This window comes from Cytobacillus kochii, from assembly GCF_020171845.1.
Taxonomy (GTDB): Bacteria; Bacillota; Bacilli; order Bacillales; family Cytobacillaceae; genus Cytobacillus; species Cytobacillus kochii.
The window spans coordinates 173,014-288,356 of the sequence record NZ_JAIVAM010000007.1 but is presented as its reverse complement, the minus strand read 5'-3'; the positions used below and the strand labels follow the sequence as shown (position 1 = coordinate 288,356).

Genomic DNA, 115,343 nt, shown 5'->3' with positions numbered 1-115,343 from the left:
GTTCGGTTTTAAAAAAGCTGTTAGGTGCATGTTTTATGATAATACTTTCGTGTTCTAATGGTAAAACAGTTTCATTTAGTTGAACTCCCTCCGTATTTGGAAGAAAGAAGCCTAAACCTGGATTACTTGCAATATGTTGGACATGAAAAATATTATCTTTGTTATTCTGTCTAAACCATTTAAGAACTTTAGCAGCATTAGAGGCTGCTTTTACGGGGTTGCTTAATTCCATCTTTCCATTTGGAAAATAGTCATTTTGAATATCGACAATGATTAAAGCTGTGCTCATTTTTTTCACCTCATTAAAAAATTTATTATAATAAAATGATAAATAATATCTTGGTTTTTATCGATACTTTGATGAAAAACTTTTATATCAAATAATTTCACGGTGAAAGGAATTTATTATGGAAATTGATCAAATTGATTTTGAGATTTTACGGTTACTAACCGAAAATTCACGTATTCAATGGAAGGACTTGGGAGGACAAATTCATATGACTGGACAAGCAGTAGGGAATCGTATTAAAAAACTTGAGGAAAGTGGTGTAATTAAAGCCTACTCCCTAATAATCGATGAAATGAAACTCGGGCTTTCTTATACAGCGTTTGTCATTGTTCATATGAAAACAGCTAATCATGCTGCTTTTATTCGTTTTATTAAAGATCGAAAAGAGGTAGTTGAAGCTCACCGAGTATCTGGAGAAGGCTGTTACCATTTAAAAATAAAAGTTAAATCCCAAAATCAATTGAATCTTCTTCTTAATCAACTTCTCGATCATGGGAACTATAGTTTAAACCTATCAATACAAGAGATTAAACAACGTAATCCGTTGACTGCCATATTACAATAAACATTTGTTTCAAAGAAGTTTTGTGAAGTATTCTGCTTAAACAAAAGGGGGCTTATCTGTAATAGTTAAGTGACTAGAAGGCTCTTAATACTGTTGAACGATCTTCCATTAAAGGGCGCTTATCTTGAAAATAAAGGTAAGTGCTTTTTGATGTTAAGGGCCAGATTGTTGCATAGTATATATTAAAATTAATGGTAATTGGGGGCGATATATTTTGACAAATGAACGAAGAAATATGGGATTATTTCTTTCATAAGTTTGATTGTGAGCATTATTTCCATGGCTGTTTTTTTTTTGGTCGGAGGTACATTGGTTAACGATAATGTCACAATGATAACTGGCTTAATATTTTTAGTTATTACTTTGATTTTATATTTGTTTAGCAAAAGGAATCTATTCGGAAAGATTTTATTATACGTTTCTGCAACATTATATTAATTGTTTTGGTGATTTTTTTCGTAGGTAGGATTTTTATTTTGGAGCACACCGGAATAAAAAGGGGCAACTGGCACGAGTGTGACATAAGATTAAAGGTGGTAGGTATGGATATACTTTTGTTTCTTATTTCTTATATTCTGTTAGATATCATAGGGTCTGCTCTTTATGTTGCTGTACTTTTGTTTTTTTTCGCGACCCCTTGGAAGGGTTTTTAATAAAGATGAGAATAAATGGAACTCATTTTTCCAATTTGGAAAAGGTATAGGATTTTATTTTATAATGATTTTTCCATATTTAGTAATGATTGTTGTGATGTTTTTGGTAAGCAAAGGTTGGTTTGAGTTTATTAACTTTGAATATAGTGTTTTGGGTTCTTTAAGTGTGGTTACATACACTTATTATGATTTCTGAATTCCCTAAGCTCAGAGGTATTGTAAATAACAAGTTACAGTAAAACGATTAAATTGTGTGTAAGAACTGAGATATTGTTTTAAACAATCGGGCGCAATTCTTGAAAAGAATTGTGCCTTCTTTCAGCTAAAGGGGGAGTTTGTGAAGTACGGAAAGAATTTTTTTATTTAAAAGAAGGAAACATCCATTTTTAATAGAATGTAAGTATTTTAATTAGAGGAGGTTGATCTTGTTGGAGAGAAGAGCTTTACTGGTATCCTCATTACCAGAATATGAAGAAGAGATTGGCCGATGGATATGGTGTTTAGCGGATGTTCGACGTACTCTTATTACTGAATTAACTGGAATCAGCCAAAGCTTAATTGACAGAAAAATAGTCGGAAGGCAATCAATTGGGACTCTTTTGTATCACATTGCATTGATCGAGGCAGATTGGTTATATGTAGAAGTACTTGGAACCGATTGGGATCCTGAAATTAGCTCATTATTTCCTTTAGAACATCGAACTGAAGGCAATTTAACTCACTTTGAGGGAGAAAGTATAGAGGACCATTTTTACCGGCTCAATAAGGTACGTGAAGTATTTCTTTCTCACTTTCGTTCAATGGACCTAACCGATTGGCGTAAACCGAGAGCACTTGAACATTATGACGTCACACCTGAGTGGGTTGTTTACCATTTGATTGAACATGAATCACATCATAGAGGTCAAATTTTTCAAATGCTTCGGGAATTACAATATGGTAAGTGTTAAAGAAAGGGAACTTATAATCCCTCTTGACTAACTGACTGGCTTTAGATAATTATAAAATCAATAAATGTGTTTAAGAAACATTTGCTAATTATTCACACTAATAGATAAATCAATTCGAGTGTTTATTTCATTAAAGGGCGCTTATACCAAATGAAGTGAGCCCAAAAAGTTAGACATTATATTAAGTTAAGCAGCTATGGAGGATTGTATTCGGTATTGCCCCGAGCTCAATCCTTTTAATTTTTCCCTTTCATACGTTTGTGATTGTAGTATTCGATATAGAGTTCAAGCTCACGCTTGAATTGAGCCATACTCTCAAATTCTTACATAAAAATAATTCCGATTTTAATAGACTAAAGACGTTCTCAATTACTGTGTTATCTAAACAATTGCCTTTACGAGACATACTTTGAGTAATACCATTTTGTTTTAATGCATAAGAGTATTCTTTCATTTGATAATGGCAATATTAATCTGAATGTAAGATAGGCGCATCTACTTCGGATAAGCATTAAAAGCTCTGACTAACATATCTGAAACAAGTCCATATGAGGAGGGCTTTGAATATTATAGGCTACGATTTTTACACCATTAAATAAATCTAGTATGGGGGAAAAGATAATTTCTCACCAAATAAATGAAATGCGGTTTGTAAGCCAGTAATCATTTGCTGGCATTTTATTTAAAAGTTGACATACCCTACGAGGGTATAGTAATATTGGTTTTGTCAATCCGGTATATCGGCAGTTAATTCTATATCTAGAGGGGGGATAAGAATGGACGAATTGATCATGATTTCTAATGAAACATGATGCAGCAGTCAAGAAAAAGAAAGTGGAAACTATCCAAGTGATTTACAAGATAAACTTCATTAAGAGGATGAACAGAATTGAGGGTCATATTAAAGGAATAAAAAATATGATGACGAGAAAAAATTTTTGTGATGATATTTTACATCAAATACAGCAGCCCAAACAGCATTAGATCTTGTTTCCCGCGTTTTGTTAGAGAGTTATATTAACACTTTGTGTGATTGTGAACGGTTAAGACAAGATGATCCGGTGGAAGAATTTTAACGACCTTTTCAAAAATCACAAAATTTAATCAAAAATTTACTATTTATTATACCTAACATAGGTATGGTAATGTGAATATATTAAAACTAGTAAAGTCATTTAAGGAGGAATTATTATGCAACAAGTTACACTTAATGTACAAGGAATGTCTTGTGGACATTGCGTTAATTCAATTGAGGGAAATGTAGGAGAACTGAAGGGTGTGGAAACTGTAAAAGTGCATCTGCAAGATGGAAAAGTAGACGTAGCCTTTGACCCGGAAAAGGTAGACTTGAAAGATATTACCGAAGTGATTGAAGAGCAAGGCTATGATGTTGCCTAAGAAGAGCGGTCGTGCTTCTGTAGCACGATTTTCTTTTTAAAAAATATATACCCTTATGGGGTACTTGTTTAGGAGGGAAAACAATGATGAGAGCAAACAAAGAAGTAAGTTTGCAAATTCAAGGCATGACTTGTGCAGCATGTGCCAACAAAATTGAAAAAGGTCTAAACAAGATAGACGGTGTAATAGATGCCAATGTCAATTTTGCGATAGAAAAAACAAAGGTTGTTTACAATCCTGAGAAAACAAATGTGCAAGATTTTGAAGATAAAATCGAGAAATTAGGTTATCGCGTGGCACATAATAAGCAAACATTTGATATATCTGGGATGACTTGTGCAGCATGTGCGAATAAAATTGAAAAACGATTAGCTAAAATGGATGGAGTTTCTAATGCTACGGTTAACTTTGCCCTGGAGAATGTCATGGTTGAATATAATCAAGACCAAGTGACAACTGGAGATATGATTGAAGCAGTAAAAAAGCTGGGGTATACGCTTAAGGCTCAAACATCCAAAGAAGAAACGGCCAACAGTAAGGATGAAGAAGTACGAAATCAGACTGGGAAATTCATTTTCTCCGCTATTCTGACGTTTCCTTTGTTATGGACTATGGTCACGCATTTTAAGTTTACTTCTTTTATCTATTCACCAGTTATGTTAATGAATCCATGGGTACAATTGGCATTAGCCACTCCAGTTCAATTTATTGTTGGCGCACAATTCTATCGAGGTGCGTATAAAGCATTACGAAATAAAAGTGCAAATATGGACGTTCTCGTTGCACTCGGTACATCTGTCGCATACTTCTATAGCATTTTTCTCGGTATTGAATGGCAAATGAATGGTCAAGAGGGGATGCCAGTACTCTATTTCGAAGCAGCGTCAGTTATTATTACATTAGTTATCCTTGGGAAGCTTTTTGAAGTGCGTGCCAAAGGACGCACAGGTCAGGCTATTCAGAAATTGCTTGGCATGCAAGCTAAAACAGCACGAGTGATACGTGATGCTGTCGAACAAGAAATAGCAATTGAAGAAGTAATTGTTGGAGATACCATTATTGTTCGTCCAGGTGAAAAAATTCCAGTTGATGGGCAAATTATAAAAGGTGAATCTGCTGTAGATGAATCTATGATTACAGGAGAAAGTATTCCTGTCGATAAAAAAATAGGCGACATTGCCATTGGCTCAACGATTAATAAAAATGGAATGTTAACCATTGAGGCTACCAAAGTTGGAAAAGATACTGCGCTATCCCAAATTGTAAAAGTGGTAGAGGAAGCACAAGGAAGTAAAGCAGATATTCAGCGAGTGGCTGACCATGTATCAGGTATCTTTGTTCCTATTGTTGTAGGGATTGCAATCGTGACTTTTCTTGTTTGGTACTTCATCGTCGAACCTGGTGAATTACGATCAGCACTTGTTCCTGCCATTACAGTTCTTGTCATTGCTTGTCCATGTGCGCTTGGTTTAGCGACACCAACATCTGTTATGGCTGGTTCTGGACGGGCTGCAGAACTAGGTGTTTTATTTAAAGGTGGAGAATATTTAGAGAACACACGCTTATTAAATACAATTGTTTTAGATAAAACTGGAACAGTAACCAAAGGTGAGCCAGATTTAACAGACGTTCTTCCTCAACAAGGATTCACGGAGGAAGAAGTACTATCCTTAGTGGCATCTGCTGAAAATAGTTCTGAACACCCTCTTGCTGAAGCGATTGTTAAAGGTGCAAAAGCAATGGGTACTATGGTTAAAGAACCAGATTCATTTGAGGCGATACCTGGCTTTGGTATTCGTGCTGTAATAGAAGGTAAAACAGTTTTTGTTGGTACAAGAAAATTGATGCAACAACAAGCTATCGATATCACTTCTATAGAAGAAGTGATGTCAAAACTAGAATTAGATGGTAAAACAGCAATGTTAATCGGTGTTGATCAACAATTAGCAGGAGTGATTGCCGTAGCTGATACTGTGAAAGAAACATCAAAAGCAGCTATTGAAAGAATGCACGCGCTTGGCTTAGAAGTCATTATGCTTACAGGTGATAATGAACGGACAGCACAAGCAATTGGTAAACAGGTCGGTATTGACCGTGTTATTGCAGAAGTGATTCCTGAACAAAAAGCAGATGAAATTAAGAAATTACAAAAAATGAATAAAAAAGTAGCCATGGTAGGTGATGGCGTGAATGATGCGCCTGCTCTAGCTGTTGCGGATATTGGAATGGCGATTGGTACAGGAACAGATGTAGCCATTGAGGCAGCTGATATTACACTTATGCGAGGAGATTTGCACAGTGTGGCAGATAGTGTAGAACTGAGCGACAAAACGATGCGAAATATTAAGCAAAACCTGTTCTTTGCGTTTATCTATAATTCTGCCTCTATCCCAATTGCTGCTATTGGTTTACTGGCTCCATGGGTTGCCGGAGCTGCAATGGCGTTTAGCTCCGTATCTGTTGTACTAAATGCCTTGAGGTTACAACGTTTAAAGCTAAAGGGAGGGCAGTAAAGCTATGTCAATCAAAAAGTGGGTTTCTCTAGGTAGTGTATATTTAATATTGGTTATCCTAGCATATAGCTTAATTACTGGAAATAACCCTTTTCAAAGCGGAGAATTAGACCATAATCATGAAACTTCAGAAGTTCAAAAGGAGGAAGAAACAATGGAACATAGGCAGCATAATCATCATCATGACCATCAGGTTGAATCAGAGCTTAATACAAATGTTACGTACAATGATGGAAGAGTTTTTATTAAATTGGAAGCTGATAATGGAAACCCACCTAAACTTGCTAAAGAGCATGAAAAAGAAATGCATTTTATCATTGTTTCTAATGACTTAGAGGCGTATTATCATTTACATCCAGATAAGGAACAACAAGGTTCATATGTAGTAAATCAAGAGTTGAGTGAAGGCACTTACCAAGCATTCGTTGATATTACTCCAGAAAATAAGGCGTACCAGGTCGTCCCAAACCCAGTGCAGATTGGAACAAACGAAACAGATAAAGCAAGCCTAGAGAGTGAGGATAAATGGACAAAAGAAATTGATGGGAAGACCGTCACCTTAGAGGATGTTAATGCTGCGGTTGAAGAAAAAGTTCCTTTGGTATTTGATACGCATGGGGAAAAGCCAGATCCACATCTAGGTGCCTTAGGGCATGTGGTGATTGTTGACGAGGAGGTTGAACAATATATTCATGTTCATCCAGCTTCAGAAGATACAACCACGTTCAATGCGCATTTTTCTAAACCTGGTAAGTACAAAATTTGGGCGGAATTTAAGTTTGGTGATAATGTAAACGTCTATCCGTTTATTTTAGAAGTAAAGGAATAAAACAAAGTTAAAATAAAGGAGTGGGGTTTTGAGATGAAAAGCTATCAACTTGAAGTTTACACTAGACCTACTTGCTCTGATTGCCAAGATTTGAAAAAATTCTTGCAAAGTCATCATATTCCTCACAAGGAATACGATTTAGCAAAACAACCATCAAAAGAAAAAGATCTAATTAAGATAACCGGAAGCAGAATTGTTCCAGCACTTGTGTTTTCTCATCCGTCCCTCTTAGGATGGATGAGAAAACCAAAAAGCATGATAGGGTTCGAAAGGAATAAAGAAGAGATAAAGAAGTTATTAATATAGCATAGATAACATTATGTACCTGCTTTTTGTGCATAGATATATTTTCACTAATTTTATACCCTACCATGGTAAAGTATTCGTAATTAATGAAAAAATAGTTGGATTTAAAAGGGAGAAATGATATGGAGAGCGATGTTAAAAAACTTAAAATAGCCGTAAATGGAGGAATAGGGTTTGGGGCAAAGCTAAACTCAAAACAACTTACGATGATCTCAAAATATATGAATGAAGATGAGGAACTGGAGTTGACAACCTTCCAACAACTCTATGTAGATATCCCAGAAGATAAAAAAGAAGAAATCATAAAAAATTTTGAAAATGTCGGGTTAGCATGTTACCCAGTTGGAAACTATGTGAAAAGTTTGAGAACCTGCAATTTTTGCAAAGGAGAAGAAGAGGAAGGAATGCCGGTAGCAAAGGAATTAAATAAACGCTTTGCGGGAAAACCTGTACCGTTTACCCTGAAGTTTGCTTATACAGGTTGCCCTATAGGGTGCGGTGAACCAATGTTAAGCGACATAGGCGTTATGAAGTTTAAGGATCATTACAATTTATATGTTGGTGGAAAAGCAAAAGGAAGAGATGCGGAAGTTGGTTATCTACTGAAAGAGAATCTAACTCCAGAAGAATTGTACGATACTGTAGAAAAGATTATTGCTAACTATTCGCAAATGGGTAAAAAACGGGAGACATTCTGTAAATTCTGGAAGAGGGTAGGTAAGGACCAATTGATAAGTTAATATAAATGCTTTTTTCGTTGTGGATTAATAAAAAGGTAAAGGGAATTAATTTACTTTTTCAATGATGGACTATCATTTAATATCGAAACTAATTAAACTGTAATTCTGGAGGTAATTTCATTATGCCTACACATGCACAGGCAATTTCGCAACCTGATTCAAAGCGTTGGAAAGCACTAGCTTTGTTGTGCTTTGCAAATTTCCTTGTGATGATGGATTCTGCGATTATTCAGATTGCCCTGCCATCTATCAAAAAAACGCTTGGTTATAGTCAAGAAAGCTTACAATGGGTAATGAGTGCTTTTCTTATTATATTTGGAGGATTTCTACTATTGGGTGGAAGGTTAGCGGATTTATTCGGAAATCAACGCATATTTAATTTAGGCGTTATGATTCTAGTTGTATCATCCTTGTTTGCAGGTATAGCTTGGAGTGAAATGAGTCTAAACGTATGGCGTGGAGTTCAAGGATTGGGCTCTGCTTTCATTGCACCAGCTGCACTGTCCCTGATTATGCTCCTGTTTTCTTCTAATGGTAAAGAAATGGGTAAAGCACTTGCTTTCTGGGGACTGTCTGGGGCAGCAGGTGGAGCTTTGGGTATCGTTTTAGGTGGCGTTATTACAGAAGTTCTTGGTTGGCGCTGGACATTATTGATCTATGTTCCACTTGGTATTATCGTGCTTACCTTGTCTCCGAAGCTTTTACAAGAGGCAGGGCGTAAAGCAACTGGTCGTGTCGATTATATCGGTGCCATTTTAGTTACTGTTTCTTCTATGTTAATTGTTTATGGAATTGTAACAGCAGAGCAAAGTGGCTGGCAGTCATCCAATACAATATTCTCCTTGGCTGTCGGTGCTATCTTGTTTCTTATTTTCCTTTTGGTACAGTCCAAGAAAAGAGAACCACTTTTACCACTCAATATATTTAAGACGCCTTATTTAGCTATAGGAAATATTTCTGTTTTCTTAATAGCAGCATCATGGTTCCCGATGATATATATACTTGTTTTATACTTGCAACAGGTTTTACAGCTTTCTCCATTTGTTGGAGCAATGGCATTGTTGCCTATGCCTGTATTTATGGCGCTTTTCATGATATTTATAGCCGAAAAAGTGATGGACAAATTCGGAATGAAAAAGACCATGATTACTGGATTTATCTTACTTGGGGCCGGATCTGTTTTATTTTCACAAACAGCTACAGTAGACGGGAACTATTGGACCAATGTGTTGCTCGCTTCGTTAATAGCATCTCTAGGTAATGCACTTGCTTATTTACCTGCGACTACGGCATCTGTATCAGAGGTCGAATCAGAAAGGTCAGGTATTGCATCTCGTTTATACAATACCTTTTACCAAATTGGATCAGCGGTTGGTCTAGCTTTAATAGTAGCTATTGCAGGCGCAACAACTGCTTCTAGTACAGCCGGGTCACAGGTAGTTGCTTTGAATGATGGGTTTCAACAGGCATTTTTCTGGGGCGGTATAATAGCATTTCTGGGTGCTTTACTGGCACTACTGTTTACACACTCACCAAAGCAAGGAAAATAGAATAGTCCAAAGTGATATAAATTTAAAAAGGGTTTAAACAACTATGCGAATCACAAAATAATCATGAATATTAAAAAAAGAATGGTGGCCTTACTTATAGATAATTACTCAGGTATTCATTGATAGGGATAAAGAAAAAGAGAATTTTATTTTTTATAGAAATGGTACAATCATATAAAATTGTAAAAAGGGATGCATATTATGCCAATTAATTCTTTTGAAAACTATCCGATGAGCTGGAAGCCTTCGGTTGATAAAACTGAAAAACCTATATATCAAGCACTTGCAAGGCAATTGGAGAAGGACATACTTAACGGAGTTTTGTTACCAGGAACAAAACTTCCACCACAAAGAGAATTGGCTGATTATCTAGATTTAAATCTGAGTACCATTTCAAAAGCTTTTAAAGTTTGTGAGTTGAAGGGCTTGTTAAGCGCTTCAGTTGGAAGTGGGACGTTTGTATCATATGACGCGTTATCGAATGCCTATTTACTTGAAGATACAAAGCCGCAGCATTTAATTGAAATGGGAGCAACACTTCCAGATAATGCTTCCTACGAGCCATTGTTAATCCAACTGAAAAGTATGCTGCAAGAGACTGATTACGAAAAATGGTTTGGATATGGTCGGACAGGCGAAAGTCTATGGCAAAAGGATGCAGCTATAAAGTTACTCCGAAGAGGTGGATTCGAAACAACTGTTGAACACATTTTATTTGCAAATGGAGCTCAAAATGCAATTGCTGCTACACTAGCAAGTCTTTGTAAGCCTGGTGATCGCATTGGGGTTGACCAGCATACGTACCCCGGCCTAAAAACAGTTGCAGCGATGCTTAATGTACAAATAGTGCCGATAAAGTCAGAGAACTATGAAATGAGTCCAACTTCTTTTGATTATGCATGTAAAAATGAAAATATTAAAGGCATATACTTGATGCCAGATTATCATAATCCCACAGCTTCCTTAATGTCGGTTGAGAATCGGAAAAAGATTGCTAGCATTGCCAAAAAGTATAATCAGTTCATTATTGAGGATGGATCTTACCATCTTCTTAATAAAAACCCACTACCAGCAGTTGCATCATTCGCCCCGGAACAGGTTGTCTATATTGCAGGTTTATCTAAAGCATTAGCACCAGGATTACGACTAGCCTATGTAGCAGTGCCGAGTCAATATAAGGAGCCCATTTCAAAGGCACTTTATAATTTAAACATAACTGTTTCCCCGTTATTAGCGGAATTGACAGCACGTACGATTGTATCCAACCAATTTGAACTCTTAATTGAGGGGCATCGAAAACAGACCATTCAAAGAAACCAAATAGTAGATCGATATTTGAGTGACTATAAGTGCCTAGGTGTTGAAACGGGTATCTTTCGTTGGTTGCTATTACCAGGCAAGATTACTGGTGCAGAATTTGAAACGTTAGCTGAGCAAGAGGGAGTACAAGTATATGCAGCTGAACGTTTTGTAGTTGGAAATAGTTGTCCCGAAAGGGCAGTAAGAATCTCTGTTTGCGCACCTAATACCACACAAGAGCTTGAACAAGGATTGATTATCCTTAAACGTTTATTAAAGGGTCATACCTAATATTGTTTGCCATACAATTATGATATTGTATGGTTTTTTTGTGCGTGTTATGATATTTCAAATCTTGTTGGAAGATTAATAGAATGAGTTTTTGGAAAGGTAGGTAGGAACATGGTACAAAAAGATCGTGTAGAATTGTTAGAAGTACAAACAACTACGCTGAAAAGCTACATTCTTTCTCCAGAAAAACAAAAAGCGTTATATAAGCGTACATTATTCGTGGTAAGTGTTTCACAAATTTTTGGTGGTGCAGGGTTAGCAGCAGGAGTTACGGTGGGGGCACTTCTTGCACAGCAAATGCTTGGTACAGAAGCCTTTGCCGGACTTCCATCAGCTTTATTTACTTTAGGGTCAGCAGGAGCAGCCTTACTCGTTGGGAGACTTTCGCAAGCTTCTGGACGTCGTATAGGTCTGGGAACAGGTTTTATGATAGGTGGACTGGGAGCAATAGGGGTCATCATTGCAGCAATTATAAATAGCGTTTTGCTGTTATTTCTTTCATTACTTGTTTATGGCTCAGGAACTGCAACAAATTTACAAGCTCGTTATGCAGGTACAGATTTAGCAAATAGTAAACAGAGAGCGACTGCTATTAGTCTTACCATGGTATTTACAACATTTGGTGCAGTTGCTGGTCCGAACTTAGTAAATGTAATGGGCGATATTGCTCTTTCTATTGGCGTTCCAGCACTTGCTGGTCCATTCATTTTGGCGGCAGCAGCATATATCTTAGCAGGTATTGTTCTTTTCATTATGCTTCGCCCAGATCCGTTACTAATAGCAAGAACAATAGAAGCATCGAACAAAGAAAAGAATGAGAAAAAACCTTCAGTCAATACTGAGCAATTAGAGAACAAAAGAGGCATAATTGTAGGTGCGACAATTATGGTTCTGACTCAAATTGTAATGGTAGCTATTATGACTATGACACCAGTTCATATGCGGCATCATGGACATAGCGTGGGTGAAGTAGGTATGGTTATTGGTTTTCATATAGGTGCCATGTATCTCCCCTCACTGGTTACTGGTATCCTTGTTGACAAATTGGGCCGTACTGTTATGGCGATTGCTTCTGGAACTACGTTACTTCTGGCGGGTTTAACAGCAGCATTTGCTCCAGCAGATTCCATGGTTTTCCTCGTAATTGCACTTTCTTTACTTGGATTAGGATGGAATTTTGGTTTGATAAGTGGGACTGCACTTATTGTTGATTCAACTACAACTTCTACAAGGGCTAAAACACAAGGTACGTTGGATGTTTTCGTTGCGTTATCAGGAGCTGCTGGTGGAGCCTTGTCTGGAGTGATTATGGCAGGTTCAAGTTATCTAACTTTATCATTTATTGGAGGGATTCTCTCCTTATTATTAATTCCGATTATCATATGGTCTCGTAGAGGTGGTAATTAGAAAGAAAGGTTATATTACTAACACTATATTTTGGGCATATCTTTATGTAGATTCCTTTAATATCAAAATCAAAATGAAAGATACGACCTAATTCATATTTCACAATCGGGGGATACATCTTAGTCATATATAATATGTATCTCCCTTTATTTTTTTATGACTTTTTACGATTTAAGTCTTGATAAGAAAATTTCTATCGGGTCTTTAATGTTAATATCCATTACCCTTCTTAATTCGATGGGTATGACGTTTCTACCTAGCTCGTCTACATTTCTAACAATTCCAGTGCTTTTCAAATGGTTCACCTCTATTCGTTTTTCTAGATAAATAGAAAACTGCCTTATCAAAGGCAGCTTCCAGAAGAAACTATGCAGAAATTATACAAGGGGATTTACTATATTTTACATAAATGATACAAAAGAACAGCTTTAAGTCTAAACCTTGGGCCTTGCCCAAACCCACCGAGGAAACCTTCCCCAGACCCCATTTAATCGAACTCCCTATCCCCTCAACTCGCTCATTTTACAGAAGCGAGTTTCTTGTTCTTATAACGATTCATTTACTTGTACATGGTATCTGCCCCTAGGTACAACCATAGGTGAGAGGGACACAGGGTCATTGATGACAGTGCAATCTAGACCAAAAACTTTTTTCACAAGATCAGTTGTGATGACTTGAGAAGGTTCACCTTCTGCGATGAGCTGCCCTTTTTCTAATGCGAAAATGTAATCTGCGTAACGTGCAGATAAGTTAATGTCATGCAAAACCATGACGATAGTTGTCCCGTATTTACGATTGAGATCGGTTAATAAATCTAAAATTTCTACTTGATAGGCAATGTCCAAAAACGTAGTGGGCTCGTCTAAAAATAAAATATCTGTTTGTTGTGTCAGTGCCATGGCGATCCATACTCGTTGTCTCTGACCACCAGATAGTTCGTCAATATTACGATCGGCCAGTTCTGCGATATTCATAATTTCCATTGCTTCAGCTACCGCTTCATAATCCTTCTTAGACCAACCACTGAACATTTTCTGGTGAGGATAACGCCCTCTACCTACGAGATCAGTTACTGTAATTCCCTCTGGAACAATAGGGGACTGTGGTAAAATACCGAGTACCCGAGCGAGTTGCTTCGGTGGAATTTGATCAATTGATTTCCCATCAAGAATAACCTGACCGGACTGTGGTTTGATTAGCCTCGCCATCGTTTTTAACAAAGTCGATTTTCCACAAGCATTTGCCCCGATAATGACATTTATTTTATTGCTTGGAATCTCCACATCCAACCCATGGAGAATCGTTTTCTGATCATAACCGGCTACGACTTCCTTCGTTTCAAATTGGTGTATTGTTTTCATTATAAACTACCCTTTCGATTCATACGGATAAGTAAGTAAATTAGATATGGTGCCCCGAGTAATCCAGTAATAATACCAACAGGATATCTAGTTGTAAAAGCAAACTGACCAATCAAGTCAGCTGCTAAAACAAGATTCACACCAACGAGACCTGCAGGAATGACATTAGAATACCCGACACCAACTAGTCTTTTGGCAATCGGTCCAGCTAAAAAGGCAACGAAAGCAATCGGTCCGGTCGTTGCGGTGGCAATGGCTAGCATGGCGACCGAAGTTAGTACAAGGAGTATTCTTGTTTGATTCGTATTCAGTCCGAGCGATGTCGCGGATTCTTCACCTAATTCAAGAATCCCAAGCTGTCTACCCAAAATGGCAACAATAGGCGCGCATAGGATGACAGTAATCATTAATGGAATCGTTGAATCTAGCTGAGCACCATTCAAGCTGCCGTTTAACCATCGTAAGGCAGTAGGTATATCTTCTTGCGCCCCTCGCATTAATAGAAAAGAAATGGCTGCACTCAACATAGCTTGGATACCAATACCGACTAGTATTAATCGTCCGATGGAAAAAGATTTTCCTTTAGATAAAATAAAAATAAGGAAAACCGTTAATAATCCGGCAATGACAGATGCAATAGATACGACCGTGTTACTTGTATGGAAAATAAGAATACAAATTAAAGCTGCCACACTTGAACCAGCAGTAATACCCAGAATATCGGGGTTAGCAAGCGGGTTCCTTAGCATCGTTTGGAATGTATTCCCAGCTATGCCGAAAGCAATACCAGCAAAAAAACCAGCTAACATTCTCGGGAAGCGGATTGTATTGACGGCAAAGGAAGCACCGCCAGCAGCATTCCCTGTTAGTGCACTCCAAATCTCTTGTGGCGGATAATAGGAGTTACCAAACATAAGCATGGCACAGCATAATGCTAAGGATGTAGCAAAGAGTATGCTATTAATCAGTAACCAGCGCTGTCTTCTTTTTATTCGTCCTTGTTTAATAACGGTTAATAATGGATGTCTCATAGTGAACGCACCTTCATTCTAATCGCTAAAAATATTAATAAAGGCGCTCCAATAAAGGCTGTAACAACTCCAGCTTCTAACTCCCCTGGGCTACCGATGATACGACCAGCGATATCTGCGATTGTTAAAATGACTGCACCTGATATTGCCGACATGGGAATGGTGAATCTAAGATCAGCACCTAGAATGAGTCTCATCAGGTGCATCGCTAATAAACCGACAAAGCCAATTGGACCGGCTAGCGCAGTTGCGGCACCACATAAAATAACCCCTGCAAATGCAGCGATTAAACGAATCATACCGGTTCTGACACCTTGTCCGGTAGCCACTTCGTCACCGAGTGCTAATGCATTCAAAGCAGAAGCAGTCATGATCGCAAGCAAAATACCTACAACTAAAAAAGGTAAAAAAGTGAGGATTAAGTTCCAGTTAGCAGATCCTACACTACCTACTTGCCAAAATCTAAATTGATCCATGACATATGTACGAGATAGCATAATGGCACTAACGAGGGAAGAGAGAGCGGCACTTGTTGCTGCCCCAGCTAAGACGAGCTTAAGTGGGGTCGCACCTGAACTCCCCATTGAACCAATTCCATATACAAAAATCGCTGTTAGCATAGCTCCAACAATCGCAAACCAAATATATTCAGCTGCACTGCTAATTTGAAAAAAAGCTATCCCACAGACGACAAAAAGCGCTGCCCCTGTATTTACGCCAAGAATACTAGGGTCAGCAATTGGATTTCTTGTTACAGATTGCATGAGTGCACCGGAAACACCAAGAGCAGCACCGCATAATAAACTAAAAATCGTACGAGGGATACGTTCTTGCACAACACTTGAACTAAATGATTCTATTTCTGGGTGAAATAGACCGGTAAGTAACTCATTCCATGATACAAACCTTGCGCCAAATGCCAAAGAGGCAACAACACATAAGCATAGTAGAATGATAGATGCGACGAGCACAATTATCAGATGCTTTGGTAGATGCCTTTTTGGGACTTGCTTTTCAATTAAATTATTCATCAACTTTCTCAACCGCATCTGCGATTAATTCTAAGTATTCATCGATTGTATATTCGATAGAAAGCGGGTTAGGGTTCCCGGAAGCTGCAAGTGGTGTGTTGTTACCAATAAAGACAACCGATCCTCTTTCTATAGCTTTAATTTTGCCAAGACGAGCGTCTGCTTTTACTGCATCATATGTGCTTTCATCATTATAACCGATGATAATATCAGCATCATTAAGTACATCAGCATTTTCAGCACTCAAAGATAAAGAGAATGCATTTTCATCTTCGATTAGATTGGTAATACTCTCAGGTGTTTCTAATCCCATTTCCATAAGGAAAGATACACGTGGATCAGCAGGTGTATAGAGGTGGAACTGAGACAAATCGTTTGCTGAGAAGTTAGCCCAAACTACTTTCTTTCCCTTTAATTCAGGATACTCTGCAACTTTTTCCGCAACTAAATCCTCTGTATCTTTAATGAGTTGTTCTCCTTCTTTCTCCATACCCATCCCTTTGGCATTAAGAAGCACTTGTTCACGCCATGTTGTTGTCCAAGGAGTAGTTGGATATGCGACAACTGGTGCAATTTGTGTTAATAAATCGTAATCTTCTTGTGTAATTCCAGAGTAACCAGCAAGTATAACATCTGGATTGGAGTCTGCAATCGCTTCAAAATCAAGACCATCTGTATCTTGATAAATATTAGGATCTTTAATATCAAGTTCTTCAAGTTTCTTCGTAGTCCATGGAAGTAAGCCACTACCATCTTCTACACCATAGTTTGCTGCAGAAAAACCGACAGGCTCAACGCCTAGGGCTAGTACAACATCATGGTTCGCCCATTGAATTGTTGCCACTCTTTCAGGTTTTTCTTCAATCACTGTTTCCCCAAAAGCATGTTCAATTGTAATTGGATATTCTGTTTCGGATGGTTGATCTGTAGTTGTTTCCACCTCTTTATCTTTTTCATCTTCAGAAGCAGTTGATTCATTATTTGAGCAACCAATTAAGGCAAACATGGCGGTAGATACCAGTAATAGTAGTAATAAGAACGACTTCTTTGCTTTCATTTTTTTCCCCTTCTCTTCTATTAAACTGTGACAATCGTATGTAGTAATTTAATAACGATAATCATTCTCATTCAGTGTATAATTACCTAGAGTAGAAGTCAATCACTTTCGGAAATTTATAATAACTTTATAGGTGAATGATCAAGGCAATCAAGCTATTTTTGATAGGATCCTGTCATGTGGAAAATTTACAAAAGAAGAAATCATTGTTTAAAGGAAATCCAGGAATGGGGGAACATAGAAACGAGGATCACCTGACATAATCATGGAAGAGTATAAACTTTCATGAGGTAACTGCCAAGATGTATAGTCAAAAAGAAAATGCACACACAACAGATGAAAACCCGGCTAAGATGTGTTGGCAAAAGGAAAATACGCACACAAGAGATGAAAAACCCGCCAAGGTGTGTTGGCAAAAGGAAAATGCGCACACAAGAGATGAAAAACCCGTCTAAGATGTGTTGGCAAAAAGAAAATGCGCACACAAGAAATGAAAAACCGTCTAAGATGTGTTGGCAAAAGGAAAATGCGCACACAAGAGATGAGAAAACAGTCAAGATGTGTTGGCAAAAGGAAAATGCGCACACAAGAAATGAAAAACCGTCTAAGATGTGTTGGCAAAAAGAAAATGCGCACACAAGAGATGAGAAAACAGTCAAGATGTGTTGGCAAAAAGAAAATGCGCACACAAGAGATGAAAAACCGTCTAAGATGTGTTGGCAAAAAAGAAAATGCGAACACAAGAGATGAAAAACCAGCTATGATGTGTTGGCAAAAAGAAAATGCACACACAACAGATGAAAAACCAGCTAAGATGTGTTGGCAAAAAGAAAATGCGCATACAAGAGATGTAAAACCTTCTAAGATGTGTTGGCAACCCCCATAAAACCCCACATCATTTATTTCATTTTGCACTTACTGAAATAATCAAATACGTACATCTCTAGCATGACACTGACAGTTGGTATGTAATTAGAGAGCACCGCAAAGGAGCAGCCACTGCCTTTACCTTTTATCTAGGAGAATAACTAATAGCCACCATAATGCCGTGGTCGCCTCCCCTGACCGTGTGAAAACAATCACTCTAGATGACTACCAATATCATTTTGAATGAATGTATAATAATACCAAATGAATATAAGGAGGTTATTCAAATTTATGAAGTTCACTCAAGCTGTTTTTCCTCTTCTAGTTATCGTAACGATATTGTACTTGATGGTTAATCTTCTACTGTTCATTTTGTTTTCGGTTGCTGATGCTCATATGAATCTTCATACGATGCTATATGTCATTTTACCAAGTGTATTGTATTTTTTATGCGTGTGGTTTGCGATAAAACGCTTACGTCCAAATAGGAGGGAGAAGCCCAAACAACTTTGGTTGTTTTCTTTAGCATGGGTATGGCCAATCGCTTTGATTAGCCTACTAGTATTTAATGGCGTTCATGCCAAATTTAATGAAATGGATTGGAGAAATAATCCACACGAACGAGTGGGAATGATAGACGATTTATTAAATACGTATGATTTAAAAAATAGACATTATAACGAAGTAATTGAAAAACTAGGAACACCAACAGAAAACACGTATTTTAAGAGTGACAATAACATCGTTTATTATTTGGGTAATGAAAGGAGTATCATTAGTATTGATAGTGAATGGCTAATCATTACATTTAAAGAGAATCGAGTAGCTAATTATGAATTGAAAACAGATTAATAAGAAAAGCGCAAGGCGCCCGTAATCGTCGACAAGCATAAGACGAGCCGGCGGAAAGGTTGTTCTTTAACCTTTTTGACGGATTGGCTTATGACCTCGAGCCGATGGCGCCTGGAGCTAGACATGAAAACTCATTGAAAAATTTTATACTTTCTTATCTAATAAAAAAGGGATGCAAGTAATGAATTGCACCCCTTTTTTATCATCATGCTTTTACTAGCCTTTGATCAACTACTTTACCCTCAAAGGCGGCTTCATAAATTGTATAAATATCTTCTTTACACAATTCCATTGGACTTCGAGCGAGTAAACGAGTTTGTTTTGTCGCATCTTCTGTTAAAGAATCAAGTGCATCATGGCCAATGTTAAACCCTTTTAAAGAAGACGGGATGCCAACATCTTCGACTAAGCGTTTTAATTCTTCTACACAGCGGTGGGAAGCTTCTTCTTGTGAAAGATGGGTAGAGCTAAAGCCCATTGTATCGAGAATATCCTTCATCCTTTTTTCACATGCTGAACGAATATAGCCCATCACATATGGCAGAAGAACAGCGTTTGAATCACCATGGGCAATATGGAATTGACCGCCTAGTGGATAAGCAAGTGCATGAACCCCAGCTACACCTGCGTTAAAGAAGGCAATACCAGCTAAATAACTCCCATAGCTCAAGTCAATGCGTGCTTGTTTATTGTCGCCATGATGAACAGCTGTGCGGATGGATTGACTGATTAGGCGAATGGCCTGGAGTGCTAAAGCGTCCGTGACTGGGCTCGCATTTTTAGACACATATGCTTCAATCGCATGTGTAAGGGCATCGATACCAGTAGCAGCTGTTACCTTTGCAGGAAGAGACATTGTGAGTGCTGGGTCAACAATAGCTACATCTGCAAGTAAATAATCATGCGTGACGACATCTTTTGTTGTTTCCAATGAAAGGACGGAGATATTTGTTACTTCTGATCCTGTTCCAGATGTAGTTGGAATTAAGATGCTCGGTAATCCTTTTTTTGTAATCGATTTTGTGCCGGTTAGATTTAAATAATCAGCTACATCACCTTCATGAACAGCGATAACGCCAGCTAATTTTGTTAAGTCAAGTGCACTTCCGCCACCGATGCCGATGACCATATCAAAAGCGTGTTCGCGCGTATAGGAGACCAGTTTTTCCCCAACAGCAAGTGGTGGTTCAGGAACAACATCAGTGTAAACATCAGTGATATATCCTGCCTCATTAAGTGGGTGTGTCACTTTATCCGTTAAGCCAATTTCTTTTAAAAAAGGGTCAGTAATCACAAGGATTTTTTTGACGTTAAACTTTTCTACTTCTTCAACGAGGTGGGAAAGGGCATCCCAGCCCGTGTAGCTTATAGGGGTAAAGGTGATTTTTTCAGACATGATGGTCACTCCTCTAATTAATTTTGGTTCCAAACAATTAATTTTGTTTCTGTCATTTCGTGAATCGCGTATTTCAAACCTTCTTTGCCCGTACCGCTTTCTTTCACTCCGCCATATGGCATTTGGTCTACACGATAGGTTGGAATATCATTAATCATCACGCCGCCCACTTCAAGTGCTTTAGAAGCATGGAAGGCAGTTTGAATATCATTAGTGAAAATCCCAGCCTGCAAACCATAGTCAGAATCATTGATTGCAATAATACCATCTTCAATTGAAGAGATACGGTTAACAATAACAATAGGGGCAAACACTTCTTGGCAAGAAACCTTTGCAGTCGCATCGACATTCGTTAAGATGGTTGGTAAAAATACGCCATTTTCAATTTTTCCGCCTGTAATAATCTCTGCTCCTAAGGAGACTGCTTCATCAACCCAACTCAATGCGCGCTCCTGTTCAGCTGGATGAATCATCGCTGATAGGTCAGTTGTTGCATGCATGGGATCACCGATTGTTAATGCCTGAGTAGCTTCGGCAAACTTTTCAATGAACGCAGGGAAAATCTCTTCTAGTACGTACGTACGTTGCAGAGAAATACAGACTTGCCCTTGGTTAGAAAAGGCACCTGTTACACATTTAGCTACGATTTCTTCTAAGTCTACGTTTCTATCAATAATCAGTCCTGCATTAGAGCCGAGTTCTAGTGCAACTTTCTTTAGTCCTGCTTTATTGCGAATACCAATACCAACGGCTGGGCTACCAGTGAAAGTAATCATTTTCACAAGCGGATTCTCGACAAGGGCATCTCCGACAATACGACCACTGCCAGTAACTACGTTAAATGCACCCTTGGGTAAAGAAGTTTGGTCAAGGAGTTCAGCAAGAAATAGAGCAGATAATGGTGTTTGCGATGCTGGTTTTAATACAATCGGGTTTCCAGAGGCAATCGCTGGTCCCACTTTATGTGCTACTAAATTTTGTGGAAAATTAAATGGTGTAATGGCACCAATTACGCCAATCGGTTCCTCGATTGTATAGCCGAACCGATTAGCTCCGTTTTTGGCTGCGTCCATCGGAATCATTTCTCCTGTTAAGCGTTTTGCTTCCTCAGCTGCGAATTTATATGTCTCAATCGTACGGTCAATTTCACCTAGTGAGAATTTCAATGGTTTCGCTGATTCTAAAGAAATGATTTCAGCAGCTTTTTGTCGATTTTCCTTAAATAATAGAACAAGCTCTTCTAATATTTCTGCACGCTCGTAGGCAGTCAAACGAGCCATCTCTTTTCTTTTTTGATGCGCCATCTCAATGGTTTCTTCCACTTCCTCCTTTGAAGCTTGTGGAATTTGCGCAATCACTTTATTTGTATAGGGAGAGAGGAGGTCAGCATAGTTTGCTGAGTCTCTCCATTCACCATTGATATATAATTGTTTCTTCATAATTAACTCACCTGCTTTTCTTGATTTTTGAGATCTTCACTATCTTTATTAAACGTTTTGTCGATTTCTCCTTTAAAGAAATCTTTTCCGTATAATAATAGACAAAGAATAATACCTACCGCAAACGCCCAAGCAGCGCCTTTAATACATAGAACAGCTGCGACAATCCCAGCTACACCAAGATCTTTTTGACTTCGTGCTTCTAAAATACCAACTTTCACACTTACATATCCTTGAATAAGAAGAGTTAATGCCATCGCAACACCTAGTATAGGCTCAACGAAACTTACGATTGGCAGTAGCCATAATCCAGTATTTGTTCCCCAACGGAAAGAGCCTACGCCACCGTATAATGAGTCCATTGCTTTTCTGCCTTTTTTAAAGCGTTCAACCATAACAACTTGCATCGCACTCCAAGCTGGTCCGGCCATTGTGACATCAGGTCCAATGATACTCATTGCCCCGTTTCGAATACCAAATATCCAGTGAGAACGGTTTGGATTATATTCAACCTTTTCATCTGGACGTTTAGATTGTCCATCCTCTACTAATGCTTTTACTTGTAATACATCACCAAACAACACAATATATGCAGCCAAAACTGTAGGAATCGCGGTAATAAACATCATTAAAGGCGGTAAACCAATACCAAATACTGTGTATTCATTCCATAGAGTAATAAAGTCTGGGGAAGAAAAGCCCCATTCTATTGCAGGTAATTTAGCTTCACTAAAGATTGGAGCGATAAAAACAGCTAATAATATTACTGGGAATATCCCTAATTTAGCGACCGTTTTCCAAAAGACATTCTTATTTTGGAAGTGAATAAAATGTTTTGAAAATAAAAGATAAAACCCAATTCCAATAGCAATCGAGATGGTCCAAGGGAACAATTCAAAACGGCCACCAACTTGGAAAACAGAGATGACAGCTGCTAAACCAGCTCCTAGGATAACACCAGCTTTTAATGCGGGCGGAATAAAGCGAACAACCTTTGATGCCAATCCAGTAGCACCGAGTAATAATGATAGAATACCGAGTGTTAATTGGAAGGCGATCAGTGAGTGAACACGTTCAGGTCCTTCAGGGAATTGCTGACAGTACAGCATGATTAAAGGAATGGCTGGTGTTATCCAACCAGGTACAGCCGGATCACCTAGTAAATGATGTAATAAGTAAAAAAGTCCATTTAAAACAACAATAGCGAGTGCTACTTCAAAAGGCATACCGAGTAATTCCATTAAAAGCGGGATGGCTGATAAATCAACAGCACACATTAATAGTCCTTGCACATAATCGGGCCATTCAAAACGGTAATGGATAAAAGGTAAGCGAACCTTAAAAGGTCCTGCTGGGATATACGGTGATTCTTCGCCGTATTTTCTGTTTTTCCATTTCATGACGGTTTCTCTCCTCCTTAATTGTAAACCCTTACAAGTTAGAATATTAAATTATGAATACGTAACCATTTTTTTGTAAAGCGATTCCACATGAGTCGTTCAAGCTCATATGGAAGAGGGTAAGGGATTATGCTTTCAAAATGGTTACGTATTCATTTTTGCATAAATAAAAACTATTGATATGCCTTTGTTGTTTTCCTATTAAATACTTTAACAGATTCAGTGATTTTCACGCAACTGTTTTTTTTATTTTCAATCATTTCAATCAGTTCATTAATGGCTAGAAAACCTAAATTTTGCTCAGAGATACTTCCGACGGTTGTTAACTCGATACTACCGTGTTTACTTAAGTCAACATTATCGATTCCCACTACGCTAATATCGGCTGGGACACGATAACCGGCTTTTGTTGCTTCATCGATGGTTTGTAGAGCGATTGCATCTGTGGCAGCACAAATAGCTGTAGGTGGAGTTGGTAATTGCATCAGTTTTTCAAATGCTTCTTTTACCGCTTGTTTTGATGTATTCGTTTGAATCACGTATTGCGATGCAAGGTCTTGAGTGTTCATCCCTTCCACGAAGCCATCGTATCTATTTTTAAATGTACTAACGGTAGAGGGACCTCCAATCCAAGCAATTTGTTTATGACCTAACTCTAGCATATGACGAGCTGAAAGTATGCCAGCCTGAAAATTATCGATTTCAACGAAATGTTTATTATTAATATGTTTTCGATTATATGTAATAAATGGTATATCCATTTTCTCAAACTTCTCGAAAATAGGATCATCAAGTAAGATACAGGACATCACGACCCCATCTACCTTATTTTCAACTACTGAAGTATATGCCTCATTTAATTTCTCATCATTCACAAATTGAACATGCACACGATAACCTTTGCTATTAGCGTAATTAACAATTGCTGCTGTTGTATCGACAAAAAAAGGATTATGAAGGGGTCCAGAAAGTAACGCAATCGTGTTTGTTTTATTTTGTACAAGAGAACGCGCATGGGCATTCGGAATGTAATGAAGTTCTTCAATCGCAGCCATCACTTTATCTACTGTTGGTTTTTTGACTAGGTTTGGAGTATTAAGTACACGTGATACGGTCGTTTGAGAAACGCCAGCATGTTTGGCAACATCCTTAGAAGAGACCATCTAGTTTCCTCCTTTCAAGAAAAACTGTGCTTCCTTATTTTATCAGATTCCCATGGGTGAGAGAAGTCAAAATGACCTAGATTAAGTGCCAGTGAAAAGGGTAAGCAGAGAGTATGAAAGGAAGCGACTAAAATGAAAAAAACGATGCTCTTAGTGTTTACAAGTATTTTATTGTTTTCTGGCTCTGCTGTATCGGCTAAAACAATCCATTCATTTAGCGAGCAGACAACAATTTATGATTATATTGTCTCTGAAAGCTACAGTAAGAACGGTGCAAAAGTAGCCGTTATTGGCAGTAGTGTTGCTCGTGGAAAAGGAGCATCTCATCCGATGTTTTCTTGGTTTCGTTTATTAGAAAAGGAAGTGCGAGAACGCCATTTGCCACATAAAAAAAAGCTGTCATTTCATAATTTTGCTAAAAGCGGTTACACCTTAAATATGCTACTTAAGGATGGAACGGTTGAAAAGTTGGTAAAATCAGAGCCTGATTTGGTAATGATTGAAACAGGTGTCGTTAATAGTTATCAATATCATCAAAGCATAAAAGAAACGGAGCAAGCGATTGAAAAAACCGTTGATAAAATTAAAAAGGCCACTCCTGATACGAAAATTCTTTTTCTTTCTCCCAATCCGACAACTGTTCTTTATAACGGAAAAATTGATAATAAGCGCAATCATTCTTATCAAGACTATTTAAAAGCAACAGAACAGTATATTAAAGAAAACGAGTGGCCATATATAGATATTTATCGACCGATGGCAAAAAGAATGGCGGACAGTTCCATTGATTTACAAGACACATTGGCAGATGGGGTGCATCCGAATAATATTGGTTACTATATTTGGTTTCAAGTAATGAATGAGTACTTCAATCAGCCGATCCCGTGGTAAAATGAAAGAAAACCTCGGAGCTGATGAATGTTGAAACAACAATTAAGTTTAATGGAAGCATATATGATTGAGCTTTTACGTAATCAAGGTGTAACGGATGAAGAAATTATAAGAAAATCTTTGTCAAACGAAGTGACAGAGTGGAGGAAGTATAACGAGCAGTTCGATTTTGAACAATTAGCTCATCTGGCTCAAAAAGATGAGGCAAACTTTGTTTCAATGATTAACAATGGTTACCGCATCAAATTCCTTACCTTCCCTGGCTTGCAACGCATGTTAAGTATGAAGTTCGGATTAGAGAAAGACCAAGATTACACGCTTGTAGAAAACGGAGTAACTAATGTAAAAGTAAGTGAGAGTCAATTAAACGAGATAGAAAAAGTTTTATCGTTCAACTGGAAAATAAAGAGAGAAGAAACTTCGGTTTCTATCCAAAATGGCTAAAGAAAGATAGCATTCGTTTCTTCATTAGGCGAATGCTTTTATCATTTCTCTTTACTAGAAGACCATAAATAATAGAATATAGAAAAGAATAAAGAAGCTCCTATTGCGTATGGTATGGGAGAACGAAAAAGAATTAATAGACAAAAGGGCATGGTAATAAGAATGGTTTTTTTCCAAAACAAGCAATGATCTTCCTTTCCAAAAAAGGTTGAATATGTGAAAAAGAAAACTTAGGAGGATATAATCACTTGATGAATTATAAATTTTCACCTGAATTAAGTCAGGCGATTGTTGATGGGATATTAAAAGGATATAGACATTACATTCATGAGCGTGAACAGAAGAAACGTGAAATGCTTATTAGTACAGGTTATGCATGGGTAAAAGGCAATCATATTGAAGATGCCGTAGCACAAGAATGCCGCAAACTCGGGATTCAATTTGAATTTTCTAAAGCCGGTTATGCATGGGGTTATCTTAAATTCGAAAATAAGGCAACAAACTCTTTATTTATCATTAAAAGTGGAGGACCTTCACCACAATCATCACCGAGTCGAAAAGAGGAGCACTATTTAGTTGAACTCTCCAAGATTAATCGTCATATTGATTGGCAGCAATTAGAACAAATGAATGAAGTAGGAGAACAGTTAATGTTAGAAGACGTCACTTCTCAGAATTTTGAACAATTAAGCTTCGGTGGATTCGATTCTCTTAAACAAACGTTTGATCAATTTTATATTGTCTCCTATGAAATGGATGAAACAAAACTATTATCAAAAATTCAACTGCTTATGCCAACTCCGGGCATGAAGAAAATTCATTTAGTTGAAGACTGGTTACCTCTGGCATTTCATTCATCTTATCATATTACAGAGATTGAAGTAGAAGGAATTAGAGGAGAATAACAGGAGGGCTATCTATAGGAGATAGCCCTTCTTAATTATTGTTTTTGTTCTTTTATCCAGTGAATAATGGTATCGATGATCGTTTCTTGTTGTTTCTTAATAGAAATGTCGGCTGGGTTGTCACCAGATTGTTCTCCGTATACACCAAAATAGGCATGGTTTCCTCCTTCGATTTCTACGAAGTCTGCTTCATCTGGAAGAAAAACCTTCTTCTCGTCAACTTTAGCGGGCGTACTTAGTCCATCATTTGAGCCACTTATGGATAAGACAGGTAATTGCGAATTTGTCAGTGTATCATTATCAGAGGCATAGGCACCCAGTAGTATTAAACCATGTACTTGATCTATGTTTTTATCGGCGTACATGGCTGCTGCTGCACCACCCATTGAATGGCCTCCAACAAACCAATCTACATCTTTATACGTACTAATGATTTCGTTAGCTTTAGAAACATCAAGTATGGCGATGTTTAGTGTTACATGTGGTATAGCGATAAATAGATTTTCTTTAGCTAATTCTTGACCAATATAAGCATAAGCTTCGGGTTCTACTTTTGCACCCGGATAAAGAATCAGACCTATTTGACTATTAGGGTCACCGTATAAGAGCCAATCATCTTCAGCGCTTATTTGGTTGTCTACGGGGATCGTTGGCTCATTCACTGAATGATAAGTGAGCTGAGTCCAGATGAAAAATCCACCGATTGCTGTAACTACTAGAGCTGATAGGATAAGGAATACTTTTGATTTGATTATTTTCTTCATAATTTGCCTCTTAAGTTGTATTTACTTTTTGAAAAATTTGTAGAGCGTATAGATAAAAATAACGATTAATAAAAGGATGAGGATCATCACAAAGGTTTTCACAGCATCATTAGGTGTTTCTGCATATATACCAATGTATGCCCAGATGAAAACAAGTGTATAAATAAAGTCTTTAAATCGAATAGAGAAAACAATCGCTAATATTGTAGCAACTGCTAACATAATAAAGGTCCAAGTCACTTCATTCAATCCGAGAAAAACAGTCTGTTCCATCCCTACAAACCAAACAAATACATTTAAAATACTTGCTACAGAAACCCAACCAATATAAATGGAAAATGGTAGTTTTTCAAAGAAAGTATGAGTGGTATCGTTTATTCTGCCATAGATCAGAATTAAGGTGACAAGTAAAGCAAAAATGATGATTACTGATGTAAGTAGTGCTTGAGCAGTAAAAGCTAGAATCCAACAGCCATTTAATAAAAAGTTAAGAGCTGGTAGGTAGCTAGTTTTTACATAAACAGCATCACCTTTCACGAAAAAAGCTCTGATAATCCAAATAAATAAAAGGAAATAAATGAACCCCCAAATGGAAAATGCAAAACCAGCAGGTTGTAATAAAGGTTGGTTAGCATCAGCAACATTGCCAACATTTGTAGCGGACCAATAATTTAAGAAAATCATTATAGCGAAAGTAATAAGGTAGACAATACCTAGTTTCTTTGACTGATTCATGAATGAGCCTCCCCTTGATAAATAAAATGATGGTATTAATTGTAATACCCTAAAGTGAACGGTAATAATCATAGTTATCTACCAGGGGGAAGGCGAAGTGACATATGTCTTAATTTGATAGTAGTTGTTTTATTTTTTCCTCAAAATCACTTGGTTTGTCTGTAGGACCGAAGCGCTCTACCACATTTCCATTTTGATCAATGAGAAACTTAGTAAAGTTCCATTTAATGCTTTTGCTCAGAAAACCTTTTGCTTCTGTCGTTAAATAATTGAATAAAGGGTGTGCTTCTTTTCCATTCACTTTAATGATTTCATGCATAGGAAATGAAACACCATAGGTCATCCGACAAGCTTCACTCGCTTCCTCAGCAGAGTCGAGTTCTTGTTTAAATTGATCCGAAGGAAATCCTAATATAACCAGTCCCGCATCTTTATATTTTTGATATAGGTTCTCAAGTTCTGCAAATTGTGGGGCCAAACCACATTTTGTTGCGGTATTGACAATTAGTAATACCTTGCCTTCATATTGCTCCAATTGATAATTGGTACCGTTTTCGAGTTTTACGTTTATATCATATAAATTCATTTTTTCTCCTCCCCGTCATTTAATTGAGATAACAGTGTATTCAATTCTTGTAATTTTAATTTGAATTGGTCATCAAATATAGCAAATGAATCCCATTTTGTAGCCTTAGTTGAAATCATTTCTGATATCGTACTTTCGGAGTTTCTTCCTTTTGTGGTCAATGAAATGACTACAGATCTTTTGTCCATTGGTGAGGGTGTTTTCGTTATATAATCTTTTTTTACTAGTTTAGAAATAATGGGGTTTAAGGTACCAATCCCTAACGATAACTTTTCACTTAATTGTTTAATAATCATATGATCATTTTCCCACAGAGCGAGTAAGACAATATATTGAGGGTAAGTGAGGTCAAACGGTTCCAGTGCTTTCCGGTATAACTTAGTATATTGATTTGTTGCTTTATAAATAGCAAAACATAATTGACTCTCTAAGGTCTGTGCTTTTACTTTGGCCACCTCCTTATTTAAATCGTACACGATACATTATATATCGGGTACGATGTAAATGCAAAAATAAGATGACAATTAAATCATATGTAACAGTTGTTTTCAGTTTCTGTAAATTCCTCCTTTACAATAACTCAGTGATGTTATAATACGAGCAATAATTGTAAGGAGGTCCATTTTCATGATACTTCAAGAAGAAATTAAAGGACTAACGACGAAAGTATTTGGAAAAAACAATCAACTAATATACGATGAAGAATCGTTTATTTTTAAAAATGCTGAATTAAAAATCACTGGTTCAAATAATAAAATCCATATTGGAAAAGGGACAAAACTATCCAATATATTAATTCACATACGAGGTTCAAATAATGAAATTATGATAGGGGAAAATACCGACTTGATTGGTCATATATTATTAAAAGGCAAAAAACAATCAATTAAAGTGGGTGACCGAACAACCTTTAAGAATGTCTATCTATTATCACAAGAAGGAAAGAATATTACCATTGGAGCGGACTGTATGTTTTCTTATGATATAGCCGTGAGAACAACAGATGCTCATTCCGTTCTTGACCTTGAAACAAATGAAAGATTGAACGGTGCAAAGGATGTGGTCATTGGTAATCATGTTTGGGTTGCTGCTAGTTGCTTGATCTCCAAAGGCGCGGTGATTCCGGACGATACGATCATCGGAGCAAGATCAGTTGTTACTAAACCTTTCTCCGAAGCACATACAACCATTGCAGGCTCTCCAGCTAAGATAATCAAAACAGGAACAACTTGGAGTCGAGAGCGGTTATAGGTGTGGAGTGATAATTATGATGAATTTCATTTCAATAATGAAGAGCCTTATTATATTTCAAATGTAATAAGGCTTAAAATTTATAAATTAAATGGAATAGTGCTTATTGGTCAAGCTTAAGTGAGTAGTATGATAATCTTATAATCTCTTGAGATTGTGGAAGAATAATATATTAAAAATCGTTAGCATCCTTGTCTACTTTTAGCTCATTTTTTTTGCAAATCCAATACTTCTTTCTACATAACCATTCTTTTTATAAAAATTATGAGCGCTAATTCTCTCTGGTCTATCCCCGCTGTTCAGCCCTATTCCAGTTGCTCCAATATTCTTTGCCCAACTTTCCGCTTTTTCTAATAGTTGTTTGCCTATTCCCTTATTCCGATAATTTTTATCTACGACAAGGACAACAATGCGGATATAAAATCCATCCAGTTCATAGTAATAACCCTTAACAAGACCAATCATTCCAACTATTTTGCCATTAGATGATGCTATTAAAGTATGATAATCTGGATTTGAATATATATCATTTAGTCTTATTTTCATTTTATTAATTGTGGTAGGATACCCAAGATGCCCCATCAATTGAGTTATCCCTTCGATATCATTCAATGTGGCTTTCCTAATTTCCATTATTAATCACACCTAACAAATATTATTTCTTTCAGATTTCTATAATGATTAAAAAATTCCCTCCCTGAACGAAGCTGTCTCCTTTTTTCATAGATGTTATTCATACCTTTGTAAAAAAAAGATATATAAATTCTATTAAGTTCAGAAGATAAAAGAACTGAAAAATGGCTCTATTTCTTCCAAAACGATCCATTTAATAGAAGCTATTTAATACAAATGTTGATAACTCTTATTTAGATATCGTTATCTATTCACATCTACCAAAAATTGCTATACTTAAGAATAGACCAACCATTATACATTAAGTACCTCAAAAACTCTTCCATTCCAAAATTTGAAATGCAGGTGAAGCTTGTGTTAATTAAAGATTCTTGGTTTACTGTGCAATTAATTGATAGTAAAACGTATGCGATTAGTGAATATGGCCACTGGGAAAAAGTACATTCGTTTTTACTCATTGGTGAAGAAAAAGCGGTACTCATTGATACAGGACTTGGAATAGATAACATTAAACGTATAACCGATCAATTAACTTCCTTACCTATTGAGGTCATAACAACGCATGTTCATGTCGATCATATTGGTGGACATGGATTGTACGATACGATTTACGTTCATGAGCTAGATAAAGACTGGTTAATTAATGGTATTAGTGGTCTTACGCTCCAACAAATCCGCACTGATATACAAAGAGATATTACAATCCCCACCCCAAAAACATTTAATCCTGAAACGTATCAGCCTTTTACAGGAGAGCCGACCGCTTTACTAGCGGATGGTGATGTGCTGCAATTAGGGAATCGAAAACTTAAGATCTATCATACGCCAGGACACTCACCGGGGCATATTACTATTTTTGATGAAACATATAACTACCTATTTACAGGTGATTTATTGTATGATACCGAGCCTATATTCGCTTTTTATCCTTCGACGAGTCCCTCTGATCTCGTACGATCAATTGAAAAAATAGCGCTGATTCCCAATGTTGCAAAAGTGTTCGGATCACATCATACATTAGGATTAGCACCGACTGTTTTGCAGGAAGCATATGATGCAGTTCAGTATTTAAAGAGTCATCAATTGGATCAATTTGGGACAGGCATACATTCCTTTCAACAGATAAGTTTCCGATTTTAGACAGAAAGAAGGGTGAATGGTGAAAATATACATGACAAGACATGGTCAGACAGAATGGAATAGAGAAAGAAGGCTACAGGGAAGATTAGATTCTGACCTAACAACAATTGGGAGGGAGAACGCCAAATTATTAGGAGAACATTTAAGCAAAGTCCCGTTTGATGCGATTTATGCCAGTCCAAGTGGAAGAACGATGATGACGGCGAGCCTGATTAAAGGCAATCGCCCAATTAAGATTTTTACTGATGAGGATTTACAAGAGATTTATATGGGAAGTTGGGAGGGGCAGCAACAATCAGATGTAGAAAAACAATACGCAGATGAGTTCCATGCCTTTTGGCGTGCGCCTCATCTCTATCATCCAACAGAACGAGAAAGTTTTCAGCAAGTACAGGATCGAGCAGTAAAAGTGCTAAAAAGAGTGATGGCAAACCATAAGAATGGAAATGTTTTGCTTGTAACACATACGGTCGTAATTAAAACGCTTCTTGCCTACTTAAAACAAATACCTATGGAAAATCTTTGGGATGCCCCGTACATTCATGATACTTGTCTTTCAGTAATTGACATTGTAAATGGTCAGAAAAATATCCTATTGGAAGCAGATATGTCTCATCTTCAACCGGACCAATATGAATTCACTTAGGGAGGTTACGTTGTGCAGAGAGAAATGACGGAAGCGGGTCATCTTTTAAATGATAAAGGAGAACTTGTTCAAGCAGGGTATGCAAAACAGCTCCTGCTTACATATGATCGAAAGGCCATCAAGGCTCAAGCGTGGAGAATAAAGGAATGGGATTATTATTTAGTTTGTAATGATGATTTTGGTGTCGCTCTGACCATTGCCGACAATTCCTACATGGCTTTATTGAGTGTGTCTTTTCTTGATTTTAAGCGTGCTTCTTATCGAACGACAAGTATGATGAAGCCTCTTACATTTGGGAAGTTGAAATTACCGTCGACTTCAAAGGAAGGCGATATTGTTTACCAAGATAAGCGAATTAAGCTGTCTTTTTCGCATATAAAGAATGGTAGGAAATTATGTTGTCATATGAAAAATTTCGATGGTAAAACTGACTTTGCCTGTGACATTGATTTAGTTAATGAGGCTAAAGATTCTATTGTAATGGCTATTCCATTTAAGGAAGATCGACAAGCGTTTTACTATAATCAAAAAATCAACGGGATGCGTGCAAAGGGCAGTGTCCACTATGGGCAAACAGAATATCAATTTCAGGAAAAGAACAGCTTTGCTACATTAGACTGGGGCAGGGGTGTATGGATATATAAAAATACGTGGTATTGGGGATCAGCATCTGGTGTTGTCGAGGGGAAAACATTCGGCTTTAATATCGGCTATGGTTTTGGCGATACTTCACTTGCCAGTGAAAATATGCTCTTCTATGATGGAGTGGCCCATAAACTGGACGAAGTTACTTTCCATATCCCACAAAATAATGGGATCCTTGACTATCTCTCACCTTGGCGATTCACTTCAAGCGATGGAAGATTCGAAATGGACTTCATCCCCATTTTAGATCGTAAAGACCACACCTCGGTCATAGTTATTTCTAGTGATCAGCATCAAGTATTTGGTCATTTCACTGGTAAAGCGGTATTGGATGATGGAACAACCATTGTACTGAAAGACTTTCTTGGTTTTGCTGAGAGGGTGGAGAATAAATGGTAAGAAAAAGGTGGTTATTATGGGTTGGTTAAATATAGGGAGTCTGGTTTTAGGCATGGTTGCTTGGATCTTACCGTTGCTGAATCTTAGTCGAGAACAAGAAAATACCAAACGGTGGACGACGTATTCATTTTTAAGTTTCATCTGTTGTAGTACGGCTATTTTATTCCAATTAATGGTGCAAAAATTTCTTGTAGAAATAGGAGATTTTAGTGCCTTGATGGATATAACCAGTTCAGCTGTCTTTGCTTCAAGTGTGCTTTTAGTCGTGACAATTCTATTGAATGTATTGGCATGGGTAAAATATACGAAAACGATATAGAAGGGGAATGAGGGTGGGTCGATGATAAACGAAGAATTTATTAAAGTGTGGAGTCATTACTTATCGCGTCTTTTAAGTGATCGTTTTTATGAACTTATCCTTCCCCTCATTGTTCTCGGTATTTCTGGGTCTCCTATTATAACGACGGCTGTATTAATGGTGCAAAAGGCGGCATCGATTCTCTTTGCCATTCCAGTAGGAACGTTTATTGAAAGAATCAATGTGGTGACTGTAGCTTGGGTTGCCAATTTCGTATACGGCTGTTTGTTATTTTTTCTTTCTTATATTTTCGCTAGAGGTATAGGGGACCTATGGTTGATCACTATCATTATATTTTTACTCGGTTTTGCTGGTCTTGTTATTCAAATTGCCCAACAAGCAATGATTCCCCGCATTGTTTCGAGAGAAAGGCTTTTAAGTGCGAATAATTTACTTGAGGCAGCGGATGCCATTGTTACATTCATTGGCCCAGCCTTAGGTGGCTATCTCCTTGCAACATATGGTGGCTCGACTACCCTCATCATTTGTGGCACGCTCTATCTCGCAGCCATGCTTCTGCTTATTTTCATAAAATACAATCATCAACCAACGGTGAAAAAACAACAAACTTTAATAAAAAGTGTAAGGACTTTTATCGAAGAATCGAAAGCAGGAATGGGCCAACTTTTTATTAATACGCCACAAATGTTAATTACTTTAACAGCGATATCCCTCTCTTTTAGTACCACCTTTATCATCCTCAGTGTCATCATGCATGCAGATTTAACGCTATCTTTTTCAGAAACACAAATTGGACTGTTACTGTCATGCGCCGGTATTGGTAATCTGCTAGGTGTTTTTCTCATGCCGCGGTTTAAGCAAATGAATTGGCTACCTTTCCTAGGTATCCTCATGGCTGTCTCAGGGGTTGGGATTATACTTTTGACCACTAGTCATTTTTATTTGATGTGTTTGGGGATGGTTCTATTTGATGGTGCGCTATCAATGGGATTTGTTGTCCAAATCTCTGTCCAACAAGGAATTACACCCGATCATTTAATCGCTCGCGTCAGAAGCGTAGTACATGTTCTGACAAGTCTTACCGGAATGCTCGCTACTTTCTTAGCAGGGGTGATAACTGAATGGAACACTTATTTGCCCTTCTTAATCGGGACCACAATATTAAGCTTATTATCTCTGTTTCTATTCAAATATAGACACAATGGTGTGAGGCTAAGTGAGATGAGACCACTGGATTGAAGGAAAATAGGGATAGTGGAGGTAATTAGGGAAAAAAAGATAAAAAGAAGTGTTGGGAAATGTGAAAGTTTCAATACGAACACAGCTAGGATGAAAAGCAGAACGATGGGTTGTCATATTGGAGAAACGAACACAACTAGGATGGAAAGCAGTGAGATGAGTTGTCAAAATGGGAATACGAACATAACTCGGACGAGAAGGAGGTAGGTGAGTTGCCAAAATGGGAATACGAACATAACTCGGATGAAAAGCAAGTAGACGAGTTGTCAAAATGGGAATACGAACATAACTCGGATGAAAAGCAAGTAGACGAGTTGTCAAAATGGGAATACGAACATAACTCGGATGAAAAGCAGGTAGATGAGTTGTCAAAATGGGAATACGAACACAACTCGTATGAAAAGGAGGTAGGTGAGTTGCCAAAATGGGAATACGAACATAACTCGGATGAAAAGGAGGTAGGTGAGTTGTCAAAATGGGAATACGAACATAACTCGGATGAAAAGGGGGTAGGTGAGTTGTCAAAATGGGAATACGAACATAACTCGGACGAAAAGGAGGTAGGTGAGTTGTCAAAATGGGAATACGAACATGACTCGGACGAAAAGGAGGTAGGTGAGTTGCCAAAATAGGAATACGAACATAACACGGACGAAAAGCAGGTAGATGAGTTGTCAATTTAGGAATACGAACACAACTCGTATGAAAAGGAGGTAGGTGAGTTGCCAAAATGGGAATACGAACATAACACGGATGAAAAGCAAGTAGTTGTGTTGTCAAAAACGAAATCCGAACACATCCCAAATGAAAAAGCAAAAAGATGTGGTGACGGACCTAAAATAGTCATGAGAAAAAGCAAGTGGTAAGATAGATTGCCAAATTCGTGATGACAAACATAACAAGTGACAAAAATGCGCTGAGTCGAAATCCCCCATTCCCCTACTACAAATGTTATCCTATCAGTTTGAACCTCCCCAATCACCTCCAAACGCTACTTATCGCCACAAAAAAAGACACGGAGAATTTTAATTTTGGAATTCCCTCGTGTCTGATTCTAGCTTGCCCTTATTTATAGACAGCAATCGCTGATTCGGCAAGTTTTTGAATGGTGATATTGTCCATTGGCGGATTATGAAGACCAGCACGGACGTCTCGGTAATATCTTTGAAGTGGATTATTACGTTGTAAGCTTTTTGCTCCTGCGACACGCATCGCTTTATCGACAACGGTAAGTGCTGCATGTGTGACTTGGTATTTAGCAACAGATAGTTCGTTTTCAATATATTTTCTTCTATCTATATCATCGTATACTTCGGCCACGTGATAGAGTAGGTGTCTTGCAGCAAGCAAAGCGGCATCGATTTCACCGAGAAGTGTTTGTACATTCGGTAATTCACTAATAGACCCCTTTATACTATTTGGTTTATGCTCTAAGGCAAATTGTACGGCATAATCTCTAGCTGCTTGAGCAATTCCGAGATAGCAGGCGGGGATATGTAATACCCATCCATTTAAAGATTTTCCCCTGTCAGCAATTGTTTCAACGAGTGCCTCTTCAGGAATGACTACTTGATCTAATACGAGATCATGACTTCCTGTTCCTCTCATAGCCACGACGTCCCATGTTTCGTCAATAGATAATCCTGGCGTATCTTTATGAATTAAGAAAAAGCCAATCGTTTGTTTCTCCTCTATCCAGGCAGAAGTGAGAAAATAGGTTAAAGCAGGCGACATGGTTGTAAAATTTTTACGGCCATTCATAACCCACGCACCTTTTTGGCGCACAGCAGTTGTTCCGGGTCTGCCACCTCTTGTCGGGCTACCTGTTTGTGCTTCGCTCACAGACCGGTTCACAAGTGCCCCTTTTTGTACATCATTTGCAAAAGAGGCAAGTTGTTTCTCTGTCCATAATTGCTTTTCATAGATTTCACCTAATCCACCAACATGCCAGCCGATACTTAAGGCAGTGGCACTATCGTAGGAAGCAAGAGTTTCTTGGAAAAGAACCATGTCATACACACCAAGCCCCTCACCGCCATATTTTTTAGGTAATGTCACTTTTGTATAACCTAATTCCACTAATTCACGAATATTCTCATGAGGGAATTTCGCCTCTTCATCTATCTCTTGTGAACGACTAAGAAACGTCGCTTTTTTTGTCTGTAATGCATGTAACCACTTTCTCTGCTCTTCCGTCTTCACGAATAATTGTGAAACCAATGTCTCTTCCTCCTCTAATGAACGATCTAATCCCTACTTCCTTTGTTGGTTTAAATGTTAAACAAGTGGTTCAGGTTCGTCAAGGAGGGGATACTGGTTTGTTGAAATATTTAAAAAATAATAAAATTCCGACTTTACATATAGAAATTGTTTTGTTAATCTTTTTTTATAAAATTCTAACACCGATGCAGTAATGCAGGAAAGTGAGGTTTAAATGATCTTACTGAAGCATATTCATAAAAAGTTTAAAAATAACCATGTATTAAAAGGTATTGATTTAGAAGTATCCAAAGGGGATGTTGTTACAATTATTGGTCCGAGCGGTTCAGGAAAAACAACGCTCCTTAGATGTGTGAACTATTTGGAAAAACCAGACGAAGGAACAATATCAATCCATGATTTAACGATACAAACAAAAAAACCAGTAAAGAAAGACATTCTCCAATTAAGAAGAAGGACGGCGATGGTTTTTCAACACTATAATCTTTTTGAGAATAAAACGGTTCTAGAAAACGTCACAGAAGGTTTAATCGTCGCACAAAAAAAATCGAAAAAAATAGCGAGAGAAATCGGGATAGACATTCTAACTAAGGTAGGTTTAGCAGATAAGATCAATGCGTATCCGCAACAACTTTCTGGAGGTCAAAAACAAAGAGTGGGGATTGCCCGGGCGTTAGCGCTCAATCCGGACGTTATATTGTTTGACGAGCCAACTTCAGCACTTGACCCGGAAATGGTAGGAGAAGTGCTAGAAATTATTCGAGAAATTGCTAGTGGTGGAGTTACGATGATGATTGTCACCCATGAGATAGATTTTGCTCGTGAGGTTTCGAATAGAGTGGTATTTATGGATGATGGCCAGATTATCGAACAAGGGTCGCCTGACGACATTCTTATTCACCCGAAACAAGAGAGAACAAGGAAGTTTTTAAAAAGAATAATGAAAGAACCAGACTTTACTATCTAAGAGAATGGAGGACTAAAATGAAAGGGTTAAATATTGCATTTTTAATTATAATAAGCGTTTTATTCATTGCTGGGTGCTCGTCTTCAAGTAATGGGACAACTGAAGATGGTAAGAAAGTTATTACTGTCGCCATAAGTGACGAGGTGAATCCACCATTCCTATATGCGGACGATAATAATGAGCCAATTGGTTACGATATGGATTATTTGAAAGAAGTAGAAAAGAAATTAGAAGACTACCATTTTGAATATGTTTGGGGAGAAGAGGAAGCAAATTTAGTTGGCGTGGATACAGGCAAATATGATTTTGCGATTAATTGGTTTTTTAAAAACCCTGAAAGAGAAGAAAAGTTCCTTTATCCAGAACAGGAATTTGGTTATTCACTCACTTCTCTCGTAACACAACCAGATCGTGAAGATATCAAAACATTAGAAGATATGGTAGGCAAAAAATTAGCACCGATGTCTCCTAGTGGTGGTTTAAGAACAATATTAAATAGTTATAACAAAAACAATCCTGATGAGCAAATTGATATTGAGAGTATTGAATTTCCTTCTAATGCAGATAACCTAGAGCGGGTTAATGATGGTAAGGATGATGCCATGTTTATTAATGTAACAACATTCAATGCTGTCCAAAAAGAGTTGGATTTAAATTTGAAAGTGGCCGGGATTGTGTCAAAAGAGCCTGTTTATGCCGTCTTTAATAAAGAACACACAGAATTAGCTAAAGAGTTCGATGAGGTGACGAAAGAGCTTATTGAGGATGGTACCTTACCAGATTTGGCTGAAAAATGGTTTGAAGTCAATTTCTTCGAGAACTTAGATTATATCAATGAGGAAAACTATAAATTTAATCCGTAATCACATCGAATTACGGATTATTCTTTGTTATTAGAAAGGGGAGAAGGTTGAATGTCTGTGGTGAATGATTGGTTTAGTTTGTTTATACAAGTATTAGATAAGCTACCAATCACCTTATTTATGTTACTCATTTCATTAGTTTGTTCATTAGTCTTAGGCGTAGCTATAGCGATTATCCGTATTAAGAGATTCAAAGTACTTTATCAAATCGCAACATTTTATCTCTCATTCTGTCGATCGACACCTTTATTAGTGCAATTATTTCTTGTTTATTTTGGGTTACCACAGCTGTTATTAGCTTTTCAAATTGATATTAATAGTATGGATCGGATGATTTTTGTTTTAATTAGTCTCTCCCTGCATAATGCTGCTTATCTTTCAGAAGTTGTACGTTCTGCCTATTTGGCAGTTGGTGAGGATCAATTTGAAGCAGCATATAGTGTAGGAATGACTTATACACAAGCATTATGGAGAGTGGTGTTGCCTCAAGCCTTCGTTTTATCTTTACCGAATTTAGGTAATAACATTATCGAGCTATTAAAAGATACTTCCTTAGCATTCACGATTGGTATTATCGATATTATGGGTCAAGTAAGGATTATATTAGGTAATAACCATGGTATAGGTATGTTTGAGATTTATGTCGTCATTTCTCTTATATACTGGGGCACTTGTATTTTAATAGAAATGGTCATTAGTACATTAGAAAAGGTTTTAAAGAAAGGAAAGATCAGTTTATCCAAATTATAATGAAGGAATGAACACTTAATGCCTATGATCAATTTTGAATTTGCTATTGAGCAGATTCCTGAGGTTTTAAAAGGGGTGCCTATCACCTTAGCGATTGCTGTTGTTGCAATGGTGTTTGGATTGATATTCGGTCTGCTAATTGCTCTTTGCCGAATTTATCGCGTCCCTATCCTTAATCGCCTCTTCATTATTTATATATCATTTATTAGAGGTACGCCATTATTGGTACAATTATATGTATTCCTCTACGGTGTGCCTGTTCTATTAGAAAAAATGAATCAATCTTTCGGTACAGCCTATAATGCTGATCATATTTCACCACTGCTTTACGCTTTTATTGCATTCACAATTAATGTATCAGCTTATCAAGCAGAAATTATGCGGGCATCCTTAAATGCTGTACAAATCGGACAAATGGAAGCGGCCCATTCTGTGGGAATGACTACTTTTCAAGCGTTAAAAAGAATTGTCCTCCCGCAAGCTTTCTTAGTGGCCTTACCAAACTTGGGAAATACATTTATTGGTTTAATAAAGGCGACCTCACTAGCATTTGCGGTAAAAGTTGTAGAAGTGATGGCACTGGCAAAAATCATTGCTAATGATGGTTATCACTTTTTGGAAATGTACTTAGTCGCTGCTCTGATCTATTGGTTGATTTGTTGGTTATTGGAAGTGCTATTTACCTATATAGAAGGAAAAATGAGGAATAAAGAGATAAAGCAAAAGAAAATGAACACAACGATTAGTAAAGATGTTCCTTTAAGAGTCTAAAGCTAAAATGAAGTCTACGGGCTTCTTTTTTTTGGAAAATTTCATTCAGTACCTTGCAATGTATAATACTACCTGCTATAGTATGATTACAGAATTTAATAACATATATTGTTTAGTACTATATAATATATAGTAGTGGAAGGAGGAAGAAAATGAACGTCCAGTTTAAGAAGGGTGTGCTCGAGTTATGCGTCTTAGTTTTGCTTGATAAGCAGGATCATTATGGATATGAGCTCGTACAGAAGATATCTGATCAAATTCAAATATCTGAAGGTACGGTTTATCCATTATTGCGCAGGTTAACGAAGGAAGAGTATTTTACAACTTATTTACAGGAATCTAAAGAAGGTCCACCAAGAAAATATTATCAGTTAACAGATAAAGGACGCATCTATTTACAGGCGTTGTTAGCAGAGTGGTACCAATTTACAAACGGGGTTAATCATTTAATAAAAGAAGGTGTTAAAGATGAATAAACGGGAATTTCTCATCACCTTAGAAGCGGAATTAAAAGATATTGATAAACAAGAAAGAATGGAATTACTTCAAGATTATGAAGCCCATTTCGAATTTGGATTAGAAGAAGGGAAAACAGAGGAGGAAATTGCTAAAGATCTCGGTTCACCGAGAGGCATTGCTAAGGAGGTTAAGGCGAGTTACCATATCGAGCAAGCAAAAGGTGATGGTGGCATCCAAAATATTTTGCAGGCGACATTGGCTGTCATTGGATTAGGTCTATTTAATCTAATCATTGTCCTCGGTCCCTTCCTTGCCATCGTCAGTATAATCTTTTCCGGTTGGATTGTAAGTTTTGCAGGTATTATTTCACCCTTATTAGTGCTCATCGACATTTTTATAACCTCATCATTTGAATTAGTGAACTTATTTGCTGCTATTCTTTTTTGTGGGTTGGGGTTATTATTATTGGTCGCTATGATGTATGTTACTAAATTCATGAAGAAAATTTTTATTCGTTATCTTTCTTATAACGTCTCGATTGTTAAAGGAGGTATGAAGGGTGATTAAGAAGTTATTATTAATTGGTGGATTGCTCGTTTGCGTTGGTGGAGTAGGGTTTGCGTTTACCTATGGGCAATTGCAAGCAGAAAATGTTTCGGAGACGAAAACAATTGAAGAAGCCTTTAACAATGTAGAGGTTAAAACAGATAATGCCCAAGTTATCCTCGCTCCAACCGATGGCGAGGCAGAGGTTAGATTAAGTGGTGAAATGAAAGGAAAAGAACATGAGGATTTCAAAGTATCCGTTGCAGGAGACACTTTGAAAGTAGAGCATCAAACGGATAAAAGAACGTTTCGCTTATTTAGTTTTGATTTAGAAGAGTTTAATAAACAAATAGAAGTTTATTTACCAAGAGAAGCATATGAAGAAATAAGTGTCGAAAGCAGCAATGGTGTCATAGATGTATCGGAGTTGAATGCCAATCAAGTCATATTAGATACGAAGAATGGAAAGCTACGATTAAAGCAACTTGATAGTGATTATATTCATGCAAAAACGAGTAATGGTGCAATCATTGCAAATGATATACAAGGTGAAATAAAAGCTCAAACGAGTAATGGAGCTATCCAAATGTCACTACCAACTATTCACTCTCCGTTAGACTTGGCTACTTCCAATGGAGCGATTATTGTTGAGGTAGAAGAAGCAGTTAACAATACAACCATCACAGCTAACACGAGCAATGGTTCGGTGCATATCCTTGGATCGAATGAAGGAAATCGAACCATTGGTGACGGGTCGGTAGAAGTGAAGTTGAAGACAAGTAATGGGAGCATTGAATTAACGGAAAAATAAGGAAGGTAGGAGGCAGTCCCTTGAGGCTGTCTCTTTTTTCTCGGCAGAAACCCGTTTGTGGAAAATATTATAATTTAGTATGTTGGGAGAGGGTGTCCCGGTGATTAAGAGTTGCTAAAAGGAAGGAATGTTGTACTCGGCTAGGAATTGAGGGGTAGTATAGAAAAATAAGTAATCACGGCACTCAGACAGGAGGGAAAAACGAATGCGTTGTGTGCAAAGGCAAAGGAAAACTTAGAGTCAACTGCGCGTAAAAGGGAAATACGCGCAAAAGCAAAGGAAAACGCAGAGCTAACTGCGCGTAAAAGGGAGATACGCGCAAAAGGAAAGGAAAACTTAGAGTCAACTGCGCGTAAAAGAGAAATACGCGCAAAAGGAAAGGAAAACTTAGAGTCAACTGCGCGTAAAAGGGAAATACGCGCAAAAGGAAAGGAAAACTTAGAGTCAATTGCGCGTAAAAGGGAAATACACGCAAAAGTAAAGGAAAACGCAGAGTCAACTGCGCGTAAAAAGGAAATACGCGCAAGAGCAAAGGAAAACTTAGAGCCAACTGCGTGCAAAAGGGAAATACACGCAAAAGCAAAGAAAAACTTAGAGCCAGTTGCGCGTAAAAGGGAGATACGCGCAAAAGTAAAGGAAAACCCAGTGGCAACTGCGCGCAAAAGGGAGATACGCGCAAAAACAAAGGAAAACGCAGAGCTAACTGCGCGTAAAAGGGGAATACGCGCAAAAGTAAAGGAAAACCCAGTGGCAACTGCGCGTAAAAAGGAAATACGCGCAAGAGCAAAGGAAAACTTAGGGCCAACTGCGCGTATAGGAGAAATACGCGCAAAAGGAAAGGAAAACGCAGAGTCAACTGCGCGTAAAAGAGAAATACGCGCAAAAGGAAAGGAAAACGCAGAGTCAACTGCGCGTAAAAAGGAGATACGCGCAAAAGCAAAGGAAGACCCAGTGGCAACTGCGCGTAATACAGTCTTATGCATATGGTAATTCTTCTTCTTGTAGAAGGCGACTTCTAACCATGCAAATAAAGTGGTAAGAAATTGCTGCCACAAGTATATAAAAAGAAGCATTCACCGCCCTCAGTAAAACCTACACCCTCTAAGACTCTAAGAGTGGATCACATCAATCATGATTCTAAAACAAAGTATTCAGAACAGATTAAAGCGTCTCAATGACTGTGGTATCCACTACACCTTGTTGTTCCATATACTTTACTGTAGCTGTGGCGAGCATGTTTGCTGCAATGAGCATGCCTCTTTCATCAATATCAAATTTAGGATGATGATGAGGGTATGGTGTTCTTCCAACAATAGCTGCACCGGTATTGAAGAAGGTGCCAGGAACTTTTTGTAAATAGTAAGCGAAGTCTTCACCACCCATACGAGGGGCAATCTCTACAGCCGCAGTTACACCAGGAACCTCACCAGCTAATTGAGCAACAAACTTTGTTTCAGCTGCATGGTTGACAAGAGCTGGATAGCCATGAACATATTTATAATCATAACTTGCAGCCGCAGTTAAGCAGGTTCCTTCGATTACACGCTCGATTTCTCTTTCCATCCTATTCCTTATGTTTTCGTTAAAGGTTCGAACCGTTCCTGTAAGTGTGACAGAATCAGCTATGACATTGAATGCATTTTTGGCATCGAATTCACCAATAGAAAGAACAGCAGATTCGAGTGGATCAATACGGCGGCTAACGATTTGTTGGAGATTAACAATGAGTTGAGCGCCGAGAACGATACTGTCATTTGCTTCGTGAGGATGGGCGCCATGTCCACCTCTTCCCTGGAGTTTAATATGGAAGCGGTCAGCTGCTGCCATGAGTGGCCCAGAACGATAGCCGATTTCACCTAATGGTTCACCGGATGAAATATGTTGACCGAAAATAACATCGACCCCTTCCAAGCAACCATCTTCAATCATCGCAATCGCACCACCCGGCATATATTCTTCCGCATGTTGATGAATGAAGACAATTGTGCCCTCAATTTCATTTTGAAGTTTATTGAGTACTTTTGCTAAAACAAGTAATGTCGCTGTGTGTGTATCGTGACCGCAAGCATGCATGACACCGGGTTTTTTAGACTTATAAGGAAAATCATTTTCCTCATGAATGGGTAATGCATCGAAATCCGCTCTTAAAGCGATGGTTTTTCCAGGCTTTGCTCCATGTAATTTAGCGACAACACCACGCTCTCCTACACCAGTTCGGACTTCATGTCCAAGCTTTTGGTGATAGTTAGCAATGAATTTGGGTGTTTCCACTTCTTGAAAAGAAAGTTCAGGGTGCTGGTGCAAATGTCTTCTGATTTCAACCATTTCGTTATAATGTTCTTGTAGTAATGAATAAAGCTTTTCTAACATATAAATCCTCCTTCTATGTAAAAAAATATGGTGAATCCTTCATCACGTTTGAGTGAATAAGTTTATAATAGTTGAAGAGGAGAATAAATTCCAATATATTTTTAGAATATTTCGTTTTATTTCTTGCGGGAGGTGCCTTTCATGTTTATTGAAGACCGTTCAAAGACAAGGGAAAAGCTAGAAAGAGAGGAATTCTTGAAAGTAAGGTATTGGATGTCGCCTGATCCACCTTGTATTTCTTTAGGAGAAACGTTAGGACAAGCTGGTGAAAAGATGAATCGATATCAAGTAAGTAGCTTACCAGTCATTGATGATCATAAGAAGCTAGTTGGCATCGTATCTATGAAAAAATTATTTTCTTATCTTCTTAAAGGTCAAGATAGAGATGTCACCATTCATCCGGTGCCAACGAGGAATTTTGCCTATGTCCGGTTGGATGATTCCATCCTCTATGCAGCTTCCTTTCCTTATGAGGAACTGCCAGTAGTAGATGAAAATGATTATGTTGTCGGAATGATTCATACAAGAGAGATGATGGATGGATATAAAAAATGGATTCATCGCATTGAACAGCAAGAGAATGCCACAGAAGTATTGAAGGTTATTTTAGAACGAGCTTACGAAGGGATCGCTGTTGTTGATCAGTATGGGGTCGTGCAGGAATTTAATGAAGCTTATAGTCAATTTATTGGTGTGAAGAGGGAGGATGCGATTGGCCGTCATGTGACTGAAGTGATTGAAAATACGAATCTTCATCAAACGGTTAAAACAGCTACACCAGAACGTGGGGTAGTCCAAAGAATAAATGGTCAAGATATGATCGTTCACCGTATTCCACTATGGCAAGAGGGGAAAGTGATTGGTGCCATTGGCATGCTTATTTTTGAGGGTGTGACAGAAGTATATAAAATCTATCAATCATTACAAAAAAATCAACAAGAAAACAGTATTAATCGTCCGCCCTTCGTCGAACAACTTAAAAACGATCGCCATGTTACATTAGACGATATTGTTGGTGAAAGTAGGGAAATTAAAGAGATTAAGCGATTAACAAGGCGTGCTGCGCGTACAATGGCTACCACACTGATTACGGGAGAAAGCGGAACAGGGAAAGAAATGGTTGCGAAAAGCATGCATGTATTGAGTCCGTTTGCCGAGGGTCCTTTTATTAGTGTGAATTGCGGGGCAATCCCAGAAAGTCTGTTTGAATCAGAGCTATTTGGCTATGAAGAAGGTGCTTTTACTGGAGCAAAGAAAGGTGGGAAATTAGGTAAATTTGAATTGGCGCAGTATGGAACGCTCTTTTTAGATGAGATTGGCGAATTACCTTTAGTCATGCAAACGAAACTATTACGAGTCTTGCAAGAAAAAGAAGCGGAGAGAATTGGTGGTAACAAGAAATACCCGATTCGTGCGCGGATCATTGCCGCAACTAATCGTAACTTGAAAAAATGTATTCAAGAGGGGAGCTTCCGTGAGGATTTATATTATCGTCTAAATATCATCGAAATTCCCCTTCCTTCCTTAAAAGAAAGGAAAACAGACATTCCGTTATTATTAAATGAATATACGAAAAAAATCTGCAAGCAATATCAAATCGAAGAGAAAATCTACACACCTGAAGCAATTGGAATGCTTGTACAACGGGATTGGCCGGGTAATATTCGTGAACTTGTTAATGTCATAGAAAGGTTAGTTACCCTCGTCGAACAACCAGTGATTGACATTACCCATATACATACTTATTTAGAAGAACAACCAAAATCTATCACAAAGGAACCTTCTTTAATAGAAGAAGCGAAAGATATGGGAAGAAAACGGGAAAGAGACCTCATTATAGATACTCTTCGTCAAGTTGGTGGCAATAAGAAAAAGGCAGCGGAACGTTTAGGTATTCATCGAACCACATTATATCAAAAGTTGAAAAAGTTTCAATTATGAATGAGTGTAGATATTTCACTACATAAAATCTACACATGTAGTGATTCTACTACACTACAACCCTTACAATCTTTTGAATGTAAGGGTTTTCTTTTTGGCACATCAATTGCATATAAATAAATGTAAAGAGGAGGGAGAAAAATGAGTACGCAGATTTTTAGAACACCACAAACGGTCTTATATGGGAAAGGTTCTTTTGAAAAGCTTGGCGAGGAAGCCAGTTTAAGAGGAAAGAAAGCCCTTATTATTAGTGACCAAATTATTGATGGCCTAGGGTGGACGAAAAAAGCGGAAGCCATCTTAACAAAATCTAATGTTGAAACTATTCTTTATTTAGGTGTATCTACTGAACCAACTGATAAGTTTGTGGCAGAGGCATTATCTCTTTTTCAAAAGGAAGCCTGTGATTTAATTATTTCACTTGGAGGTGGAAGTTGCATTGACACAGCCAAAGCGGTAGCTGTATTAGCTACTAACAGTGGATATATTGGTGACTACATGGGCGCGGATAAATTAGCAAGTAGTGCGGCTATCGATCATATTTCTATTCCAACAACTGCTGGAACTGGATCTGAAGCAACAGATGCAACCATCATTACGAATACGACTAATGATGTCAAAATGATGATTAAACAACCAGCCTTTATGCCAACTGTAGCTATTGTGGATCCCGTGCTTTCGATGTCATCTCCCCAACATGTCACTGCAGCTACCGGGGTCGATGCGCTCAGTCACGCGATAGAAGCGTACATATCGAGAAAAGCACACCCAATGACAGATATGATGGCTATATCAGCTATGAAATTAATTGTCGAGAATATCGAGACAGCTTTTACAGATGGTGAGGATTTAGAGGCAAGAGAGGCAATGGCATTAGGTTCAATGCAAGCAGGGATGGCATTTTCTAACGCAAGTGTGTGTCTTGTGCACGGAATGTCAAGACCGATAGGTGCACTTTTCCATGTGCCCCATGGCTACTCCAATGCTATGCTATTGCCGGCTGTTCTAGAGTTTAGTAGAGAAGCTTGTGTCGATCGGCTAGCCGATTTAGGAAGAATCTTTACTAAAGGAAGTGAGCCTCTCACAAATGAACAAGCAGCTGATTTGGCAGTAGAATCCGTTAAAACGTTATGTGTGAACTTAAATATTCCTAATCTGTCTGGATGGGGAATAGATGAGAGTCTATTTAAACAATCGATTAGTAAAATGACGCATGATGCCATTGCAAGCGGTAGTCCTGGGAATAACCCGAGAGTGCCAACAGTTTCTGAGTTAGAAGATTTATATCTTGCTTGCTATCATTATCAATTTGCTCAAAAGGAACAAGTGAAGTAATAGTCCGGGGGAGGGCGTTTAAATGTTAGGAATGCTAGGGTTAATATTAGGTTTAGTCCTACTGATGTTTTTAACATTAAGAGGCATTAATATCATTATTGCTGCCATTCTAAGCTCGATTGTTGTTGCCATAACAGGTGGCTTAAATTTAGAGAAGGCACTGGCAGGTTATTATATGGACGGCTTCACAAATTATTTTGCCTCTTGGTTCTTAATTTTCTTACTAGGAGCGATTTTTGGGAAGATAATGCATGAGACAGGTGCCGCTGAGAGCATTGCCCAATGGATTAAGAGAACATTAGGCGAGAAAAGAGCTGTATTTGCCGTAGTGGCTGCAGCCGCAATCATGACTTATGGTGGAGTAAGTTTATTTGTGGTCGGTTTTGCTGTTTATCCTATTGCTGTTTCATTATTTAGAGCGGCGAATCTTCCACATCGATTTATCCCTGCTGCCCTTGTGTTTGGATCGATTTCTTTTACGATGACCGCACCAGGTAGTCCAGAAATTCAAAACTTAATTCCAACTGAGTTTTTCGGTACAACTCCCACGGCTGGCGGTTGGGTCGGGGTACTCATGGCACTTCTTGTAATGATTACGGGAGGACTGTTATTAAGTAAATTCGTTCAAAATGCTGTTAAAAGAGGGGAAACTTTCTCATTACCAGGAAATAGGGCAAAAGAAGAAGTATCTGCAGGTTTGGCGGAGAAAACAGAAGGAGAAATCTTGGTAGAGGAAAAAACATTACCTCATATTATTTTCTCAATTTTGCCATTAATCTGTGTTATTGTTATGCTAAATATTATTGCACAGTTTGCTTCTTCTACTGCAGCAGCCCTTATTTCATTAACGGCTGGTATTGTCCTTGCATGTCTGACGATGTACAAATTTTTAGCACAATTTTGGAATGCGTTAGCAAAAGGAGCACAAGATGCACTTGTCGCCGTTGCGAATACTTGTGCGGTCGTTGGCTTTGGTAGTGTAGCTGCTCAAGTGTCTGCATTCGATACCGTAGTCGATGGACTTGTAAGTTTGCCAGGTCCACCTATATTAGGTTTGGCGGTGGCCGTCACATTAATTTGTGGAATTACAGGATCAGCCTCAGGTGGTCTAGGAATTGCCCTACCTATTTTAGCGCCGATCTATTTAGCTCAAGGTGTCGATCCAGGAGCCATGCACCGTGTAGCGACATTGGCTTCAGGTGGTCTAGATTCTATGCCGCATAACGGTTATGTTGTTACAACAGTGCGAGCGATTTGTGGAGAAACACATAAACGTGCGTACTGGCCAATATTCTGGCTTAGTGTAGTTATTCCAACCATTGCTATGTTACTAGCAGTAGTCTTGTATTCTATATTTTAAAATTTGAGAGGAGTATGACAAATGACAACAACTACAACATCTACATTAAAGAATTTTATTAACGGACAATGGGTAGAGGCAAAAACAGAAAACTATCAACCGGTTCCTAATCCAGCAACTGGTGAAGAGTTAGCGCAAGTACCGATCTCAACTATTGATGATGTCAACGAAGCAGTAAAAGCAGCAAGCGAGGCATTCAAAACGTGGAGTCAAACGCCAGTACCAAAAAGGGCACGCGTACTTTTTAAATATCAACAACTACTGGTCGACCACTGGGATGAGTTGGCACAGCTTGTGACCGAAGAAAATGGAAAAAGCTTTAAAGAAGCATATGGTGAAGTACAACGTGGGATTGAGTGTGTAGAATTTGCTGCGGGTGCACCGTCGTTAATGATGGGTAAACAACTACCTGATATCGCCACAAATATCGAATCGGGTATGTATCGCTATCCTGTGGGGGTAGTGGGTGGTATTACACCTTTTAATTTCCCGATGATGGTCCCATGCTGGATGTTCCCATTAGCCATCGCTTGTGGTAACTCATTTGTATTGAAGCCATCAGAAAGAACACCTTTACTTGCTAATCGCTTAGCAGAATTATTTAAAGAAGCAGGATTGCCAGATGGCGTATTGAATATCGTTCACGGTGCACATGATGTCGTGAATGGTTTATTGGAACATAAGGACGTTCCAGCTATTTCATTCGTTGGATCCCAACCTGTTGCTGAATATGTATACAAAACAGCTTCCTCTCACGGCAAGCGAGTACAGGCGTTGGCGGGAGCGAAAAACCATTCTATCGTTATGCCAACAGCTGATTTAGACGCTGCAGTTAAAGAAATTATTGGTGCAGCATATGGCTCTGCAGGAGAGCGTTGCATGGCATGTTCAGTTGTCGTGGCAGTAGATGATGTGATTGAGCCCTTATTACAAAAATTAAATACCGCTGCTGATCAAATTACAATTGGTAATGGTATGGACGAAAATGTATTCTTAGGACCAGTGATTCGCCCAGAGCACAAAGCACGTACAGCTAGTTATATTGAATCAGGGGAAGAAGAAGGTGCCGTTTTGGTACGTGATGGACGTAAGGATGAAGCTTACCATGAAGATGGTTATTTTATCGGGCCAACCATTTTTGATAAAGTAACACCGGAAATGAAGATTTGGAAGGATGAAATCTTCGCACCCGTTTTATCAATTATCCGTGTATCATCTCTCCAAGAAGCAATTGATCTAACGAACCAATCAGAATTCGGAAACGGTGCTTGCTTGTTTACAAAAAGCGGCAGCGATGTCCGTCAGTTCAGAGAACGTATCCAAGTGGGTATGCTAGGGGTAAATATCGGGGTACCAGCACCAATGGCCTTCTTCCCATTCTCAGGTTGGAAAAATTCATTCTATGGTGATCTTCACGCAAATGGTAGTGATGGTGTGGAATTTTACACACGTAGAAAAATGCTCACTCAACGCTGGGAGTTTTGATCGATTTAAAAGGAATTTGTCGAAAATAAAGGATTCTCTTCCTTTTTTCAAGAATATTTCTGGGGAAATAAAATGAATCGGAGGGGAATATGTTGGCAAATGACAGTTTGTATCAAAAATCAAAGATTAGAAGAATTGGAGAATTAGGAAAGTCAGCAGCGGAAGCCAATAAAACCTTTTTTGCCTTTGATAAGGCAGCATTAGCGGATGGAGCCATTACGGAAAGAACGAAAGAAATTATTGCTGTCGCCTGTGCTCATGTTACGGGGTGTCCGTATTGCATTGAAATCCATGTAGGTAATGCAAAGAAATTGGGGGTTTCAAAAGAGGAAATTACAGAAGCAGTCTTAGTAGCGACCGCTCTTAAAGCAGGCTCTGCCTTCGCACATGGCACTCATGCGTTAAATGCTTATGAGGAAGTAGAAGCAGATAACCTCTACCAAGCGGCTAATATGAAGAGAATGACTGAGTTGAAAGACTATGCTCCAGATGCGGTAAAAGGTTTCTTTGGCTTTGATGAAGCAGCTATGAAAGACGGGGCCATCAATAAAAAAGATAAAGAGCTTATTGCTGTCGCCGTTGCTCATATTACAGGTTGCGCCTACTGTATTGACATACACACAAAGAATGCGAAAAGACTCGGGATTACAAAAGAAGAACTTGTCGAAAGCATCTTTGTCGCAACTGCTTTAAAAGCAGGTTCCGCGCTAGCACACGGTATCAATGCATTAAATGCCTATGACGAATAGGTGAAATTAGATCACTCCACGGACATCATTGCCCGTGGGGTTTTTTTGATAGGTTAAATGGGGAGTCTAATAGTTTAGCCTCTCCTGAATAAAGTGGGAGAGATTAGGGTTACAACTAAGGGGATTGGCGTAGCTGTTAGCGTATGGGTTTCACGAGCACAAGAGGGAGGGGAGCTGTTAGAAGTGTTAGCAGAATGAGAAATGTACACAAAAGATTAGAAAAATACCAGTTGTACTGGCAAATCACAAATGTGAACAAATGCTCTTATTAGACAACCGTCACTTGCCATATCTGTGCGTAATAACCGTGAAGGATGTCATCTACTAAGGTATAATAGAGTTATGACATATAAAGGACGACATGCTTATGAAAAAACAATTATATTGGCTCCCTAGTATTTTGTGGATGGCAATGATCTTTATTTTATCTCATCAACCGGGGACACAATCAAGTCAATTAAGTGGTGGGATTACAGAAGTTATCGCTGCTTGGGTTCCATTTTCAATTGAAAACTTACATACTTTAGAGACTTTTATTCGCAAAAACGCGCATTTTTTTGCTTATTTTATTTTAGGGATATTTATTCTTTTTGCTATAAGACAAGGGAATATACTTACTCGTCAAAAGCTGCTTATATCCTGGATTCTCACAACAGTTTATGCGGCGTCTGATGAATTTCATCAACTTTTTATTCCAGGGCGTTCGGGTGAAGTAAGGGATGTATTAATTGATAGTGTCGGCGCAGCAACAGGGCTTATTTTATTTTCTATCGTTTATTATTGGCGGAAAAGTAAAAATCGTGGGTCCGTATAGTTACAAGAAGGTTCAAAAGGAGAAACGCCCACACAAAGACGGTTCTAAATCAGCATGAGATCGAAAATCACAAGAAGTGTGGGCAAATTTATAAAGTCCGCACTTGCTCCAATCACCCATTATGCAGACATCAGTCGCTTTTATCTAGAAAGACTTTTACATTACAATTAAACTAAGCACCAATACAGCATTAATCACATGCTTAATGACGAGGCGCTAGTAACATCACGCCAACACCAACCAAGCAGATGGCAGCTCCAATCCAGTCATACATATCAGGCGCTTTTTTATCAATGCCCCAGCCCCAAAGGACAGACAAAATAATGAATACACCACCATAGGCAGCATACACGCGTCCGAAAGATGGGAAGTCTTGAAAGGTAGCAATCACGCCATATAAGGCTAAGGCAACACCACCGCCAATTCCCCAATAAAAAGGTTTCCCCTCCCTTAGCCATAGCCAAATGAAATAACCGCCGCCAATTTCTGCAATTCCGGCTAATAAAAATAGTATAATCGCACTCAAGATTTACTCAACTCCTATTTTCTATTTATGGTAAAATATAGGTAAAGGTAGGTAAAGATAGGTAAAGATAACAAGGAGAGGTCATCTGATGAAAAAAATTTTAATATTCTTACTAAGTTTCATCGTTCTTATTTATGTATTTGAAATCGGATCCGGTCTAATCATGACACTTATGTATACACCAGAGATTACATTTGCTACAACACAAAGCCAAACAGTTCAATTTGGCACAATTTCTCATCCATTCTCCTATGTATTTGCATTATTCGCTAGCTGTATTGCTTATTTTCTATCTCAACGATTATATCATGTGAAGTAAACTTGAGGTCATGGTCATTGAAAAAGAAAAAAGATGAAGGGAGCAAAATAGAGACAGATGATGATTGGAAGAACTTTTTACGGTGCATCAACTGTTGGGGGAATGGTTATTGTTCTTGCCATCATAGGGTATATCACTTATCTAATGAGTTAGTACAATCATGATGTTCTTTAAGAGCATCTTTTTTTATGGAGCATGAATATAAGGAGAGATTCAATGCTAACCTTCAGTTTCATCGGCTTCTATTTGATGCCAGTCCTATGTATTGTTTTTTGCTTAAATTTGGTTTCCCTTTTGAAGAAAATCCGTGATGAAAAAGAAACAGAGAAGAATACTTTTTGGCTGACAGTATCGTTTAGCTTAATCATTTATACGATTATGAGTCTAGCAGCTAGGTAGAAAATAAAAAAAGCCCCTTCGATTGAAGGGCTACTCCTTTTTCACTAATTGCGGAGCTTTACGGCCACCGGCAGCTTTTTCATAGGCATAGGCCATACCAAGTATGTCACCTTCGCTCCACATTGTACTGAAAAAAGCGAGGTTAAAGGGGGAGCCGTTACTATAAAACCCTGCTGGTATTGTTATGAGTGGCAATCCACTAATATTAATTTCGGATATGGTAGAAGTCGCAACATCCTCACGATCTAAAGTTGGTACATCTTCTAGCATTGTTGGGTAAACAAAAGCATCTAATTGTTGCTCAGCCATAATGTAGGTAATGGTGCGTAACAGTTCGTTCTTCGTTTCTTTAAAGCGTGTTAAATCAGGTAAGCGTTCAGCATTTTCGAAAGCTTTGTCGGTTTCAAGTGGTCGGACAAAGGAAGCTAAGGGCTGGTCTCCTTCCCAAGGTATTGCTCCCGCTTTTAAGAAAACTTGTTCCATATTTAACGAAGGATCAAGGTTTTTGAAGTATTGATTAAGGTCGTAAAAAAAGGATTCTCTTCCAATCATTGTATCAATAGTTTTCATATATGGAGCCAGTGGCTTTACATGAAAAGGATCTTCAATCACCTCTGCACCCAGTGATTGCAATATTGAAATACTTTTTTTATAAAGTGCTTCCGTTTCTGCCGTCATTTTCGTTTCTCGCCAACTAGGGCCGTATAAACCAATTCTTTTCCCTTTCAAAGCATGTGATGAAAGGAAAGAGGTATAGCCCTTCTCTGGAATCGTACTAGAAATGGTTTTAGCATCATCAGGTGAATAGCCAGCGATAACATCAAGCATAATCGCTGCATCCCGCACCGTTCTGGCATGCGGCCCTAATACATCTCTTGTACTGCCAGCAAGCGGAGTCACACCTGTAGTAGGAATGAGTCCGAATGAAGGTTTAATGCCAACAATTCCTTGCGCTGCTGCTGGTACTTGTATGGAACCCGCTGTTTCTTCTGCTACTCCAAGAACGGTAAAATTACCAGATACGGCAGTAGCCGTGCCACTACTACTACCACCAGGTGTTAATTTTCTATTTACCGCGTTGTATGTGGGACCTTTCCAACTAGTATTTGCGTGGTATGCACAACTAAAGGCAGGGATATTTGTTTTGCCGAGTATGATGGCATCAGCTGCTTTTAATCTAGAGATAATGGTGGCATCTTTCTGCGGTAATAATTCTATTCCACCTGTATGTTTAGAGAGTGGAGCCCAGCCAAATGTAGATGGAAAACCAACCATATCGACAGCTTCTTTCACAACTACGGGGATACCTGCTAATGGACCCACCTTTTCCCCACGCATCCGTTTCGCATCGATGGTTTTCGCATCAGTAAGCGCCTGTTCGTTCATAAATGTAAAAGCATTATATGTCGATTCATATTGTTCAATGCGCTCAAGAAAAGATCGAATGACTTCTTCAACTGTATACTCACCTGTATCATACAATTTGTGAAGCTTTTCAATTGTTATTTCCTCAAATAAAAATAAATGCTGATTTTCTGATCGTAACGAGTGCGTTTTCATCACATCATCTCCCTTCAACATTTGTGTATTTAATCTATACTATTACAATTGAGGAGAATTTGCATGATTATTGTTAGAAAATTTAACAAAATATGTTATTGTGTTTGTGAGATGGGTTGATTCAAATCGGCCAGGAGGTGGATAAATGTTATCGAGAAAGAACTTTTTTATTTTACTCTTGCCATTCTTTCTTCTCTTTGGTTGCCAAGGTGCAGAAGAAGAAGAATTATTCCGATATAAGGGTGCCTATATTGGTGACAATAGTGCCGTTGGAAATATACTGAATGAGACAACGGACTCGATCGATTATTTTGAATTAAAGACAGATCAAGAACCGTATGGTTTAGAAGTATTTTATCATGAAGTCAATGATGGAGAGGCATTAATGAAAAAACAAGCGACTGTTCTTTTTTCCTTAGTGCGAAACGTGGAATGGATAAGTTTTCATGTAAATGGAAGTGAAACGAAAGTAACGAGAGGTGAAGTAAACAGTTGGTATGAAAAAGATATAGCAGGTGTAGGGAGCCAAAAGGAGCTAGAGCAATTAATAAACAGTTGGAACTAGATCCATTCTACCTATGACTGCTGAACTACAGGCCTGCATCGTCACTTTTGCAGGTCTTTTTTTAATACTAAAACTACCTAGTAAATTGGAATCAGAGATAAGTATTTGGTAGAACAAGTGACCTATTAAATGGATGTGGAAGGTTGAATATTTTTCCTTATTTTTCTTGTTGTACATATAGGTAATTGGATTTAAAAGTCTTGCTAGCAAAGGAGTGGAAGCACTTCTTCTCTATTGTTCAAGTGTGAATGAGTGTAAATAATAGGAAAAAAGAGAAAAACATAGATATCAATAATATATTCTGAATTTTTGGTAAACTATTACGTTTTTCATTATGATGCGTCTCATTTATACTACGTGTAGTGTTTTTTATCAAGAACAATATAGAACATATGAAAGAACAAATGACAAATGAAAGGGGGAAAGTGATGATTCTAGGATAAAAGTCACGGCAGTTGAATACTAGCTTTACTTTGTCCTAATAATGAACACACATCTATGGTTGATTCCCCTATGAAAAATAAATGTGAGCAAGAAAGGACAGTATGAGAGTGAAAAAGGTAACGACCATCACAATCATTATTTGTCTCATGATTGGTCTAACAGGTGTCTTCGTTCAAGCATTTTCGAGCGAATCTCTAGGAAAGTGGAGTAATGAATTATTCGAGATAAGTGAGGAACAGACCAATAATGAGCTGGCAACCGCCTATGAATCTTGGTCTGAACAAATGAAACAGCAAAAGCTAGATGCACAACTAACCTATGAAAAAGCAATGGAAAAAAACGTAGTAGTTTCAAGTGAAGAAGCGAAAAAAGAGATCAACCAATACTTAACTTTATACAAAGTAGATATTCAAAACATAAAAAAAGAACTAAGCCATTCATTTCATACGTATGAAGGTGAAAAGAAGGAAGAACTTAAATCTGAGATGGATCAAGAAATACGATTATTTTTAGAAGAAACGTTAGAAAAATAAATTTCGACAAAGGGGTCGGGAAGATGAAAAAGAAAATCATAGCTGGTGCAGTTACAGTCGGATTGCTAACCGGAGCAGGCTTTTCGTTAGCGAATACAGATGCGGGACAGGCTTTGAAAACTTGGTATGATAACTTATTTAACCAAACAAGTGCTGAGGTTCTAAGTGAATCGGATGCCAATTTTGAACAGTTATTAACAGAGCTCAGAGCAGAAAATGAAACACTAAAGGAGTTAGCAGCCAGTCAAATTGACGAGAAAACATTGCGTGAAATTGAAGGTTCTACTTTAGCTATTGACCAGGCCAAATATGAACATATTGCATCCCTAGATAGTGAGAAATTGTTGATCTTGGAAAATATGGATTATCAATTCTATCAACTATTTTTAGAAGGCTATTTTCATATTAAGGCAAAAGGCGATTTAATGCAGGAGGAAGCAACGGCTGGTTTCCAAGCTTTTGCTAGTGAGAAGGGCCAGTCGGCTTTAGAGCAAGTCACAGCGGAATTAAATCAAGCGAAAGCAGATGCAGTAACAGAACTTGAGCAAGAGATTGTAGCAGCGAAACAGGAAATTGTTACAAAAGTAGAATCTCAAGTTGAAATTAGTAGTCGAAATCTTCGTAATCAGGCGAATTGGAAGGCTGAAGAAATTCGAGAGGCATTAGATGCCATCCTTGCTAATTTAGTCGCAGAACAAGAGGCTGCTATAACAGCGAAAGCCGCTGAACTAGAGGCAGATGCAAAGATGAGTTTAGATGACGTTGTCAACAATATTGTCAATGATTAATTCGTTTCAGGGCCAGCTTGCTTGGCCCTGGAAATCTCGTAAAGGGAGGAAAACAAAATGAATCATAAAAAAAGTAAATATATCAAAATATTGTTTAGTTGCCTTTTCGCAGGTTTCCTTCTTTCTGTTAGTTTTCGATTTGTGTCTGCAGGTGAAGATATGGAATCGATGCTAACGAATTGGTTCTCTGCAAAAAAAGCAGCGTCCATCGCCGAGATAGAAACGGCTGTAAACGAAGAAAAAAATAAGCAAATTGCTAAATTAAAAGAAGAAATCCCACAAAAACTAGCGGCAGCAGATCAACAAATAAAACAGAAAACGGAGTCAGAAGTAGCCAAACGTGTAGCTGAATTAGAAGCGTACACAAATGAATTGATCCAAAATTACGATCCAACCATTGAGGAGAATCAGAAAAAAATCGCTGAGTTAGAAGCCATAATGGAAGCAGCAAAGGCTGATATGACGGCAGTAGCTGAGGAGTAGTTGAGTGGATCCATTCTTAACTAATTCCACGACTTCATCACTAACACGACCCGTCCCTTTATTGATAAAATTTGATTCGATGTGAGTTGAAACCAATCAAACAGAGATCCGCATTTGAAAGCTTGACGCGCTACCGGGTTAAACGAATCAAATTTACCGATGTCTCCAGTTAATTGACGTGTTTCCCACCTAATCTAACAAAAATAATCCAACACTCCCTATATTGCTGCGTTTTCATATTAATCCACTCTAAGATTATTAAAATTTAAAAATCACCTGTCCTCATCTAAACCCAATCAAACTTCAATCTAAACTATGGATTCCAATTTCAATCCATAAAGGTCATTTACCGCACCATAAAAAAAGAACAAAGACCAAAAAGTCTTTGTTCACGCGTAACTTATTTTTCAATGGGTCTCATTGATAGTGGGTGCTATTTCCAAACGATTAATAAAACTTCACTACGCGCTCAAGAGGTAGTCTAGTTGTATTAAAGGCAGGTGCAGCGCTTTTGCCAATAGCGATTAATGTAATGGGGAATATGTTTTCTTCTAGCTCAAATTGTTTGGCGAAGGCAGCTTTATCGAAGCCTCCCATTACGATTGTATCTAGCTCACGTTCTTTTGCGAGCAGAAGCAATTGCATTGAAATCAGACCAGCATCATAGCTTGCGATGTTCATTAGTCCTTCTTTCGGCTGGCCAGGATAAAATTGGTGTGTATTGCTGATGGTACGGTCAGCAATGGATTGATCCATGTAACCAGCTTCGACATTTTGAGTATAGATTTCCTCAACATTTTTATAAGCCTCCGTATCACCAAGTACGGCAATAACAGCAGAAGCATTTTCTACAATCTTTTGGTTGTTGCCAAATACAGGTAAAGCCTTTTTCATTGCTTCATCTTGGATAGCGATAAATCTCCATGATTGTAAATTACTAGAAGAAGGAGCTGAAATAGCATGTGCTAATAGTTCTTCTAAACTTTCTTGATTTATTTTAAAAGAAGGATCGAATACCCTCACAGACTTGCGTTCATTCATAAGAGTAACTAATTCTGACATTTAACTCTCCACCTTTACTTATGTTTAGTAAGTTTATTTCGTTTATAAACTTACCATTCGTAAGTTATGTTGTCAACTAATGAATATATGGTACTATTTAATGAGGACAGGTAAAGGAGCTATAAAGAATGGATTGTAACCATAAATTGAAAACGGATTCTAAGCATATCTGTAGCAACTACCATGAAGCGATTGAATTTATAGGTCGCAGATGGATGGGCATGGTCATCTATTCCTTAATGGACGGACCGAAGAGATTTTCTGAATTAGCAGAGGAAATTAATGGTATTTCTGACCGATTACTTACAGAACGGTTGAATGAACTCATTAAGGAAGAACTTGTGAGTAAAACTTTTTTAGAAGATTCTTCGAAAAAAGTTGAATATGCCTTAACAGAAAGAGGAATGAGCTTGAAGAAAGTTATTGAAGCCATTCTTGCTTGGATTGCTGAAAACGAAAAGTAATAGTCGAGACAAATATTGTAGCTGAAGAACGAACAGATCTATAGAGGATTTGTTCTTTTTTTGGGCTCTTTTTTATATTAGAAGGAGTGTATAATTCTTTTGTTGAAAGCTATAGAGTGAATAATAAATTGTGAATGAAGAGGGGGAGAAGGGAAATGAAAAGTATCTATGATCCGGTATATTTAGAGGAAATTTTAACACGTATAGATCGTTTGAGTTCCAATTCAAAACGGCAATGGGGGAAGATGAATGTCGCCCAAATGATGGCTCATTGCTCAGCATTTCAAGATATTGCGATGGGGGAATCTTCTCCAAAAAGGAGTTGGTTGGGAATCTTTGTAGGAAACTTCGCCAAACCGATTTTTTATAACGAAAAGACTTTACCTAAAAATATGTCTACGATTCCGACCATTTTAATTGTCAATGATAGGGACTTTAGCAAAGAGAAGGAAAAGTTGAAACAAAAATTATTGCAATTCCATGCTGATGGACCAGAAAAGTGTACAACCCATCCCCATTCTTTTTTTGGTAAACTGACCGCTGAGCAATGGGGAAAGGGTATATACAAGCATCTAGACCATCATCTCAAACAGTTTGGTCTATAACGCATCATCTTCGTTCTTCCTTTATTTTCTTCATCAAGGCTTCACAACCAGCGCTCACTAAATCATATGTTTCCTGGAAATTCCCGGTATAGTAAGGGTCCGGCACATCCTTTGCACCTTCAGTTAAATCTAATAAACGGAATATTTTTGGATGCTGAGGTTGACCCAGTATACGGTATATATCTTTTATATTCGATTCATCCATTGCCACAATATAATCAAATACTTCGAAGTCTTCTTTCTGTAATTGACGTCCTTTTAATCCTTTAGAGGAAATACGATAGTCGTTTAAAATTGCGAGTGTTCCTTTATGTGGAGGCGCGTCAATGTGCCAAGAGCTCGTCGCTGCTGAATCTACGAATATTTCCTTCTCTAGTCCAACTTGTTCTACCTTATGTCTAAATATCGCCTCTGCCATTGGTGAACGACAAATATTACCTAAACAAACGAATAACACTTTAATCATGAGGCTGCCCCTTTCCTTTTACAAAAAATGATTCAGTCGAAACGACCATAAGTTCAACAATTTGTTCAGCCATATAAGTGGGTGTATGTGGAAAGTCCTCTTCAATCCAGCGAATAATGAGACCAGCAATGCCATTGGCTCGATAAATATATAACCATTTAGCGTCAACTGAACTGTCCTTAGGCAGCACATAGTCGTATTCATCTAAAAAAAGTTGTTCAATTGCTTGTGCCATTTGATAGCGGAAATCGACACGAATATGGTCACTTAATAATAATTGATATAGTGATGCATGTTCTTTGAAATAATTGAATAGAGTAATCTCCTCAATCGGAAGTTCTCGTAAATAAACTTGTTCATATGCTTGATAAGGAATACCAATTTGTTCAATCATCTCATGTAATGTCTCATCAATGACCTCTTTTAGTAACTCGTCCATCGAATGAAAATTGGCGTAAAATGTTCCACGATTATAATTTGTCTCTCTTGCAATCTCAGATATAGTAATTTGGGCGAAAGGCTTTTTGTATAATAATTCAATAAATTTTGTTTTAATAGCTGCGCGTGACCGTTGTACGCGTTTATCTAAAAAATCATGCTCCAAGAGAATCACCTCTTTCCTTATTATGTTGAATTCCAATATATTTTGCAATTTTACTGAACAAAATAAAATAGGTTGCACATTACTGAACAAAATGACCCAGTTTGTATATTGAGACACTAAAAATGATGAGATTTAATAGTAACTGAACAAAGGAAAGGGAGGAAAGAACAATGACATTTCCAGTATTAGAAGGTAAAGTCGCTATTATTACAGGCGCAGCAATGGGTATGGGGGAAGCGACGGCTAAACTTTTTGCAGAGGCAAAAGCGAAAGTAGTCGTAGCTGATTTTAATGAGGAAAAAGGCCAAGCAGTAGTAGAAGAAATCAAAGCTAGTGGCGGAGAAGCTGCTTTTGTAAAAGTAGATATCTCGAAATCAAAAGAAGTACAAAACATGGTGCAATTTGCTGTAGACACATATGGTAAATTAGATGTAGCTGTGAATAATGCTGCGCTAACACCAGATGATAAATTAGCCGCTGAGTTCGATGAAGATTATTGGCACCGTTTAATGTCTGTAGACTTAACAGGTACGGCTCTTTGTTTGAAATATGAGCTACAACAACTAGAAAAACAAGGAGACGGTGGTTCGATTGTTAATATCTCATCTGTAAGCGGATTCCGTCCACAACCACAAAATATTGCTTATGTAGCAGCCAAGCACGGAGTAGTTGGAATGACTAAAGTAGCTGCAATGGAATATGGTCCAAAAAATATACGTGTGAATTCAGTAGCTCCTGGTGCCATTGATACACCAATGCTTAGAGGTGCGCTTGATCAGTTTGGATTTACGGAAGAAGAATATGCTCCACAATTAAGCTTGTTGAATCGCTTTGGTCAACCAAGAGAGATTGCTCAAGCAAGTCTATGGTTAGCATCAGATGCATCTTCTTATATTACAGGTACCACTATTCATGCGGACGCTGGATATACATCTAGATAAGACGCAATTATGAGAGCTCTTTTTAAAAGGAGCTCTATTTTTTTACTCCTCATAACGATTCATCCCTCACCCATATCGCCTTTGTATAGGCAACCCTCATTCCTGCTCGCTCCATATTCCTCTGACTAACTGAACCATAGGAGGCCTGCCCAACTATCCATTTGCAGCCGATTTCCTGCGCATGTTGAATTCTTTGTTGAATAAATGCAGACTGCACACCTTTTTGACGAAAAGTAGGTAACGTAGAGGCAGCTGCGAGGTTCCCCCCTTTTTCATTACAAAAAAGTACGCCGACACCAGCCGGTTCATGATTCACTAACGCTAAGTAAAATGTCCATTCTGGTAACGAATAAAGGACAGCATTGTTTTGTGCTACGCCTTCAAGTAAGAAAGAAGGCATTTGAAAGCCTTGTGTGTATATGTCAGCAAAAGTCTGGAATTCATCTGGATGTAAGGCGCGAATTTCAATAGCGCTATTAACAGGTTTTATGGTATCGGGTAACTGCTTATATAAAGTGGTATGAAAGTCTATCTGATAAAAACCACGTTTGTGCAAAGCCTTTAATAATGATTGGGAATGATGACTTGGTGCAATTTCGAAGCGAGCAGGGATATGTTTTTCATCATAAAAATCAATTATTTCATCAAGCAATAACTCGTCTTCTCCACAAAGCCCTTTGATCACATTAAAAGCTGGTCCCGGAATACTTTTAACGGTGTAAGCCATCGTTTGTCCGAATGATTGAATGGATACGCCCATTGGATTATTTTGTAGGTTTCCAATAGCAAGAAGGCGCGAAGTTAGTGTATCCATTTCGATTTGTTCCCATAATTTTTCATTCATACATTTCACATCCTTGTTCAACTTTTTTCGACACCCTTCTGGATATTTCCTCTTTGAGAAGTTTTTTTCTATCTTATGTCAGCATCGATGTCACCTGTCATCTAATTTTTATAAAAGAAATACCTACCTACGGACATAAAAAATGTTTTATAAGGAAAACGGTTTGAACAACTAGAAAAAATTGTTTATTAATAGTGATTTATCCCTCCGAAATTGTTGTTTTAAGTCAAATTCGGTTGTCATCTATCGGTAAAAAAAGTTTATTTCCATGTGATGGCTATGAAATATTTATATATTAATATATTAATCGTGCCAATTTGACAATGAAAAAAAAGGAAAAGAGGAGGCGGGCATATGTGGATTATTGTTGTTTGCTGTCTCATTTTATTAACGGCAGGAATTATGGAGAAAAGAAAACATCGTAAGAGGCTAGATGCGTTAAAGATACGAGTGAATATTAATGGAATCCGCGGGAAATCAACAGTTACAAGGCTTATTACCGGGATATTATTCGAAGCTGGTTATAAGACAGTAGGAAAAACAACCGGAACAGATGCGAGGATGATTTATTGGAATGATCCAGAAGAGAAACCAATCGTAAGAAAGCCTCAAGGGCCTAATATTGGTGAACAGAAGGAAGTGATTAAAGAGACGGTTGAGCGTGGGGCGGAAGCATTGGTCAGTGAATGTATGGCGGTTAACCCCGATTACCAAATTACTTTCCAAGAAGAATTACTACAAGCGAACATCGGCGTTATCGTTAATGTATTAGAGGATCATATGGATGTCATGGGACCAACATTAGATGAAGTTGCTGAGGCTTTTACAGCGACTATCCCACATAATGGTTATCTAATTATTACCGATGATGCATATCGTGATTATTATGAAAAAGCAGCTGCGGAGCGTAACACGACCGTGATAGTTGCAGATAATAGTAAGATTTCAGAAGCATTTCTAAAACAGTTCGATTACATGGTTTTCCCTGATAATGCCTCTTTAGCACTGGCTGTAGCAGAAGCGATTGGTATTGATGAAAAAACGGCAAGACAAGGGATGCTCAATGCGCCACCAGATCCAGGAGCGATGAGAATTTCTCCAATTGGACATTCGAAAGAACCATCCTATTTTGTTAATGGTTTTGCGGCAAATGATGCGTCTTCAACTTTGAATATTTGGAAGCGAGTAGAAGAAGTTGGATACCCGACAAAGGAACCCATTGTTATCATGAATTGTCGTGCAGACCGCGTCGATCGTACGGAACAATTTGCTAGAGATGTACTACCATTTATCCCAATGAAAACACTTGTGGTGATTGGGGAATCGGCGGAACCAATTGTGAAAGCATACGAACTAGGACTTATACCTGCCCATTCATTAGAAAACTTAGAAGGGTCGGATACGGGAGAAATTCTCGAACATTTAAAAGGAGAAATGAAAGGTTCTACCATTTATGGAGTCGGCAATATACATGGTGCTGCAGAACCGTTAATAGAAGAAATTCAACATTTGAAAATAAAACAATTAGTCAGTTAAGGAGCGTTTTCCATGTTTGGTGATGATTTATACATATCTCTTATTTTAGGCGTCCTACTCAGTCTCTTATTTGCTGAGAAATTTGGGATTATGCCTGCTGGGTTAGTCGTGCCAGGTTACCTGGCTCTTGTATTAGACCAGCCAATCTTTGTTTTAATAATTTTGCTCGTCAGTTTGCTAACTTATGTGATCGTAAAATACGGTGTATCAAAGGTCGTTATTTTATACGGACGTCGCAAGTTTGCTGCAATGCTGATTACCGGGATATGTCTCAAATTGATATTAGATTATTTTTACCCGATATTACCGTTTGAGATTAATGAATTTAGAGGGCTGGGAGTGATTGTACCAGGATTGATTGCAAATACGATTCAAAAACAAGGAGTTACCATTACATTAGGTAGCACACTGCTTTTATCCGCTGCCACATTTGGCATTATGTACGTGTATTACCTATTTTAAAGGAGAGAGAAGACCACAATGGAACATAAAAAGAAACCTAGGAAGCTTAATTTTCATGAACAACTTCTTCGTTTCTTAAAGAAGCAGAAAAGACGTATTCCTGTACATATCATGATTCTTTTTCCGGTGTTAATTGTTGCATTTGCTATTATCTATAGTTTTGATATTCGTACGGAGGCAGATGCTGAGCCAGAAGAGAATGCGCAAGTAACGGGCGTGGCTGTTGGAGATGTGATGGTCGGGAGACATGTGGAAGAAGTAACAAACCGTTATGGTTATGACTATTTATTCCGTTATGTAGAGCCTTTGTTTAATCAAGCGGACTATGCGACGGGGAATTTTGAAAATGTAGCAAGCGACCGAGAGCTTGAACCGATGGAAAACAAAGAGATTACATTGCAAGCCAATCGTGAATCGGTTACGGCGATGAAGGATGCTGGTTTTCAAACGATGGCCATGGCGAATAACCATATGATGGATTACGGAGAACAGGGAATGATTGATACCCTTGATACTTTTCATGAACAAGGTATCGATGCCGTTGGCGCTGGGACAAATAGTACCGATGCTAGAAATCGTATTTCTTATCAGGAAATCAATGGATTAACGATTGCGACACTTAGTTTTTCCGACTTAAGTTCTGAAGAAACGAAGGCAGGAGAAAAACAAGCCGGGATATTAGATTTTGATCCAGCCACTTTTATCCCATTAACCGCAGAAGCAAAGAAAAAGGCAGATTACGTGATCGTCCATGCCCATTGGGGACGTGAATATAATAGTCGAGCGAGTGATCGACAAAAAGAGCTGGGAAGAGCGTTAGCAGATGCTGGAGCCGATTTAGTTATTGGACACCATCCCCATGTATTAGAGTCGATTGAGGTCTATGATGACACAGTTATTTTTTATAGCTTGGGTAACTTTATTTTCGACCAGGGCTGGTCAAGAACGAGAGAAACAGCACTCGTACAATTTCATCTCATGCCTACAGGGGAAACGAATTTCGAAATTACCCCTATGAAAATACGAGAAGCTACACCCGCCCCTCTATCAAACTGGGACAAGCTCTCACAGCAGTCAATTATCCGACAATTAACGAGAGACTTGGATGTGGATCACGCGACAGTTGATGATAAATTAACGTTTACGGTTAAACAAAGGGAGGGAGAAGAATGAAGAAGGTATTGAAACGTTTATTGCCTTATTTATTTGTAGCCAGTTTATTCCTTTTTATCGTTGGCTTCAGTCAAACAGATACGCTAACAGAAAAAGAGGAACAAGAAATACAAATCGAGTTATTGAAGGTGAAGGTGCAACAAAACCAAGATTAAAGAAGGAGGAACAATGAAGAAAAAACTTATACTGCTAGGATTGCTGGTTGTTATTCTCATTGTGATTGTTCTTCTGCGGGTATTTGATGGAAAGGGTGAAGAAGAGGTGAGCCTCCCGATGATAGGAACAGAGAGCGGTGAATACGGGGTAAGTGCAAGCCACCCGTTAGCTGTAAAGGTAGGAATGGAAGTATTAAACGAAGGGGGTAATGCAGTTGATGCAGCTGTTGCTGTGTCTTATGCATTAGCCGTTGTCGAACCATATGGCTCAGGCCTTGGCGGTGGCGGGGAGACACTTGTATATCAAGAAGGCGCAAACCCATTCGTTCAGCAATATAGAGAAATGGCTCCGCTCTCTTCGGAGGAAGTAGAATCAGATTCAGGCATTCCTGGATTTGTAAAGGGAATGGAAGATATTCATGAAGCTGAAGGAAGTATGTCGTTTAAGAAGATTATGGATAAAGTGATCCCACTAGCTGCAGACGGCTTCGAGGTAGATGAGGATTTATCGTATCGCTTTAAGGTAGCGCTAAAAAATCGGATAGACGAGGATGAAGATTCACCTTTTATTATTGATGGGGAGCCGATAGAAGCAGGTGATCGTCTCGTACAACCAGCTCTTGCTCAGACGCTTAAAAACATCCGTGATGGCGGTGCGGCAGCATTTTACCGAGGTGAGATGGCAGAGTCTTTCGCTGAGCAACATGAATCCTTTGACCGCAGTGATTTTAGTAAGTATACTTCACAAAAAATGAAAGCAGTGCATGGAGAGTTTATGGGATATGATGTTTTTTCATCTGCCCCCCCATACTCAGGGCTGACCGTCATTCAATCATTGCAGATGGCAGAGAAAGTATTAGAAGAACAAGAATGGGAAGATGAACCTTCATTTGTCGCCTCTTTCGGAGAAATTAGTAAAATTGCCTACGAGCAGAGATTATCGCAAATAGGGGATATGGATTATACCGATCTTGATTTGGAAAAATCAATGAGTAAAGAGTTTACTGATGAGTTGGTGGAGGAGCATAAGGATATTTTCAAAAGTGCCCGATTAAATGATTCAGAGGCAGAACGTAAAGATTATGGGCATACCACTCATTTTGTTGTCGTAGATGATAACGGTATGATGGTATCAACAACGAATTCATTAGGGAACTTCTTTGGAACAGGAGAGTATATGGAGGAAGGATTCTTCCTGAATAACGCACTCACGAATTACAGTGAAAATGAAAAAAGTCCGAATGTGTTTGAACCAGGTAAAAGGCCAAGAAGCTTTATCTCGCCAACGATTCTAGCAAATGATAAAGAAGTTATCGGCATAGGCTCACCTGGAGGAAGAAGAATTCCTGCAGTGGTCACCGAATCCATTCTCTATCATCTTGTGTATGGTTATAGTTTACAACAAGCTGTGGAGCGACCACGCTTTTATTTAGAAGACGATAAAATTGAGATTGAACCAGGCTTCAAACGGGAAACCTATAACGAACTACAAAGTAAAGGCTATAAAGTGAAAATCAATGACAACGCCACTTACTTCGGCAGTGTCAATGCCTTATCCCTACAACTAAATGACCGTACATTAGACGGAGCTGCAGATCCCCGTAGAATAGGAGAATGGAAGAAAGCTGAATAAATGAAAAAGGCATTCAATCAAACGTTTGATTGAATGCTTTTTTTTGGGGAATTTAATCTGTGGTTAATCAAAAGGTACCTCATATACTTTCTTTAGAATACCGCCATATTAATCATTTGAATATAGATGGAAAAACTTGTTGTCATAATGGGTGGTTAAATATTTTTACATTTTGTCTAATGATATCATTCTGTTAATAATAGATAATTATGAAATATCTGAATTATCATTTATAGAAAGGAGAAAAAAATGAAAAAGCGCAAATTTATTTCTTTGTATGTGGTTGTTACCATGATTCCGTTTTTATTACTTATTTTTCCGCTATTTGAATTAGTGAATCGTCCAACACCTATTATTTTGGGGCTACCCTTTTCATTTTTTTGGGTGATTTTATGGATATTCATTACATTTGTTGCATTAATTGTACTTTATTTTATTGATCCGGATAAAAATGAAGAGGGGGATTTTTAATGCCTCACTGGCAAATTGCATTGGTCATAATGATTGTATATTTAGTTGTATGCCTACTAGTTGGTATTTTTGCGGGTAGAGGGAGGGATAGTAGTTCGTTAGATGAATTTGCGGTTGCAGGAAGAGGGCTGGGTTTACTTGTCATGTGGTTCCTTATGGGAGGTGCGGTTTTTAGTGCTTTTTCATTTTTAGGCGCTCCAGGTTGGGCATATTCGCGTGGTGCCCCTGCTTTATATATTATTACATATACGGCATTTGCTATACTACCGTGGTATATTATTGGGCCTAAAATTGGGAAGATAGGTAAAAAGAATAATTTATATACTGTATCAGCCTTTTTGAAAGGGAGATTTAATAGTCCATGGCTGGCTATTGTAGTAGGTATGATTGCATTACTTGCTTCCATTCAATATTTGGCTACTCAGATGTCAGGCATGGCAATTATTTTCAATATTATGACAGAAGGGCGTATGCCTATCTGGTTAGGTGCGCTAATTTCTTACGGAATAGTGGTTGTATATGTGGCTACTGGTGGGCTTCGAGCAGCAGCATGGTCCGATGTTTTTCAAGGATTATTGATGATTATTGTTTCTTGGGTTGTAGGCCTCTCTATTGTTTATCAATTACATGGTGGTACATCTGATATGTTCACAACAATCGCCCGCGAAACACCTGAATTTCTTCAAATTGGAAAAGACGGTTCCACTATGAGTCCTATGGCTTTTACTACGATAATTCTTGTCTCTGTTATAGGTTTTCTCATGTGGCCACATCTTTTTTCTAAATCATATGCATCAAATGCCAAAATAATAAAGAAAACAGTACTTGCATATCCAATTTTTGCCCTATTCCTCGTCCCTCTCCTTTTAGTTGGTTATGCAGCTGTAGGGGTGGTCGATTCAGGGGAGTTGAGTAGCCCTGATCAGGTGCTGCCGTATTTAATTACGACAGTAATGAACCTTCCAGGATGGGTTTATGGGTTAGTAGGAGCGGGTGCTTTAGCAGCAGCGATGTCTTCAGCAGATGCCATCACTCATAGTGCTTCTTTGGAAGTGACTGATGGTGTTGTTAAGAATGTAAAAAAGAACTTAACAGATAAGCAAACACTATTAATTATGCGGCTTGGTGTATTTGTTATTGGTGGACTAGCTTACTATATTACTGTTTTTGGTGGACAAGGTTTAGTAGCTCTCCTTTTAGGAGCATATGGTGCTATTGTACAATTCGCTCCAGGTGTTTATAGTGCTTTATATTGGAGAAGAGCGACATCAAAAGGGGTATTAAGTGGGTTAATTATTGGCACTATTTTAAATTTCTATTATCAGCTTGTTGCTGATTCAGTTCCGTTTGATATCCATGCTGGTATTATTGGCTTACTAGCTAATGTATTTGTGATGATTACAGTTAGTTTGCTAACTAAACCTCAAGAAGCTGAACAAGTAAGTAAATATGTAGATGTAGCTTAAAGAAAGGAAGGTAAATATGATAGCAGATATCGTAATGACAAATGGTGAAGTACTGACAATGGATGAGAACAATAGAATTGATGAAGCGGTAGCGATTAAAAGTAATAAAATAATTGCAGTTGGCAAGAATTCTGAAATGAGTTCTTTCATATCTGATCAAACGAAATTAATAAACCTTGAAGGAAGAACACTTTTGCCAGGGTTTATTGATGCTCATCTTCATCTAACAATCTACGGGACGAATTTGCTTAGTGTTAGTTGTAAAGCTTCTCATATAAAATCCCTAAATGATATATTTAAAGATTTGAAAAAGAAATGTCAAGAGACTCCAAAAGGTGAGTGGGTACGTGCATGGGGGTTTAAGGAAGACGCTTTATTAGAGAAGCGTTTTCCAACAAAGCAAGAATTAGATCAAATATCGACTGAACATCCTATTGTTATTATTAGAACCTGTAATCATACTTCAATTGCAAATAGTAAAGCTTTAGAGATTGCAGGGATTAATGAACATACAAAGAACCCTGATGGAGGAATCCTAGAAAGAGATTGTTTAGGATTGTTGACAGGTAAGTTAATTGAAAATGCCCATATGCAATTATTTGAACATGCAGCGTACTCTAGTGAAGAACTAAAAGAAGGAATGGCTTTGGCATCTGATGATTTTGTTAAATATGGCATAACAAGTGTACATGATGCTGGAGCTTATGGAGATGGCGGCGAAACGATGCGAATGATGCAGGAAGCCGTCAATGAAAATAAGGTAAAGGTTAGGGTTTATGCCATAGTAGGGTCATTAACAAATTCACATGATTTCGTGAGGAATATGATTAATGAAGGTAAGTTTAGTGGTCAAGGGGATAATCGATTTAGAATCGGACCTGCAAAGCTGTTTACTGACGGTAGCAGTACTGGTCCAACTATTGCCACAAGAGAAGGTTACACGCATAACCCTAAAGATTTCGGTGTGATATATTATGAGCAAGAGGAGTTAAACCGTATATTAGGTGAAGCACATGATAACGGTTTTCAAATAACTGCTCATGCTCAAGGTGATAAAGCAATTGAGATGGTATTAAATTGTATTGAAGAGGCACTAAAAAAGAATCCGCGAGAGAATCATCGCCATCGAATTGAACATGCGGGTATTGCTGCACCTGATTTACAGGAACGAATAAAGAATCTAGGAGTTATTCCTATCCCTAACCCAGGATTTATTTACGTGAACGGTGATCATTACAAGGAATATTATGGAGATCGTGTAAATGTCATGTATCCTGCCAAAGACTATTTGGATAAAGGTATTATTATAGCTTTTGGTTCTGACACTCCAGTCATTGATTTGGATCCATTACTGGGAATTCATTCAGCAGTTAATCGAAAATCTAGCAGTGGTAATCCTATCGGTGATGAGCAGTCTATAGGAGTATTGGATGCAATTAGAGCTTATACATGGAACGGTGCTTATGCTAGTTTTGAAGAAAATATAAAAGGAAGTATAGAGACTGGAAAATTGGCTGACCTAACGATTCTAAATGAAAGTATACTAAACAAACCTATTAATCAAATCAAAGATATGTTTGTTGAAAAAACGATGATAAATGGTGAGTTTGTTTATTCTTGCCCGCAAAAGGTGCTTTAGGAAAAAAATAGAAGAATAGTAAAATATCTTTAATGCGATAAAAGCCAGAAGTGTATTTAAATACATTCTAGGCTTTTTTTATTATGTGAAACTTATTATATTGAATATTTTTTATATGATGTCGCCAATAGCGAGTCGTGTGGGGAAAGCACATTATATTTCCACTAACAAACGTACCTCTTTCGTTTTTAGTTTAATTGTAAACCCTCTATTAACTATTATGAAAATTTTCTAACAAATGTAAATGTCTATTAAATGGTTTGTAAATAATCGGTAAATCCATCATTTTCCGGCGATTGTCATGATACACTCTAGGCAAATAAAGCGTTAAATACAGCCGATGAATTTGGAGGATGCTAATGGCTCATTTCATGTTTATTCGAGGCAACCGCAATAAGAGGCTTTTTCATGATATTGGGGCTGAGTTGGAGCGAAAAGGTCATCAAGTTCATTTAATACAGCTTGAATTAAATGAGTTACTAATGAAAACGACCATTCCAACCGTTTTTTTACCAAATCATGTGGCGAAAGAGGAATACCCGATTAGTGACAAGGAGTTAATGGATCTACAGATATATAATATTACTTTTACAAAAAGGGTACTGCAAAAGGAAATCCCGCTAAGTGAGCTTAGGATGTATAAGCGGTACATGGCAGCACTAGATCACCTGATTGATAAGTACAACATAGAAGTAATTTGCTTGTTTAATGGCTATCACTGGATTGACCAAATATGCCGTTATTTAGCAAAGAAGAAGGGTTTGCGGACGTATTTCTTTGAAGATGGGCTGTTCAGGCCATATACGATTACGTGTGATCCGAATGGGATTAATGCCTGTTCGAGCGTCCCGAGAGACTTCTCCTTCTATCAGGATATGGAGGTCGACCGTCCGCGTCTAATGAAATTTATGTTTCGCCCGGAGGAAGAATCACTTAAGCACCTAAAGAGGGAAAATCTAGTGAAGGTTGCTTCAGCAAAACTATTATCAATGGCAGGGTCACTTTTGCGTATCCACCCTAACTATTTTGCTCATATTAATTTCTGGCAAGGACTCAAATATTTCGTTCATAAGAAATGGTATAGCCGAAGAAAGGAAGATGAGGTTGACTTGCGGGGTGAATATATCTTTCTCCCGTTTCAAGTGTCTCGTGATACGCAAATTTTTTATCATTCACCACATATTCAATCAATGGAGCAATTACTAGAAATTACTTTAAAAGCGGTGGAACAATATAACCAGACGTATCACAGGCAAATCAAAGTCATTGTAAAGGAACATCCTGAAGACTTATCAAGACAAAACTATCAATCATTAAAGAACAAATATACAAATGTACAATTTGTTCAAAAATATCGGATGGACAAGCTTTTGAAGGCTAGCTTAGCTGTGGTGACGGTCAATTCAACAGTCGGAATAGAAGCGCTTGCTCATTACAAAAAGGTGATTACATTAGGAGATGCCTTATACAATATTGACCCGCTAGTGGAAAGATGTCCGCATCCAGATCTTTTATATCAAAGTTTGCAAAAGTCATTATCGACCCCTTTATCTATAGATAAAATTGAAAAATTTCTCTATTATTTACGATTTCATTACCAAACAGAAGGTGTACTCAATCGACCTAATAAACAAACAGCAAAGAATTTAGCAAATAGATTAGAAGATTATGAGAGAGGTGTATTGGATGAAAGCGATTGGAATCATTCCCGCAAGGTACGCATCGACTAGATTCCCAGGTAAACCACTTGCACTTATTGCTGGTGTACCAATGATTGAACGGGTATATCGCCAAGTGTGCCAATCGGAAGAATTAGAACGCGTCATTGTCGCTACTGATCACGAAGAAATTAAACGAGTAGTAGAATCAATCGGGGGTGAGGCGATATTAACAAGCGCCGCCCATGAAACGGGCTCTGACCGTATGGCTGAAGTAGCATCCAATATAGAAGGTGACTTTTTCATTAATATTCAAGGAGATGAGCCCCTCATCCAGCCTACACTGATTAATGAGATGGTTCGTACCTCTCGAAAACAGCAAAATAGGGCTGTAATCACCGCTATGAAAAAAATTAATCGCCCTGAAGATATCACGGACCCAAATGTGGTAAAAGTCGTTACAAATGAGCAAAATGAGGCACTCTACTTTTCGAGAGCACCGATTCCTTTTCAAAGAGGCGAGAAAACCGATTATTTTAAACATATTGGTGTCTATGGTTATCCACGTGAAATATTAATGAGATTCGTTATGCTCCCACAAACACCGCTTGAACAAGCAGAAATGCTTGAGCAACTAAGACTGATAGAAAATAATATCCTGATTAAAATGATTGCAACAGATGACCCGTTCCATGGTGTAGACACAAAGGAAGATATTCAAAAAATAGAAGAGATTCTAGGGGGAAAACAGTATGTCTAAAACAGTCAGATTAAATGATGAAATCGTATTTGGCGGTGAGCGTCCTTTTGTATTGATTGCCGGACCATGCATGTTAGAAAGCAAAGAAGTAGTGATGGAGACAGCGGCAAGATTAAAAGAAATTACCTCTCATTTAGGCATTCCATTTATCTTCAAAGGGTCATTTGATAAAGCGAATCGATCATCTATATTTTCCGAAAGAGGGCCTGGACTTCAAGCGGGATTAAACATGCTAGCAAATGTGAAGGATGCCTTCCGCATTCCTGTGTTATCAGATATTCATGAGCCTAGCCAAGCGGCTTTGGCTAGTCAAGTACTGGATATTATCCAAATCCCAGCCTTTCTTTGTAGACAAACAGACTTGCTTACTGCTGCAGCCAAAACAGGAAAAGTCATCAATGTGAAAAAGGGTCAATTCCTCTCTCCTACTGACATGAACAATGTTGTGACAAAGTTAAAGGAAGCAGGGAATGAGCGAATATTACTTACAGAAAGAGGCTCAACATTTGGCTATAACAATTTAGTTGTTGATATGCGTTCATTACCAATGATGAGAGAAATGGCACCAGTTGTATTTGATGCCACACATAGTGTGCAAATCCCAGGAGGCAATGGTACAAGTACAGGAGGGAAGCGTGAATTTGTTCCTTACTTATCTCGTGCCGCAGCAGCAGTTGGCGTCGACGCTATTTTTATGGAGGTTCACCCTAACCCTGAAAAAGCGTTATCTGATGGACCGAATATGGTGAAATTAAGTGATGTAGAACAAATATTAAAACCGATTGTAGCCATGGATTGTTTATTAAAAGCATCATCCTATGCAGGAGGGAATGAGCATGCTGAATATGAAAACGAACCAGCTGGATTATACTAATCACGTGATTTCTGTATTGGAAAAAGAAGCAACAGCTATTATGCAGTTAAAAGATCAAGTCGGTCCACATATCAATGAGGCGATTGCCATGATTCTCCAATGTGAAGGAAGAGTGGTTATTACAGGCATAGGCAAATCAGGCATAATTGCCAGAAAAATCAATGCTACTATGGCGAGTACAGGTACACCTTCTATTTTCCTTCATCCATCGGAAGGCTTACATGGAGATTTAGGAATGGTTACGGCTAAGGATGTAGTGATAGCGATATCAAATAGTGGGGAATCGGAAGAAGTATTACAGCTCATTCCATCCATAAAAAGAATCGGTGCGAAAATGATTAGTATTGTGAAAAACCCATTATCGACATTGGCTAGAAAGTCAGAGATCGTCCTTTGTATAGGCAATGTAGAAGAAGCCTGCCCACATGGTTTAGCTCCTACAACAAGCACGACGGTCACTTTAGCTTTAGGAGATGCCTTAGCCATTGCCTTACTAGAAGCAAGAAACTTTCAGCCAGAAGATTTTGCAGTCTTTCATCCGGCAGGCTCATTAGGTAGAAGATTATTACTTAAAACAGCTGATGTGGTCGCTAATACCCGCAAAAACCCGATTATTGCTACACATGCAACCGTTCAAGAGGCACTATTCTCTATGACTTTACAAGGAATGGGCGCGATCAGTGTAGTCACAGAGAAAAATGAATTATTCGGTATTTTAACAGATGGTGATATTCGAAGAGCATTTGCGATGACGAATACAATACTTGAAGAACAAGTCCTTCAATATTGTAATCCACAACCCTATTTTCTATCAGAAAATCACCTTGCTTCTGAAGCGAAGACATTAATGGAGCAGCATAAAGTAAATGTGCTGCCGATTGTCAATGACAAACATGAGCCCACTGGTATGATTCATATTCATGACCTTATGCATCTTGGGTTGTAGGAGGCACACTGATGAAAAATATTCGCTTAATCGTGTTAGATGTTGATGGTGTGTTAACCGATGGCAAACTCTTGTTATCAAGCAGTGGTGAAGAAGTAAAGGCATTTCATGTACATGATGGCATGGGAATTAGCCTAGCGAAGTTTGTTGGGATAGAGGTCGCGATTATAACAGGCAGACGATCTGCGGCAGTTGAGAAACGAGCTGAGGAACTGAACATCAACCATGTGCAGCAAGGTGTGAAAGATAAAGTATCCGCCCTTTTACAATTAGCGGGTGAATTAGATATTGATGTGAATCAAATGTGTTATATCGGTGATGATCTGAATGATATAGAAGCAATGAATATGGTCGGGTTAGCTGCATGTCCAGCAAACGCGATGGAGGAAGTGAAGCAAGAAGCGGAAATCGTTGCGGAACGGATGGGCGGTAATGGCGCAGTGCGGGAGATTATTGAATCCATTCTTCGTCAAAGTTTTGATTACGCGGCACTTGTAAAGGATTTTCTTAACCAACAGGCGGTCAGACAGTAAGGAGTGTTTCTCTTGAATAGCTGTGAAATTTGTGAAAAACAGTTCACTCATAAGCGTGAAGTAATTTACAGTAATGATCGGTGGATGCTTGTTGCGGTTGAATCAAGGACTGCATTAGGCTATTTACACTTGGAAACGAAGAGACATATTGAACAGTGGCACGATTTAAACGAGGCAGAACAGCATGATTTTTTTCATATCGTCAAAGTGGTTGAAAGCGCATTGAAAGAAATAATTGGCAGTGAACGTTTATATATGACTTCAATGAATGAGCTTGTACGGCATCTTCATTTTCATCTTATCCCACGACTAGAAGGTAGTGCTAAGCGGGGGCTGCCATTTATTTCTGAGGTCATTGGAGGAGTCCCATCCGTATCTCTAAAGGAAATGGATTGGGTCAAAGGATTGAAAACACATTTCGTACATGTATAAAGGAAGGAGGTATTGTACGTATGGGTTGGAAAAAGACAATAAAAAAAGGTTTAAAACAACTTTCACTGAAAAAAGGGAACGAACAAAAGCCATTTATTGAAATGGGAGAGAATTGGAGCAAAACTGAGGCAGTGCCTGTCGCCTTTATGTTCGGCTTTAATCCTTGGAAAAGGGAACATAGCAGCAAATTTTTCTCAGAATATCGCACCGCGTTTGTTTTTGGCCAAGGGGATTTAAAAAGATTGCAACCTTTCATCAAAAAGGCTTCTCAGGTAGTATTTATCGTCTGGGGATTCAAAGAACCTGAAGGGCTAACTGCTTATGCAGCTAAGAAAGGTATTAAAGTCCTTCGTGTGGAAGATGGTTTTGTCCGCTCAGTAGGCTTAGGTGCAGCCCATACGTTTCCTCTATCCATTGCTGTTGATTCAAAGACCCTTTATTTCAATGCTCGGCAACCATCAGATTTAGAAGAATTATTAAATACTTACGAGGTATCAGGAGAAATGCTGCAGCGTGCAAGAGAATGTCGGCTACAGCTTATTCAACAGGGCGTATCAAAATATAACCATACGGCGCAAACTGATATCCAAAAGATTTATGGTGAGAAAAAGTCAAAGAGAATTTTAGTTATAGGGCAAGTAGAAGATGACGCATCCATCCAATATGGACTAGAAGCGAAAATGACCAATAATGATCTCGTTCGTGCAGCTGCAAAAGAGCATCCAAAATGTGAAATCATTTATAAGCCACATCCCGATGTTCTTGGCGGATATCGCAAAGCATTTTCTAATCCAATGGATGTGACCGATGTGGCGAAAGTTGTAACTGAACCGCTTGGTATCGTTGATGCGCTCCAGACGATTGATCATGTATACACGATGACTTCTCTCGTTGGCTTCGAGGCCCTTATTCGCGGTATACCAGTTACTTGTTACGGATCGCCGTTTTATGCAGGCTGGGGCTTAACAACAGATAGGCAGCCAAACGCTAGAAGGCAACGGAAGCGTACGATTGACGAGTTATTTGCGATTAGCTATCTTGTGTATCCGCGGTATATGAACCCAGATACCGGTGAACATATTCAACTTGAAGAAGCAATGAAAATCTTAATTAGACAACGTGCAGAGAGTATGGAGCTAGAGGGTGATAAGAAAAGACAAGCACTTGCCTTTTCTGAAGCTGAACAATTATATAAACAAGCATTAAGTTTAGTTTATCAACCTAGAAGAGAGCAAGTGTATATTGAACTCCTAAATGATGCGAGACAATACGAAAAATCCCTGCGGCTAATAGAAGAAAAGCAGCGACAGAACAGCTTACCTGACTCTCTATATTGCGAAAAGGGCATTGCTCATGCCGGTCTTGGGCATTATGAAGCAGCACTTATCTCCTTATTAAAAGTAGAAAAAAAATCTAAGCGACAAATGCTTGCTTTAATCAGATTACTATGGAAGATTGAAGGCCCATCAGATAGGTTATTACAAGCAACAGAAGAGACATTAAAAATGTTGGATGTAGATTTTTCTAAAGAAGATATCATGCAGTTTGCAGCTATCCTTAATCATTGCGGTCACCCCTATAAGGCGAAACGGCTTTTACGGGAGAAACAAATAGAACCAATAGAGGTGCCTTATCTTTCTTTGGCAGTCAATTTTGATTTCGATCAACTAAACGCCTCTACTTATAGTGAAAAAGTGGTTGTCAATCAATTGATTCAATCAGAAGGCCAGTTTCAACAACTGCTGACCACTCCAAAAAAGATAGGTATTATACTAGAAGCGACATCACAAGAGGCGGTGCATCATTTCTGCCAAAAATTTGATACCCTCATCTTTGTCACAAAACCAACCTTTTCATTGGTTGATCGGAACCGTTCATTCGTTATGTTTAGTGCCATTCATCCCGAATTGCATGAGCAGGTGAACTTATCACAGGTGGAATTATTATTATGTAATGAGCCGGGCCTTATTCATCGCTATCCCCATGGCTCAGATAATATGCGTACATTGATAGAACGAGGTGTGAAGCTAGAATCTTACCCACAAGGTTTGTATCGTGAGTTAGTCAATCAACTCGGCAGAAAACCAAGCGATCGTGAATTATTACTCTTCTGGATCGTTCAACAAACAGGAGAGAAAATAGCCGAGGAACAAATCCTATACTCAGGCAACAGTAAAGACAAGGATATGCTTAAATCCTACATCGTAGAAGGTGTCCTACAGTGAACAAATGGCGAGTATTAGCAAAGAAAGGTGTTAGGAAAGTAAAAGAGCTACGAAAATATACACAAAGCGTTCGCCAAGTGAAAAGGAATAGTGGAACAAAACCGATCGCGTTAGCATTTTACTTTTCCCATTGGAAACAAGAGTGTGTGAAGGAATTTTTTCGTGAATATGAGATTATTTTTATCCCCCATACTTTTACTACTGTTTTTTTACACAGGTTGCTCCGTGTAAAAAGGGAAAAAGTGTTCTTAATATGGGGATCTAAACAACATGTACAGCTAGAAGATATAGCCGAAGCCTATCAAGTTCCCATATATCGTGTGGAGGACGGCTTTGTCCGCTCTGTTGGTTTAGGGGCGCTGCATACATTGCCATACTCCTTATGCATAGACAAGACAGGTATTTATTATGATAGTACACAACCAAGTGACTTAGAGCATTTACTGAATCATCATCATTTTGACCAAGATATCTTAGATCGTGCAGCGCGCATCATAGAAGAAATAAAAGAAAACGGCTTAAGTAAATATAACCATCTTTCAACTAAAGATGTGAATGTAGTCTACGGCAGGAAAGCGAACAAGCGGATATTAGTCATTGGACAAGTAGAAGATGACGCTTCGATTATGATGGGAGCAGCTACACGTTGGACGAACAATGACTTGGTCCGCTTAGCTAGGGAGGAAAATCCTCATGCGCAAATTATATATAAGCCGCATCCTGACGTATTATCTGGTAAAAGACCGCTGCAATCCAATCCAAAAGACGTCACGCATCTAGCACAGATTGTCAGCGAACCAATTAGCTTGCATGATTCACTTAAAACCGTTGACCATGTTTATACCATTACTTCTTTATCCGGTTTCGAAGCACTCATGCGAGGCATTCCCGTTACAACAGTCGGAGCCCCTTTTTACTCCAACTGGGGCTTAACAGATGATCGTCAAATGGTAGCCAGAAGAAGAAGGCAACGCACACTTGTAGAAGTATTCGCTGCCGCCTATTTACTTTATCCCAAATATATGAACCCGAATACCAAAGAACCTATCACTCTAGAAGAGACAATCCAATTAATTAATGAAGAAAGGAATGCTCCCGTTCACACTTAATGGCGCGTTCCTTCTCGCCCCATCTTCTTCCTTAAGGATCTCCGTGCCCCTTCCCGCCACTGCTTCACAGCAGAAATAGACACCCCCTCTTTAATGGCAATCTCTCGAATCGAGTGATCATACATGAGTGTATACCATACCCACTTAAACTGCTTCTCCGTCAAACATCCTCGACAAACCCGCAAAAACTCAAGCTCTACAGTAGAATCATCACTCGTTTCATCACCAACCACCAATAACCAAAACTCTTCCTCAGCCACTACCCACCGCTCTGCGTAGTTAATCGACCGCTTCAACTCATTCAACAATTTCCCCTTCACACAAGCATAAGCATAACTAATAAAAGGCTTTCCCAACCCTTCATCATATCGCTCCCAAGCCTCCCACAAAGCAATCACACCCACCTGATAATATTCCTCTTTCTCCCGATAAATCCCCAAACTCCTCATAATCTTAAAAATCATTGGCTCATACGACTTAAGCACAACCTCAAACTCCTGCACTCTCTATCATCCTTAAAGGAAGCGCGCTTACCGGTTTTTTCCTAGGTAGGGGTAGTTTAAGATATGGAAGGGGAATTTACATAAACTGAAATTATTAAAAATAAACTAAATTTAGGAAAAAAAGATGTAAAAGAATTGATAAAACTCCACGAATTATCAATTTCTTCATTTTTTTATAAAAACAACTAATATTTAATTACTGATTATTCAATATATAAATGCGCAATACTGTCATATTTGTATAATTTTATATCCATGGAACTAATAATTTGGTATTCTATAACATATATCAATCAAATTAACACTTGTATGGGGGAAAAGAAATGCGTAGCCAACCTAAGAAAAAGAAGCCGTTATGGTTAAAAATAACTGGTTCTATTGTCCTGTTATTGGTCATTGCAGTTGGCATCTATGGGTTTATGGTCTATCGTTCTGTTTCAGGGGCTGTAGAAACGATGCATCAACCAATCAAGTATAAAACAGAGAAAAGAGAGCAGGAGCTTACACTGACTGAACAAGAGCCATTTTCTGTTTTAATGCTCGGAGTAGATGAAAGAAGCGGAGACAAAGGGCGTTCAGATACAATCATTGTTATCACTGTTAATCCAAATGACCAATCAATGAAAATGTTAAGCATCCCAAGAGATACACGTACAGAAATTGTCGGTAAGGGCTTTGATGATAAGATTAATCATGCTTATGCGTTCGGCAATGAGGAAATGGCGATGGCCACGGTGGAAAACTTCCTTGATATCCCAATTGATTATTATATCAAGGTAAATATGGAAGGATTTAAAGATATTGTTGATGCGGTTGGAGGCATTACAGTTAACAGTTCCCTCTCATTTGAACAAGGGAATTCTTCCTTTACAGAAGGGGCAAACACCTTAAATGGCGACGAAGCATTATCCTATGTCAGTATGAGAAAAGAAGATCCAAACGGTGACTTCGGTCGTCAAGACCGTCAGCGTCAAGTGATTCAAGGAGTCATTAAAAAAGGGATGAGCCTTAACACACTCACAAACTATGATGACATCTTAGATGCGTTAGGTAAGAATGTTAGAACGAACTTGTCTTTCAATGAAATGCGTGATATCCAAAAAAATTATAAAAATGCAGTCGGAAAAATTGACCAGCTAACCATATCCGGCAATGGTCAGCGTATCAATGATGTTTGGTATTTAATCGTTTCAAATGAAGAGCAATTAAAAGTACAAGAAGAATTGAAATCACACTTAGATATATAAAAAAGAGTTCGTATTCAATCAGCCTTTTCATAAGGAATATAGACTCTCTTTATAACAACTTAGAAGTTTTGTACATATGTAATTTATCACTATGAGTTATACTCAATTCTGATTAAGTACTCCAAGGTAACTGCTCCTTATTCAGAAAAGGTGAAGAAGTTTAAGATATGTCAGTTTATTTAGGGAGCTGTTGAGTTAGTATTAATGCGTTTTTTGGGTAGGGAGCAACTAGTCTTCTGCTTAATTGGAGAAAAAATACTGTAATGGGGTCAGAGTAAATGACCTCATTACAATACCGAGGTCATTTACTAACTGCAAATCCCCTTCTTATAGATATGAATCAACAATTTGCATGAATTGTGACTGGATTTCAGCTATTTTTAATTTTGTATTTTCTATAGAATTACTATTTACACCAAAATAAAATTTTATCTTCGGTTCTGTACCAGATGGGCGAAGGCATATCCAAGAACCATCTTGTAAAAAGTATTTAAGTACATTCGATTGTGGTAATTGTATTTTTTCTTCTTCCCCGTTTAAAGGATTTCTCTTTGTACTGGTGTGATAATCTTCTATAGAAACTACTGTGAAATTTGAAAGTTGAGGGGGCGAATGTCTAAATTGGTTCATGATTAATTCTATTTTTTTAGACCCCTCTTTCCCTTTTAAAGTTAATGACTTTAATGCTTCTTGATAATATCCTTGTTCCTCATAGATATTTAACAATGCATCATAAAGAGTCATCCCTTTCTGTTTATAAAATGCAGCAGCTTCAACTGAAAGTACGGCAGCTTGTATAGCATCTTTATCACGTACAAAATCACCAACTAAATATCCGTAGCTTTCTTCATAACCGAATAAAAAACTATGGGTACTATCCCTATTATACTCATTTATTTTTTCAGCGATATATTTAAAACCTGTTAATACATCTGATGTTGCTACACCGTATTTTTGTGCAATTGCTCGACCAAGTTCAGAAGTAACAATTGTTTTTAGGATGATACCATTTTCAGGTAATTGACCTTTGTCTTTTTTTTGAGAAAGGATATATTCTAGTAAGATAGCTCCAGTTTGATTTCCGTTTAATAATTTATAGTTGCCATCTTTATCTTTAACAGCAATGCCTAATCTATCAGCATCTGGATCAGTTGCAATGAGAATATCTGCATGCTCTTTTTTACCTAAAACAATTGCATGCTCAAACGCAGATTTCTCTTCTGGATTCGGGCTTTGTACAGTTGGAAACTTAGGATCTGGAAGCTCTTGTTTTTTAACTACTTTAACATGCTTATAATTTAATGCATGTAATGCAGCTTGAACAGGTATATTTCCGGTACCATGTAATGGCGTATATACAATAGATATTTCGCTCGCATTCCCAATGTGAGGGTTCTCGGATATAGTAGTAATCTTATCGATGTATGCTCTATCTATTTGATCACCTATAATAGTGATGAGTCCATCGGCTATCAAGAGTTCTTCATTTTTAACTGTTATTGCTAATTCATTATTAATTAATGTTACTTCTTCAATAACCTCGTTTGCGATTTGTGGTGTTAATTGTGCACCATCTTCCCCGTATACTTTATATCCATTATATTCTGGGGGGTTATGACTGGCTGTGATGACAATGCCTGCAAATGCATTTAAATACCTCACTGCAAAAGATAGTTCTGGGGTAGGTGCAAGTTTATCAAAAACATACGTTTGAATTCCTAAAGAAGCTAAAGATTTAGCAGATTCAAAAGCAAATTCCCTAGACATATATCTAGAATCATAAGCAATAACAACCCCACGACTTTTAGCTTCATCACCTTTTTTAAGAATATAATTCCCCAATCCCGTAGATGCTTTTCTGACAGTATATATATTCATACGATTCGTACCTGGTCCCATGATACCCCTCATACCGCCAGTTCCGAATTCTAGATCTTTGTAAAAGGCGTCTTCTAACTGTTTCTCGTTATTTGTTAACTCAATTAATTGTTGTTTCAGTACAAAATCTAAATGCCTACATTCAGCCCAAATTGTTGTTTTTTCTTTCCAGTTCATATTTTTAGACCTCCGAAAATAACCTAGGTGTAAAATGCGGTTGTTTTATTTAAGTTATTATTATATTGAATAACATTAAACAAAACAAATAATTTTATGTTTTAAAGATGTGAGTAGTATTTTTATTTATCTTTTCCATTGATTTGATAAATTTTTCTCATCAGCAATAAAGCACCAAACTCCATCTATGGTTTGGTAATTACCAGATATAGTTAATTGATCTGTATTATTAATAGCACCTAGATAATCTTTTTGAATGTTAATCATTTCTTTTATGGTTATATTTGTACGGATGTTTTTATCAAGTGCATCAAAATATTATCGTAATTACTTAATAATAATCGTATATTTGCTCTTTTTTTCTCTAACTGCTTGGATAACTTCCCTTTGTCTATTTTACATTCGGCGGTGCTTCGTCACCATATAATTTAATCTCACCAATTGTAAAATTCTCTTCATTTAATTGTGACTCGAATTTATTATAGAGAGATACATCGCCAACAGCATTCACAATATCTTTAAACCGCCTCCCATATTAAATTTGATATAAGGAATATCTAGTAAACTTCTACTGTGGCAAAACCATTTCTTTATTTCTATACGAGTATGCATGATTAATTTTATCATCAAAATTTCTCCAACAATATCAGTCTTAGTAACACTAGGTATGCTTAGCATTTTAAGTTGATGTCTTTGAAGGGTTAATTGTAATTGTAGTCTTTGTATCTAACCTTTCTTTGTCCCCTTCTCCTTCAACCACACCCAGCAGTAAGGCGTAGAATGATTTATCCTTTTTTATAAGTGCTTTTTAGTTCTGTTAGGTTCTTCATTTTGTTCTGAAGGTTGTTGGATAACATCTAAGGAATGATTAAAATCTTTATATATATTGAATGGTAAACACCTAAAAATATTATAAACATAGTAAAAACTACCTGTAGTATCTCTTTTTTTTGTTTTCTTAGGATCACTAGCTTCCATATTTATCTCCCCGAATTTAAGTTATCCATTATAGATGATTAATAGTTTTTGTGACTTTTTACAAATAATATATTATTTGTAAAAAAAGAATTTAGTACTAAAAGCATGTGTGAATTAGACGATATTAATGAGAAGTAATACCTGTTAATCTTATTTTGGGATAATGCCTAAAGGTAATTCAAAAATTAATTTAATTTGGAGGTTGAAATGAAAAAGATAATAATTATAGCGATATTTATCCTAATTGCTAATCAAGTTATTCCTACTGTTATTTTTGCGAATACAGAAACAACAGTAGGTGATTCTCAGATAAATGAAGAGAAGACAACAGATGAAAAGTCATCTTTTATAAATGAAGATGAAGCAAGTGAGGTTAAAGAAAGTTCAGGCCAAGGAGATTTAGACGATAAGTTAAGTGATGAAAAGGTTGATGTAGGTGGAGAATATTCAGATAATATTTCTGAAGAAGCTGAAGAATTAGAGGAAGAGGAACACATAGATGCGGGTCAAAAAGAAGAAAAGGATAATCTTGATCAAAGCATTGAGGTAGATCATTCTAAGGTAAGCGAAGAAAAGCGGTCTACACCCTTAAAAAGAGATAACTTGAACCAAAATATTGTCTCAGAAGTGGTTAACGAAAGTGTTATAAATAGACTTGGTCAAATAACCAATCAAAAAACTAAAATATACACAAATATAGTAGAGGGCTCATACATAGAGGCTGGAGAAAGATATGCTAATCAAGTTTTTTTCCTTACGAAACAAGCAAGCTATAAGGGAATCTATTATTATTCTATTAGCACTCAGCAAAATAATACAAACGATATAATAGGATGGGTAAAATCATCTGATTTTATGAGTCATCCGTATGAAAAAATAGAAAGTAAAGAGGAACAGCTTTTCATAAATGGTAATGGAAAAGCGTTTAGTAAAGCCTGGGGTGGTGCGAAGGATCTTGTTATAGGAAATTTATCTTCTTATAAGGGATTAGGGTTTACCGTAAAGAAAGCGGAAAAAGTAGGAGGTAATATTTGGTATCAAGGTACTTTAGAAGGTAAAGAAGTATGGGTACATTCGAGTAGTGTGATAGAACTGAATGAAAATAATATAAATAGAATTGGGCAAATTACGAATCAAAAAACCAAAATATACACAAATATAGTAGAGGGTTCATACATAGAAGCAGGAGAAAAATATTCTAATCAAGTTTATTATATGAAGAGAAAGATTAGCTATAAAGGTCTTACTTATTATGCTATTAGCACACAGCCAAACACTACTGGGAATATAATAGGCTGGATAAAATCGACCGATTTGGTAAGCCACCCCCACGAAGACTTAGAAACTAAAGAACTGCAGTTTTCTATAAATGGCAATGGAAAAGCGTATAGTAAAGCGTGGGGAAGTACGAAGGATCTTGTTATAGGGAATCTATCTTCTTATAAGGGATTAGGGTTTACCGTAAAGAAAGCGGAAAAAGTAGGAAGTAATATTTGGTATCAAGGTACTTTAGAAGGTAAAGAAGTATGGATGCATTCCAGTTCATTAAGTTTAATGAATGAAAGTGTAATTAGTAGATTAGGCCAAATATCTGTCAAAAGTGTTAAAATATATACTGATCTAGTAAATAATAAATATGTTTTAGCCGGTGACAAGTATACGAATGAAGTATTCTATATGAAAAAGCAAGCTATATATAATGGCCAAACTTATTATTTAATTAGTACACAACCAAGTAGTGAACAAGGAGTAATAGGTTGGGTGAAATCAACAGAACTAGTGAGTCACCCTCATATAGGGTTAGATAGCTTATCGAAAACATTCTATATTAAAGGTACAGGTACTGCGTATAATAAAACATGGGGTGGTACTAAAAATATAGTATATTCCAGTTTAGCATCGTACAAAGGTGATAAAATTACTGTAAACAAAACAGAAAGAGTCGGTAGTAACATATGGTATAGAGGAACGATAAATGGAAAATTAGTTTGGGTTCATGAGAGTTCGTTAGTCAAAGTAAACGAAGAGAGAATAAGTCGAGTTGGTCAAATTAATAATGAGAAAGTCAAAATATATACTGATTTATCATCAGACAAATATATCACAGCTGGGCAACAATATACTGGTCAAGTTTATTTTCTGAAGAAAAAGGCGGATTATAATGGAAATACCTATTATTCTATTAGTATAGAGCCAAATGGTACAGATGAAATTATTGGTTGGGTAAAATCAACAGACTTTATGAGTCATCCGCATGAAGAGTTAGATAGTAAAGATAAACAATTTTTTATCACTGGCAATGGAAAAGCGTATAGTAAAGCGTGGGGAAGTACGAAGGATCTTGTTATAGGGAATCTATCTTCTTATAAGGGATTAGGGTTTACCGTAAAGAAAGCGGAAAAAGTAGGAAGTAATATTTGGTATCAAGGTACTTTAGAAGGTAAAGAAGTATGGATGCATTCCAGTTCATTAAGTTTAATGAATGAAAGTGTAATTAGTAGATTAGGCCAAATATCTGTCAAAAGTGTTAAAATATATACTGATCTAGTAAATAATAAATATGTTTTAGCCGGTGACAAGTATACGAATGAAGTATTCTATATGAAAAAGCAAGCTATATATAATGGCCAAACTTATTATTTAATTAGTACACAACCAAGTAGTGAACAAGGAGTAATAGGTTGGGTGAAATCAACAGAACTAGTGAGTCACCCTCATATAGGGTTAGATAGCTTATCGAAAACATTCTATATTAAAGGTACAGGTACTGCGTATAATAAAACATGGGGTGGTACTAAAAATATAGTATATTCCAGTTTAGCATCGTACAAAGGTGATAAAATTACTGTAAACAAAACAGAAAGAGTCGGTAGTAACATATGGTATAGAGGTTCATTGAATGGTAAGGCCGTGTGGATACATGAAAATTTTCTTAGTGATAAACCTCTCAAAACAGTTATTCAAGAATATAGCAACTATAATTTAAGTTTTGACAGAATGTCCAAAATTCAAATGTCTGCTGCTCCCATGACAGATAAACGGTATAAGTTATGGATAAGAGAAGATGCCTTCAAGGCCAATAGTATAGCGAATGGAAAAGCTGTCATTGAAGGAGATAATTGGAATCTAAGAAGAGGACCAGGTACATCTTTCTTATCAGGCGGTAAGGTTAGTAATGGTAAAGTAGTCACTCTACACGCAAGTGTTAAGGGAACAGATGGATATACATGGTACCACGTAGATAACACTTCAGGATGGGTTACACCAGATCAAGCTGATTTAAACTATTATCTTAATTCTAATAATTTCATCGGTGATTTAAAAAATTCGCTGCAATTTTTGAAACTATCAACTGCTGCAAATGTTGATGTAAATGAAGTAAATACTAAAGTTCTTTCAAACAAAGGTATTCTTACGAACACTGCAAAATTATTTATTGAAGCAGGGGAAATGTATAATGTTAACGAAATTTATCTAATCTCTCATGCTTTACTTGAAACTGGAAATGGTAAGTCAAGTTTAGCAAATGGGATTGAAGTAGGAATTGATAGAAACGGAAATGCTAAAATGGTTACAACTTCAAATAAAAGTAGCTTATCAAATATTAAAAAAACTTATAATATGTTTGGAATAGGAGCAAAAGATTCATGTGCATTAGAATGTGGATCGGTTTATGCATATGAATCTGGGTGGTTTTCACCTGAGTCAGCAATAATTGGTGGTGCAGCATTTATTGGAAATGGCTATGTTGACAGAGGTCAAGATACACTGTATAAAATGAGATGGAATCCATCCTTTGCAGAAAGAAATAATTATGCTTCTCACCAATATGCAACAGATATTGGTTGGGCATTTAAACAAACTAGTAAAATGTATGAGATATATAGTATGCTAGATTCTTATATAATAATACTAGATATTCCAAAGTATAAATAACTATATTTAAGCTATCTTAACTATTCGAACAAATCGGATGTTAAGGTGGCTTTTGTGTGTCTAGAAAAGGAGTTATTTGACAATGAAGATGATTAGATTAAAATTCTAAAATACCTATTTTTGTGATAAGATATTAATCGTTGATGAGTTTTGGGTATAGATTTATTATTAATCTAAACTTTTTTTTATGTATATTGGCATCAAAATTGTCTAATTAGCAAATTCTATTTTTATTAATAATATAGCCATGTACTTTATTTAAGGAGGATATAATCATGAAGAAGATAAGAAAAGCAATAATTCCCGCTGCTGGATTAGGGACTAGATTTTTACCTGCAACAAAGGCAATGCCTAAAGAAATGCTACCTATCGTGGATAAACCAACTATTCAATATATTATCGAAGAAGCTGTTGCTTCTGGTATTGAAGACATAATAATTGTAACTGGTAAAAATAAACGTGCAATCGAGGATCACTTTGATAATGCACCTGAGCTAGAGAGGAATTTGGAAGAAAAGGGTAAAATAGAAATATTAGAGAAGGTTCGTCACTCATCAAACTTAGCTAATATACACTATATTCGTCAAAAAGACCCAATGGGTTTAGGTCATGCAGTCTGGTGTGCAAGAAATTTTATTGGTGAAGAGCCTTTTGCTGTGTTATTAGGAGATGATATAGTCCAAAGCGACATTCCTTGCGTACAACAGTTAATAAATCAATATGAAGAAACACAATCATCTATTATAGGTGTTCAACAGGTCCCGGAAAGTGAAACTCATAGATATGGAATTATCGATCCAAAGCAAAAGAATGGCCGTTTATACAATGTGAATAAGTTTGTTGAAAAACCCACACAAGGTACAGCTCCATCAAATCTAGCTATCATGGGAAGATATGTTTTAACATCAGATATCTTTGATATTCTTGATAATATAGGTACAGGCGCAGGTGGAGAGATACAGCTGACAGATGCAATACAAACTTTAAGTGAATCACAAAATGTGTTTGCTTATGATTTTGAAGGAAAAAGGTTTGATGTTGGAGAAAAGCTTGGCTTTGTAAAAACAACGTTAGAATTCGCTTTACAGCATGAAGAATTAAAACATGATGTTTTGAAAATAATGGAAGAATTACTAAACGATGTTAGTACTGAGGTGAAATAGCTTTGAATAAGCCAAAACTAAGTGTGATAGTTCCAATCTATAATGTTGAAAAATATTTAGCTGAATGTATTCTATCCTTGTTAAATCAAACATTGAAAGACATCGAGATCATATTGGTAAATGATGGATCTAAAGATAAAAGTGGAAAGATTGCAGATTATTATGCTGAGAATTATGAAAATGTGACTGTGTATCATAAAGTTAATGGAGGTCTTGGACAAGCTAGGAATTATGGTATGCAGTTTGCAACTGGAGATTATATTGCTTTTGTAGACTCTGATGATTATCTCACTGAAGACGCCTATCAAAAGCTTTATAATACTATAAGTAAAACTGGATCCGATATTGCAATTGGTAACGTCGTAAGGTTTAATTCTACAAAGGTTTATCCTTCAGTTTTACACCAGAAAGTTTTTACTGAAGATAAGGTAAAGGCGCATATATCTAGAGATCCTGAATTAATTAATGATACTACTGCATGGAACAAGATATTTAAAAAAACATTTTGGGATAATCACCAATTAACTTTTCCTGAAGGAATGTTATATGAGGATTTACCTGTCACAATACCAGCTCACTTTTTAGCAAGTTCGGTTGATGTTATTTCAGATGTGATTTATTACTGGAGAGCACGAGATAATGGTGATCAATCAATAACGCAACAAAGAACTGATCTAAAAAATCTAACGGATCGTTTAAAAGCCGTAAAAATGGTAGATGATTACTTTTCTGAAAATGTAACATCACAAGAGTTAAACAATATTAAAGATTATAAGATGTTAAGTACAGATTTGTTGGTATATCTCAACCAACTAGATGTAGCAGATGATGACTATATTGTAACGTATTTAGATGAGGTCTCAAATTATCTAGAGACAGTAAACTCTGGTGCTTTTAATAAACTAAAGGCTATAGATCGTTTGAAATATTATTTTGTAAAGAAAAAAGACAAAGAGAAATTACTTGATGTCTTGTCATTTCAAAAAACAGAATTAAAGTATTCAAAGATAGAAAAATTCGGTGAAGATTATTATGGAAACTACCCATATAAAGATGAAGTTCCAAAAGAATTTTTAAAAGTTACAAATGAATTAATAGTAAAAAGAAAAATTGAATCAATGAAATGGACAGAAAACAACTTAACTATTAAGGGTTATTCCTATATCAAAGATATTGATATCAAACAGCGGAAGCAAATGAGCATTAAAGCAACTTTAATGAATGAGGAAACTGGAGAAACAGTTAAACTAGAAAATCTTCGACAAAAGGTAAGGAAAGACATCACAAATAAATTTGGGGTGGACATGTCAGATAAATTGCCATTGAAAAGACTTTATAATTACGATTGGTCCGGTTGGGAGCTAGATATAGACTTTTCAAATCCGAATATTTTTAACATGTCTAATGGAAAGATGGCTATTATTCTTACGTTAAATGCTGGCGGAGTGGAGAGAGAAATTTCACTTGGATCACCGGTTAAAGGGCGTGTTTCAAAACCTAAATATCGTATTATTAACGATTCGGTGATTTTCTTGAAGTACAATGCGGCATGGGATTTAGTAATACAAAAAGAGGAACTACTAACTAAAGTGAACCGGATTGAACTTACACCATCATATTTGAAAGTAAAAGGGTTTACAAAGTTACCATTGTTAGAAAGTCAGTTATGTTTGAAGAATTACAGAGAGGATAAAGAGTTGCTTATAAATTTAGAGGAAACAGTTTTAGACAAAGACTCAAATTTTGAAGCAAACATTTTGATATCAGACCTAGGTGAAGCCAATATAAGGGGAGAATGGTTTGGTCACATTTTTTACGAAAATGAATACACTCCTTTAACTACAGACATTGAACTTTATGGTGAAAAATGGACACTCGGTGAAAATGAATTGAAAATATCTCACAGTCCTGCGGGTAATTTATATTTGCCAATTGGTGATTTTACTGTAGATATAAATGAAGTAAAATATGATGAGAAGAATATACTACTTCATTTCTTGGTAGCAAAAGGATATGTAAGTGAAAATTCGGATTGCCAATTAGTGTTAAAAAACAATAAATTAAACAAGGAAGTAAAAATCAATATTCGCAAAATTAAACAATCTGATGAAAAAGTAATACTAAAAGCTATTATTGAACCTCTAAGTCTTCAAGATGACCTTAGTGAAGGGACTTGGGGTATCTATTTGGAAAATAATGATAAGAACAGACTTGATAGAGTAATATTTGATCTAGAAAACATAGATAGAAAATCAAGAACCTACCGAAATATAAAGTATGTTCTTAAGAGAACTAAAAAGAATAATAAAGCAAGTTTGGTTATTAAAAGAGAATGGAATTGGATTGAAAGAGGTCCAAGAAGACAAGAAATAATAAAGAAAGTGTTATACCCATTAATGAGGTATTTACCAAAAAGAAATAATTCTATTGTTTTTGAAAGTTATTGGGGAAAATCATTTGATTGTAATCCGAGAGCACTATATGAGTATATTGATGAGAATTACAAAGATTTTGAATCAATATGGTTCTTAAAAAATACTGAAACAAGAATTAATGGTTCAGGTAAGAAAATTCGTATAAATTCTCTCAAATATTATTATTATTTAGCTACAGCAAAATATTTTGTTAATAATGTAAACTTCCCTGATTTTTATAAAAAAAGGTCAGGATCTAAGGAACTTCAAACTATGCATGGAACACCTTTAAAAACACTAGGACTGGATGTACCAGGAGACGTAGATACAGAACCTAAACGCTCGAAATATCTTAATAGATGTTCTAGATGGGATTATTTGACTGTTCCGAGTGATTATGTAGAGGACATTGCTAAGCGAGCTTTTGAATATGATCAAGAAGTGTTAAAGGTTGGGTACCCTAGAAATGATAGGCTTTTCACAAACAATAATGTAAAATTTATTGACACAGTAAAATCTGAATTAAATATTCCACTAAATAAAAAAATAATCCTATATGCACCAACTTGGAGAATTAAAAATAAATTTAATGTGGAAATGGATTTAGAAAAACTAAAAAGAGAACTTGGAGATGAATATATAATTTTATTTAAGTTACATCATTTTGTAGCTGATTCTGTACAATTGCCAAATGATGAATTTGTCTATAATGTTTCTAAGTATGATGACATAAGAGACTTGTACCTTATATCGGACATGCTTATAACTGATTACTCTTCTGTAATGTTTGACTATGCAATTTTAGATAAACCACAAATTATATTTGCTTATGACTTAGACAATTATCGTAATAATTTAAGAGGGATGTATCTAGATATCACAGAGTATGCACCTGGACCAATTACTAAAGATACCGTTGAGTTAATAAGAGCTATTAAAAATATTGAAAAGTACGAAGAAGAATACGCAATACAAATAAGTCGTTTTAAAGAAAAGTTTTGTCAATATGACGATGGTCATGCATCTGAAAGAATAACAGCGAAGTTTTTGAAATAAAAGCAGGAATTTATTCCTGCTTTTAAATTTAGTTTAAAAGCTCTAAAATTTTGACGTAGTTACTTTTTTTATGACATAATCATCTTGCATAATGTTTTAAATTTCATGTGGATAAAATAATATTCCAAGATGAGGGGAAAGAATATATGAGGACAATTTATAACCTACTTAACAGTATTGATGTTAACCGTGGAGGGTTAACCAGAGTTATGTTTGAGAGGTCATCATATTTAGCAGAAAAAGGTTATGATACAAAATTATTGACTATAGACTATTCGACAAAATACGAACAAATTGAAAAGGAACTTCACAATTCAGGTAGGTTATCTAACAAAGTAAAAATAATAAATATCTTTGACTTTTATAAGAAGAAGAATACGCGTGGTAATATGACTCTTCAACAAATCGAAGATTATACGAGTTTAAATAAATTAAATGAAGATGACTATTTTATTGAAAATAGATTTTATGAAAATCGAGAAGCCAGATACTTTGATAAAAAAGGACACTATGTAAAATATAAAAAATGGTCTAAGGACGGTTACTTAGTTTTTATGGATTATTTCGATGAAACAAGAGCGAAGGTCAAAAGAGAATTGTATGATCCAAAAGGCTTTATTCAAAAAGTAGTATATTTTGATAAATTTAAAGCAGTACCAAAACAAGAGATATATTATACAGAAGATGGTTTTTGCTACTTAAATATTCAATTGAATATAGAATCTAAAAAGCCATATTTGATATTTTTATTTGATAGAACATCGAATAATGTTCTATCATTTGGTACTAGTAATCCCAATTTATTATTCCATTCACATTGGCTAAATGAGATTTGTGATAATCATGACAAGAAACCGTTTATCATTAACGATGGGATTTTTCTCACTCATACGTTAATGAAATTAGATAAAGATAAGGCATATAGAATCGGCACTATTCATACTAACCATTTTGATGCACCATTTACGTATGGGTCACCTTTAAGAAAAAGTCACATCCACCTATTGGAAAATTACAGCAATTTAGATGCTTTAGTGCTTTTAACAGAGAACCAAAGGCAGATGGTTGTTAAACAGTTTGGTTATCCAGAAAAAACATATGTTATACCGAACTCCACCAATACAGACCAAAAAATAAGATATAAGGGACAAAAGGATCATAATATTATTTCTATGGTTGGTCGTTATCATAAGGATAAGATCATGCATGAGGCTATTAATGCCTTTAATCGGATCCACCAAAATCACCCAAATGTAATATTTAACCTTTATGGGACAGGGCCAGAAGAAGAAGCATTAAGGATATTAGTGGATAAACTAGGACTAAATGAAAAAGTAATAATAAATCCATACACAACTGATTTAGATGAAGTTTATGGAAAATCGTTATTTACAGTCTTGACCTCTAAATATGAAGGTTTTGGACTAGTTATATTAGAATCTATGTTCCAATCTACACCTGTAATAAGTTATGATGCTCCATTTGGGCCAAAGGATATAATAGATGATGGCTTAAATGGTGTTATTATCCATTCTAATTCAGAAAAAGAGCTTGCTGATCAAATGAGTAAACTGCTAGCAACACCTAATAGAGCTATTAATATGGGTGAAAATGCTTATGAGAAAGTTATAAAAAACTATACAAAAGAAATAACACAACTGAAATGGCTAGATTTATTTGATGAAATTTTGGAGAAAGAAAAGAATATATAAACATAAATAAAGGACTGAATTTAAAATGATATTAGTCGTAGGTGGAGCAGGATATATAGGTAGTCACCTAGTTAAAGAATTAATCAAAACTAAGGAAGTAGTTGTTTTAGATAATTTATCTACAGGCTTTAGGTCATTAGTTGATAATAAGGCATTGTTTGTAGAAGGTGATATTGGAAATGTTGAGGTTTTAAATCGAATTTTTACTGAATATAAAATTGAAGCTGTGATGCATTTTGCAGCTAATAGTCTTGTGGGTGAATCGGTAAAAAACCCTTATAAATACTATCAAAATAATGTTTCATCTACTTTGAACTTATTAAATACAATGATTAAATACAACGTAACTAATTTTATTTTTTCGTCAACAGCTGCTACCTATGGTATTCCAGATGTTGATATTATAAATGAATCTACATCTACAAACCCAATTAATCCGTATGGTAAATCAAAGTTGATGGTGGAGGAAATATTAGAAGATTTTTCTAATGCATATTCTCTAAATTATGTAATATTGAGGTACTTTAATGCTGCAGGAGCACATGACTCGGGTGATATAGGAGAAAATCATAATCCAGAAACGCACTTGATACCAATTATATTAAGACATTTGTTAGGTGAAACAGAAAGTATATCAGTTTTTGGTACTGATTATAATACTGAAGATGGTAGTTGTATTCGAGATTATATACATGTTACGGATTTATCATCAGCTCATATATTGGCACTGAATGCTTTGTTAGATAAAAAGGTTGAAAGGTCGACTTATAATTTAGGTAACGGTTTGGGTTATTCTGTAAAAGAGGTCATTAAGACTTGCGAAAATGTAACAAAGAGAAAAGCTAATGTCATTGAAACGGAAAGGCGTTTAGGAGACCCGGCGAGGTTAGTTGCTTCATCGACAAAGATATTTGACGAATTAGGTTGGAAAGCTCGATACGATTTAGAAAGTATTATTACTTCCGCTTGGAAGTGGCATAGTCAAAACAAGCTGTAGAAACTAAGTCTCGTATTGAGATAAGAAGTTGTTGATATGTACGATAAAGTCTAAGTAATATAACAATGTAAATTGGTTTTATTTACATTGTTATATTACTGGAATTAACTATGTTTCTTATTGTATACTGGAATTTGTATGATATAACTATAGAAAATGATATTTGTCGTAAATGATATTTTATAGAAATATAGGAGTAACTAATATGTAAAACTAATTAGATATGATTAATGTAGGGTATATAATTATTGATATTCTACAAGGGAGGTAAGGCAATAATGCGTAAAGTTATCACTTATGGAACTTTTGATTTACTCCACTGGGGTCATATAAATATTTTGAAGAGAGCGAAAGAACTAGGAGATTATCTAATTGTTGCGATTTCATCTGACGAATTTAATGAAATAAAAGGAAAAAAAGCTTATCATAGTTTTGAAAATAGAAAAATGATATTGGAATCAATTCGTTATGTCGATGAAGTAATTGCTGAGGATAATTGGGAACAGAAGGTTAACGATGTTAAGAAGCATGATATCGATGTATTTGTTATGGGTGATGATTGGGAAGGTGAATTTGATTTCCTAAAGGACCAATGTGAAGTAGTTTATTTACCAAGAACGGTAGGTATTTCAACTAGTAAAATTAAGAAAGATTTACTGAAAGTTAATAATGGCTAGAGAAATAATTATTTCTATTTATCTATTATTCTTTAAAATACTATTTAATGTATTTAAATTATTTCCTTTAAGGAAAAAAACTACTTTTATTCTATCATTTGTAGATAATGGATGGCATGTATATAACCAACTGCTAAAGGAAGGCTATTCAGGAGAAATAGTATTTTTAGAAAGCAGAAAGTTAAACCTAAATAACATTGTGAAAAACAATGAAAAGGTGTATCGATTTGAAACGTATCATATCTTTGATACGTTTTTCTCAATTTATCATATAGCTACTTCAACTCATATCATCATTGATAATTATTATGGTTTTTTATCAGAGGTTGAATTTAAAGAAGAAGCTACTTGTATTCAAGTGTGGCACGCAGCTGGTGCAATTAAAAAATTTGGACTAAAGGACCCATCTATTAAGGGGCGTTCAGAAAATGCGAAGAGAAGATTCAGGAACGTTTATGAAAAGTTTGATCATGTAGTAGTAGGCACTGAGAAAATGGCTGAGATTTATTACTCTGCATTTGGCGTAGATGAAAAAAAAATACTTAAAACGGGTATACCACGAACTGACTATTTTTATAATGAAATTGCAGAGACAGAAGTTAAGAGAAAGCTATATAATGATTACCCTCAGTTAATGAATAAAAAGGTAATATTATATGCGCCAACTTATCGTGAGAAAGATTTATCTCATTTCAATCTGAAAATTGATTTAGAAAATATGTTAGGTAATCTGGCGGACAATTATATATTAATTCTAAAGTTACATCCTGAAATTGAAAATAATAATAAAATTCCTGAACAACTAGGAAAAAAAGTATTAGATTTATCAGGTGAATATAAAGTTAATGATTTATTGTTTATTACAGATTATTTAATTACAGATTATTCTTCCATCCCTTTTGAGTTTTCTTTATTTGAAAAGCCAATGATTTTTTATGCACATGATTTAGATGCATATGAAAAGGAGCGGGGATTTTGGCAGGTATATGAATCTTTTGTACCTGGCCCAATTGTAAAAGATACAGATGGTATTATTAATGCAATAAAAAGAAATGACTTCGATATTATGCAAATCAAAGCATTTAAAAATGTGTGGAATGAGTATTCTCTAGGGGAATCTAGTCTAAATTTAATAAGGAAAATCTATAATAAGAATGATTTTTACTAGGAGTAGAGTAGTGACTAAACTAAAAAAGTTTTTATCACCGTTATTAATTTCAATATATAAAATCCTCTTTATTGTTATAGGTAAATTACCTGTTAAGAGGAACTTGGTCGTTTTTGAAAGCTTTTTAGGTAAACAATATAGTTGCAACCCAAGAGCAATTTATGAATATATGTACACGAACTTACCGAAATATAAGCTGATATGGAGTGCCGATCCAAGAAGTGTTTCACAATTTAAAAAACGTGAAATTCCTTTCGTGAAAAGGTTTTCTATTCCTTGGTTAATTCGGTTAGCGAGAGCAGAGTACTGGGTTACTAATAGCAGAATGCCTGTATGGCTACCAAAACCCAAACATACAACTTATGTGCAGACATGGCATGGTACTCCTTTGAAAAAGTTAGCTTTTGATTTAGAATCAATTTATATGGCCGGTACTAATACAGAAGATTATAAGAAATCCTTTTATACAGAATCACGAAACTGGGATTATTTAATTGCTGCAAATCAATACTCTAGTGATATTTTTAGAAGCGCATTTAAATTTAGTGAAAGTATGCTGGTTACAGGTTATCCTCGTAATGATTTTCTAGTGAATAACAAAATTGAGAAATCAAATATAATAAGAAAATTAAGTTTACCAAAAGATAAAAAGATTCTTTTATATGCACCAACATGGAGAGATGATCAGTATCATTCAGCAGGTCGATATAAACTGGAATTGGAATTAGATCTTAAGAAACTAAGAGATGAATTAGGAGGAGAGTATATTGTAATTTTACGAACGCATTATTTAGTTTCTGAGCATATTGATTTATCTAACCTTGAAGAGTTTGTATATGATTGTTCTTCTTATGAAGATATACGAGACCTGTATATAATCGCAGATGTTCTTATTACAGACTACTCATCTGTTTTTTTTGATTTTCTCAACCTTGGCCGTCCTATTATATTCTTTGTCTATGATATTGAGACATATCGCGATAAATTACGTGGTTTTTATTTCAATTTTTTAGAGCAAGCGCCCGGCCCGTTGGTAAAAACAACCGACGAAGTAATTGAATATATTAGGAAATATGAAATGGATCAATCATTGCCTTCAAATTTCCATTCGTTTTATGAAAAGTTTTGCTACTTGGAAGATGGAGAAGCAACTAAGAGAGTAGTCGATGAAGTTTTCAATAAAGCAAAATAATGCTTTTGGTTGTATCAAATGATTTGATTTCGTATAATATCTTTGGTGGCTTAGAAGTTGTAATTGTTTTGAATTTAAGTTGTTTTAGGAAGGAATACTAATTTATGAGCGCTATGATGACAGTCATTAAAGAGCAAATAGCCAATTTTTATTTAATCCGACGCCTTTCTTTGTATGAGTTAAAGAGCAGTAATAACAATAATTATCTAGGTATGCTTTGGGAATTACTCAATCCAGGTATACAGATTACTATTTTTTGGTTTGTATTTGGCTATGGGATACGTGGGGGAAGTGATGTAGAAGGTGTTCCCTTTTTTCATTGGATGGTAGCAGGTTTGATTGTATGGTTCTTTATCAATCCCTCTATCTCACAAGGATCTAAATCAATATATTCAAGAATAAAAATGATATCAAAAATGAGCTTTCCAATGAGCGTTATACCAACTTATGTAATATTTTCTAAATTATATCCTCATATTGCTCTAACTATTATTATTACAATAATTTTTCAATTTTCTGGTTTTCCTATAAGTGTTTATTATTTACAGGTCCCATATTTCATGTTTGCTTCGGTTATTTTATTATTAGCAATCTCATTAATAACCTCTACATTATCAACAATTGTTAGAGATGTGCAGCAGATTATCCAAGCTTTATTAAGAATAATGATTTATATGTTACCAATCTTATGGGTTACATTTAAGTTGCCAGAAAGCCTTCAAGCAGTTATGAAATTGAATCCTGTCTACTATCTAGTTGAAGGGTATAGACATGCTTTATTAGGAGAAGGATGGTATATTACAGAAAGTATATCTTACACATTGTATTTCTGGTTAATCGTTTTGGTATTATTCTTTATCGGTTCAATATTACATTTGAAATTTAGAAGACATTTTATTGATTTCTTATAATGAGGAAGTGTTGATATGGATAAATCAGTTATAGTAGAGAATGTAACAAAAAAATATAAGCTGTATCAAAATCCCTCAGAAAAATTATTAGATATCATCTTACCTAAAAGTTATGGCGAGGATTTTTATGCTTTAAGAAATGTCAGTTTTGAAGCTAATAAGGGTGACATAATAGGTTTTGTAGGAGTTAATGGTTCTGGGAAATCAACACTCTCAAATGTAATTGCTGGCGTTGTACCTCAAACAGAAGGAACAATTAAAATTAATGGTCAGCCGTCTTTAATAGCTGTCTCTGCTGGTCTAAACAATCAGCTTACTGGTAGAGAAAATATTGAACTAAAATGTTTAATGTTAGGGTTTAGTAAGAAGGATATAAAAAACTTAGAACCAAGTATTATTGAATTTGCAGAGTTAGACAAATTTATTGATCAGCCAGTTAAGTCATATTCCAGCGGGATGAAATCCCGCCTCGGGTTTTCTATTTCTGTGCATACTGATCCAGATGTATTAATAATAGATGAGGCATTGTCAGTGGGAGATAAGGCATTTGCAGAGAAATGTTTAGACAAGATGAATGAATTTAAATCTCAAGGGAAAACGATGTTTTTCATCAGTCATTCAATAGGTCAAATGAAACAGTTTTGTGAAAAAGCTATCTGGCTTGAGTATGGACAAATTCGAATGTATGGAGATGTAAATAATGTCATTCCTGAATATGAAAAGTTTTTGAATGAATATAAAAAAATGACTAGTGAAGAGAAGAAAGAATACAGGGATAATTCATTAAAGAAACAAAGAGAATTAAATTTAGTTTAAAAAAGTTCATTTGTTCCTCTCTTGAGGAACAAATGAACTTTTTATTTTTAGATTATGGTGAACCCGAATACTATTTATGGGAATTTGTAATGTGATTTATTTGAACACTTCATCAACAATTTTTTCTGAAGCATTCCCATTTTCCCATGAACAGTACTTTTCGTAAAACGCTTCGTATTTTGGCAAGAATTCTGCCTGCACTTTATCGATATTTTGAATGGCATTAATTATTTCATCAGTTGTTTTCAACAATGGACCAGGTACTTCTTTTTCCATATCTATATAAAATCCCCTTAAAGTGTCACGATACTTTTCTAAGTCATAGGTATAAAACAATATAGGTCGCTTCAAGTTAGCATAATCAAAAAATACAGATGAATAATCAGTTATCAAGATATCTGATATTAAATACAAGTCAGCTATATCATCGTACTTCGATAAGTTAAATACAAAATCTTTAAAGTTACTTGTATCAATGTTATCAGCAATAAAATAATGCATTCTTAGTAAGATAACATATTCATCTCCTAGTGTCTGCTTCATTTTTTCAAGATCTAATTTTAATTGAAATTTATATTTTCCTGGAGCATAGAAATCATCATCCCGCCAGGTAGGAGCATAGGTGATTATCTTTTTATCTAAGGGAATGTTTAATTTTCTTTTAACTTTAATTGAAAATAGATCTTTATCAGGATGATGTAAGACATCATTTCTAGGATAACCAAATTCAAGCATTCTCTTTTCAAATTTAAATGCTCTCTTAAAAATGTCACTTGAATATTTATTTGCTGCTATCAAGTAATCCCATCTTCTAGATTGTTTATAAAAATGTTCTTTATACTTTGGATTTGCAGAATATACTTCATTCATATCAAACACTAGTTTCTTCAGAGGTGTTCCATGCCATGTCTGTAAGTAAATATTTCCTTCTCTTTTATTAAGGTGTAAAGGCATTCTGGAATTACTAACCCAATATTTGGAGGTAGCTAAGTAATAGTAATATTTAAGGCTAAACCTCTTAATTTGTTTTGCGTTACCTGGTATTCTTTTTCTTTCATTAAATATCCAAACAAAATTAAAGTCTTTATTATTCAGTAACATGTATTCATACAAATTTTTTGGACTATCGGAGTAATTTTTACCTAAAAAGCTTTCAAATACTACCGTCTTTTTCTTTAAAGGAAGTTTAGTTAATAGTTTTTTATACAGGAATATTTTAAATTTTGTACGGCCAGATAATGCAATTTTTATATCTTTTAGAATCCTTTCTAGTCTATTGTATACTTGAAACATTTTTTGATTATGCCTTTTTAGTTGAGTGATTTGTATGTTTATAAATGGATTATTTTGTTTTTTTATATCCTCCATCTTATCAAACGCTCTAATCAAATCTTGATATATTTCGAAGTCATTGAAAATGTTAAAATGGTTTTTTCTATAGTATTTTAATAATTGATTATCTAAAAATTCATTTATTATTTTGTTACTATGGTTTTTCAATTTTAAATTAATATATAAATTCAAAAAATCATGCGCTTGTATTTTTGTATCCATTTGCAGTAGTGAAGGATTACTGATTGGGTCATTTCTTAATCTAGAATAATAATGTGCCCCTTGGCAAACAAGAATAGAAGATGTTATATCTTCTTTGAGAACATTTACTATAAATGACATATCTGTATAAAAGTAAAAATCTTCATTGAAAATAATGTTATTTGCCTTAATCCAACTAGAGTCTAAAAGGCAGTTTAAAATAGATAAATCATTGAATGCTTTATTTACTTTTACATTTGTTATTAAATCTTGTACGGGATATTCATCTATTTCATCCACGTTTTTAATTCTAATTGTGTTACCAAAAATATAATGTGAATTGTTAATGTTAGATATGAGTTCTTTAAGTGTGTTTGAAGAAATCATATCATCACTATCAAGAAAATATATATATTCTCCAGTAGCATGGTCTAACCCCTTATTGCGAGCATAGCCAACTCCTTTGTTTTCGTTTAAATAAATTATTTTTACATTTGAGTATGTTTTATAAGGGTATAATGCCTCCTTTACCTTTTCATTAGTAGATCCATCATCTATTATTATAAGTTCGATATTAGAATAAGTTTGATTTAGAACTGAGGTAATCGAATCAGATAAAAACTCAGCAGTATTAAACACTGGTATGATTACCGATATTTTCTTCATTTTAAAGTTCTCCTTTTAATTTAATCCTATTTATTTTAACATTAATTTGTTTATAAAATGTAAATGCCATAAAAAATCAAAAATTGTAATCAATTAGTTAAACATTGATAATTAAACAAATAATTGATAGAAAAAAGATAAGCGGTAAGATACTAGAATTATACTTCTATTTTTAACACCTCCTATAGTAAAATTCCAAATTTCCCATATAATAAATACAAATTCCACCAAAGAGGTTGTTTATTTATGCTGAAGACTGAAAAGAGAAATAAGGTGTTGTGGCTGAGTATGCTTTTTTTGTTATTACAGCCAATTATTGATGTGCTTACATCTTTGTCTATTCGTTTGAATGATCAAGCATTTACGCTTGGTTTAGCGATGCGTTTTTGTTTTTTATTATTTATATGTGCTTACTTATTATTTACATCATATGTAAGAAAACCCGTGATTTTAGGCTATCTGTTGTTATTTGGCTTGTTTATTGTGATTTCGATTGGGGTTCAGTTTACGATGAAACCTGTTTTTATGTGGGGACCTGAGCTGAAATGGTTAATGAAAAATGTTTATTTTGTTGTCTGTTTTCTATTCTTTCTAGTGGCTTTTCGCAGAGGGTTTAGGATTTCTCCGCTCTATTATTTGATGATAGCTGTGATTTTGACTGGGGCGATGATGACGGTGGCGGGGCTTTCTGATACTGCGTTTCCTAGTTATGATTATTGGAAGAGTGGTCATGTTGGCTGGTTTTATGCTGGCAATGAGATTGGCGCCATTTTGGCTATGGGGTTACCGGTTGTATTGCATTTTGCCATAAAACGTTCGTGGTGGTTAATGGTAGGATTACTCACGGTTATGTATGGGTTGCTGGCTTTAGGGACGAAAGTGGGTTATGGGGCGATTTTGATTACATTGCTTATCAGCATTGGTACCTCTATTGTTCTTTGTTTGGTAAAAAGAGAATACATACAAAGAACTAAATTAGTTACACTTGGCATTTTGTTTGTTGTTTTTATTCTTATGACACCATATACCCCAGTTGCCCATAACATGGAGCTACAGCTTGATTGGCTTGGTGTTTCAAAAGAAGAAGGGAAAACACAAGTGATGACAAGTGAACAGAAGGATAACATCGTCTATAGCGGCAGGGAAACTTACTGGGAAGAGTATCAAGCTTATTTTCAAGAGGCGCCTTGGATGCAAAAGCTGTTTGGCATGGGTTATGGTGGCAACTTTACGGATGAAGCCAAAACGATTGAGATGGATTTTTTAGATTTATTCTATTCCTTAGGAATGATAGGGTTTAGTTTATATTTGCTGCCCTTTGTCTATATGCTTTGGCAATTGATTAAACAAGCATTTCAAAATATGAAACGATTGATGGACTTAGAGGTCATTTTAGTACTCACTGGAATAGCTCTAGGTCTTGGGGTCGCTTTTATCGCTGGTCATGTATTAACAGCACCTGGTGTGAGTATTTATTTAGCTTTACTAATGGCTTGGCTAGCCTGTGGAATCCAATCCGTGCGGCTTGAGAATTCTATGAACTAAGAATTCTCAGCTGCAAATTTCGAATGAACGCATTTTTTAAACAAACGTTTGATTGATTCTGTTAGGGCTTTCTCTTGAGTGTCCTAGCCCATTCAGCGAACTTTTCCATTTCGGATATTCTCAATAATGTAGCCACTAGTATAGTGAAAATGACGGCTGTGAAGGTTGTCACTGATATCGACAGCAGTGCTGGTAAGTAGGAATGATAGAGCTTATGTAAGCCGAAAAGACCGCCAGTTACGAGTAAGAACATCGTGAATACTTTTCCTTGAGAAAATAATAAATCCTTCATCTCTTGTCTCGGTATGTCTAATTCCTTCCGTAAAAAATATAGCAAAACAACCGTCTGTGAGACCATGCTGATAGAAGTAGCCAAGGCTACACCACCAATACCCATTAAAGGTGTTAAAATCAAACTAAAAATGATATTGACGATAATAGAGACGATTGCAGCTATCATGGTCATTTTCTCATTTTGTAAGGCAATAAATGAGCGATTTAAAAATTCCTTTAATGCGATGGCGATCATACCGATTGTATAAAAGAAAAAGGCAATGCTCGTTATAGTAGTAGCGTTCGTATTGAATGCGCCTCTCTCATAAGCTACTTCAATCAATGTCCGGCTTTCTATTAACATGACCGCACTAATAGGTATGCCGACTAAGCTAATAATCGTCATACCGCTAATGATTAGTGGAGTAAGCTCATTCTTATTCTCTGCCGCCGTATCAATAATGGATGGAAACAACACGGTGATAAAGGATAGGAGAATGATACTTAACGGCAGAAACATCAGCTTGTTTGCATAGTTTAAGGCTGAAACGCTACCATCTATCAGTCCAGATGCAAAAAAGCGATCAATGACTGTATTAAACTGAAAAGCAATGGACGTAATAATTAATGGCATAAAAGAAAAAAAGGTTCTTTTAATGAATAGAGAATAGGTTTTAAAATGAAAATTAAGTCGAATTACTTTATACTTCTTTATAAACGGGTATTGTACAAGAAATTGACTAATGGCTCCTAACAAAGTGGCAATGGCTACACCGTATATCCCATAGAACTGTGAGAGTACGACAATACTAATGATAATCAGGATGTTTTGCGGGATGGCTCCCATTGCGGGTGGTGCGAATTCCTTTTCGTATTCTAAAATGCCTGTTGAAACGGCAGATAAAACGTAGAAGCAGAAGCTTGGTAGCATGATAATCGTTAATACATTTGTTACATACCACTGTTCTTCGGTGAACCCTGGTGCCATCCATTGGGTAATGATAGGGGTGAATAGAATTGCGATGACAGTAATCACTAATGCAAGAATGAGGAATACAGTCGTAAGTACCCCTACTACGTTTCGTGCTTCTAGTGAATGCTGTTTTTTTAATTCAGCATATAGAGGGATGATACCAGTTGTAATGGACATGCCAACTGCTGAGAATAATAAAACAGGGATAATGGATGCTACAAAGTAAGCATCAGCCACTGTTGAAGTACCGAAATAAGAGGCCATAAGCAATTCTCTTACAAAACCTAGAACCTTACTAATGATTGCAATACCTGTTATGAGTCCCGCAGCTTGGATAAGCTGTTTTTTCATCATGAATCTCCTTTAAGGAAAAGTGCTTTTTATTATTAGTATAATCAGAACGGTGTAAACTAAAACACCGACTATTAAGATAAAGATTGAGGTTATAAAATGAGTCATGATTACGTAAATATACTTGGGGTTCCCTTTATTAATACAAGCTTTACAGAAATGGAATCCATTTTAACCAACCATATAGATAAACAAGAAAAAACATTTGTCGTGACAGCGAATCCGGAAATCGTTATGTATGCCAAAGAGAATAAAGATTATCAAAAGATTATTCAATCAGCTCATTACGTGGTGCCTGATGGTAATGGGATTCTACTTGCTGCGAATATGCTTCAAAAGCCGATAAAAGAGCGTGTAACAGGCTTTGATTTAACAATGTCCTTATTAGATGAAGGAAATAAAAAAGGCTGGCATGTATATCTTCTCGGAGGAAGGGAACAAGTAAATAAAAGAGCAGCTGAAAATATAGAAAAAGATTATCCGGGAATTAACCTTGTCGGTAGACATAATGGTTATTTTGATTGGGAAGATGGGCAAGTGGCTGAAGAAGTAGCAGCTTTAGCGCCAGATATCGTCTTGGTTGCTTTAGGCTTTCCACGTCAGGAAGAATGGATCACCACTAATTATCATCGCTTCTCTAAAGGGTTATTCATGGGGGTCGGTGGCACGATTGACATTATATCTGGTGAAATGAAACGAGCGCCAGAATTTTGGCAAAACCTTAAGTTAGAGTGGTTTTACCGCCTATTGAAGCAGCCCTCTCGTTGGAGAAGGGTGCTCGTTTTACCTCAATTTGTGAAGCAAGTACGGCAATCCAGAAAGCGAGATTGAAGTAAAAATCCCTAGAATCTGCAACTATTTTCTAAGCTGTTCCGTCTGATACTATGAAGAAGGATGGAATATCAACGATGAAAGTACTCCATTTAAATGCAGGGAATGATACAGGTGGGGGCATGACACATATTCTTGATTTATTAGAGAATAGTGACCCTTCTGTTTTTACGCTAGGGATTTTTGAACCTGGACCGATTTATCAGAAGGCATTACAGCGAGGGATTCGCGTAAAGCTTTTCGCTACGAAAAAAAGATATGATCTATCAGTCATTCAACGTTTAAAGAAATATATTGAATCAGAACAAATGACGATGATTCATACACATGGTGCGCGAGCAAATCTTTATGGTTATTTGCTAAAAAAAACCTACCGAGAATGTAAGTGGGTGACAACATTACATAGCAATCCCTATGATGATTTTCTTAATCGGGGCTTGAAAGGAAAAGCCTTTACTAAGTTGCATTTATGGCTTTTGAAGCACCCTGATTATTATTTCGCCATTTCTAATCGTTCCAAAGAGCTCTTGCTCTCACATGGTGTGGATGGGAGTAAAGTGAAGACTATTTTCAATGGCATAGATTTTAATAGACAGATGCAGTCTTGTACGCTTGAACGTAAAGGGTTAGGGCTTGAGGCGAATGATTTTGTAATTGCTATGGTGGCGAGACTCACACCTGTAAAGGGCCATCGGATTGCCTTAGAAGCCATCAGCCGTGTCATGGCTAAAGCACCTCAGGTCAAACTCCTTTTAATAGGAGATGGCTTTTTAGAACAAGAATTAAAAGCTTTTGTGAACAACAAAGGATTAGCTAAACAAATTAAATTTCTAGGATATAGACAGGATATTGATGCCTTATTACAAATTTCAGATCTTCATCTATTATCATCATTAAGTGAGAATTTTCCAATTGTCTTATTAGAGGCAGCAAGAGCGAAAAAGCCGGTGATTTCGACCGATGTTGGTGGGGTCTGTGAATTGATTCCATCGAAAGATTATGGCTGGCTTGTTCCAGTGAAAGATGTCGACGCATTAGCGCTAGCAATTGAAGAGGCGATCAATGCCCATTATGTAGGTTCCTTGAAAAAAATCGGTGAAAATCTCTATAAACATGCATCAAGGTGGTTTAGTGTGGAGCATTTTCGGGAAAATGTGATGGACGCCTACAAAAATTGGACATAAATATTGCGGATTTTGTCAAAAAAAGTACCTTTTTAAATGGTACAACTATGATATAATAGGTTCGATATACAATTGTACGAATTTGTAAATTATGCCTGGTTCCAAGTGTGAAAGAGGGGCATGCTATCCATAAGGAGGGTCTTTATGATTTATTTGACCTTAATATTATGTTTTATATGCTCCGTTCTTTTAACACCGCTGGTAAAACGACTGGCCTTTAAGATAGGAGCAACAGACAAACCAAATAATCGAAAAGTCCATGAAAAAGTGATGCCTCGTTTAGGTGGTTTAGCGATTTATTTAAGCTTCATGCTCGGTGTGCTAATCTTCTCACCAAATAAAGAAGTGCATATCCCGATCATGGTCGGTGCATTTATCATCGTTATAATCGGTATGTTAGATGATAAATATCAATTACCTGCTAAGTATAAATTGATAGGGCAAATTGCTGCCGCATTAATCGTAGTCTTTTGGGGAAATGTGGAAGTTGAGTTTATTAACAACCCATTCTTTGGCGATAATCGGATCGACTTTGGTTATTTTGCTATCCCTATTACAATCTTATGGATTGTTGGTGTGACGAATGCAATTAACCTAATTGATGGGCTTGACGGATTAGCAGCTGGAGTATCATCGATTGCGCTATTTACGATTGCTGGGATGGCTGTATTCATGGGGAATACGTATGTAATTGCCATGGCTTCTTTGTTAATGGTAGCTACACTCGGGTTTCTTGTCTTTAACTTTCATCCAGCGAAAATATTTATGGGCGATACAGGGGCTCTCTTTTTAGGATATATGATTGCTGTCTTGTCATTGCTCGGCTTTAAAAATGTAACAGTGATTTCGTTTATTATCCCTATTTTAATTTTAGGTGTCCCATTATCCGATACGATTTTTGCGATATTTAGAAGGATCTTAAACAAACAACCGATATCAGCACCAGATAAATCACATCTCCATCATTGCTTATTGAATGCAGGCTTTACCCATCGCCAAACAGTCTTATTAATTTATGCGATGGCAGCTACTTTTGGCATGATTGCCATTATCTTCTCTCAAGCAAAAGTATGGGGAGCCATCTTACTAATAGCCGTTGTCCTTGTCATGCTCGAATTATTTGCCGAATTGATCGGTCTACTCGGCAAAGACTACCAGCCCCTATTGAAAAGACTCAAAGGAAAAGGCAACTGATACAAAAGCTAACCATTTTGGTTAGCTTTTTTTTGTAGATTAAGAGGTTGATAAGGTTGATAGAAAAAATTTGGTAGTAAAGCTTTACCTAGAGCTATTGGATAACTATATTGGTGGGCGAGAACTGTTTGAAGAAATGATGCGGAATAATAAATGCTCATGAATGTTGCGAAATAGAACGTAGAATGGTAACTGTGCGCAAGACTTGAGAGGTAATAGGAGAGAATTGCGAACAAATGGTATATGCGCGCAAAAGTGAGAGGGGACAGACAGGGAACTGCGCGTAAATGGAGTATACGCGCAAAAGAGAGAGGGAAAAGACAGGGAACTGCGCACAAGCGGCCTATACGCGCAAAAGAAAGAGAGAAAGATCACGGAATTGCGCGTAAGCCGTGTATACGCGCAAAAGAGAGAGGGAAAAGACAGGGAACTGCGCGCAAGCCGTGTATACGCGCAAAAGTAAGAGAGAAAGATCACGGAATTGCGCGCAAGCGGTGTATACGCGCAAAAATGAGAGGAAAAAGCCAGGGAACTGCGCGCAAATGGCATATACGTGCAAAAGTAAGAGAGAAAGATCACGGAATTGCGCGCAAGCCGTGTATATGCGCAAAACAGAGAGAGAAAAAAGCCAGGGAATTGCGCGCAAATGGCATATACGCGCAAAACAGAGAGAGAAAAAGCCAGGGAATTGCGCACAAGCCGTGTATAAGTGCAAAAGCCAAAAGGAGAAGGCTGAGAAGTGCGGGAAAGCCATGTATAAGTGTAAAGTAACAAGAAACGGAGATGCATGTATAAATTCCCGTACATTCTTATAAAAAGGCTATCAAGCTTTATAAGGTGCCCCTTTAATTGAAGAGAAAAAAATAGAAAGAAGTCTGGACAAACAAGAAATGCCCATACCACTAGCTAGAAAATAAGAGAGAATGAGCCCACCTAAAAGAGAACCACAACAGTATGAGTAAGATGTGTCTGAATAAAAACCCCCAAACAATTTTTTGTTTGGGGGTTTCTATAAAGAATAATTCTATTAATATTCGTTATTATAACCAGCTTCACTTGATTCAGTAGAAATTTCGCCGTCTGTTGAACTCTCGCCATTTGTCGGATCAGTAGATTCATTTTGTCCGAGGTTCGTAGTCCCTAAATCAAGATGGCTTTGTAGTTCTGAAATAACTTCCTGTAATCCAGTATCATCTATTTGATAATAATACACACGATTACCATTAGAGTTTGGTAAGTACATATCTTGACCTTTGAGATTGAGCATTTCAATATCTGGTGTCATGCCACTAGAAGTCGCATAACTAATAAGTGATTTCATTTGGTCGAAGGAAAGGTCTGTTTCCATATTGTTTCCGACTGCTTCGATGACATCCCCGTATTTCGAAATAGCATCTACTGATACGGCTTTTTTCATCATCGCTTTAACGATTTCTTGTTGTCTTTGTCCACGCATAATGTCATTATCTTGCTTTCTCGTACGTGCTAGCGCTAATGCTTCTTCACCATTTAATGTTTGTAAGCCCTCTTCTAATTGAATAGCCCCTGCGTTGTCATTTGAGTCTTGCTCAGATAAGGCATAAGGTACTTCTACTTCCACTCCACCTAGTGCATCAATGATCTCAATGAATGCATCAAAATTTAACTTTAAGTAAAAATCAATGGGGATATCGAGTAGCTGCTCAACCGTTTCAATAGAAGTGAGTGGTCCGCCGTGAGCGTGAGCATGGGTGATTTTGTCTTGATAACCAAGCTTAGGAATCTGAACATAAGAATCACGAGGGATGCTTAATAGTTTAATAGATTTTGATTCCTTATTAAATGTTGCGACCATTAATGCATCTGAACGCGCTGAATTACTAAAACCCCGTTTACTACTATCATCGACTCCGATAATGAGTAGTGAAAAGTTATCAACATCAGGTTGTACAGCTACATCTCGCTTGGTTTCTCTTTCTAGTGGGTTATATGTGCTGTTCATCGCTGTCTCTGCTTTATTATAGAGATAGGCACCGTAGGCAGTGGCACTTAGGGCAAGGACTAGTAGAGGAAGAAGGATAAATGCGAAAACACGTCTTCTGCGCTTCACTTTACGTCTCCTCACCTTTTGGGCATTACGACCATCATAAGACATATGATTGCTCCTTTATTAGTAAAAATTTAATCGATTCTTTACATAGTTAATGTTTATTTTACAATGGATTTGCATATACGTAAAATATTTACTCAGAAATTGTCGATTCTAAATATAACACGTCACCTTCAGTTATTTCTGCTTGTCCATTTGTTAATTCGATCATCCAGGCATTGAAGTTAGCTGTTTCTTCATCTTTTACATAAGTTTCAATTTCAACAAGATCGGCATAATGGATTTCTTTTATTGGATAAATGGAAGCACGTAATTCATTTTCGAGTTTTCCAAGAAAGGTATAATCAACTTTTGTATGCATGATGCGCATTAGCTTTCTTTCAACAATACCTGTAGCAAGTAAACCTTCGGATGTAGCTTTACCGTAAGCGCGAATTAAACCGCCGGCACCAAGTTTAATCCCACCAAAATAGCGGGTGACTACCACGACGGTATCCTTTAATTGTCTCTTTTTTAACACTTCAAGCATCGGTACACCAGCTGTACCACTCGGTTCACCATCATCGTTAGCTTTCTGAATTAAATCATGCTCACCAATTAAATAGGCAGAACAATTATGAGTGGCATTCCAGTTTTGCTTCTTTATTTTCTGAATAAATGCTTGCGCTTCTTCTTCTGTTTCTGCTCGGTCAATATATGCAATAAATCTAGATTTTTGTATAATAATTTCATGTTCCCCGTAACCTTTGACGGTATGATATTGTGGAAGCAAAAATATCGCTCCTTCCTGCAAGTCTCTTCCTATTATAATTCGACAATCTTCGGAAAACATAAATATTAATAGATTGTAAACAAACTTTAATATTGTCGAATCGTTGAAGTGATATAATAAGTATGTATCTGAGGATAACTATAGATATTGCCAATAATCCTCTTTTTTTAACATAAAATTAGGATATATGACATATAAAAAATTTTCAAGCGTGCGACTATTTATCGAATTTTGTGTCAAATGGTATTATTTTCTGCCGCTACACATGGTCGAATACCGCTTTTCAAGGTAAAATAAGGAATAGCAACAACAGGGTATACCCTTGGAGGAATCGCGAATGAGTATAAAAAAATTTGATACGAAGTCGCTCGATTTAATTTTAGAAAAAATGATAGAAACGGTCGGTACGAGTAAGAATGAAATTTTCCGGATTGGTGAGCAATGTCGAAAAGATTATGAGACCTTAACCGAAGAACTGAAAGATGTTAAGGTAATGGTTATTAAAGTCATTGATGAAGGCGACCGTTTAGAAAGTCAAACACGTTTTGCGCGTAAACGATTATCTGAAGTCAGTATGCATTTCAAAGATTACACGGAAGCGCAAGTACGTGATGCATATGAAAAAGCCCATCAATTACAAATGGATCTATCGATGAATCGGCAAATGGAAAAGCAGCTTCGTGACCGTAGAGACGACATTGAAAGAAGATTAGTGGGCGTTAGTGATACGATTGAGCGTGCCGAGCATTTAATTTCCCAAATTACTGTTGTCATGAACTACTTGATGAGTGACATCAAGCAAATGGGTGAGATGCTTGAAGATGCGAAGATGAAACAAGAATTTGGCTTACAAATCATTGAGGCGCAAGAAGAAGAGCGTAAAAGGCTCTCACGTGAAATACATGACGGCCCGGCGCAAATGATGGCGAATGTGATGATGCGCTCTGATTTGATTGAACGTGTTTATAAAGAGCGTGGCACAGATGAAGCCATGGAGGAAATAAGGAATTTAAAGAAAATGGTCAGAAGTGCTTTATATGAGGTCCGTAGAATTATTTATGACCTGAGACCAATGGCTTTAGATGACTTAGGTCTTGTTCCTACATTAAAGAAGTATCTACAAACAATCGAAGAATATCATAATTCGACCAAAATCACTTTCATGAATGTTGGTAAAGAGGTTCGTTTACCAAGTCAATATGAAGTGGCGCTATTCCGACTCATTCAAGAAGCTGTGCAGAATGCGATGAAGCATGCTGATGCAGAAGAGATTATTGTTAAAACTGAAATTAATAATGAAAGAATAGCAGTCGTAATTAGAGATAATGGTAAAGGGTTTGATATTAATAAGAAAAAAGCACAATCCTTTGGTATTATCGGCATGAGAGAAAGAGTTGAACTTCTGGAGGGCCAGCTTTCGATAGATTCCAATATTGGTAAAGGCACAATTATTATTATTCAAGTACCTTATATGAAATAATAGTTAATTGATGTTGAAACTGGTCAAACATCATGATAGATATAAAACAGTTGAAGATTGGGAGGGGAAGAACTTGAATACTAAAATAGTAATTATTGACGACCATCAACTTTTCCGAGAGGGCGTAAAACGTATTCTTGATTTTGAAAAAACATTTAACGTGGTAGCAGAAGGTGACGATGGCGACGAAGCGATTAGACTCGTTGAAGAAAATCAACCAGACGTAGTTATCATGGATATTAACATGCCGAATATTAATGGCGTGGAAGCAACGCGTCAATTAGTAGAGAAATATCCAGATTCTAAAGTAATCATTCTTTCAATCCATGATGATGAAAACTATGTAACGCACGCTTTAAAAACTGGAGCAAGTGGTTACCTACTTAAAGAAATGGATGCAGATGCATTAGTTGAGGCAGTAAAAGTAGTTGCAGAGGGTGGTTCTTACCTTCATCCGAAAGTAACGCACAATCTTGTCAACGAATACCGTCGCCTTGCTTCAGAAGGAACTGGCACAACAGGCGCTTATGGACAAATCGAAATCCGTCGTCCGCTACATTTACTTACTCGACGCGAGTGTGAAGTGCTCCAACTCCTTGCAGACGGAAAAAGTAACCGCGGCATCGGTGAAGCATTATATATTAGTGAAAAAACAGTCAAAAACCATGTAAGTAACATCCTACAAAAAATGAACGTCAATGACCGTACACAAGCGGTTGTCGTAGCCATCAAAAACGGTTGGGTAGAAGTTCGCTAATCCCAGCCTTTCATACATATGAAGAAACACTCCAAATATGGAGTGTTTTTTTGTTGAAAATGGGATCGGTTCGAAAATAGAACGGTAGGTCAAAGGAAGGGAAGGCGTCCATTTAATGAAGGGAGAGACATGATTATAAGAAATATGAGCAATGTATAAGTTTCGTAGATAATAAGGGGAGGAGTAGAACATATGAGTAGCGTGAAAGAAGAAATCGCGACTAAAAAAAGAAGAGAGAAAGAGATGAGTAGCGTAAAAGGCAAGAATCGCGACTAAAAAAAGAAAAGAGGAGAAGATAAGTAGGGTGAAAGCAAGAATCGCGACTAAAAAAAGAAAAGAGGAGAAGATAAGTAGGGCAAAAGTGAGAATCGCGACTAATAAAAGAAGAGCGGGGAAGATAAGTAGGGCAAAGACAAGAATCGCGACTAAAAAAAGAAGAGAGGAGAAGATAAGTAGGGCAAAAGTGAGAATCGCGACTAATAAAAGAAGAGAGTGAAAGATAAGTAGGGGAAAGGCAAGAATCGCGACTAAAAAAAGAAGAGAGGAGAAGATAAGTAGGGCAAAGGCAAGAACTGCGACTAATAAAAGAAGAGCGGGGAAGATAAGTAGGGCAAAGACAAGAATCGCGACTAAAAAAAGAAGAGAGGAGAAGATAAGTAGTGCAAAAGTGAGAACCGCGACTAATAAAAGAAAAGAGGAGAAGATAAGTAGTGCAAAAGTGAGAATCGCGACTAAAAAAAGAATAGAGGAGAAGATAAGTAGGGCAAAAG

113 protein-coding genes and 2 pseudogenes (2 of these 115 only partly in view) are annotated in these 115,343 nt (G+C 36.9%); 84 read left to right on the top strand and 31 right to left on the bottom strand.

Annotated elements, in window-relative coordinates; all coding sequences use genetic code 11:
• Nucleotides 1-289, bottom strand: partial view of a cysteine hydrolase family protein gene (locus LCM23_RS12590; RefSeq protein ID WP_224937264.1) — the 5' portion only. Its footprint begins 287 nt before the window's first position; the window shows 289 of its 576 coding nt (coding positions 1-289); it begins with the start codon at nt 287-289; its stop codon lies beyond the left edge, outside the window.
• A 118-nt stretch (nt 290-407) separates the two neighbouring features.
• Between LCM23_RS12590 and LCM23_RS12585 the strand changes: the two genes are divergently transcribed.
• Both LCM23_RS12585 and LCM23_RS12580 read left to right on the top strand, forming a co-directional pair.
• On the top strand, nt 408-854 hold the full coding sequence (locus LCM23_RS12585) for an Lrp/AsnC family transcriptional regulator (protein ID WP_224937263.1): 447 nt from the start codon (nt 408-410) through the stop codon (nt 852-854).
• Between the two features lie 1,078 nt (nt 855-1,932).
• The gene (locus tag LCM23_RS12580) at nt 1,933-2,457 is read left to right on the top strand and encodes a DinB family protein (protein ID WP_224937262.1); all 525 of its coding nucleotides are present in this window, start codon (nt 1,933-1,935) and stop codon (nt 2,455-2,457) included.
• A 186-nt stretch (nt 2,458-2,643) separates the two neighbouring features.
• Here LCM23_RS12580 and LCM23_RS12575 read toward each other — a convergent pair.
• Nucleotides 2,644-3,106: pseudogene (locus tag LCM23_RS12575) on the bottom strand (transposase); the annotation flags it as partial.
• A 152-nt stretch (nt 3,107-3,258) separates the two neighbouring features.
• On the opposite strand from LCM23_RS12575, the gene LCM23_RS26065 reads away from it, so the two are divergent.
• The 9 genes from LCM23_RS26065 to LCM23_RS12530 all read left to right on the top strand — a co-directional run bounded on the left by LCM23_RS26065 (nt 3,259) and on the right by LCM23_RS12530 (nt 12,790).
• Nucleotides 3,259-3,441, top strand: coding sequence for a metal-sensing transcriptional repressor (locus LCM23_RS26065; RefSeq protein ID WP_224937261.1), 183 nt, complete (start codon nt 3,259-3,261; stop codon nt 3,439-3,441).
• 207 nt (nt 3,442-3,648) lie between these two features.
• Nucleotides 3,649-3,855: a copper chaperone CopZ gene (gene copZ, locus LCM23_RS12565; protein ID WP_224937260.1), complete on the top strand. Its 207-nt coding sequence runs from the start codon at nt 3,649-3,651 to the stop codon at nt 3,853-3,855.
• A gap of 86 nt (nt 3,856-3,941) precedes the next feature.
• On the top strand, nt 3,942-6,368 hold the full coding sequence (locus LCM23_RS12560) for a heavy metal translocating P-type ATPase (protein WP_224937306.1): 2,427 nt from the start codon (nt 3,942-3,944) through the stop codon (nt 6,366-6,368).
• 4 nt (nt 6,369-6,372) lie between these two features.
• Nucleotides 6,373-7,197 (top strand): hypothetical protein, encoded by an 825-nt coding sequence (locus LCM23_RS12555; protein WP_224937259.1) that lies wholly within the window; start codon nt 6,373-6,375, stop codon nt 7,195-7,197.
• A 33-nt stretch (nt 7,198-7,230) separates the two neighbouring features.
• Nucleotides 7,231-7,503, top strand: a complete 273-nt coding sequence (locus LCM23_RS12550; protein ID WP_224937258.1) for a glutaredoxin family protein — start codon at nt 7,231-7,233, stop codon at nt 7,501-7,503.
• 122 nt (nt 7,504-7,625) lie between these two features.
• The gene (locus LCM23_RS12545; RefSeq protein ID WP_224937305.1) at nt 7,626-8,243 is read left to right on the top strand and encodes a nitrite reductase; all 618 of its coding nucleotides are present in this window, start codon (nt 7,626-7,628) and stop codon (nt 8,241-8,243) included.
• A gap of 122 nt (nt 8,244-8,365) precedes the next feature.
• Nucleotides 8,366-9,793, top strand: a complete 1,428-nt coding sequence (locus LCM23_RS12540) for a DHA2 family efflux MFS transporter permease subunit (protein WP_224937257.1) — start codon at nt 8,366-8,368, stop codon at nt 9,791-9,793.
• Nucleotides 9,794-9,994: 201 nt separating this feature from the next.
• Nucleotides 9,995-11,383, top strand: coding sequence for an aminotransferase-like domain-containing protein (locus LCM23_RS12535; protein ID WP_224937256.1), 1,389 nt, complete (start codon nt 9,995-9,997; stop codon nt 11,381-11,383).
• 111 nt (nt 11,384-11,494) lie between these two features.
• Nucleotides 11,495-12,790 (top strand): MFS transporter, encoded by a 1,296-nt coding sequence (locus tag LCM23_RS12530; RefSeq protein WP_224937255.1) that lies wholly within the window; start codon nt 11,495-11,497, stop codon nt 12,788-12,790.
• A 185-nt stretch (nt 12,791-12,975) separates the two neighbouring features.
• Here LCM23_RS12530 and LCM23_RS12525 read toward each other — a convergent pair.
• From LCM23_RS12525 to LCM23_RS12505, 5 genes and pseudogenes are all read right to left on the bottom strand, one after another.
• Nucleotides 12,976-13,086 (bottom strand): annotated as a pseudogene (locus LCM23_RS12525) (transition state regulator Abh); the annotation flags it as partial.
• A gap of 249 nt (nt 13,087-13,335) precedes the next feature.
• Entirely contained in the window at nt 13,336-14,151 is an 816-nt protein-coding gene (locus LCM23_RS12520; protein WP_224937254.1) for an ABC transporter ATP-binding protein, read from the bottom strand.
• Nucleotides 14,151-15,182, bottom strand: a complete 1,032-nt coding sequence (locus LCM23_RS12515; protein WP_224937253.1) for a FecCD family ABC transporter permease — start codon at nt 15,180-15,182, stop codon at nt 14,151-14,153. The genes LCM23_RS12520 and LCM23_RS12515 overlap by 1 nt, the downstream gene beginning before the upstream one ends.
• On the bottom strand, nt 15,179-16,213 hold the full coding sequence (locus LCM23_RS12510; RefSeq protein ID WP_224937252.1) for a FecCD family ABC transporter permease: 1,035 nt from the start codon (nt 16,211-16,213) through the stop codon (nt 15,179-15,181). The genes LCM23_RS12515 and LCM23_RS12510 overlap by 4 nt, the downstream gene beginning before the upstream one ends.
• On the bottom strand, nt 16,206-17,270 hold the full coding sequence (locus tag LCM23_RS12505; RefSeq protein WP_224937251.1) for an ABC transporter substrate-binding protein: 1,065 nt from the start codon (nt 17,268-17,270) through the stop codon (nt 16,206-16,208). Before LCM23_RS12505 ends, LCM23_RS12510 begins: the two co-directional genes overlap by 8 nt.
• 302 nt (nt 17,271-17,572) lie before the next feature.
• Between LCM23_RS12505 and LCM23_RS12500 the strand changes: the two genes are divergently transcribed.
• The 3 genes from LCM23_RS12500 (at nt 17,573) to LCM23_RS12490 (ending at nt 18,989) form a co-directional block, all read left to right on the top strand.
• Complete coding sequence (locus LCM23_RS12500; RefSeq protein ID WP_224937250.1) at nt 17,573-17,725, top strand: hypothetical protein; 153 nt, start codon at nt 17,573-17,575, stop codon at nt 17,723-17,725.
• A gap of 20 nt (nt 17,726-17,745) precedes the next feature.
• The gene (locus LCM23_RS12495) at nt 17,746-18,156 is read left to right on the top strand and encodes a hypothetical protein (RefSeq protein WP_224937249.1); all 411 of its coding nucleotides are present in this window, start codon (nt 17,746-17,748) and stop codon (nt 18,154-18,156) included.
• 272 nt (nt 18,157-18,428) lie between these two features.
• Nucleotides 18,429-18,989 carry a hypothetical protein gene (locus tag LCM23_RS12490; protein ID WP_224937248.1) on the top strand — a complete coding sequence of 187 codons (561 nt, stop codon included), beginning with the start codon at nt 18,429-18,431 and terminating at the stop codon, nt 18,987-18,989.
• A 205-nt stretch (nt 18,990-19,194) separates the two neighbouring features.
• Here the strand turns inward: LCM23_RS12490 and LCM23_RS12485 are convergent, their stop codons facing one another.
• From LCM23_RS12485 to LCM23_RS12470, 4 genes are all read right to left on the bottom strand, one after another.
• Nucleotides 19,195-20,385, bottom strand: a complete 1,191-nt coding sequence (locus tag LCM23_RS12485) for an iron-containing alcohol dehydrogenase (protein ID WP_224937247.1) — start codon at nt 20,383-20,385, stop codon at nt 19,195-19,197.
• A 17-nt stretch (nt 20,386-20,402) separates the two neighbouring features.
• Nucleotides 20,403-21,824: an aldehyde dehydrogenase family protein gene (locus LCM23_RS12480; RefSeq protein ID WP_224937246.1), complete on the bottom strand. Its 1,422-nt coding sequence runs from the start codon at nt 21,822-21,824 to the stop codon at nt 20,403-20,405.
• 2 nt (nt 21,825-21,826) lie between these two features.
• Nucleotides 21,827-23,224, bottom strand: coding sequence for a hypothetical protein (locus LCM23_RS12475; protein ID WP_224937245.1), 1,398 nt, complete (start codon nt 23,222-23,224; stop codon nt 21,827-21,829).
• Between the two features lie 173 nt (nt 23,225-23,397).
• Entirely contained in the window at nt 23,398-24,387 is a 990-nt protein-coding gene (locus LCM23_RS12470) for a LacI family DNA-binding transcriptional regulator (protein WP_224937244.1), read from the bottom strand.
• Between the two features lie 132 nt (nt 24,388-24,519).
• Here LCM23_RS12470 and LCM23_RS12465 point away from each other — a divergent pair, with 132 nt between their 5' ends.
• The 3 genes from LCM23_RS12465 (at nt 24,520) to LCM23_RS12455 (ending at nt 26,627) form a co-directional block, all read left to right on the top strand.
• On the top strand, nt 24,520-25,278 hold the full coding sequence (locus LCM23_RS12465) for an SGNH/GDSL hydrolase family protein (protein ID WP_224937243.1): 759 nt from the start codon (nt 24,520-24,522) through the stop codon (nt 25,276-25,278).
• Between the two features lie 27 nt (nt 25,279-25,305).
• Nucleotides 25,306-25,722 carry a hypothetical protein gene (locus LCM23_RS12460; protein ID WP_224937242.1) on the top strand — a complete coding sequence of 139 codons (417 nt, stop codon included), beginning with the start codon at nt 25,306-25,308 and terminating at the stop codon, nt 25,720-25,722.
• A 251-nt stretch (nt 25,723-25,973) separates the two neighbouring features.
• A complete protein-coding gene (locus LCM23_RS12455; protein WP_455738027.1) occupies nt 25,974-26,627 on the top strand; it encodes a spr1630 family ClpXP-sensitive toxin in 654 nt (217 codons plus the stop codon).
• Nucleotides 26,628-26,662: 35 nt separating this feature from the next.
• On the opposite strand, the gene LCM23_RS12450 is transcribed toward LCM23_RS12455, so the two are convergent.
• From LCM23_RS12450 to LCM23_RS12435, 4 genes are all read right to left on the bottom strand, one after another.
• Nucleotides 26,663-27,391 (bottom strand): alpha/beta family hydrolase, encoded by a 729-nt coding sequence (locus LCM23_RS12450; protein WP_224937240.1) that lies wholly within the window; start codon nt 27,389-27,391, stop codon nt 26,663-26,665.
• 21 nt (nt 27,392-27,412) lie between these two features.
• On the bottom strand, nt 27,413-28,126 hold the full coding sequence (locus LCM23_RS12445; protein WP_224937239.1) for a TspO/MBR family protein: 714 nt from the start codon (nt 28,124-28,126) through the stop codon (nt 27,413-27,415).
• Nucleotides 28,127-28,235: 109 nt separating this feature from the next.
• Nucleotides 28,236-28,712, bottom strand: a complete 477-nt coding sequence (locus tag LCM23_RS12440) for a glutathione peroxidase (protein WP_224937238.1) — start codon at nt 28,710-28,712, stop codon at nt 28,236-28,238.
• A complete protein-coding gene (locus LCM23_RS12435; protein WP_224937237.1) occupies nt 28,709-29,167 on the bottom strand; it encodes a MarR family winged helix-turn-helix transcriptional regulator in 459 nt (152 codons plus the stop codon). The genes LCM23_RS12440 and LCM23_RS12435 overlap by 4 nt, the downstream gene beginning before the upstream one ends.
• Nucleotides 29,168-29,339: 172 nt before the next feature.
• Between LCM23_RS12435 and LCM23_RS12430 the strand changes: the two genes are divergently transcribed.
• The gene (locus LCM23_RS12430) at nt 29,340-29,963 is read left to right on the top strand and encodes an acyltransferase (protein WP_224937236.1); all 624 of its coding nucleotides are present in this window, start codon (nt 29,340-29,342) and stop codon (nt 29,961-29,963) included.
• A gap of 201 nt (nt 29,964-30,164) precedes the next feature.
• On the opposite strand, the gene LCM23_RS12425 is transcribed toward LCM23_RS12430, so the two are convergent.
• Nucleotides 30,165-30,596 (bottom strand): GNAT family N-acetyltransferase, encoded by a 432-nt coding sequence (locus LCM23_RS12425; protein ID WP_224937235.1) that lies wholly within the window; start codon nt 30,594-30,596, stop codon nt 30,165-30,167.
• A 339-nt stretch (nt 30,597-30,935) separates the two neighbouring features.
• Here LCM23_RS12425 and LCM23_RS12420 point away from each other — a divergent pair, with 339 nt between their 5' ends.
• The 7 genes from LCM23_RS12420 to LCM23_RS12390 all read left to right on the top strand — a co-directional run bounded on the left by LCM23_RS12420 (nt 30,936) and on the right by LCM23_RS12390 (nt 35,850).
• Nucleotides 30,936-31,736 carry an MBL fold metallo-hydrolase gene (locus tag LCM23_RS12420; RefSeq protein WP_224937234.1) on the top strand — a complete coding sequence of 267 codons (801 nt, stop codon included), beginning with the start codon at nt 30,936-30,938 and terminating at the stop codon, nt 31,734-31,736.
• Between the two features lie 19 nt (nt 31,737-31,755).
• Nucleotides 31,756-32,382 (top strand): histidine phosphatase family protein, encoded by a 627-nt coding sequence (locus LCM23_RS12415; protein WP_224937233.1) that lies wholly within the window; start codon nt 31,756-31,758, stop codon nt 32,380-32,382.
• Nucleotides 32,383-32,394: 12 nt separating this feature from the next.
• Nucleotides 32,395-33,426, top strand: a complete 1,032-nt coding sequence (locus tag LCM23_RS12410) for a DUF2804 domain-containing protein (RefSeq protein WP_224937232.1) — start codon at nt 32,395-32,397, stop codon at nt 33,424-33,426.
• Between the two features lie 52 nt (nt 33,427-33,478).
• A complete protein-coding gene (locus LCM23_RS12405) occupies nt 33,479-33,745 on the top strand; it encodes a hypothetical protein (RefSeq protein WP_224937231.1) in 267 nt (88 codons plus the stop codon).
• A 21-nt stretch (nt 33,746-33,766) separates the two neighbouring features.
• The gene (locus LCM23_RS12400) at nt 33,767-34,984 is read left to right on the top strand and encodes an MFS transporter (RefSeq protein WP_224937230.1); all 1,218 of its coding nucleotides are present in this window, start codon (nt 33,767-33,769) and stop codon (nt 34,982-34,984) included.
• Nucleotides 34,985-35,196: 212 nt separating this feature from the next.
• Nucleotides 35,197-35,616 carry a hypothetical protein gene (locus tag LCM23_RS12395; RefSeq protein ID WP_224937229.1) on the top strand — a complete coding sequence of 140 codons (420 nt, stop codon included), beginning with the start codon at nt 35,197-35,199 and terminating at the stop codon, nt 35,614-35,616.
• A gap of 90 nt (nt 35,617-35,706) precedes the next feature.
• The gene (locus tag LCM23_RS12390; RefSeq protein WP_224937228.1) at nt 35,707-35,850 is read left to right on the top strand and encodes a hypothetical protein; all 144 of its coding nucleotides are present in this window, start codon (nt 35,707-35,709) and stop codon (nt 35,848-35,850) included.
• A 199-nt stretch (nt 35,851-36,049) separates the two neighbouring features.
• On the opposite strand, the gene LCM23_RS12385 is transcribed toward LCM23_RS12390, so the two are convergent.
• Entirely contained in the window at nt 36,050-37,204 is a 1,155-nt protein-coding gene (locus LCM23_RS12385; protein ID WP_224937227.1) for an acyl-CoA dehydrogenase family protein, read from the bottom strand.
• A gap of 214 nt (nt 37,205-37,418) precedes the next feature.
• Between LCM23_RS12385 and LCM23_RS12380 the strand changes: the two genes are divergently transcribed.
• The 8 genes from LCM23_RS12380 to LCM23_RS12345 all read left to right on the top strand — a co-directional run bounded on the left by LCM23_RS12380 (nt 37,419) and on the right by LCM23_RS12345 (nt 43,361).
• A complete protein-coding gene (locus LCM23_RS12380; RefSeq protein ID WP_224937226.1) occupies nt 37,419-38,171 on the top strand; it encodes an amino acid ABC transporter ATP-binding protein in 753 nt (250 codons plus the stop codon).
• Nucleotides 38,172-38,188: 17 nt separating this feature from the next.
• Entirely contained in the window at nt 38,189-39,034 is an 846-nt protein-coding gene (locus LCM23_RS12375; protein WP_224937225.1) for a transporter substrate-binding domain-containing protein, read from the top strand.
• Between the two features lie 51 nt (nt 39,035-39,085).
• Nucleotides 39,086-39,784 carry an amino acid ABC transporter permease gene (locus LCM23_RS12370; protein ID WP_224937224.1) on the top strand — a complete coding sequence of 233 codons (699 nt, stop codon included), beginning with the start codon at nt 39,086-39,088 and terminating at the stop codon, nt 39,782-39,784.
• 18 nt (nt 39,785-39,802) lie between these two features.
• Nucleotides 39,803-40,555, top strand: coding sequence for an amino acid ABC transporter permease (locus tag LCM23_RS12365; RefSeq protein ID WP_224937223.1), 753 nt, complete (start codon nt 39,803-39,805; stop codon nt 40,553-40,555).
• Nucleotides 40,556-40,707: 152 nt separating this feature from the next.
• Complete coding sequence (locus tag LCM23_RS12360) at nt 40,708-41,031, top strand: PadR family transcriptional regulator (RefSeq protein ID WP_224937222.1); 324 nt, start codon at nt 40,708-40,710, stop codon at nt 41,029-41,031.
• Nucleotides 41,024-41,581, top strand: coding sequence for an HAAS signaling domain-containing protein (locus LCM23_RS12355; protein WP_224937221.1), 558 nt, complete (start codon nt 41,024-41,026; stop codon nt 41,579-41,581). The genes LCM23_RS12360 and LCM23_RS12355 overlap by 8 nt, the downstream gene beginning before the upstream one ends.
• Nucleotides 41,574-42,371, top strand: a complete 798-nt coding sequence (locus LCM23_RS12350; protein WP_224937220.1) for a DUF4097 family beta strand repeat-containing protein — start codon at nt 41,574-41,576, stop codon at nt 42,369-42,371. The genes LCM23_RS12355 and LCM23_RS12350 overlap by 8 nt, the downstream gene beginning before the upstream one ends.
• A gap of 210 nt (nt 42,372-42,581) precedes the next feature.
• Complete coding sequence (locus tag LCM23_RS12345; RefSeq protein ID WP_224937219.1) at nt 42,582-43,361, top strand: hypothetical protein; 780 nt, start codon at nt 42,582-42,584, stop codon at nt 43,359-43,361.
• A 171-nt stretch (nt 43,362-43,532) separates the two neighbouring features.
• Here the strand turns inward: LCM23_RS12345 and LCM23_RS12340 are convergent, their stop codons facing one another.
• Complete coding sequence (locus LCM23_RS12340) at nt 43,533-44,741, bottom strand: M20 family metallopeptidase (protein WP_224937218.1); 1,209 nt, start codon at nt 44,739-44,741, stop codon at nt 43,533-43,535.
• 141 nt (nt 44,742-44,882) lie between these two features.
• Between LCM23_RS12340 and LCM23_RS12335 the strand changes: the two genes are divergently transcribed.
• The 6 genes from LCM23_RS12335 (at nt 44,883) to LCM23_RS12310 (ending at nt 52,425) form a co-directional block, all read left to right on the top strand.
• Complete coding sequence (locus tag LCM23_RS12335) at nt 44,883-46,682, top strand: sigma-54-dependent Fis family transcriptional regulator (RefSeq protein ID WP_224937217.1); 1,800 nt, start codon at nt 44,883-44,885, stop codon at nt 46,680-46,682.
• Nucleotides 46,683-46,823: 141 nt separating this feature from the next.
• Nucleotides 46,824-48,017, top strand: coding sequence for an iron-containing alcohol dehydrogenase (locus LCM23_RS12330; RefSeq protein ID WP_224937216.1), 1,194 nt, complete (start codon nt 46,824-46,826; stop codon nt 48,015-48,017).
• A 22-nt stretch (nt 48,018-48,039) separates the two neighbouring features.
• Nucleotides 48,040-49,377, top strand: coding sequence for a GntP family permease (locus LCM23_RS12325; protein WP_224937215.1), 1,338 nt, complete (start codon nt 48,040-48,042; stop codon nt 49,375-49,377).
• Nucleotides 49,378-49,398: 21 nt separating this feature from the next.
• Nucleotides 49,399-50,862, top strand: a complete 1,464-nt coding sequence (locus LCM23_RS12320) for a CoA-acylating methylmalonate-semialdehyde dehydrogenase (protein WP_095371764.1) — start codon at nt 49,399-49,401, stop codon at nt 50,860-50,862.
• 89 nt (nt 50,863-50,951) lie between these two features.
• Nucleotides 50,952-51,611, top strand: coding sequence for a carboxymuconolactone decarboxylase family protein (locus LCM23_RS12315; protein ID WP_373370924.1), 660 nt, complete (start codon nt 50,952-50,954; stop codon nt 51,609-51,611).
• 367 nt (nt 51,612-51,978) lie between these two features.
• Nucleotides 51,979-52,425, top strand: a complete 447-nt coding sequence (locus tag LCM23_RS12310) for a VanZ family protein (RefSeq protein ID WP_224937213.1) — start codon at nt 51,979-51,981, stop codon at nt 52,423-52,425.
• Nucleotides 52,426-52,627: 202 nt separating this feature from the next.
• Here the strand turns inward: LCM23_RS12310 and LCM23_RS12305 are convergent, their stop codons facing one another.
• Nucleotides 52,628-52,954 carry a YnfA family protein gene (locus LCM23_RS12305; RefSeq protein WP_224937304.1) on the bottom strand — a complete coding sequence of 109 codons (327 nt, stop codon included), beginning with the start codon at nt 52,952-52,954 and terminating at the stop codon, nt 52,628-52,630.
• Nucleotides 52,955-53,039: 85 nt separating this feature from the next.
• Between LCM23_RS12305 and LCM23_RS12300 the strand changes: the two genes are divergently transcribed.
• Nucleotides 53,040-53,270, top strand: coding sequence for a hypothetical protein (locus LCM23_RS12300; RefSeq protein ID WP_224937212.1), 231 nt, complete (start codon nt 53,040-53,042; stop codon nt 53,268-53,270).
• Nucleotides 53,271-53,486: 216 nt separating this feature from the next.
• On the top strand, nt 53,487-53,669 hold the full coding sequence (locus LCM23_RS12295) for a hypothetical protein (protein ID WP_224937211.1): 183 nt from the start codon (nt 53,487-53,489) through the stop codon (nt 53,667-53,669).
• 30 nt (nt 53,670-53,699) lie between these two features.
• On the opposite strand, the gene LCM23_RS12290 is transcribed toward LCM23_RS12295, so the two are convergent.
• On the bottom strand, nt 53,700-55,229 hold the full coding sequence (locus LCM23_RS12290; RefSeq protein ID WP_224937210.1) for an amidase: 1,530 nt from the start codon (nt 55,227-55,229) through the stop codon (nt 53,700-53,702).
• 145 nt (nt 55,230-55,374) lie between these two features.
• Here LCM23_RS12290 and LCM23_RS12285 point away from each other — a divergent pair, with 145 nt between their 5' ends.
• The 4 genes from LCM23_RS12285 to LCM23_RS12270 all read left to right on the top strand — a co-directional run bounded on the left by LCM23_RS12285 (nt 55,375) and on the right by LCM23_RS12270 (nt 58,042).
• Nucleotides 55,375-55,794 carry a DUF4825 domain-containing protein gene (locus tag LCM23_RS12285; RefSeq protein ID WP_224937209.1) on the top strand — a complete coding sequence of 140 codons (420 nt, stop codon included), beginning with the start codon at nt 55,375-55,377 and terminating at the stop codon, nt 55,792-55,794.
• A gap of 551 nt (nt 55,795-56,345) precedes the next feature.
• The gene (locus tag LCM23_RS12280; RefSeq protein WP_224937208.1) at nt 56,346-56,771 is read left to right on the top strand and encodes a hypothetical protein; all 426 of its coding nucleotides are present in this window, start codon (nt 56,346-56,348) and stop codon (nt 56,769-56,771) included.
• A 23-nt stretch (nt 56,772-56,794) separates the two neighbouring features.
• Nucleotides 56,795-57,559 carry a hypothetical protein gene (locus tag LCM23_RS12275; protein WP_224937207.1) on the top strand — a complete coding sequence of 255 codons (765 nt, stop codon included), beginning with the start codon at nt 56,795-56,797 and terminating at the stop codon, nt 57,557-57,559.
• A gap of 57 nt (nt 57,560-57,616) precedes the next feature.
• On the top strand, nt 57,617-58,042 hold the full coding sequence (locus LCM23_RS12270) for a hypothetical protein (RefSeq protein ID WP_224937206.1): 426 nt from the start codon (nt 57,617-57,619) through the stop codon (nt 58,040-58,042).
• A gap of 447 nt (nt 58,043-58,489) precedes the next feature.
• Here LCM23_RS12270 and LCM23_RS12265 read toward each other — a convergent pair whose 3' ends face one another.
• Nucleotides 58,490-59,104, bottom strand: coding sequence for a nitroreductase family protein (locus tag LCM23_RS12265; protein WP_095371775.1), 615 nt, complete (start codon nt 59,102-59,104; stop codon nt 58,490-58,492).
• Nucleotides 59,105-59,232: 128 nt separating this feature from the next.
• Between LCM23_RS12265 and LCM23_RS12260 the strand changes: the two genes are divergently transcribed.
• Together LCM23_RS12260 and LCM23_RS12255 are read left to right on the top strand one after the other, a co-directional pair.
• A complete protein-coding gene (locus LCM23_RS12260; RefSeq protein ID WP_224937205.1) occupies nt 59,233-59,568 on the top strand; it encodes a winged helix-turn-helix transcriptional regulator in 336 nt (111 codons plus the stop codon).
• A gap of 155 nt (nt 59,569-59,723) precedes the next feature.
• Nucleotides 59,724-60,173, top strand: a complete 450-nt coding sequence (locus tag LCM23_RS12255) for a DUF1569 domain-containing protein (RefSeq protein WP_224937204.1) — start codon at nt 59,724-59,726, stop codon at nt 60,171-60,173.
• A gap of 4 nt (nt 60,174-60,177) precedes the next feature.
• On the opposite strand, the gene LCM23_RS12250 is transcribed toward LCM23_RS12255, so the two are convergent.
• Together LCM23_RS12250 and LCM23_RS12245 are read right to left on the bottom strand one after the other, a co-directional pair.
• Nucleotides 60,178-60,639, bottom strand: coding sequence for a low molecular weight protein-tyrosine-phosphatase (locus LCM23_RS12250; protein WP_224937203.1), 462 nt, complete (start codon nt 60,637-60,639; stop codon nt 60,178-60,180).
• A complete protein-coding gene (locus tag LCM23_RS12245) occupies nt 60,632-61,243 on the bottom strand; it encodes a TetR/AcrR family transcriptional regulator (protein WP_224937202.1) in 612 nt (203 codons plus the stop codon). Before LCM23_RS12245 ends, LCM23_RS12250 begins: the two co-directional genes overlap by 8 nt.
• A gap of 170 nt (nt 61,244-61,413) precedes the next feature.
• Here LCM23_RS12245 and LCM23_RS12240 point away from each other — a divergent pair, with 170 nt between their 5' ends.
• On the top strand, nt 61,414-62,184 hold the full coding sequence (locus LCM23_RS12240; protein WP_224937201.1) for an SDR family NAD(P)-dependent oxidoreductase: 771 nt from the start codon (nt 61,414-61,416) through the stop codon (nt 62,182-62,184).
• A 49-nt stretch (nt 62,185-62,233) separates the two neighbouring features.
• Here the strand turns inward: LCM23_RS12240 and LCM23_RS12235 are convergent, their stop codons facing one another.
• Nucleotides 62,234-63,028 (bottom strand): GNAT family N-acetyltransferase, encoded by a 795-nt coding sequence (locus LCM23_RS12235; RefSeq protein WP_224937200.1) that lies wholly within the window; start codon nt 63,026-63,028, stop codon nt 62,234-62,236.
• A 354-nt stretch (nt 63,029-63,382) separates the two neighbouring features.
• On the opposite strand from LCM23_RS12235, the gene pgsB reads away from it, so the two are divergent.
• The 16 genes from pgsB (at nt 63,383) to LCM23_RS12155 (ending at nt 80,100) form a co-directional block, all read left to right on the top strand.
• On the top strand, nt 63,383-64,564 hold the full coding sequence (gene pgsB, locus LCM23_RS12230; protein WP_224937199.1) for a poly-gamma-glutamate synthase PgsB: 1,182 nt from the start codon (nt 63,383-63,385) through the stop codon (nt 64,562-64,564).
• 12 nt (nt 64,565-64,576) lie between these two features.
• Nucleotides 64,577-65,026, top strand: coding sequence for a poly-gamma-glutamate biosynthesis protein PgsC (pgsC, locus tag LCM23_RS12225; protein WP_095371783.1), 450 nt, complete (start codon nt 64,577-64,579; stop codon nt 65,024-65,026).
• An 18-nt stretch (nt 65,027-65,044) separates the two neighbouring features.
• Entirely contained in the window at nt 65,045-66,199 is a 1,155-nt protein-coding gene (locus tag LCM23_RS12220; RefSeq protein WP_224937198.1) for a CapA family protein, read from the top strand.
• Nucleotides 66,196-66,354, top strand: a complete 159-nt coding sequence (locus LCM23_RS12215) for a hypothetical protein (RefSeq protein WP_224937197.1) — start codon at nt 66,196-66,198, stop codon at nt 66,352-66,354. The genes LCM23_RS12220 and LCM23_RS12215 overlap by 4 nt, the downstream gene beginning before the upstream one ends.
• 13 nt (nt 66,355-66,367) lie before the next feature.
• Nucleotides 66,368-67,987, top strand: a complete 1,620-nt coding sequence (locus tag LCM23_RS12210) for a gamma-glutamyltransferase family protein (protein ID WP_224937196.1) — start codon at nt 66,368-66,370, stop codon at nt 67,985-67,987.
• Between the two features lie 249 nt (nt 67,988-68,236).
• Nucleotides 68,237-68,458, top strand: coding sequence for a DUF3311 domain-containing protein (locus LCM23_RS12205; protein WP_224937195.1), 222 nt, complete (start codon nt 68,237-68,239; stop codon nt 68,456-68,458).
• Entirely contained in the window at nt 68,458-69,924 is a 1,467-nt protein-coding gene (locus tag LCM23_RS12200; protein WP_224937194.1) for a sodium:solute symporter family protein, read from the top strand. Before LCM23_RS12205 ends, LCM23_RS12200 begins: the two co-directional genes overlap by 1 nt.
• A 16-nt stretch (nt 69,925-69,940) precedes the next feature.
• A complete protein-coding gene (locus LCM23_RS12195; RefSeq protein WP_224937193.1) occupies nt 69,941-71,563 on the top strand; it encodes an amidohydrolase in 1,623 nt (540 codons plus the stop codon).
• Nucleotides 71,564-71,922: 359 nt separating this feature from the next.
• Nucleotides 71,923-73,293, top strand: a complete 1,371-nt coding sequence (locus LCM23_RS12190; RefSeq protein ID WP_224937192.1) for a capsular polysaccharide export protein, LipB/KpsS family — start codon at nt 71,923-71,925, stop codon at nt 73,291-73,293.
• Nucleotides 73,250-73,981: a 3-deoxy-manno-octulosonate cytidylyltransferase gene (gene kdsB, locus LCM23_RS12185; protein ID WP_095371787.1), complete on the top strand. Its 732-nt coding sequence runs from the start codon at nt 73,250-73,252 to the stop codon at nt 73,979-73,981. The genes LCM23_RS12190 and kdsB overlap by 44 nt, the downstream gene beginning before the upstream one ends.
• A complete protein-coding gene (kdsA, locus tag LCM23_RS12180) occupies nt 73,974-74,855 on the top strand; it encodes a 3-deoxy-8-phosphooctulonate synthase (RefSeq protein WP_224937191.1) in 882 nt (293 codons plus the stop codon). The genes kdsB and kdsA overlap by 8 nt, the downstream gene beginning before the upstream one ends.
• Nucleotides 74,818-75,801, top strand: a complete 984-nt coding sequence (locus LCM23_RS12175) for a KpsF/GutQ family sugar-phosphate isomerase (protein WP_224937190.1) — start codon at nt 74,818-74,820, stop codon at nt 75,799-75,801. The genes kdsA and LCM23_RS12175 overlap by 38 nt, the downstream gene beginning before the upstream one ends.
• An 11-nt stretch (nt 75,802-75,812) precedes the next feature.
• On the top strand, nt 75,813-76,334 hold the full coding sequence (locus tag LCM23_RS12170) for a KdsC family phosphatase (protein ID WP_224937189.1): 522 nt from the start codon (nt 75,813-75,815) through the stop codon (nt 76,332-76,334).
• Between the two features lie 12 nt (nt 76,335-76,346).
• The gene (locus LCM23_RS12165) at nt 76,347-76,766 is read left to right on the top strand and encodes an HIT family protein (protein WP_224937188.1); all 420 of its coding nucleotides are present in this window, start codon (nt 76,347-76,349) and stop codon (nt 76,764-76,766) included.
• A gap of 20 nt (nt 76,767-76,786) precedes the next feature.
• A complete protein-coding gene (locus LCM23_RS12160) occupies nt 76,787-78,991 on the top strand; it encodes a capsular polysaccharide export protein, LipB/KpsS family (protein ID WP_224937187.1) in 2,205 nt (734 codons plus the stop codon).
• Nucleotides 78,988-80,100, top strand: coding sequence for a capsular polysaccharide export protein, LipB/KpsS family (locus LCM23_RS12155; RefSeq protein WP_224937186.1), 1,113 nt, complete (start codon nt 78,988-78,990; stop codon nt 80,098-80,100). The genes LCM23_RS12160 and LCM23_RS12155 overlap by 4 nt, the downstream gene beginning before the upstream one ends.
• Here the strand turns inward: LCM23_RS12155 and LCM23_RS12150 are convergent.
• Nucleotides 80,097-80,585 (bottom strand): sigma-70 family RNA polymerase sigma factor, encoded by a 489-nt coding sequence (locus LCM23_RS12150; protein WP_224937185.1) that lies wholly within the window; start codon nt 80,583-80,585, stop codon nt 80,097-80,099. The two genes, LCM23_RS12155 and LCM23_RS12150, sit on opposite strands and share 4 nt — an antisense overlap.
• Nucleotides 80,586-80,926: 341 nt before the next feature.
• Here LCM23_RS12150 and LCM23_RS12145 point away from each other — a divergent pair, with 341 nt between their 5' ends.
• A complete protein-coding gene (locus LCM23_RS12145) occupies nt 80,927-81,850 on the top strand; it encodes an LCP family glycopolymer transferase (protein ID WP_224937184.1) in 924 nt (307 codons plus the stop codon).
• Nucleotides 81,851-82,177: 327 nt separating this feature from the next.
• Here LCM23_RS12145 and LCM23_RS12140 read toward each other — a convergent pair whose 3' ends face one another.
• A complete protein-coding gene (locus LCM23_RS12140; RefSeq protein ID WP_224937183.1) occupies nt 82,178-83,905 on the bottom strand; it encodes a phospho-sugar mutase in 1,728 nt (575 codons plus the stop codon).
• Nucleotides 83,906-84,700: 795 nt separating this feature from the next.
• Nucleotides 84,701-84,883, bottom strand: a complete 183-nt coding sequence (locus LCM23_RS12135; RefSeq protein ID WP_224937182.1) for a hypothetical protein — start codon at nt 84,881-84,883, stop codon at nt 84,701-84,703.
• Between the two features lie 207 nt (nt 84,884-85,090).
• On the opposite strand from LCM23_RS12135, the gene LCM23_RS12130 reads away from it, so the two are divergent.
• The 10 genes from LCM23_RS12130 to tagH all read left to right on the top strand — a co-directional run bounded on the left by LCM23_RS12130 (nt 85,091) and on the right by tagH (nt 100,925).
• The gene (locus LCM23_RS12130) at nt 85,091-88,819 is read left to right on the top strand and encodes a GW dipeptide domain-containing protein (protein ID WP_224937181.1); all 3,729 of its coding nucleotides are present in this window, start codon (nt 85,091-85,093) and stop codon (nt 88,817-88,819) included.
• Between the two features lie 275 nt (nt 88,820-89,094).
• Nucleotides 89,095-89,982: a UTP--glucose-1-phosphate uridylyltransferase GalU gene (gene galU, locus LCM23_RS12125; RefSeq protein WP_224937180.1), complete on the top strand. Its 888-nt coding sequence runs from the start codon at nt 89,095-89,097 to the stop codon at nt 89,980-89,982.
• 2 nt (nt 89,983-89,984) lie between these two features.
• On the top strand, nt 89,985-93,452 hold the full coding sequence (locus tag LCM23_RS12120) for a bifunctional glycosyltransferase/CDP-glycerol:glycerophosphate glycerophosphotransferase (RefSeq protein ID WP_224937179.1): 3,468 nt from the start codon (nt 89,985-89,987) through the stop codon (nt 93,450-93,452).
• Between the two features lie 146 nt (nt 93,453-93,598).
• Nucleotides 93,599-95,164 (top strand): glycosyltransferase, encoded by a 1,566-nt coding sequence (locus LCM23_RS12115; RefSeq protein ID WP_224937178.1) that lies wholly within the window; start codon nt 93,599-93,601, stop codon nt 95,162-95,164.
• 25 nt (nt 95,165-95,189) lie between these two features.
• Nucleotides 95,190-96,161 carry a UDP-glucose 4-epimerase GalE gene (gene galE / locus LCM23_RS12110; RefSeq protein WP_224937177.1) on the top strand — a complete coding sequence of 324 codons (972 nt, stop codon included), beginning with the start codon at nt 95,190-95,192 and terminating at the stop codon, nt 96,159-96,161.
• Nucleotides 96,162-96,439: 278 nt separating this feature from the next.
• A complete protein-coding gene (gene tagD / locus LCM23_RS12105; protein ID WP_224937176.1) occupies nt 96,440-96,838 on the top strand; it encodes a glycerol-3-phosphate cytidylyltransferase in 399 nt (132 codons plus the stop codon).
• Nucleotides 96,831-98,006: a CDP-glycerol glycerophosphotransferase family protein gene (locus tag LCM23_RS12100; protein ID WP_224937175.1), complete on the top strand. Its 1,176-nt coding sequence runs from the start codon at nt 96,831-96,833 to the stop codon at nt 98,004-98,006. Before tagD ends, LCM23_RS12100 begins: the two co-directional genes overlap by 8 nt.
• A gap of 10 nt (nt 98,007-98,016) precedes the next feature.
• Nucleotides 98,017-99,198 (top strand): CDP-glycerol glycerophosphotransferase family protein, encoded by a 1,182-nt coding sequence (locus LCM23_RS12095; RefSeq protein ID WP_224937174.1) that lies wholly within the window; start codon nt 98,017-98,019, stop codon nt 99,196-99,198.
• 104 nt (nt 99,199-99,302) lie between these two features.
• Nucleotides 99,303-100,109: an ABC transporter permease gene (locus LCM23_RS12090; protein WP_224937173.1), complete on the top strand. Its 807-nt coding sequence runs from the start codon at nt 99,303-99,305 to the stop codon at nt 100,107-100,109.
• Nucleotides 100,110-100,124: 15 nt separating this feature from the next.
• A complete protein-coding gene (gene tagH / locus LCM23_RS12085) occupies nt 100,125-100,925 on the top strand; it encodes a teichoic acids export ABC transporter ATP-binding subunit TagH (RefSeq protein WP_224937172.1) in 801 nt (266 codons plus the stop codon).
• 96 nt (nt 100,926-101,021) lie between these two features.
• Here tagH and LCM23_RS12080 read toward each other — a convergent pair whose 3' ends face one another.
• Entirely contained in the window at nt 101,022-103,124 is a 2,103-nt protein-coding gene (locus LCM23_RS12080) for a bifunctional glycosyltransferase/CDP-glycerol:glycerophosphate glycerophosphotransferase (RefSeq protein ID WP_224937171.1), read from the bottom strand.
• 246 nt (nt 103,125-103,370) lie between these two features.
• On the opposite strand from LCM23_RS12080, the gene LCM23_RS12075 reads away from it, so the two are divergent.
• Nucleotides 103,371-104,669 (top strand): O-antigen ligase family protein, encoded by a 1,299-nt coding sequence (locus LCM23_RS12075; protein WP_224937170.1) that lies wholly within the window; start codon nt 103,371-103,373, stop codon nt 104,667-104,669.
• A 61-nt stretch (nt 104,670-104,730) separates the two neighbouring features.
• Here the strand turns inward: LCM23_RS12075 and murJ are convergent, their stop codons facing one another.
• Nucleotides 104,731-106,266: a murein biosynthesis integral membrane protein MurJ gene (gene murJ / locus LCM23_RS12070; protein WP_224937169.1), complete on the bottom strand. Its 1,536-nt coding sequence runs from the start codon at nt 106,264-106,266 to the stop codon at nt 104,731-104,733.
• A 99-nt stretch (nt 106,267-106,365) separates the two neighbouring features.
• Here murJ and LCM23_RS12065 point away from each other — a divergent pair, with 99 nt between their 5' ends.
• The 4 genes from LCM23_RS12065 (at nt 106,366) to LCM23_RS12050 (ending at nt 110,246) form a co-directional block, all read left to right on the top strand.
• Nucleotides 106,366-107,097 carry a WecB/TagA/CpsF family glycosyltransferase gene (locus LCM23_RS12065; protein ID WP_224937168.1) on the top strand — a complete coding sequence of 244 codons (732 nt, stop codon included), beginning with the start codon at nt 106,366-106,368 and terminating at the stop codon, nt 107,095-107,097.
• 77 nt (nt 107,098-107,174) lie between these two features.
• Entirely contained in the window at nt 107,175-108,281 is a 1,107-nt protein-coding gene (locus tag LCM23_RS12060; protein WP_224937167.1) for a glycosyltransferase, read from the top strand.
• 144 nt (nt 108,282-108,425) lie between these two features.
• Nucleotides 108,426-109,475, top strand: a complete 1,050-nt coding sequence (locus tag LCM23_RS12055) for an MraY family glycosyltransferase (protein WP_224937166.1) — start codon at nt 108,426-108,428, stop codon at nt 109,473-109,475.
• 243 nt (nt 109,476-109,718) lie between these two features.
• Nucleotides 109,719-110,246 carry a hypothetical protein gene (locus LCM23_RS12050; protein WP_224937165.1) on the top strand — a complete coding sequence of 176 codons (528 nt, stop codon included), beginning with the start codon at nt 109,719-109,721 and terminating at the stop codon, nt 110,244-110,246.
• A gap of 256 nt (nt 110,247-110,502) precedes the next feature.
• Here LCM23_RS12050 and LCM23_RS12045 read toward each other — a convergent pair whose 3' ends face one another.
• Together LCM23_RS12045 and LCM23_RS12040 are read right to left on the bottom strand one after the other, a co-directional pair.
• Nucleotides 110,503-111,609, bottom strand: a complete 1,107-nt coding sequence (locus LCM23_RS12045; protein ID WP_224937164.1) for an LCP family protein — start codon at nt 111,607-111,609, stop codon at nt 110,503-110,505.
• Between the two features lie 88 nt (nt 111,610-111,697).
• A complete protein-coding gene (locus tag LCM23_RS12040; RefSeq protein ID WP_224937163.1) occupies nt 111,698-112,336 on the bottom strand; it encodes a YigZ family protein in 639 nt (212 codons plus the stop codon).
• 337 nt (nt 112,337-112,673) lie between these two features.
• Between LCM23_RS12040 and LCM23_RS12035 the strand changes: the two genes are divergently transcribed.
• The 4 genes from LCM23_RS12035 to LCM23_RS12020 form a co-directional block, all read left to right on the top strand.
• On the top strand, nt 112,674-113,816 hold the full coding sequence (locus LCM23_RS12035) for a sensor histidine kinase (RefSeq protein WP_095371820.1): 1,143 nt from the start codon (nt 112,674-112,676) through the stop codon (nt 113,814-113,816).
• Nucleotides 113,817-113,889: 73 nt separating this feature from the next.
• Nucleotides 113,890-114,573 (top strand): response regulator, encoded by a 684-nt coding sequence (locus LCM23_RS12030; protein ID WP_224937162.1) that lies wholly within the window; start codon nt 113,890-113,892, stop codon nt 114,571-114,573.
• 304 nt (nt 114,574-114,877) lie between these two features.
• Nucleotides 114,878-115,069, top strand: coding sequence for a hypothetical protein (locus tag LCM23_RS12025; protein WP_224937161.1), 192 nt, complete (start codon nt 114,878-114,880; stop codon nt 115,067-115,069).
• Between the two features lie 171 nt (nt 115,070-115,240).
• Nucleotides 115,241-115,343: the 5' portion of a hypothetical protein gene (locus tag LCM23_RS12020; protein WP_224937160.1), read on the top strand. Its footprint extends 242 nt past the window's final position; the window shows 103 of its 345 coding nt (coding positions 1-103); it begins with the start codon at nt 115,241-115,243; the stop codon falls past the right edge of the window.

What these genes read in the sequence shown, in the direction of transcription:
- LCM23_RS12075 (WP_224937170.1), top strand. Translation starts at nt 103,371, where the DNA reads ATGCTGAAGACTGAAAAGAGAAATAAGGTGTTGTGGCTGAGTATGCTT.
- LCM23_RS12235 (WP_224937200.1), bottom strand. Translation starts at nt 63,028, where the DNA reads ATGAATGAAAAATTATGGGAACAAATCGAAATGGATACACTAACTTCG.
- LCM23_RS12325 (WP_224937215.1), top strand. Translation starts at nt 48,040, where the DNA reads ATGTTAGGAATGCTAGGGTTAATATTAGGTTTAGTCCTACTGATGTTT.
- LCM23_RS12275 (WP_224937207.1), top strand. Translation starts at nt 56,795, where the DNA reads ATGAAAAAGAAAATCATAGCTGGTGCAGTTACAGTCGGATTGCTAACC.
- LCM23_RS12205 (WP_224937195.1), top strand. Translation starts at nt 68,237, where the DNA reads ATGAAAAAGCGCAAATTTATTTCTTTGTATGTGGTTGTTACCATGATT.
- LCM23_RS12220 (WP_224937198.1), top strand. Translation starts at nt 65,045, where the DNA reads ATGGAACATAAAAAGAAACCTAGGAAGCTTAATTTTCATGAACAACTT.
- LCM23_RS12365 (WP_224937223.1), top strand. Translation starts at nt 39,803, where the DNA reads ATGCCTATGATCAATTTTGAATTTGCTATTGAGCAGATTCCTGAGGTT.
- LCM23_RS12065 (WP_224937168.1), top strand. Translation starts at nt 106,366, where the DNA reads ATGAGTCATGATTACGTAAATATACTTGGGGTTCCCTTTATTAATACA.
- LCM23_RS12035 (WP_095371820.1), top strand. Translation starts at nt 112,674, where the DNA reads ATGAGTATAAAAAAATTTGATACGAAGTCGCTCGATTTAATTTTAGAA.
- LCM23_RS12160 (WP_224937187.1), top strand. Translation starts at nt 76,787, where the DNA reads ATGGGTTGGAAAAAGACAATAAAAAAAGGTTTAAAACAACTTTCACTG.
- galE (WP_224937177.1), top strand. Translation starts at nt 95,190, where the DNA reads ATGATATTAGTCGTAGGTGGAGCAGGATATATAGGTAGTCACCTAGTT.
- LCM23_RS12300 (WP_224937212.1), top strand. Translation starts at nt 53,040, where the DNA reads ATGAAAAAAATTTTAATATTCTTACTAAGTTTCATCGTTCTTATTTAT.
- LCM23_RS12445 (WP_224937239.1), bottom strand. Translation starts at nt 28,126, where the DNA reads ATGAATCAGTCAAAGAAACTAGGTATTGTCTACCTTATTACTTTCGCT.
- LCM23_RS12295 (WP_224937211.1), top strand. Translation starts at nt 53,487, where the DNA reads ATGCTAACCTTCAGTTTCATCGGCTTCTATTTGATGCCAGTCCTATGT.
- LCM23_RS12145 (WP_224937184.1), top strand. Translation starts at nt 80,927, where the DNA reads ATGCGTAGCCAACCTAAGAAAAAGAAGCCGTTATGGTTAAAAATAACT.
- LCM23_RS12260 (WP_224937205.1), top strand. Translation starts at nt 59,233, where the DNA reads ATGGATTGTAACCATAAATTGAAAACGGATTCTAAGCATATCTGTAGC.
- LCM23_RS12555 (WP_224937259.1), top strand. Translation starts at nt 6,373, where the DNA reads ATGTCAATCAAAAAGTGGGTTTCTCTAGGTAGTGTATATTTAATATTG.
- LCM23_RS12360 (WP_224937222.1), top strand. Translation starts at nt 40,708, where the DNA reads ATGAACGTCCAGTTTAAGAAGGGTGTGCTCGAGTTATGCGTCTTAGTT.
- murJ (WP_224937169.1), bottom strand. Translation starts at nt 106,266, where the DNA reads ATGAAAAAACAGCTTATCCAAGCTGCGGGACTCATAACAGGTATTGCA.
- LCM23_RS12460 (WP_224937242.1), top strand. Translation starts at nt 25,306, where the DNA reads ATGTTGAAACAACAATTAAGTTTAATGGAAGCATATATGATTGAGCTT.
- LCM23_RS12535 (WP_224937256.1), top strand. Translation starts at nt 9,995, where the DNA reads ATGCCAATTAATTCTTTTGAAAACTATCCGATGAGCTGGAAGCCTTCG.
- pgsB (WP_224937199.1), top strand. Translation starts at nt 63,383, where the DNA reads ATGTGGATTATTGTTGTTTGCTGTCTCATTTTATTAACGGCAGGAATT.
- LCM23_RS12170 (WP_224937189.1), top strand. Translation starts at nt 75,813, where the DNA reads ATGAAAAATATTCGCTTAATCGTGTTAGATGTTGATGGTGTGTTAACC.
- LCM23_RS12195 (WP_224937193.1), top strand. Translation starts at nt 69,941, where the DNA reads ATGATAGCAGATATCGTAATGACAAATGGTGAAGTACTGACAATGGAT.
- LCM23_RS12335 (WP_224937217.1), top strand. Translation starts at nt 44,883, where the DNA reads ATGTTTATTGAAGACCGTTCAAAGACAAGGGAAAAGCTAGAAAGAGAG.
- LCM23_RS12450 (WP_224937240.1), bottom strand. Translation starts at nt 27,391, where the DNA reads ATGAAGAAAATAATCAAATCAAAAGTATTCCTTATCCTATCAGCTCTA.
- LCM23_RS12140 (WP_224937183.1), bottom strand. Translation starts at nt 83,905, where the DNA reads ATGAACTGGAAAGAAAAAACAACAATTTGGGCTGAATGTAGGCATTTA.
- LCM23_RS12425 (WP_224937235.1), bottom strand. Translation starts at nt 30,596, where the DNA reads ATGGAAATTAGGAAAGCCACATTGAATGATATCGAAGGGATAACTCAA.
- LCM23_RS12430 (WP_224937236.1), top strand. Translation starts at nt 29,340, where the DNA reads ATGATACTTCAAGAAGAAATTAAAGGACTAACGACGAAAGTATTTGGA.
- pgsC (WP_095371783.1), top strand. Translation starts at nt 64,577, where the DNA reads ATGTTTGGTGATGATTTATACATATCTCTTATTTTAGGCGTCCTACTC.
- LCM23_RS12420 (WP_224937234.1), top strand. Translation starts at nt 30,936, where the DNA reads ATGCAGGTGAAGCTTGTGTTAATTAAAGATTCTTGGTTTACTGTGCAA.
- LCM23_RS12060 (WP_224937167.1), top strand. Translation starts at nt 107,175, where the DNA reads ATGAAAGTACTCCATTTAAATGCAGGGAATGATACAGGTGGGGGCATG.
- LCM23_RS12255 (WP_224937204.1), top strand. Translation starts at nt 59,724, where the DNA reads ATGAAAAGTATCTATGATCCGGTATATTTAGAGGAAATTTTAACACGT.
- kdsB (WP_095371787.1), top strand. Translation starts at nt 73,250, where the DNA reads ATGAAAGCGATTGGAATCATTCCCGCAAGGTACGCATCGACTAGATTC.
- LCM23_RS12400 (WP_224937230.1), top strand. Translation starts at nt 33,767, where the DNA reads ATGATAAACGAAGAATTTATTAAAGTGTGGAGTCATTACTTATCGCGT.
- LCM23_RS12470 (WP_224937244.1), bottom strand. Translation starts at nt 24,387, where the DNA reads ATGGTCTCTTCTAAGGATGTTGCCAAACATGCTGGCGTTTCTCAAACG.
- LCM23_RS12585 (WP_224937263.1), top strand. Translation starts at nt 408, where the DNA reads ATGGAAATTGATCAAATTGATTTTGAGATTTTACGGTTACTAACCGAA.
- LCM23_RS12045 (WP_224937164.1), bottom strand. Translation starts at nt 111,609, where the DNA reads ATGTCTTATGATGGTCGTAATGCCCAAAAGGTGAGGAGACGTAAAGTG.
- LCM23_RS12560 (WP_224937306.1), top strand. Translation starts at nt 3,942, where the DNA reads ATGAGAGCAAACAAAGAAGTAAGTTTGCAAATTCAAGGCATGACTTGT.
- LCM23_RS12510 (WP_224937252.1), bottom strand. Translation starts at nt 16,213, where the DNA reads ATGAATAATTTAATTGAAAAGCAAGTCCCAAAAAGGCATCTACCAAAG.
- LCM23_RS12520 (WP_224937254.1), bottom strand. Translation starts at nt 14,151, where the DNA reads ATGAAAACAATACACCAATTTGAAACGAAGGAAGTCGTAGCCGGTTAT.
- LCM23_RS12500 (WP_224937250.1), top strand. Translation starts at nt 17,573, where the DNA reads ATGTATAGTCAAAAAGAAAATGCACACACAACAGATGAAAACCCGGCT.
- LCM23_RS12190 (WP_224937192.1), top strand. Translation starts at nt 71,923, where the DNA reads ATGGCTCATTTCATGTTTATTCGAGGCAACCGCAATAAGAGGCTTTTT.
- LCM23_RS12540 (WP_224937257.1), top strand. Translation starts at nt 8,366, where the DNA reads ATGCCTACACATGCACAGGCAATTTCGCAACCTGATTCAAAGCGTTGG.
- LCM23_RS12135 (WP_224937182.1), bottom strand. Translation starts at nt 84,883, where the DNA reads ATGGAAGCTAGTGATCCTAAGAAAACAAAAAAAAGAGATACTACAGGT.
- LCM23_RS12515 (WP_224937253.1), bottom strand. Translation starts at nt 15,182, where the DNA reads ATGAGACATCCATTATTAACCGTTATTAAACAAGGACGAATAAAAAGA.
- LCM23_RS12505 (WP_224937251.1), bottom strand. Translation starts at nt 17,270, where the DNA reads ATGAAAGCAAAGAAGTCGTTCTTATTACTACTATTACTGGTATCTACC.
- LCM23_RS12480 (WP_224937246.1), bottom strand. Translation starts at nt 21,824, where the DNA reads ATGAAGAAACAATTATATATCAATGGTGAATGGAGAGACTCAGCAAAC.
- LCM23_RS12380 (WP_224937226.1), top strand. Translation starts at nt 37,419, where the DNA reads ATGATCTTACTGAAGCATATTCATAAAAAGTTTAAAAATAACCATGTA.
- LCM23_RS12215 (WP_224937197.1), top strand. Translation starts at nt 66,196, where the DNA reads ATGAAGAAGGTATTGAAACGTTTATTGCCTTATTTATTTGTAGCCAGT.
- LCM23_RS12250 (WP_224937203.1), bottom strand. Translation starts at nt 60,639, where the DNA reads ATGATTAAAGTGTTATTCGTTTGTTTAGGTAATATTTGTCGTTCACCA.
- LCM23_RS12370 (WP_224937224.1), top strand. Translation starts at nt 39,086, where the DNA reads ATGTCTGTGGTGAATGATTGGTTTAGTTTGTTTATACAAGTATTAGAT.
- LCM23_RS12340 (WP_224937218.1), bottom strand. Translation starts at nt 44,741, where the DNA reads ATGTTAGAAAAGCTTTATTCATTACTACAAGAACATTATAACGAAATG.
- LCM23_RS12200 (WP_224937194.1), top strand. Translation starts at nt 68,458, where the DNA reads ATGCCTCACTGGCAAATTGCATTGGTCATAATGATTGTATATTTAGTT.
- LCM23_RS12310 (WP_224937213.1), top strand. Translation starts at nt 51,979, where the DNA reads ATGAAAAAACAATTATATTGGCTCCCTAGTATTTTGTGGATGGCAATG.
- LCM23_RS12355 (WP_224937221.1), top strand. Translation starts at nt 41,024, where the DNA reads ATGAATAAACGGGAATTTCTCATCACCTTAGAAGCGGAATTAAAAGAT.
- LCM23_RS12130 (WP_224937181.1), top strand. Translation starts at nt 85,091, where the DNA reads ATGAAAAAGATAATAATTATAGCGATATTTATCCTAATTGCTAATCAA.
- LCM23_RS12100 (WP_224937175.1), top strand. Translation starts at nt 96,831, where the DNA reads ATGGCTAGAGAAATAATTATTTCTATTTATCTATTATTCTTTAAAATA.
- LCM23_RS12210 (WP_224937196.1), top strand. Translation starts at nt 66,368, where the DNA reads ATGAAGAAAAAACTTATACTGCTAGGATTGCTGGTTGTTATTCTCATT.
- LCM23_RS12270 (WP_224937206.1), top strand. Translation starts at nt 57,617, where the DNA reads ATGAATCATAAAAAAAGTAAATATATCAAAATATTGTTTAGTTGCCTT.
- LCM23_RS12545 (WP_224937305.1), top strand. Translation starts at nt 7,626, where the DNA reads ATGGAGAGCGATGTTAAAAAACTTAAAATAGCCGTAAATGGAGGAATA.
- LCM23_RS12495 (WP_224937249.1), top strand. Translation starts at nt 17,746, where the DNA reads ATGCGCACACAAGAAATGAAAAACCGTCTAAGATGTGTTGGCAAAAGG.
- LCM23_RS12290 (WP_224937210.1), bottom strand. Translation starts at nt 55,229, where the DNA reads ATGAAAACGCACTCGTTACGATCAGAAAATCAGCATTTATTTTTATTT.
- LCM23_RS12550 (WP_224937258.1), top strand. Translation starts at nt 7,231, where the DNA reads ATGAAAAGCTATCAACTTGAAGTTTACACTAGACCTACTTGCTCTGAT.
- LCM23_RS12405 (WP_224937231.1), top strand. Translation starts at nt 33,479, where the DNA reads ATGGTTGCTTGGATCTTACCGTTGCTGAATCTTAGTCGAGAACAAGAA.
- LCM23_RS12440 (WP_224937238.1), bottom strand. Translation starts at nt 28,712, where the DNA reads ATGAATTTATATGATATAAACGTAAAACTCGAAAACGGTACCAATTAT.
- LCM23_RS12490 (WP_224937248.1), top strand. Translation starts at nt 18,429, where the DNA reads ATGAAGTTCACTCAAGCTGTTTTTCCTCTTCTAGTTATCGTAACGATA.
- LCM23_RS12285 (WP_224937209.1), top strand. Translation starts at nt 55,375, where the DNA reads ATGTTATCGAGAAAGAACTTTTTTATTTTACTCTTGCCATTCTTTCTT.
- tagD (WP_224937176.1), top strand. Translation starts at nt 96,440, where the DNA reads ATGCGTAAAGTTATCACTTATGGAACTTTTGATTTACTCCACTGGGGT.
- LCM23_RS12330 (WP_224937216.1), top strand. Translation starts at nt 46,824, where the DNA reads ATGAGTACGCAGATTTTTAGAACACCACAAACGGTCTTATATGGGAAA.
- LCM23_RS12090 (WP_224937173.1), top strand. Translation starts at nt 99,303, where the DNA reads ATGAGCGCTATGATGACAGTCATTAAAGAGCAAATAGCCAATTTTTAT.
- LCM23_RS12475 (WP_224937245.1), bottom strand. Translation starts at nt 23,224, where the DNA reads ATGAAATGGAAAAACAGAAAATACGGCGAAGAATCACCGTATATCCCA.
- LCM23_RS12080 (WP_224937171.1), bottom strand. Translation starts at nt 103,124, where the DNA reads ATGAAGAAAATATCGGTAATCATACCAGTGTTTAATACTGCTGAGTTT.
- LCM23_RS12455 (WP_455738027.1), top strand. Translation starts at nt 25,974, where the DNA reads ATGAATTATAAATTTTCACCTGAATTAAGTCAGGCGATTGTTGATGGG.
- galU (WP_224937180.1), top strand. Translation starts at nt 89,095, where the DNA reads ATGAAGAAGATAAGAAAAGCAATAATTCCCGCTGCTGGATTAGGGACT.
- LCM23_RS12315 (WP_373370924.1), top strand. Translation starts at nt 50,952, where the DNA reads ATGTTGGCAAATGACAGTTTGTATCAAAAATCAAAGATTAGAAGAATT.
- LCM23_RS12055 (WP_224937166.1), top strand. Translation starts at nt 108,426, where the DNA reads ATGATTTATTTGACCTTAATATTATGTTTTATATGCTCCGTTCTTTTA.
- LCM23_RS12175 (WP_224937190.1), top strand. Translation starts at nt 74,818, where the DNA reads ATGCTGAATATGAAAACGAACCAGCTGGATTATACTAATCACGTGATT.
- LCM23_RS26065 (WP_224937261.1), top strand. Translation starts at nt 3,259, where the DNA reads ATGAAACATGATGCAGCAGTCAAGAAAAAGAAAGTGGAAACTATCCAA.
- LCM23_RS12320 (WP_095371764.1), top strand. Translation starts at nt 49,399, where the DNA reads ATGACAACAACTACAACATCTACATTAAAGAATTTTATTAACGGACAA.
- LCM23_RS12050 (WP_224937165.1), top strand. Translation starts at nt 109,719, where the DNA reads ATGCGCGCAAAAGTGAGAGGGGACAGACAGGGAACTGCGCGTAAATGG.
- LCM23_RS12240 (WP_224937201.1), top strand. Translation starts at nt 61,414, where the DNA reads ATGACATTTCCAGTATTAGAAGGTAAAGTCGCTATTATTACAGGCGCA.
- tagH (WP_224937172.1), top strand. Translation starts at nt 100,125, where the DNA reads ATGGATAAATCAGTTATAGTAGAGAATGTAACAAAAAAATATAAGCTG.
- LCM23_RS12465 (WP_224937243.1), top strand. Translation starts at nt 24,520, where the DNA reads ATGAAAAAAACGATGCTCTTAGTGTTTACAAGTATTTTATTGTTTTCT.
- LCM23_RS12485 (WP_224937247.1), bottom strand. Translation starts at nt 20,385, where the DNA reads ATGTCTGAAAAAATCACCTTTACCCCTATAAGCTACACGGGCTGGGAT.
- LCM23_RS12530 (WP_224937255.1), top strand. Translation starts at nt 11,495, where the DNA reads ATGGTACAAAAAGATCGTGTAGAATTGTTAGAAGTACAAACAACTACG.
- LCM23_RS12375 (WP_224937225.1), top strand. Translation starts at nt 38,189, where the DNA reads ATGAAAGGGTTAAATATTGCATTTTTAATTATAATAAGCGTTTTATTC.
- kdsA (WP_224937191.1), top strand. Translation starts at nt 73,974, where the DNA reads ATGTCTAAAACAGTCAGATTAAATGATGAAATCGTATTTGGCGGTGAG.
- LCM23_RS12265 (WP_095371775.1), bottom strand. Translation starts at nt 59,104, where the DNA reads ATGTCAGAATTAGTTACTCTTATGAATGAACGCAAGTCTGTGAGGGTA.
- LCM23_RS12115 (WP_224937178.1), top strand. Translation starts at nt 93,599, where the DNA reads ATGAGGACAATTTATAACCTACTTAACAGTATTGATGTTAACCGTGGA.
- copZ (WP_224937260.1), top strand. Translation starts at nt 3,649, where the DNA reads ATGCAACAAGTTACACTTAATGTACAAGGAATGTCTTGTGGACATTGC.